The sequence below is a fragment of the Variovorax sp. GW821-FHT10C12 genome (assembly GCF_059415405.1).
Map to the genome: position 1 here is coordinate 1,718,224 of NZ_JBWKNE010000001.1, position 110,671 is coordinate 1,828,894.

Sequence of the window (110,671 nt, forward strand, 5' to 3'; positions counted from 1 at the left end):
GGTGATCACGTCCTCGGCGCCGGCTTCGAGGGCCACTTCCATGACCTTGTCCTCGCTGGTGCCGGGCGCAAAGATGATCTGGCCGCAGTGCTTGAACTGGAAGGCCACCGAGCCTTCGGTGCCCATGTTGCCGCCGTGCTTGGAGAAGGCGTGGCGCACTTCGGCCACGGTGCGCACGCGGTTGTCGGTCATGGTGTCGACGATGATCGCCGCGCCGCCGATGCCGTACCCTTCGTAACGAATTTCTTCGTAATTGACGCCTTCGAGGTTGCCCGTGGCCTTGTCGATGTTGCGCTTGACGGTGTCGATGGGCAGGTTGACCGCCTTGGCCTTCTCGACCGCCAGCCGCAGCCGGGGGTTGGCGCTGAGGTCGGCGCCGCCGGCGCGTGCCGCCACCGTGATTTCACGGATGGCGCGGGTCCAGAGCTTGCCCCGTTTCTCGTCCTGGCGGCCCTTGCGGTGCTGAATATTTGCCCACTTGCTATGTCCGGCCATGGCTATCTCTCTCGCTGTCGTGTGTTTTCAAAGCAAGTGTGGAGTTTACTGTCCGGCGCACACAACGCTCCCCCGGCGCCCGGGATTTCCGCCCGGACCTTTTGGTGATAATTGTTCGATGACGCCATCGCCCATTGCCGGTACGGGAAATCCCGACGCCCTGCCGCCGCACGCCCCGCTGCCGCTGTACTACAACACCGAAGCGGAGCATCAGGCGTTCCTGCGGCGCATCTTCGACAGCACGGCCGCGGACTACGACCGCATCGAAGCCGTGCTGGCCTTCGGCACCGGCCCCGCGTACCGGCGCGACGCGCTGAAGCAAGCCGGCCTCGCGGCGGGCGCGCAGGTGCTCGACGTGGGCATCGGCACCGGGCTCGTCGCCCGCGAAGCCCTGAAGCTCATCGGATCCACCGGCAAGCTCACCGGCGTCGACCCCAGCGTGGGCATGATGGGCCAGGTCCGGCTGCCCGGCGTCGAACTGATTCAAGGCGTCGCCGAGGCCCTGCCCCGGCCCGACGCCAGCTGCGATTTCGTGAGCATGGGCTACGCCATGCGCCACATCAGCGACGTGGCCGCTGCCTTTTCCGAATTCCACCGCGTGCTGCGCCCGGGCGGGCGCGTGGTGGTGCTCGAGATCACCAAGCCCGAAGGCCGCATCGCGACCGCGCTGCTCAAGGGCTACATGCGCGCCGTGGTGCCGCTGATCGCCCGCGTGGTCGGCCGCCGCAGCGACACCTCGGAGCTGTGGCGCTATTACTGGGACACGATCGAGGCCTGCATCCCGCCCGAGCGCGTCATGCAGGCACTGGGCGCCGCCGGCTTCAGCGACGTGCGCCGGCATGCGAGCCTCGGGGTCTTCTCTGCCTACACCGGCCGCAAGCCCGAATCCACCGCCGACGAGGTTCGATGAACGTGCGCCCCCAGGACGACCGCCTTCATTTCCCCCTGCGCGTGGAGCGCCTCTCGCTGCCGGACAGCCTCGCGCTGGCCACGCACAGCCATGCGCCCTTCGCCGCGCTCGGCTACGGCACGCCGCACGGTGTCGCCTGGATGCCCACGGTCAACGCGCGCGTGCTGTCGCCGCAGGGCGCGATGGCCGATGTGTGGCACGTGGCCGACGGCGCGCAGGTCCGGTCGGGCACCACCGGCATCGCGCGCTGGCGCACCGACGGACACTGGTTGCTGGGCGCCATTGACCTCGATGAAGCCGTGGAGGGTCAGAGCCTGACCGAGCTTGCGCAGCGCGCCTACCGCGACCTGTTCCGCACACTCGACCAGGCCGACACGCCGCACCTGCAGCGCATCTGGAACTACCTGCCGCGCATCAACGCCGATGGCGGCGGGCTCGAGCGTTACCGCCAGTTCAACCTCGGCCGGCAAGAGGCTTTCTTCGAAGCCGGCCGCGCCGCCTTCGAGGGCGCGCCGGCTGCTTGCGCGCTGGGCATCCGCCAGGGCGCGCTGTCGATCCGTTTTCTCGCGGGACGCGCCGCACCGCTGCCGGTCGAGAACCCGCGGCAGGTGTCGGCCTACCGCTATCCCGAAACCTACGGCCCGCGCTCGCCGACCTTCTCGCGCGCCGCGCTGGCGGACATCGGCGACGGCCAGGTCGCGCTCTTCATCTCGGGCACGGCGAGCATCGTCGGGCACGAAACGGTGCACCACGGCGACGTGCGTGAGCAGGCCCGCGAAACGCTGCGCAATCTCGAGGCCGTGATCGCCTCTGCCCATGCGCAGACCACGGCGCGCTTCTCGCTCGACGCGCTCGACTGCGTGGTGTACGTGCGGCATCCGTCGGACACCGAGGCCGTGCGCGAGGTGATCGAAGCCGCGCTCGGCGCCCAGTCGCCGATGGCCCGCCATGCGGTGTACCTGGAAGCCGACATCTGCCGCAGCGATCTGCTGGTCGAGATCGAGGCCCACACGGTCGCCGCCGGCCGGCTGCAGGCCGCCTGAGCGGCTCGCCGTCCGCCTGCTCGACCGACACCACCCATGAACGTGCTGCGTCTTCTCACGTCGATCCCGCTCGCGCTGATGCTCTATGCGCTGCTGCTGTTCCTCGGCCTGATCTCGCTGGTCTGGAACCTGGTTGCCATGCTGCTGTACCCGGTGATGCCGGCCGCGCCGGCGCGCGCGCTGGGCCGCATGACCATCGCCTTTGCCTACCGGATGTTCTGGTGGCTTGCCTCGGTCACCGGCATGATGCGCATCGACGCCTCGTGCCTGGACCCGATGCGCAACGAGCCCGGCGTGATCTTCGTGGCCAACCACCCGACCATGCTCGACGCGCTGCTGCTGGTGGCGCGGCTGCCGCGCAGCGCCTGCATCATGAAGGCCGAGCTGATGGGCAACATCTTCCTCGGCGCCGGAGCGCGGCTGGCGCGCTACATCAGCAACAAGTCGGCCCGCACGATGGTGCGCCTGGCGGTCAACGACCTGCGCCAGGGTGGCCAGCTCGTGATCTTCCCGGAAGGCACGCGCACGGTGACGCCGCCGCTGAACCCCTTCCGCCCCGGCACCACGCTGATCGCCAAGCTGGCGCAGGCACCGATCCAGACCGTGTTCATCGACACCGACTCGCCCTACCTCGGCAAGGGCTGGCCGCTGTGGCGCGTGCCGCCGCTGCCCATCGTCTTCACGCTGCGGCTGGGCAAGCGCTTTGCGCCGACGCAGGACAGCGATGCGTTGCAGGTCGAGCTGGAACACTATTTCCGTCAACACATGGAGCAGCGCGCCACCGACGCGTCCCCCGAATGCCAGCAGACGCCTCGCGCACCCACCTTGTCCTGATCCCCAGCTACAACACGGGCGAGCGCCTGTTCTCGACGGTCGCGGCCGCGCGGGCCCAATGGAACCCGGTGTGGGTGGTGATCGACGGCAGCGACGACGGCACGGGCGAGCGGCTGCAGCAGATGGCGGCCAGCGATCCGGGGCTGCGCGTGTGGGTGCTGCCGCAGAACCAGGGCAAGGGCTCGGCGGTGCTGCACGGCTTGCGGGCCGCGAAAGAAGCGGGCTTCACGCACGCGCTCACGATGGATTCCGACGGGCAGCATCCGGCGGACCTGATCCCCTCTTTCATGAACGCCTCGCTGGCGCGGCCCGAGACAATGGTGCTGGGCCGGCCTGTGTTCGATGCCAGCGCGCCGCTTTTGCGGGTGCGCGGGCGGCGGGTGTCGAACGGCTGGACGCAGCTCGAGACGCTGTTCGCGGGTGTCGGCGATTCGCTCTACGGTTTTCGCGTGTACCCGGTGGTCGACCTGATCGCAGTGATGGCACGGCAACCGTGGATGCGACGCTTCGACTTCGATACCGAGGCGGTTGTGCGGCTGGCCTGGCGTGGGGTCAAGCCGGTGAACATCGATGCGCCTGTGAAATACCTGACGGCGGAGGAAGGCGGGGTGTCGCACTTTCGCTATGGGCGGGACAACGTGCTGCTGACTTGGATGCACACGCGGCTGATGGTCGAGTTTGTTTTGCGGCTGCCGGGGTTGCTTTTTCGCAAGCTGCGGGGGGCGCCGCCGTTTCAGGCTTAGGTCTCTTTGGAGGGGCGCCCGGCAGGCGGTACGGCGCGGTCGGCCCCACTGTGCCGGCCGCTTCGCGGCTCCCCTGCGGTGCTCGCGTTTCGCGGGGTCTCGCAGAACTCGCCTTCGGCTCAAACAGCTGCGAGCCCTGATCCGCGAAACGCTGTGCTCCTCGGCGGCACAGAGGGGCCGCCCACACCGCACCGCCTGCCAGGCACCTGCTGCGGCGTGAAAGCACCCCGTCCTCCTTCCGCTACTCGACGATCGTGCCTCCGCCCAGCGCCTTGTAGAGCGTCATCGTGGCGTTGAGCTGGTTCAGACGGTTCTGCGCCAGCGACACCTCCGCGGCGCGGCGCTTGTCCTTGGCGTCGAGCACGGGCTGCAACGCGGTGGCGCCGGCGCGGTAACGCACTTCCGACAAGGCCTCCGCGCGTTGCGCCTGTTGCAGCGCCAGGGCCAGCTTCACGCTTTCGTCCTGCAGCTGGGTTCGCGACGACAGCGTGTTTTCCACCTCGGACAGCGCGGTGTACAGCGACTGGCGGAACCCGACGACCGCTTCTTCGTATCGCGTCTGCGATACGGCGACGGTCAGCCGCGCGGTGTTCCATTGCAGGAAGGGCAACACCAACCCGGCGCCCAGCGTGGCGATCGGATTCTTCAGCACCTCGCCCAGTGCATTGCTCCCCGCGCCCAGCGAACCCGTGAGGCTCAGCACCGGATAGAAGCTGGTGCGCGTGGCATCGACGTTCGCCAGCGAGGACCGCAGGCGCTGCTCCGCGGCGCGCAGGTCGGGCCGGCGGCCCAGCAGGCTGGCGGGCAGTCCGGCATCGATCACGGGCAAGGCGGTGTCTGGCAGCTGCGAGGGCTCGTCTCTCGGGGTGTCGGGCGGCATGTCGAACAGGATGGCCAGCGCGTTGCGTGCCTCGACGCGCTGCTGCAGCAGCTGTGTGTGCGCGGCCTCCTGGCTCGCGAGATTCTGGCCGGCCTGCGCGACGTCGAGCCCGGACACGGCGCCTGCCGCGTACTTGGCGCGCACCAGCGCCTGGATGCGCCGTGCATCGGCCATGCCGGCTTCGCTCAGCGCGATGCGGTGGTTCAGGTAGCCGGTCTGCCAATACAGCCCGGCCGTGGTGCCCACCAGCGCCAACGCCGTGGCCTCGCGGTCGGACTGGGTGGCCTGCAGCTCCCAGTCGGCAACGCTGCGCTGCGCCGACAGGCGGCCCCACAGGTCGACTTCGTAGCTCAGGCTCAGCAAGGAGCTCGCGCTCGATGCGGCCACGCCGCCGCGCTTCAGGTCGAAGCTGCGTTGGGTGCCCAGTTGCCCCGTCACGCCCGGCGTGAGGTTGGTGTTCGCCAGGCCGGCCTGCAGCTGCGCCCGCTGCACGCGGATGCCGGCGGCGGCGAGGTTGTTGTTGGTGCGCAAGGCGCTGTCGATCAGGGTGTCGAGCCGCGCGTCGTGGAAGGCGGTCCACCAGCGCGCTTGCGGCACGGCCGCCGCGTTCTGCGGCAGGGGCTGTTGCTGCTGCCAGGCCTGCGGCACGCCGAGCGGTCGGTGTTCGCGCCGCTCCGGCGCGAACAGCGTGCAGCCGCCGAGCGCCAGCGCGATGGCGAGGCCCGCCAGGGTCGGTCGGGCGCTACTCACGCGCCAGTGCCTCGATGGGGTCGAGCCGCGCGGCGTTGCGTGCCGGCAGGTACCCGAACAGCACGCCGATGAGCGACGCGCACAAGAAGGCCGACACCACGGCCCCGAGCGAAAAGATCATTTGCCATTGCTTCACGAACAGCGAGAACACAAAGCTGATGCCGTACGACAGCATCACGCCGATGAAACCGCCGACCAGGCACACGAGCACGGCCTCGGTCAGGAACTGCTGCAGCACGTCGCTCTGGCGCGCGCCCACGGCCATGCGAATGCCGATCTCGCGGGTGCGCTCGGTCACCGACACCAGCATGATGTTCATCACGCCGATGCCACCCACCACGAGCGAGATCACCGCGATCAGCGACAGCAGCAGCGTGAGTGACTGGCTCGTGCGCTCGGCCGTCTTCACGATGCTGTCCATGTTGAAGGTGAAGAAGTCCTTGCCGCCGTGGCGCAGCGTGAGCAGCCGCACGATGCTCTCCTCGGCCGCCTTGGTGGGCTGGTCGTCGCGGATGCGCACGGTGATGCTGTCGAAGTGCTGCTGGCCGAAGAGGCGGCTCGCGCCGGTGCTGTAGGGCAGCCAGATGTTGAGCGACTTGTTCTCGCCGAACATGCTCTTCTTTTCCTGCGCCACGCCGATCACGGTGCATGGCAGGCTGCCCACTAGGATGATCTTGCCCACGGGGTCGGTGCCGTCGGGAAAGAGCTTGCGCCGCGTGTTCTGGTCGATCACCACCACCTGCGACTGGTGCCGCACGTCGTTGGCGTCGAAGTCCGTGCCGCTGGCCATCTGGATGTCGCGCACGCTGAAGAAGTTGTCGCTGACGCCGTTCACGTTGCCGTTGACGTCGGCGCTGCGGTAGCGCAGGCGCAGGCTGCGCATGGTGGTCGGCGTGACGCTGTGCACGTAGGGCTGCGCGGCAATCGCCTGCAGGTCGGCCGGCAGCAGCGTGCGGATGCTCGCGGCCTTGTCGTCGCCGAAGTCGTGGCCCGGGTAGATGTCGAGCGTGTTGGTGCCGATGGCCTTGATGTCGGCCAGCACGAAGCGCTTGGCGCCCTCCCCGATGGCCACAATCGACACCACCGAGGTGATGCCGATGATGATGCCCAGCATGGTCAGCGCCGTGCGCATGCGGTGCGCCATCATCGAGCGCCAGGCCATGCGGAAGGCTTCGGAGAAACGCGCCCAGCCGGTGCTGAAGCGCGCGATGCCCAGCGTGGGGCGCGTCATGGCGGGCGGTGTGGGGGTGTCGTCGCCGACCGTCTGTGCGGGCGCGGCCACGGTCGGCACGTTCGGCCGGTCGCCGACGATCACGCCGTCGGCGATCTCGATGATGCGTTCGGTGCAGCGTGCCACCTGCATGTCGTGCGTCACGATGATGATGGTGTGCCCCTGCGCATGCAGCTCGCGCAGGATGCCCATGACCTCCTGGCCGCTCTTGCTGTCGAGCGCGCCGGTGGGCTCGTCGGCCAGGATGACCTGGCCGCCGTTCATCAGTGCGCGCGCGATGCTCACGCGCTGCTGCTGGCCGCCCGAAAGCTGGCTCGGGCGGTGCTCGGTGCGGTCTTCCAGGCCCAGGCGCGCGAGCAGCTGCCGCGCCCGCGCGTCGCGCGCCGAGCCCTCCGTGCCGGCATAGACGGCGGGCACCTCGACGTTGCCGGTGGCCGTCAGGTGCTGCATGAGGTGGTAGCGCTGGAAGATGAAGCCGAAGTGCTCGCGCCGCAGCGCGGCGAGCGCGTCGCTGTCGAGCGTGCCGACGTCCTGGCCCGACACGGTGTAGGTGCCGGTGGTCGGCCGGTCGAGGCAGCCGAGGATGTTCATGAGCGTCGACTTGCCCGAGCCCGAGGCGCCGACGATGGCCAGCATTTCGCCGTGGCCGATGTCCAGGTCGACGTCCTTCAGCACCTGGACCTCCTGCTCGCCGGAGGGAAAGCTGCGGCCGATGCCGCGCAGGGTCAGCAGCGGTTGCGTCACTGGCGCGGCCTCCGGTTGCCGTTGTCGCTGGTGCTGCCGTCGGTCTTCTCCAATGCCGAGGCGTCGCCGGTGATGACGTTGTCGCCCTCCTTCAGGCCTTCGAGCACCTGCGCCTGGAAGTTGTTGCTGATGCCCACGCGCACCTGCCGCTTCTCCACGCGCTGGTCGGGCAGGAGCACGCGCACTTCGTGGCGGCCGTCCTTGTCGCGCGTGCCGAGCGCGGTGAGCGGCACGGTCAGCGCCTGCTTCGCCTCACCCAGCAGGATGGCGACCTGCGCGGTCATGTCGACGCGCAGCGTGCGCTCGGGGTTGGGCACGTCGAACAGCGCGTTGAAGAACACGGCGTTGTTGATCTTCTCGGGCGAAGGCTGCACCGCGCGCAGCGTGCCGTGGTAGCGCGTGTCGGGGTCGCCCAGGATGGTGAAGTACACCGGCTGACCGGCCTTCACGCGCACCACGTCGGCCTCGGACACCTGGGCCTTCACGGTCATGGTCGACAGGTCGGCCAGCTTCATCAGCGTGGGCACTTGGAACGAGGCCACCACGGTCTGGCCTTCGAGCGTGCTGATGGACACCACGTCGCCGTCGATGGGCGCCATGATGCGGGTGTACGACAGGTTGGTCTGCGCCGAGGCCAGGGCCAGCTTCTGCTGGCGGATCTGCGCGTCGAGCGAAACGGCGTCGGCGCGCAATGCGCGCAGCTCGGTGTCGGCGCTTTCCAGGTCCTGGCGCGCGGCGGCGTCCTGCGCCAGCATCTCGCGCTGCCGTGCCCAGGTGAGCTCGGCCTGCTTCACGCGCACTTCCTTGGCGAGCTTCTGGGCCTGCAGGTTCTCGAGCTTGGCCTGTTCCTGCGCGAAGGTGTTCTGCGAGATGACGGGATCGATCTCGGCGAGCCAGTCGCCCTTCTTCACTGTCTGGCCGAGCACCACCTTCAGCGACTTGAGCTGGCCGGACACCTGCGCGCCGACCTCGACCTGCTTGAAGGCCTGCAGCACGCCCGTGGCGAGCACCGCGTTCTCCAGGTCGCTGCGCTGCACGGTGGCGGTGAGGTAGTCGCTTTTCTTCGGCGGGCTCAGCCAGAAGAAGGCTGCGATGGCCAGCACGACGAGCAAGGCCAGGCCGACAAGGAACTTGCGCGATCGTCGCGAAGGAGTGGTGGGCATGCAGTGAAGAAGTGGGATGAATCGGGCGGCAAGGCCCGGGAAGGGATGCGATTGATCCTAGCCCCGGTTGCTGAAGGGCTGCTAAAGCATGCGTTTCAGCGGGCTTTTTTACACGGGCCTGCGCAGCGACCCATGAAAAACGGCGTGGCCCGCTGCCCTCGAAGGACAGCGGGCCACGCCGCAGAAATTACTGAAAAAGAACTCAGCGCGCGGTGCGCCGACGCAGCAGCAAGGTGAGGAGCAACAGCGCCAGCACCGTGAACGCAATGAACGACCAGTTCGCCAGCGTCAGGCCGAAGAGCGACCAGTCGATCTTGGAACAGTCGCCGCCGCCGCGGAAGATCATCGGCAGTGCGCGCTTGAGCGGGAAGGTCTCGATCATCCCGTACAGGTCACGCCCGCACGAGACGACTTCGGGCGGATACCACTGCAGCCAGCTCTGCTGCGCCGCCGTGTAGGCGCCGCCCACCGCCGCCGCCAGCGCCAGCACCCCGCCCGTCACCTGCAGGCCTCGGCTGTTGAACAGCGCCGCCAGGCCGGTGAACAGCGCCACCAGCATCAGCGCATAGCGCTGCACGATGCACATCGGGCAGGGTTCGAGCCCGACCACGTGCTGCAGATACAGCCCGAAGGCCAGCATGAGGACACAGGCCAGGCAGATCAGCCCGAGCGCGCGGCGCGGCGCGCCGAAGTACCAATGGATCAAGGAGATACCCAATCTTCTTCTACGAACACCCTGGCCTTGCGGGGGTTGGCGACGACGGTGTCGCCTTCCTTCAAGCCCAGGTCGCGGAACTGTTGCGCAGGGAGTTGCGCTTCGATGATGGTTCCGGAGCCCGGATTATCTGGATTCGTTTCGGTGGGCTCAAGTTCCAGCCGGGCGATCGGTCCGACCACGATCGCACGCGACAGCGTGGCGACGATGCCCGTGGCACCCGACACGTAGCGTGTCACATCCAGGTCATGCGGGCGCACGTAGGCCAGCGCCTTGGCGTCGCGCGCGCTGCTGTGCTCGGGCGAGTCGATGCGCATGCCGTCCAGCTGCACGGCGCCGTTGTCGGCCCGGCCGTGGAACAGGTTCACGTCGCCCAGGAAGCCGTACACGAACGGGCTCGCGGGCTTGTCCCACACGTCCTGCGGCGAGCCGACCTGCTCGATGCGGCCCTTGTTGATGACCACCACGCGGTCGGCCACTTCGAGTGCTTCTTCCTGGTCGTGCGTGACGAAGATCGAGGTGACGTGCAACTCGTCGTGCAGCCGGCGCAGCCAGCGGCGCAGTTCCTTGCGCACCTTGGCGTCGAGCGCGCCGAAGGGTTCGTCCAGCAGCAGCACCTTGGGCTCCACCGCCAGCGCGCGGGCCAGCGCGATGCGCTGGCGCTGGCCGCCGGACAGCTGCGACGGGTAGCGATCGGCCAGCCAGTCGAGCTGCACCAGCTTGAGCAGGTCGGTCACCTTGGCCTTGATCTGCGCGTCGCTCGGGCGCTCCTTGCGCGGCTTCACGCGCAGGCCGAAGGCCACGTTCTCGAACACGGTCATGTGGCGGAACAGCGCGTAGTGCTGGAACACGAAGCCGACCTGGCGTTCGCGCACGTGCACGTCGGTCGTGTCTTCGCCCGAGAAATGGATGCTGCCGGTGTCGGCCGTTTCCAGGCCCGCGATGATGCGCAGCAGCGTGGTCTTGCCGCAGCCCGAGGGGCCGAGCAGCGCGACCAGTTCGCCCGACTCGACGTCGAGGTTCACGTTGTTCAGCGCGCGGAAGTCGCCGAACTGCTTGCTGATGTTGCGGATTTCGATGCTCATGGTCTTGTTCTCTCGTCTTCTCAGGCCGCCGAAGGCTCGGGGGGACGCTCGGGCGGCAGCTCGGCGATGGCTTTCATTTCGCGCTCATGGCGCCACTCGATGACCGACTTGATCACCAGGGTGACCAGCGCCAGGATCGCCAGCAGCGAGGCCACCGCAAAGGCGGCCACCGACTGGTATTCGTTGTAAAGCACCTCGACGTGCAGCGGCATCGTGTTGGTCTGGCCGCGGATGTGGCCCGACACCACCGACACCGCGCCGAACTCGCCCATGGCGCGCGCGTTGCACAGGATCACGCCGTACAGCAGGCCCCACTTGATGTTGGGCAAGGTCACGCGCCGGAAGGTCTGCCAGCCGGTCGCGCCGAGCACGATGGCGGCCTGCTCCTCGTCGGTGCCCTGTGCCTGCATCAGCGGAATGAGTTCGCGCGCAATGAAGGGAAAGGTCACGAACACGGTGGCCAGCACGATGCCGGGCACGGCGAAGATGATCTTGATGTCGTGCTCCGCCAACCACGGGCCGAACCAGCCCTGCGCGCCGAACACCAGCACGTAGATCAGGCCCGCCACCACCGGCGACACCGCGAACGGCAGGTCGATCAGCGTGGTGAGAAAGGCCTTGCCGCGGAACTCGAACTTGGCGATGGCCCACGCTGCGGCCACGCCGAAGACGAGGTTCATCGGCACGGCGATGGCGGCGGTGATGAGCGTGAGGCGGATGGCGCTCCACGCATCGGGTTCCTTCAGCGCCTCGAGGTAGGCATTGAGGCCCTTGCGCAGCGCCTCGACCGCCACGGCCGCCAGCGGCAGCACGAGGAACAGGAACATGAACGCCAGGGCGACGCCGATCAGCGTCCAGCGGACCCAGGCCGACTCGGTGGTGCCGGCCTGTGCGCGGCGGATGATCTTGGAAGGTGCGCTCATGTCAGGCTCCTGCGCGCTTGCGTTGCCAGGCTTGCAGGCCGTTGATGACGAGCAGCAGGATGAACGACAGCACCAGCATCACCAGCGCGACCGCGGTGGCGCCCGTGTAGTCGTACTGCTCCAGCTTGCCGATGATGATGAGCGGCGTGATCTCGGAAATCATCGGCATGTTGCCGGCGATGAAGATCACGGAGCCGTACTCGCCGATGGCGCGTGCGAAGGCCATGGCAAAGCCCGTCAGCAAGGCCGGCGCAATCGCCGGAAAGATCACCTTGGTGAAGGTCTGCAGGCGCGTGGCGCCCAGCGAAGTCGCGGCTTCTTCGAGTTCTTTCTCGGTGTCTTCGAGCACCGGCTGCACCGTGCGCACCACGAACGGCAGCCCGATGAAGATCAGCGCAATCACGATGCCGGCCGGCGTGAACGCCAGCTTGATGCCGTGCGGCTCGAGCAGCTGCCCGATCCAGCCGTTGCCCGCCAGCAGCGCCGTGAGCGAGATGCCGGCCACGGCCGTGGGCAGCGCGAACGGCAGGTCGACCAGCGCATCGACGATGCGCTTGCCGGGGAACTTGTAGCGCACCAGCACCCAGGCCACCAGCAGGCCGAACACCGCGTTCACCATGGCGGCGATCAGCGAGGCGCCGAAGGTCAGGCGGTACGAGGCCATCACGCGCGGCGCGGTCACCGACACCCAGAAGTGCTCCCAGGTCATCGTGAAGGTCTTGAAGACCAGCGCCGACAGCGGGATCAGCACGATCAGGCACAGATAGAAGACCGTGAAGCCGAGCGTGATGTGGAAACCGGGCAGCACGCGCTTGGCGCCCCCTGCCCGGTTGGCACGTGAAAAAGGCGCTCCCGCAGTTGGGAGCGCCGACGAAGTCACACCACTCATGATGAAAACGGTCCGTTGTTGATTCGCTGGTCCCTTCGTGGGACACCGCGGAACCGGCTTTGCCGGGCCGCAGGTGTCGCCCCCTGCAAGGGGGTTGGCGAAGCGACACGAAGTGCGCGAAGACTGGGGGTGTGCTTCACTTGCCGCCGGGCGTGTAGAGCTTGTCGAACTGGCCGCCGTCATTGAAGTGCACCTTCTGCGCTTCGCTCAGGCTGCCGAACAGTTCCTGCACCGTGAACAGCTGCAGCGGCTTGAAGGTCGAGGCGTACTTCTTGAGCACGGTCTGCGAACGCGGGCGCAGCGCATGCTTGGCCGCGATTTCCTGCGCTTCTTCGGAGTACAGCCAGTCGAGGTAGGCCTTGGCCAGCTCGCCCGTGCCCTTCTTCTTGACGGTGCGCTCGACGATCGCGACCGGGTTCTCGGCCACGATGGAGATCGACGGGTACACCGAGTCGACCTTGCCGGTGCCGAATTCGCGGTCGATCGAGACCACTTCCGATTCGAAGGTGATCAGCGCGTCGCCGATGTTGCGTTGCAGGAAGGCGGTGGTCGCGTCGCGGCCGCCGCGTGCCAGCACCGGCACGTTCTTGAACAGCTTGCCGACGAACTCGGCGGCCTGGGCGTCGGTGCCGCCCTTCTTCTTGATGTAGCCCCAGGCAGCCAGGTAGGCATAGCGGCCGTTGCCGCCGGTCTTGGGGTTGACGATCACGACCTGCACGCCGGGCTTGACCAGGTCGTCCCAGTCCTTGATGCCCTTGGGATTGCCGTTGCGCACCAGCAGCAGCATGGTCGAGGTGGTCGGCGATGCGTTCTCGGGGAACTTCTTGTTCCAGTCCTTGGCGACCACGCCGGCGTTGGCCAGGAAGTCGATGTCGGTCGAGGTGTTCATGGTCACCACGTCGGCATCCAGGCCGTCGGCCACGGCGCGCGCCTGGGCGCTGGAGCCACCGTGCGACTGGTCGATCTTGACGTCCTTGCCCGTGGTCTTCTTGTAGTTCGCCACGAAGGCCGCGTTGTAGTCCTTGTAGAACTCGCGCGCCACGTCGTACGAGGCGTTCAGCAGGCCCGTGCCTTGGGCAAAGGCCGTGTTGCCGGCGAGTGCGGAGGACGCCAGCGCGAGCACGGCGACGAAGGTCTTGATTCTGGAAGTCATGTGGTTGCCAGGTTGTCTGAAAATTCACGACCGGCCGACCAGGCGGCGGGTTCGTCGGTCAACGATTGCAGCAGGGCCAGGCCGAGCGGCCAGTCTCCGTGCCCCGAATCGATGTTGATGTGCCCCGCATTCTGCATGCGCACGAACTCGCTGCCCCAGGCGCGCGAATAGGCGCCCGCCAGGCGGATCGGGCAATAGGGATCGTTGCTGCTCGCCACCACGATGCTGCGGTACGGCAGCGCTGCGTAGGGCACGGGTGCGAAGTCGGACAGCACCGCGCGGCGCTCGGGGTCGGCCGGCGCCACCAGCAGCGCGCCCTGGATGCGGGCGGCGGCCTCGGGCGGCAGGTGGGCCGTGGCGATGCAGCCCAGGCTGTGCGCCGCGATGACCACGGGGCCTTCGCTTTCGAGCACCAGCTTGGCCAGCGCGGGCACCCAGGCATCGCGCTTGGGCGAGGCCCAGTCGTCCTGCGCCACCCGCGCCGCGCCCGGAATGCGTTCTTCCCACAGGCTCTGCCAGTGGCCGGGCCCGGAGTCGCGCCAGCCGGGCACGATGACGACACGAGTCTGCATGACGGCGCGGTCCTGCGGCTTCTTACTTGTTGGGCTGCGGCGTGATGCGCAGGTAAGGCTTGACGGCCTTGAAGCCCTTGGGGAAGCGCTCGGCCAGCTCGGCCGGGTCCTGGATGCTCGGCACGATGACGACGTCGTCGCCGTCCTTCCAGTTCACGGGCGTGGCGACCTTGTGGCTGTCGGTGAGCTGCAGCGAGTCGATCACGCGCAGGATCTCGTCGAAGTTGCGGCCGGTGGACGCCGGGTAGGTGATGGTGGTGCGGATGACCTTCTTGGGGTCGATGATGTAGACGCTGCGCACCGTGGCCGTGGTCGAGGCGTTCGGGTGGATCAGGTCGTACAGGTCGGCCACCTTGCGGTCGGCGTCCGCAATGATCGGGAAGTTGACGGTGGTGTTCTGCGTCTCGTTGATGTCGCCGATCCATTCCTTGTGCTTGGTGGCCGGGTCGACGCTCAGCGCGATGGGCTTGACGCCACGCTTGGCGAACTCGCCCGACAGCGCCGCCGTCTTGCCGAGTTCGGTGGTGCACACGGGGGTGAAATCGGCCGGGTGCGAGAAGAACACGATCCACGAATCGCCGGCCCACTGATAGAAGTCGATCGGGCCTTCGCTGGAGTCCTGGGTGAAATTGGGGGCGGTGTCGCCTAGTCGCAGGGTTGCCATGGTCGCTCCAAGGAGGGGGTGAAGCCCTGGATTGTGCGAACCGCTGCTTCAATGGCAAACGAATATCTGTTTGTTTGGATATGACGTTTTTCGCATATAGAACCGGCAGAGGCCCCCTATGGTGCTATCTTTTAGATAGCAATCTGCCTCAGAACATCCGCATCTGCTCGCTTTGCAAGTGTTCGGACAGGAAGTCGATCAGCCGCCGCACCGCCGGCACCAGCGCCCGCCGCGCCGGAAACACCATGTGCGCCACCACCGGCGACGGCCCCCAGCCCGGCAGCACCCGCGCCAGCCGGCCCGTCTCGACGTCGGCGCTGCACATGTAGTCGGGCAGCATCGTCGCGCCGACCCCGCCCAGCGCGCCGAATTGCAGCGTGGCGAGGTCGTCGGCCACGTAGCGCGGCGTGTGCACGTGCAGGTGGCTGCGGCCTTCCGGGCCTTCGAGCCGCCATTCGGCGCGCCCTTCCCCGTTGACCGACATGGCCGCCGTCGGCAGCTTCGCGAGGTCGGCGGGCGTGTCGATCGGCCCGTGTTGCGCCATCAACGCCGGGCTGGCGACCAGCACGCCGCGGCTGTGGCCGAAGGTCTTGGCCACGAGCACCGTGCTGTCCTCGATGGCGGGGCGCACGCGCAGCGCGATGTCGATGCCCTCCTCGATCAGGTCCACCGGCCGGTTGATGACCCGGATGTCGACGCGCACCGCGGGGTAGCGTTCCATGAACAGCGGGATCAGCTGCGCCAGCCCGCTGTGCGCGATGGTGACCGGGCAGGTCAGCCGCACCAGCCCGCTTGGCTCGGTCTGCACCTGCGCCACCGCTTCGGCCGCCGCCTGGGCCGCGTCGCGCATCGCCGAGGCGTGCCGCAGGTAGATCTCGCCGGCCGGCGTGAGCGACAGGCGGCGCGTGCTGCGCTGCATCAGCTGCACGCCCAGGCGCTCCTCGAGCTCGGCCACGCGGCGCGACAGGCGCGATTTGGGAATGCCCAGCGCCCGGCTGGCGGCGGCAAAGCCGCCCCGCTCGGCCACCTCGGCGAAGAACACCATGTCGTTGAGGTCTTGCATGGCTTTATTGTCCTACCAACAGAACGATCTGATCAAATTTTGGCTACTTATCAGTCACTCACATCAAAAATAGAATTCTCCCAACGCCGGCCACTTCTCAGCGCCGACACCTTGCACAGAAAGTGATTGACTGACATGAAGCTGCTCCACATCGACTCCAGCATCCTCGCCGCCGGCTCCACCTCGCGCCAGCTGACCGCCGAAACCGTCGCCGCCTGGCGCGCGGCCCACCCTGACACCCAGGTCGAATACCTCGACCTGGCCGTGGACGCGCCCTCGCACTTCGGCGTCGACGCCCTGGGCATCAAGACCGGCGTGCAGGCCCAGCCGACCGAAGCGCAGCTGCGCGAGAACGCCCTGTCGGAAAAGCTGGTGAGCCAGTTCCTGGCCGCCGACGTCGTCGTGCTCGGCGCCCCGCTGTACAACTTCACCATCCCGACCCAGCTCAAGGCCTGGATCGACCGCCTCGCGCAAGCCGGCCGCACGTTCAAGTACACCGAGAAGGGCCCCGTCGGCCTGGCCGGTGGCAAGACCGTGATCGTGGCGTCCAGCCGCGGCGGCATCTACTCGACCTCCGAAGGCGGCCAGGCGGCCGAGCACCAGGAGAGCTACCTGAAGGTGATCTTCGGCTTCTTCGGCATCACCGACGTGCGCTTCGTGCGCGCCGAAGGCATCGCGATGGGTGACGCGCCCAAGGCCGCCGCCCTGGCCGCCGCCCGCGCCGACATCCTCGTGGCCACGACCGAAGCTGCGAACCAGAAGAACGTCGCGCAAGCCGCTTGAGTCTTCCGCCGCCGGAACGAAAAAGCCGCCCCGTGGGGCGGCTTTTTCATGGGCGCTTGCCTTGAAGGATCAAACGGCGGAATGGGCCTTGACCCACGCCACGTACTTGTCCATCCAGCCCTGCAGGAATTTCTGCGTGCCTTCATTGCCGATGTGGCCCTTGTCGTCGAACAGGCCTTCCTTGGCCTGCAGGAACACCTCGGGGCCGCCCATCGTGGGCGCGTCGAGGTAGGCCAGGATGTTGCGCAGGTGCTGCTGCGCCAGCGCGGTGCCGATGGCGCCCACCGAAATGCCGAGCACGCCGGTCGGCTTGCCGGCCCACACGCTCTGGCCATAGGGGCGCGAAGCGTGGTCGATGGCGTTCTTCAGCACGCCGGGGATCGAGCGGTTGTATTCGGGCGTGACGAACAGCACGCCCTGCGCGGCAGCCACTTCGCTCTTGAGGCGCTTCACCGGTGCGGCCTGGTTGCCGTCGTCGTCCTGGTTGTACAGCGGCAGGTCGTCGATGCGCAGGGTCTCGAACGTGAAGTCCGACGGCGCGAGGTGCGCCAGCGCCAGGGCCAGCTTGTGGTTGAACGAATCCTTGCGCAGGCTGCCGACGATGACGGCGATCCGGGTCTGTGCCATGGGTGGAACTCCTTGAAATGAGAAAGGCTGTCGGAATGACCGGGACGATTATGCGAAGCGCTCAAGACCTTTTCCAGAAAAGTTCATGACAACCGGCGCACCCGCCTGCGCGCGGCGCACGACCCCGTGGGCCAGCCGGTCCAGCCCGGTGCACAACAGCCAGTAGATCGCGCCCACCAGCACGAAGATCTCCGCCGGATAGACCATGGTGCGCGCGTTCACCTGCGAGGCCACGAACGACAGCTCGCCCACGCCCACCACGTACGCCAACGAGCTGTCCTTCACCAGCGTGACCCACTGGTTGACGAACGACGGCAGCATCATCCGCAGCGCCTGCGGCAGCACGACGTGGCGCAGCGTGCCCCAGCGCGTGAGCCCGAGCGACAGCCCCGCCGCCCACTGCCCGGCGCCGATGCCGCGGATGCCCGCATGCACCGCGTGCGCCAGGTAGGCGCCGCCCACCAGCGACAGCGCGCACATCACCGACAGCACGCCCGGCACACTCACGCCCAGCGCGAACGGCAGCAGGAAGTAGGTCCAGAAGATCAGCATCAGCACCGGGATCGCGCGCAGGAACGCCAGCCCCAGCGTCAGCCCGCGCTTGAGCGGCCCCCGCGCCATGGCCAGCCCGATGCCCCACGCCAAGCCCAGCAACGCCGACGCGATGCCCGAGCCGGCGCTGAGCAGCACCGTGAGCGCCGCACCGCCCAGCTCGCCCTGCGGAAAGGCGCCCCACAGCAGGTACGGCAGGCTGTCCCACAGCATGTGCAGCGCCTCGCTCATGCCCTCGCCCTCCCCGGCGCCAACGATTGCCGACGCGCAGCCCACGCCGCCAGCAGCTCGATCGCACCGATGGTCACGATGTAGAGCAGCGTCGCCACGCCGAAGGCCTGGAAGGTCTTGAAGGTTTCCGCCTCGACCTGGCGCGAGGCGTACGACAACTCGACCAGCCCCACGGCCATCGCGAGCGAGGTGTTCTTGACGATGTTCATGTACTGCCCCAGCAGCGGCGGCAACGCGATGCGCAGCGCCTGCGGCAGCACCACCTGCGCCAGCACCTGCGCGCGCGTGAAGCCCAGCGCCTGCGCCGCCAGCGTCTGCCCCACGGGCACGCCGCGGATGCCCGAGCGGATGTCCTCGCCCACGTAGGCCGCCGCATACAGCGTGAGCCCGAGCAGCGCCGACAGAAGTTCGAAGGAAATGAAACGCCCCGCCAAGAGCCCTTCGCGCAGTGCCTCGGGCAGCAGGCTGGGCGCGCCGAAGTACCAGAAGAAGAGCTGCACCAGCAGCGGCGTGTTGCGAAACAGCGAGACGTACGCGCCGCTCGCGCGCAGCCACGCGGGCCGGCTCGACGAGCGTCCCGCCGCCACGACGACGCCCAGCAGCGTGGCGCCCGCCGCCACCAGCAGCGAGGCGCCCACGGTCACGAGCCAGCCGTCGAGCAGCCAGCCGAGGTAATGGGGCGCGAGCAGGTGCTCGCGCAGGAAATCGCTCAAGATCGCATCGATCCGGTCGTTGCGTGCCCCATCAGTTGGCGGCCACGCGCTGGTCGCCGATCTTCAGCAGGCGCGGCAGCGGCGCCTTGCTGTTCGGGCCGAACCAGGTGTCGTAGATCGCCACGGCGCGGCCGTTCTTCTCGCTGTCGACCAGCCAGGCGTTGAGCGTCTCGAGCAGGCGCGTCTCGCCCTTGGCCACGGCCGCGCCGAGGTACTCCTTCGACACCGTGATCGCCGGGATCTCGTACTTCTCCTTGTCGGGAATCGCGTTCCACTGCGCCGTGAGCTTCACGCCGTCGTTGGTGATGGCCTGCACGTTGCCGTTGCGCAGCGCGGCCAGTGCAAACGGCGAATCGTCGTAGAGCACGACCTTGGCGTCGGGGTAGTTCTTGCGCAGGTTCGATTCCATCGTCGTGCCCTTCTCGGTGCCGATGCGGATGTCCTTGATCTGCGCGGCCTCCTTCAGCACGCCCTTCTTCGCCAGGAACTGCTGGCCGACCAGGAAATACGGCGTGGTGAAGTCCACCGCCTTGGCGCGCTCGTCGGTGATGGTGAAGCTGGCGAACACCACGTCGGCCTTGCCTGAGGTGAGCAGCGGGATGCGGTTGGCCGGGTTGGTCGGCACCAGTTCGATCTTCACGCCCAGGCTTTTCGCGAACTCGGTCGCCAGGTCGATGTCGTGGCCGACCTGCTTCTTGCTGGCCGGGTCGATGTAGCCGAAGGGCGGGTTGCCGTCGAACGCGGCCACGCGCAGCACGCCGGCCTTGCGGATGTCGTCGAGCTTGTCGGCCCAGGCGATGTTGCCCAGGGTGGTGAAGGCGCCGAGGGCCAGGGCCAGGCTGGTCACGGTGAAAGAGTGGGTGTTGCGGGTCATGCCTGCGCTTCGCTGGAAGTGGAAAAAGAGAGCGCGACTCTAGGCAGCGCCGCGTGCGGCGCCAACGAAGCAATTTCCGCTTGCATATGCAGCGATGAGTTGCGCATGAACAAATGACAAAAGCTTCGTGGCGCGAGACAGCATCGATCCCTAGAGTGGCCAGCCTCTGCCTTCCGACTGACTGCTTTTTTCTTCTTCGGCCGCGCGACGCGGCCCCGCTCTTCCCATGCACTTCCCACGCTCTTCCTCGCCCGCCGTCTCCCGGCGCCTTCTGCTTCGCGCCGGTGTCGGTGCCGCCGCCGTGGCCGCCTCGGCCCCGCTGTTTGCCCAGACGCGCGCCCGCACGCTGCGCATCGGCTACCAGAAGTTCAACACGCTCAACATCCTCAAGGGCACGGGCCAGCTTGAGAAGGCGCTCGCGCCGGCCGGCGTGAGCGTCGAGTGGCGCGAGTTCCTCGGCGGCAGCCAGCTGTCGGAAGCACTCGCCGCCGGCGCCATCGACTTCGGCCATGCCTCCGACGGCATCGGCGTGTTCCAGCAGGCCAGCGGCAAGGGCCTGGCCTACCTCGCGGCCGAAAGCCCCTACCCCGGCGGCGTCGGCTTCCTGGTGCCGCGCGACTCGCCGATCCGCAACGTGCACGACCTCAAGGGCAAGAAGGTCGTCACCGGCCGCGGCTACAACACCCAGTACGTGCTGATCCGCGCACTCGAGGCGGCCGGCCTGCGCTACGAAGACATCGAGCCGGTCTACATCGTCACGGCCTCCGACACCGTGGCGGCTTACCAGTCGGGCAGCGTCGCGGCCATCGGCCTGTGGGACCCGTTCCTGGCCGGCGCACAGGTGGCGACCGAGTCGCGCCTGCTGTTCGACGGCACCGGCCTGAGCGGCAACCGCACCTACCACTTCGCACAGCCCGCCTTCGCGCGCGCCAACGCCGACACGCTGCGCACCGTGTTCGCCGAACTGCGCAAGGCCAACGACTGGGCCCAGGCCCACCCCGGCGAGGTGGTGGCCACGCTCGCGCCGCAGCTGAAGGTCGAGCCCAAGGTGCTGGCGCTGGCGACCGAACGGCGGCACTATGGCGTCGTGGCGCTCACGCCCGCCATCGCCCGCGAACAGCAGGGCCTGGCCGACGTGTTCGCGCAGCTGAAGCTCATTCCCCAGCCCATCGCGGTGAAGGATGCGTTTCTCGACCTGAACCTTGTGTGACGACGAAACCTCTCGCCCCGTGACCCGTTCCCCTACTCATTACGACGCGATCGTCATCGGCCTGGGCGCCCTCGGCGCAGCCACCCTCTACCAGCTCTCGCAACGCGGCGCGCGCGTGCTCGGCATCGACCAGTTCGCGCCGCCGCACGACCGCGGCTCCTCGCACGGCGACTCGCGCATCACGCGGCTGGCCGTCGGCGAAGGCGACGAGTACGTGCCGCTGGTGCATCGCTCGCACGTCATCTGGCGCGAGCTCGAGGCGCGCACCGCCCGCCCGCTGATGACCACCACCGGCGGCCTCATCCTCGCGCCACGCGACCGCGTGGCCGAACACCACGGCAAGTCCGACTTCGTGCGCCGCACCATCGCCTGCGCCGAGCGCTTCGGCATCGCGCACGAGGTGCTCGACGCGGCCGGCATCCGCGCGCGCTACCCGCAGTTCCACCTGCAGGGCGACGAGATCGGCTACCTCGAACGCGACGCCGGCTTCGTGCGCCCCGAAGACGCCATCGCCGCACAGCTCGCCGTGGCCCGCGCCGACGGCGCCCAGACCCGCACCGGCGAGCGCGTGCTGGGCGTCGAGCCCGTGGGCAACGGCGACACCGTGCGCGTGCGCACCGAAACCGCGAGCTTCACCGCCGACCAGGTGGTGGTCGCGGCCGGCGCCTGGCTGCCCGAGTTTCTCGGCCGGCAGGCGCGCACCGACTGGCAAGCGCACTTCTCGGTGCACCGCCAGGTGATGCACTGGTTCGACACCGGCCCCGCCGCCGCGGCCGACTTCGCGCCCGGGCGCTTCCCGATCTTCATCTGGATGTTCGGCGACGCGCAGGAAGACTACATGTACGGCTTTCCGGCCTCCGACGCGTCGCAGCCCGCGCTGAAGGTCGCCACCGAGCAGTACGTCGACGCCACCACGCCCGACGCGCTCGAGCGCGAGGTGAGCGCCAAGGAAACCGCCGCCATGTACCGCGACCGCGTGGCCGGGCGCTTTCCGCAGATCGCGGGGCATGCGCTCAAGGCCCGCGCCTGCATGTACACCGTCACGCCCGACCGCCGCTTCGTGATCGACGCGCTCGACGGCCTGCCGAATGTGCTGATCGTCTCGGCCTGCTCCGGTCACGGCTTCAAGCACTCGGCCGGGCTGGGCGACGCCATCGCCGACCGCGTGCTGGGCCGCGAGAGCGCGCACGGCCTCGACCTGCGGCCCTTTGCCCGCGAGCGACTGGCGACCTCGCAACACCCCTGAGGCGCCCGCGCGCGATCCGGGGCATCATCGCTTCCGATCTTCAGTTTCTTCGGAGGCAGCGCGCGATGCGATTCCTGATGGTGGGTGCGGGAGCACTCGGTGGTTACTTCGGCGCACGCCTGCTCGCGGCAGGCCGCGATGTGACCTTTCTACTGCGTCCCGGCCGCGCGGCCCAGCTGGCCACGACCGGGCTCGTGGTGCGCAGCCCTTTCGGCGACCTCGACCTGCCCACGCCGAAGCACGTGCTGGCCGAGCAGATCGGCAGCCCGTACGACGTGGTCGTGGTCGGCTGCAAGGCCTACGACCTCGACGCCACCATGGACTCGTTCGCGCCCGCCGTCGGGCCCGACACCGTCATCCTTCCTCTGCTCAACGGCCTGGGCCACATCGACCGGCTGGTCGCGCGCTTCGGCGAGGCGCGCGTGCTCGGCGGCCTGTGCATGATCTCCGCCACCCTCGACGACGAGGGCCGCGTGCAGCACCTGAACGACATGCACAGCCTGAGCTACGGCGAACGCGCGGGCGGGCGCTCGCCGCGCATCGACGCCATCGCGGCCCAGTTCGCCGGCGCGAACTTCACGGCCACCGCAAGCGAGACCATCGCGCAGGACATGTGGGAGAAGTGGGTCTTCATCGCCTCGGCCGCGGGCCTCACGAGCCTGATGCACGCCTCCATCGGCGACATCGTGGCGGCCGGTGGCGAAGACGTGGCGCTTGCGATCTTCGACGAGTGCTGCGCCATCGCTGCCCACAACGGCTTTGCCCCGCGGCCCGGCGCCGTCACGCGCGGCCGCGCGGTGGTCACGACCGCCGGCTCGCCCATGACCGCCTCGATGTACAAGGACATGGCCCGCGGCGCGCGCGTCGAGGCCGACCACATCCTGGGCGACCTGCTGGCCCGCGCGCCGCGCACCGCATCGGCCACGCCTTCGGTGCTGCGCACGGCCTACGTGCACCTCAAGGCCTACGAGTTCCGGCGCGCCCACGAGGCCGATTGAACGACGGCAACACCATGGCCGACACGCTCGCCTTCCTCCATACCGCGCAGGTGCATGTGCAGACCTTCGGCAGCCTGGCCCGCGAGATCGCGCCCGAGCTGCGCGTGCAGCACCTGGTGATGGAAGAGCTGCTCGCCGATGCGCGCACGCTGGGCGTCGACCACGCCGGCCTGGTGGCGCGCGTCCACGAAGCCATGCGCGACGCCGCCTCGGACGGCGCCTCGGTGGTCGTGTGCACCTGCTCGACCATCGGCGGCATCGCCGAAAAGACCGCCACCGGCGGCGCCTTCGCCGCCCTGCGCATCGACCGCGCCATGGCCGACCGCGCCGTGCGCAACGGCCCGCGCGTGCTGATCGTCGGCGCTGTCGAAAGCACCATCGACCCGACGCTGTCGCTCGTGCTTTCCGCCGCGCGGCAAGCCGGTGTCGGCATCCGCGCCAGCACGCTGCTGGTCGACGATGCCTGGGTGCACTTCCAGTCCGGCGACATCGCGCGCTACGTGGCCACGCTGGCCGAATCGATCCGCGCTGCGGCCGACGGCACCGACGTGATCGTGCTGGCGCAGGCGTCGATGGCGCCGGTGACGGGGTTGCTGGCGGACCTCGGGGTCGATGTGCTCAGCAGCCCGCAGCTGGGGGTGACGCATGCGGTGGCCACGCTGCGGGCCCGGCATGCGGCGCTGAATTCGTAGAAAAGTATCTATTCAAACAGGAATTCATTTCTCTTTGATTCCTCAATGGCGAGTGGGATAATTTATCTATTCACATAGATATGCAATGCCGCCGTCCACCCCGCCATCGCTGAGCGCCGAAGCCCTCGCCTTCATCCGTTCGCAAGGCGCTGCCGCGAGCGCCGAGTTGCAGGCGCGGCTGGGCATCAGCCAGGCCACCGCCTCGCGCACGCTGGCACCGCTCGTTCGCAGCGCGCAGATCCTGAAGGTGGGCGCTGCGCGCTCGCAGATGTACGTGGCACCCCGGCACGTCGAGCGTGTGGGCAGCGAAGTGCCGGTCGTCGAGATCGATGCCGCCGGCCAGGCCTCGCCGTTCGGACGCATCGTGCCGCTGCAGGGCGGGCGTTGCTGGATGGACGAGCAGCAAGGCCGCAGCGCGCTGCATGACGGCCTGCCATGGTTCCTTGCCGACATGCGCCCCCAGGGCTTCATCGGCCGCGCCTTCGCGCAGGGGCACCCCGAACTCGGGTTGCCAGCGAACCCCGAGCACTGGAACGACGACGACGTGCTGCAGGCGCTCGCGCTGTGCGGCGAAGACCTGCCCGGCAACCTCGTGGTGGGCGCCGAATCCTTCCAGCGCTTTCATGCGTTGGGCGCGCGCGCCGCTCGCTCAGTCTCCGTGAGCGACTACCCCGCCATGGCGGAGCGCGCGATGCAGGGCACCCTGCCCGGCTCTTCGGCCGGCGGCGAACAGCCGAAGTTCTGCACGGTGCGCGATGGCCGGCAGGTCATCGTCAAGTTCTCGCTCGCAGGCACGTCGGCCCTGGACCGGCGTTCGCGCGATCTTCTCGTCAGCGAGCACCTGGCGCTGAACACCCTGGCGCAAGCGGGCGTCGCTGCGGCCACCACGCGCGTCTTCATCGAAGGTGGTCGCGTGTTCCTGGAGGTCGAACGCTTCGACCGTTCGGCCCGGGGCCGCATCGGCATGGTGTCGCTGATGGCATACGACGCGCAGCACGTCGGCAAGATCGACAACTGGGCCGCCACCGCCAACCGGATGGCCTCGCGCGGCCTGCTGCGTGCCGACCATGCGCAGCGCCTGCGCTTTCTCGAAGCCTTCGGCCGCCTCATCGGCAACACCGACCGGCACTACGGCAACATCTCGCTGCTCATCGAAGGGAACGCGTGGCGTCTGGCGCCCGCCTACGACGTGCTGCCCACGCTGTATGCACCGACCAGCGGCGAACTGCCGGTGCGCGACCTGGCGGCCACCGGGCTGGCGCCGACCGTGGACACCCTGCAGGAATGGCCGCACGCCCGGCAACTGGCCGGCGTGTACTGGGACACCGTGGCGGCCGACGACCGCCTCTCCGGGCCATTCCGCACGCTCGCGCGGCAGAACCGGCGGCTCATCGCCGACCTGCCGGGCGCCTAGCCTCAGTCCGACTTCTGGATCGTCTCCCCCTTCAACGCCCCCATGTCGCGGATGTTGAAGCGGTGCTGCTTCCACCCCGCCATGGTGCGTCGGAAGTTGGCCAGGGAGATGCCGTAGTACAGCACCTTGAACATGCGCAGCGCGCCCCACATCGGCGTGCCCTTGTAGATGTCGCCGGCCAGCAGTGACATCAGCGCCTCCTTCACCCGGAACGGGTTGCCGGGGTACATGAACATGTCGCGGATGGTCGGGTTGGTCACGCGGTAGATGAACCACGAGTACTCGCGCGGGCCCTTGCGCATCATGGCCTCGAAGCCTTCGCGCGCACGGGCCAGCTCGGCCGGCTGGTCGAGCGCGGTGGCCACCAGCTCGGCGCCGTCGAAGGCGCTGTGCATCGCCAGGTACACGCCCGAGGAGAACATCGGGTCGATGAAGGTGAAAGCGTCGCCCAGCAGCAGGTAGTTGTCACCCGTGGCGTGCGTGCTCGAGTACGAGAAGTTGCCCGTGGCGTGCACGGCCTCGTCGACCAGCGTGGCGTTCTTCAGGCGGTCGGCCAGCACGGGGCACAGTGCGATGGTGTCGTAGAAGAATTCCTTCAGCGATTTTTCGCGCGTCTTCAGGTAGTAGGGCCAGCACACCGCGCCCACGCTGGTCGTGCCGTCGGCCAGCGGAATGAACCAGAACCAGCCGTGCGGAAACCAGCAGATGCTGATGTTGCCTTCCTTCTTGCCCTCGAGCCGCTCGGCATTCGTGAAGTGGCCGAACAGCGCGGTGCTGTTGTGGTCGGGGTTCTTCTGCTTGCAGCGGAATTTGTTGGCCAGCAGCGTGTCGCGGCCCGTGGCGTCGACCACGAAGCGCGCGCGCCAGCTGCGCTTGGCGCCGTCGTCCATCACGGCCTGCACGGTGGCACCGTCGGCGTCGAAGGCCACGTCGCGCACCTTGCAGCCTTCGAAGGCCTGGGCGCCGCGCGTGGCGGCGTTGCGGAACAGCAGCTCATCGAGCTCGGAGCGGCGCACCTGCCAGGCGGAGTCGAGCGACTTGTCCCAGCCTTCGGCGAACTCCACGTAGCTGCGGTGCTCGTGCTCGGGCGAGACGAACTCGATGCCGAACTTCGGCATGCCGATCTTCTCGACCTGGTCGCGCACGCCGAGCTTGTCGAACAGCTCGACGTTCGCGGGCAGCAGCGATTCGCCGATGTGAAAACGCGGATGGTGCTCTTTCTCGACCAGCACCACCCTGCGCCCCTGCTGCGCCAGCAGCGCCGCGACGGTCGAGCCCGCGGGGCCGCCGCCGATCACGAACACATCGCAGGAATCGCTGACAGAAGAAGGAGCACCGGAAGAAGAAACCTGAGGCTGGGACATGCGAAGACAAGCAGCGTGATGGACAGCGACAGAGCATAGCGCGCCCGCATCGCACGACGCAAAACGGGCTGGCGGCGCGGGGCCGGAGGCGGCACACTGGCGGCCCGTTCAGCCCCCGAACCCTTGCGCACCATGACCCTGCATCGCCTTGCCCTGCTCGCCGCCCTCTGTGTGTCTGCCGCATGGAGCCATGCGGCGGGGCTCAGCTTCATCGAGGTGCCGGCCGACAAGGACGGGCCGGCCTTGCGCGGCGCGGTGTGGACGCCTTGCGAGGCGGCGCCCGGCGAGATCGCGTTCGGCCTGATCGCCATTTCGGCCACCAAGGACTGCCCCGTCGTCGGCACGGGTCTGCCGCTGGTGCTGATGTCGCACGGCTCGGGCGGCTCATTCCTCGGCCACCACGACACGGCGGCGGCGCTGGCCGACGCGGGTTTCGTGGTCGCCGCCATCAACCATCCGAACGACAACTTCCAGGACATGGAACGCCGGGGCCATCTCTCGACATTTGCCGCGCGGCCCGTCGACATGCGCCGGCTGGCCGACCACATGCTCAAGACGTGGCCCGGCCACACGAAGATCGCCGCCGACCAGGTCGGCTTCTTCGGTTTCTCGCGCGGCGGCTACACCGGCCTCGTCGCGACGGGCGCGGTGCCCGACTTCAAGCTGGGCCTGCGCTTTTGCACGCCGGCGTCGAAGATTCCGTTCTGCGGCCAGATCCAGCGCCAGGAACTGCCTGCGCCCCCGGTGCGCGATGCGCGCATCAAGGCGGCGGTGATCGTCGATCCGTTGAGCTTTTTCGATGCCGAGGGATTGAAGCAGGTCACGGTGCCCGTCCAGCTCTGGGCCTCCGCGCGCGGCGGCGACGGGGTGACGCTGGACGACGTCGAAGCGGTTCGCCGCAACCTGCCTTCCGCGCCGGACTGGTACGTGCCCGCAAACACCGCGCACTTCGCCTTCCTGGCGCCCTGCGCGCCAGCCATGGCCAAGGCCTTGCCGGAGATCTGCAGCGATGCCGGCGGCTTCGACCGCGTCGCCTTCCACGCCGACTTCAATGCCAAGGTGCTCGCCTTCTTCAGGCAGCACCTGGCATCGAAGCCCTGAGCCGGCTCAGCGCGTGCGCCGCTGGCCGGCGAGCCGCCGCACCACCGTCACCAGCCGGTCGATCTCGTCGAAGGTGTTGTAAAACGCCAGCGACGGCCGCACCGTGGTCTCGACGCCGAAGCGCCGCAGGATCGGCTGTGCGCAGTGGTGGCCCGTGCGCACGGCAATGCCTTCGTCGTTGAGCGCGTGGCCCACCTCTTCGGTGGTGTAACCGTCGAGCACGAAGGACATCACGCTCGCCTTGTCCGCCGCCGTGCCGATCAGCCGCACGCCGGGAATCGCGCCCAGTTGCGCCATGCCGTACACCAGCAGGTCGTGCTCGTAGCGCGCGATGTTCTCGATGCCGACCTTGTTCACGTAGTCGATGGCCGCGCCCAGGCCCACGGCATCGGCGATGTTGCCGGTGCCGGCCTCGAACTTGTTCGGGATCGGCTGGAACACGGTCTTCTCGAAGGTCACGTCGGCAATCATGTTGCCGCCGCCCTGCCACGGGGGCATGTCTTCGAGCACCTCGCGCTTGCCCCACACCACGCCGATGCCGGTCGGGCCGAACACCTTGTGGCCGGAGAACACGAAGAAATCGGCGCCAATGTCCTGCACGTCGACGCGCATGTGCGAGACCGACTGCGCGCCATCGACCAGCGCCTTGGCGCCCGCGCGGTGCGCCAGTTCGACGATCTCCTTCACCGGCACCACGGTGCCCAGTGCGTTCGAGACCTGCGTGACGGCGACGATCTTCGTGCGGTCGTTCAGCAGCTTGCGGTACTCGTCGAGCAGCACCTGGCCCGAATCGTCCACCGGGATCACGCGCAGCTTCGCGCCCTTGGCGGCGGCGAGCTGCTGCCACGGCACGATGTTGGCGTGGTGCTCCAGGTTCGACACAATGATCTCGTCGCCCTCACCCACGTGCTGGCCGCCCCAGCTCTTGGCCACGAGGTTGATGGCCTCGGTGGTGCCGCGCACGAAGATCACCTCTTCGACTTCCGGCGCATTGATGAACTTGCGCACACGCTCCCGCGCGCCTTCGTACGCATCGGTCGCGCGCGCAGCGAGTTCATGCGCCGCGCGATGGATGTTCGAGTTCTCGTGCGCGTAGAAGTACGCGATGCGGTCGATGACCGATTGCGGCTTGTGCGTGGTGGCCGCGTTGTCGAACCACACGAGCTGCTTGCCGTTGACGCGCTCCTGCAGGATCGGGAAATCGCGGCGCACGGCGTGCACGTCGAACGGCGGATGTTGGCCGCTACCGGCCAGCGGCACCGCATCGGGGCCGCGCGGATCGGGCTTGGCCGGCGTGACGAAGCCATTGGGCAGGCGCACCGCATCGACGAAGTAGAACTGCGCGTCGCGTCCGGCCGGTGCCGAAGGTGGGCTCGGTGGCAACGCAGGCTGCGCGGTCGGCGCGGCAAGGCCCGCGAACGGATCGTGGATCGCAAAGCCATCGCCGGCGGTGCCTGCCGTCGGATGTCCGTAGCTGTTGTTCAGGAAGTAGAACGGCGATGCGGAGGCCGCCTGCGGCGACGCGGGCGCCCCCACCTGCTGCGGCACGCCCTGCACCACGCCGCCCGAGCGCGGCTCGAAAGCCGGCGCCACCGACAGCACCGCGTCCGGCACACCGTTGCCAGCGACCGCATGCGGCAGCAGTGCCGGCGCGCGGTTCGCGAGCGACGGCAGCTGCGTGGGCGATGCCGGCAGCACATTGGCGCCCGGAATCTGCCCCTGCGGGATCGGCGTGCCCGGCACGCTCGGCCCGAAGCCGGCGGGACTCACCTGCGGCGAGCCCGGCGGTGCGATGTTGGCGGGAAACTGCGCGCCCGGCGGCGCGGAGAACATGACGCTGGCCATGCGCGCGAGAACGGCCGGATCGAACGGCGCCTCGCCCGGGAACGTGGGTGTGCTGCTCACCGCGGCTTACTTGTAGGTGTCGGGATAGTCGTGGTACTTGCCGATCTCGACGTCGTCGAGCACGGCCAGCGCGTCGGTGGTCAGCACCGCGAGCGAGCAGTACAGCGAGATCAGGTACGACGCGATCGCGTGGTTGTTGATGCCCATGAAGCGCACCGACAGCCCCGGGCTCTGCTCACCCGACAGGCCCGGCTGGAACAGGCCCACCACGCCCTGGCGCTTGTCGCCCACGCGCAGCAGCAGGATCTTGCTCTTGCCGTCGGCCACCGGCACCTTGTTCGACGGAATCAGCGGAATGCCGCGCCAGGTGATGAACTGCGAACCGAACAGGCTCACCGTGGGCGGCGGCGTGCCGCGGCGCGTGGCTTCACGACCGAACGCGGCAATGGCCAGCGGGTGCGTGAGGAAGAACGCGGGCTCCTTCCACACCTTGGTCAGCAGCTCGTCCAGGTCGTCGGGCGTGGGCGCGCCGGTCAGCGGGAAGATGCGCTGCTCTTCGCTCACCTGCGCCAGCAGGCCGTAGTCGGGGTTGTTGATGAGCTCGCTCTCCTGGTTCTCCTTGATCGTCTCGATCGTGAGGCGCAGCTGCTCCTTGATCTGGTCGTGCGGGCTGCTGTACAGGTCGGAGATGCGGGTGTGCACGTCGAGCACGGTGCTCACGGCGTTCAGGTAGTGCTCGCGCGGGTTCTCTTCGTAGTCGACGAAGGTGCGCGGCAGCTGGTTCTCTTCTTCGCGCGAGGTGCAGGTGACCTTGATCGACTCGGGGTTCTTGACCTTGTTGACGCGGTAGATGCCCGCTTCCACCGGCACCCACTGCAGCAGGTGTGTCAGCCAGCGCGGGCTGATGGTCTCGAGTTGGGGAACGGTCTTGGTGGCGTTGGCTAGCTGGCGGGCGGCGTTGTCGCCAAGGGCGGTGGTACCACCGACTGTTGCACTCATGGATCAAGGCTCCGTGGGTTGAGGAAAAAGTGATCGCCAGTGTCTGGCGACCACGGGTTTCCCCTCAACAGGCTATAGCCGCCAAGTTGATCCGCCGTGCAAGGCGCGACTGCTCCAGTTGCTCGCAACGCGCGAGCAGGTTGACGATGTTGATGCCCAGCGCGGTGGCCAGCTTCTGCGCCGTGACGATCGACGGGATCACGCGCCCGCGCTCGATCTCGCCCACGTACGAGCGGTTCAGATCGGAACGCTCGGCCAGCTCTTCCTGCGACCAGCCCTGTCCTTCGCGCAGCTGGCGCACGGTGACGCCGAAGTCTTCGACAAAGGCCTTCATACGCCGCCCGCCTTCGGTGCGCTGTTGTTCTGCAGGCTGGCCTGCGTGACGCTGGCACCGGGCTTCACGTCGTCGGTGATCCACACGTTGCCGCCGATGACCGCGCCCCTGCCGAGCGTCACGCGGCCCAGGATGGTGGCGCCCGCGTAGATGACCACATCGTCCTCCACCACCGGGTGGCGCGGCAGGCCCTTCTGCAGGTTGCCTTCGGCGTCGGTGGGGAAGCGCTTGGCGCCGAGCGTGACGGCCTGGTACAGCCGCACGCGCTTGCCGATGACGGCCGTCTCGCCGATCACGACGCCGGTGCCGTGGTCCATGAAGAAGCCCGCGTCGATCGTCGCGCCCGGGTGGATGTCGATGCCGGTCTGCGCATGCGCCAGCTCGGCCACGATGCGCGCGAGCAGCGGCAGGCCGAGCTCGTAGAGCCGGTGCGCGAGGCGGTGATGGATCATCGCCAGCACGCCCGGATAGCACAGCAGCACCTCGTCGACGCTGCGCGCGGCCGGGTCGCCCCGGTAGGCCGCGAGCACGTCGCTGTCGAGCAGCCGGCGCAGGCCCGGCAGCGCGTTCGCGAACTGGCGCACGGCTTCGGTGGCTGCGGCGTCGATCTCGCTCGCGGGGCGCGGCGCCAGCCGTGCGTTGAAGTTCAGCTCGAGCCGGGCCTGCACCAGCAGTGCCTGCAAGGCGGCGTCGAGCGTGTGGCCCACGTAGAAATCCTCGCTCTCGTGGCGCAGGTCCGGCGGACCCAGCCGCATCGGAAAGAGCGCGCCCTTGAGCGATTCGACGATCTGCGCCAGCGCATCGCGCGACGGAAACTCGCGCGCACCGGGCTCGCGCGAACGGCGCTGCGAATCGCGCCACTCGTCGCGCACCTCATGCAGTGCGCGCACGATGTCACTCACTTCGAATTGAGCCATGTGTGTTTTCCTCCCGTGTGTTTCTGTCTGTGTGGGTTCGGGGTTCAGTCCTGCACCCACGGCAGGCCATGGAAGCGCCAGCCGTCGGAACCGCCGCGATGCTGCCTCGCATCGATCTCGCCCTCGAAGCCTTCGAGCACGTTGAACACCTGCGTGAAGCCGGCCTTGGCAGCGGCTTCGGCCGCCAGCGCGGAGCGCTTGCCGCTGCGGCACAGCAGCAGCACCACGGCCTCCTTGCCGCCGTCCTTGGCCACCTTGGCTTCGAGCTCGCGCACGAAGCGCGGGTTGCGGGTGAGCGCGGTGCCCGTGGCCCAGGCCACGTGCAGGCTGTCGGGCACGTGGCCGACGAACTTGCGCTCTTCGCCGGAGCGCACGTCCACGAGCAGGGCCTGGCCGTCCTGCACCAGCTGCCAGGCCACGGGGGGCGTCACGCCGCCGGCGTAGGGCCAGCCGGCTTCGGCTGCCTGTGCGCGCGCTTGCTCCAGCGCTTCAGGCAAGACGACGAGTTCTTCAACTTCCAATGACATGCTTTGCGACTCCTGCTGTGCGTTGTATACGCCTTGATGGCGATGACCACCACTGTAGGAGCGGCACGCCTAAGCTCAAACAACCGAAAAGTCGATTCCTAACAACCTTCCGATCTATAGATCGCCATCGCGGTCATCGGCCTCCCGCAAAATAGCCGAGCACCAGCAACAGCAACAGCAAGGACAACCTGTGAGCGAAACCATCCCGGACCCCGAAATGGTCCTGTGCATTCCCGGCCCCTGGACAGATGCCACAGACCTGATCCGCCGTCTTGCCAGGGACAGGACGGGCTACCTGTTCGCCGGCCGCATCCTGATGTGCATGGAGACGCGCTTCAAGTGCGAGTTGGTATTGGAAGGTCCGGACGATCGGATGCTCAAGGCATTTGAAGCTTCCGGCCCTCACTGGCGTGGCACAACTGAAATGGCAGCCATCGCAGATCACAGTTCTGTCGTCTACTTGGTCGGATCGGGTGGAAGCCAACAGAACGCCGAATCGCTCATGCGTGCCGGCGCCGCGCTACTTCGCGCCGGTGGACTCGGCGTGAAGGTCGAGAGCACGGGTCTTTCGTACAAGCCCGCCGATTGGCACGAACACTGCGAGAACCTTCACCTCTTCTTCGCGCACAGGGCGCTCGTGGTCTATCTCACAGGTGCAGACGTCTGCTCCTGCGGCATGCACAACCTCGGTCTGAAAGACGCCGCAACGCCGAGTCGAAACGACCCCGCTGCTGCCACTGAGTTGCTGCGCGTTTTCACTCAATACCTGTTCACCGAATCCCCCTCCATCCGAGCGGGCCAAACTTTCTCGGTCGACGAGGACGCACCGGTCTACCGAATCGAAGAGCAAGACAGTCAGAACTACGACAAGGACTCGCTCTTTCACAATCCGTATGGCATCTGGCGACTGGTTCCGCTAGAAGGCTGACAAGAAAAAACCCGGTACCAGAAAGGCACCGGGTCGTCGCACGCCCGAGGGTCCGTCAGAGCTTGGCGATCGAAACTTCGGTCGACTTCACGAGTGCGACCACGTCGGAGCCCACCTTCAGCTGCAGCTCGTCGACCGAGCGCGTGGTGATGACGGAGGTGACGATGCCCCAGGCGGTTTCGACATCGACTTCGGAGACGACGTCGCCGCGGATGATCTCGCGGACCTTGCCCTTGAACTGGTTGCGGACGTTGATGGCTTGGATGGACATGGTGATTTCTCTTTCAGGGTTGACAGGGGTTGTGAGTGAAAACGGCCGACGCTCAGACGATCTCGGCCACGTCGTCGAACGCCAGCCGGGGCCCGCGTTCGAAGGTGCCGGCGTGGTCGGCCACGCCGAGGTTGACGAGGAAGTTCGCGCGATAGCGGCCGTCGGGGAAGAAGGCCTTGTCGATCAGGTCGGCGTTGAAGCCCGATTGCGGGCCCGCGTCGAGCCCGAGCGAACGCGCCGCCAGGATCAGGTAGGCGCCCTGCAGGCTGCTGTTGCGAAAGGCCGTGGCCTGCGCGGCTTCGGCGCTCTTCTCGAAGAAGGGCTTGGCGTCGTAGGCCGGGAACTGCGTGGGCAGGTGCTCGTAGAAGCGCGTGTCGTGCGCCACGATCACCGTCACGCCGGCCTGCAGCGTCTGCGCGGTGTTGCCCGCGGACACGGCCGGCTTCAGCTTCGCCTTGGCCTCCTCGCTGCGCACGAACACGTAGCGCGCGGGCTGGGCGTTGTAGGCGGTCGGGCCCCACTTCACGAGGTCGTAGAGCTGGTGGATCAGCGCGTCGGTCACGGGCACCGGCTTGAAGGCGTGCACGGTGCGCGCCTTGCGGAACAGCTGGTCCAGCGCGGCGTCAGGGATGGCTTGCAATGTGGTCATGTCTTGGAACGCTGTGTCAGTTCGATGCGGCGGCCAGCGCCTGGTCGAGGTCGGCGATCAGGTCGTCGATGTGCTCGATGCCCACCGACAGGCGCACCGTGTCTTCCGTGACGCCGGCGCGGGCCAGTTCTTCGGGCGACAGCTGGCGGTGCGTGGTCGATGCGGGGTGCGTGGCCAGCGAGCGCACGTCGCCGATGTTCACCAGCCGCGTGAAGAGCTTCAGCGCGTCGAGGAACTTCGCCCCGCCCTCGCGACCCGCGCCGATGCCGAAGGTCAGCACGCCGCTGGACTTGCCGCCGAAGTACTTCTTCGCCAGCGGGTAGTCGGCATGGTCTTCGAGCGCGGCGTAGTTCACCCAGTTGACGGCCTTGCTCTGCTTCAGATGCTGCGCCACCGCCAGTGCATTGCTGCTGATGCGGTCCATGCGCAGCGCCAGCGTCTCGATGCCCTGCAGGATCAGGAAGGCGTTGAACGGCGAGATGGCCGCGCCCGTGTTGCGCAGCGGCACCACGCGCGCACGGCCGATGTAGGCGGCCGGGCCCAGCGCCTCGGTGTAGACCACGCCGTGGTAGCTCACGTCGGGCTCGTTCAGACGCTTGAAGCGCTCCTTGTGCTCGGCCCACGGGAACTTGCCCGAGTCGACGATGGCGCCGCCGATGCTGGTGCCGTGGCCGCCCAGGTACTTGGTGAGCGAGTGCACCACGATGTCGGCGCCGTGCTCGATGGGTCGGCTCAGGTACGGCGAGGGCACGGTGTTGTCGACGATGAGCGGTACGCCGTGGCGGTGCGCGATCTCGGCGATGGCCGCGATGTCGGTCACGTTGCCCGCCGGGTTGCCCAGCGACTCGACGAACACCGCCTTCGTGCGCTCGTCGAACAGCTTCTCGAAGCTGCTCGGGTCGCGATGGTCCGCGAAGCGCGTGGTGATGCCGAACTGCGGCAGCGTGTGCGCGAACAGGTTGTAGGTACCGCCGTACAGCGCCGTGCTGCTGATGATGTTGTCACCGGCCTCGGCGATGGTCTGAATCGCGTAGGTCACGGCCGCCTGGCCCGAGGCCAGCGCCAGCGCGGCGATGCCGCCTTCGAGCGCGGCCACGCGCTGCTCCAGCACGTCCTGCGTCGGGTTGTTGATGCGGGTGTAGATGTTGCCCGGCACCTTCAGGTCGAACAGGTCCGCGCCGTGCTGCGCGCTGTCGAAAGCGTAGGCCACGGTCTGGTAGATCGGCGGCGCGACCGCGCGGGTGGTCGGCTCGGGCGAATAGCCGGCGTGGACCGACAGGGTTTCGAATTTCCAGTTCTGCGACATGCGACTGCCTTTCAAAGGGGGAATGGATGAAACGACTCAGATCGCCCAGCGCAAGGCATGGGCTTGAGGCGTGAGCCAGCTGGCATCGGTGCTTTCCACATCGGTCTCTTCGGACTTCTGCAGCACCCGGTCGAGGATTCGTTTTTCGATCGCGGCAAAGGCCGGGTCGCCCTGCGAGCGCGGGCGGGCCAGCGCGATGTTCTCGTCGAGCGCGATGCGGCCGTCCTCGATGAGGATCACGCGGTCGGCCAGCGCCACAGCTTCCTGCACGTCGTGCGTCACCAGCAGCGCGGTGAAGCGGTGGCGCTGCCAGAGGTTCTCGATGAGGCGGTGCATCTCGATGCGCGTGAGCGCGTCGAGCGCGCCCAGCGGCTCGTCGAGCAGCAGCAGGCGTGGGTGGTGCACCAGCGCGCGCGCCAGGGCCACGCGCTGGCGCTGCCCGCCCGACAGGCGCGCCGGCCATTCGTTCTCGCGGTCGGCCAGGCCGACCTGCGCGAGCACTTCCTTGCCGCGCGCCTTGGCATCGTTCGGCAGGCCCAGCGTCACGTTGTCGAGCACGCGGCGCCACGGCAACAGGCGCGCTTCTTGGAACATGATGCGCGTGTCGTCGTGCAGGCCGCTCACGGCCTTGCCGTCGGTGTAGAGGCCGCCGGAAGTGGCTTCTTCCAGGCCCGCGATGAGCCGCAGCAGCGTGCTCTTGCCGCAGCCACTGCGCCCGACGATGGCGATGAACTGGCCCGGCTCGATGGTCAGCTGCGTGTTGCGCAGCACCTCGCGCGCGCCGTAGCGCTTGTGCAAGCCGCGCGCCTCGAGGCGCACGCCGCCGGCAATGGCTTGGGGTTGGATGTCTTTGAGAACGGCACTCATGAATTCACGCCCCGGGGTTGAACAGCGCCACATTCAGCGCATCGATTTTTCTGGGCAGCAGCTTCTCGGCGAAGAAGGCATCGGCGATGCGCTGTTGCTCGGCCAGCCCACCGGCCACCACGGGCCGCACGGCGTAGCTGCGGCGGCTGTTGGCCTGCTCGATGGTCGGGGCGTCGAGCCCCCACACGGGCGCCAGCAGGGCCGCGGCTTCCTTGGGGTGCTGCTTGACCCACTTGCCGGTCTTCTCCAGCTCGGCGTAGACCACGCGCAGAACGTCGGGCCGCGCCTTCGCGAACTTGGTGCTCGCCAGGTAGTAGCGCTGGTACGACGCAATGCCTGCGCCATCGGCCAGGATGCGCACCTTCGACTGGCGCTGCGCGGCGGCCAGGAACGGGTCCCACACCACCCAGGCGTCGATGGCGCCGCGCTCGAAGGCGGCGCGGCCGTCGGCCGGCGTGAGGTAGGCGGGCTCGATGTCCTTGAACGAGAGGCCGGCCTTCTCCAGCGCGGCGATCAGCAGGTAGTGCGCGCCAGCCGCCTTCGCGAAACCGACCTTCCTGCCCTTGAGATCGGCCACGGTCTTGAGCGGCGACTCGTCGCGCACGACGATGGCCTGCGCGGCCGGCGACGGCGCCTCCTGCGCCAGAAAGGTCAGGTCGGCACCGGCGGCCTGTGCGAACACGGGCACGGTGTCGGCCACGTCGGCGCTGATGTCGAGGTTGTCGAGGTTCAGTGCCTCGAGCAGCGGGAGGCCGCTGGTGAACTCGTGCCAGCTCAGCGAAACGTTGAGCGGTGCGAGCTGCTTCTCGAGCGTGCCCTGCACCTTCAGCAGTGCGATCAGCGTGGACGACTTCTGGTAGCCGAAGCGCACCGTGACGGGCCGTTGTTGCTGCGCCAGGACGGCACCGGCACTCAGCGCGCCCAGCGTCGCCAGAGCGGTACGGCGATTGATGAGGATGTGGTTCATGTGCCCTGCCCTCACTTCGCCGGCTTCTTCTGGTAGCCCGGGTGCCAGCGCAGCCACCATTGCTCCAGGCCGCGTGCAAACAGGTCGGCCAACTTGCCGAGCAGCGCGTACAACAGGATGCCCACGAGCACGATGTCGGTCTGCAGGAACTCGCGGGCGTTCATCGTGAGGTAGCCGATGCCGGCCTGCGCCGAGATGGTCTCGGCCACGATGAGGATCACCCACATCAGGCCCAGCGAAAAACGCAGCCCCACGAGGATCGACGACAGCGCGCCCGGCAGGATCACCTCGCGGTACAGCTGCCAGCGCGACAGGCCGTAGGTGCGCCCCATCTCGATGAGCTGCGGATCGACGTTGCGAATGCCGTGGAAGGTGTTCAGGTAGATCGGGAAGAACACCGACACCGAGATCAGGAAGAGCTTGGCCGATTCGTCGATGCCGAACCACAGGATCACCAGCGGAATGAGCGCCAGCGCCGGGATGTTGCGCACCATCTGGATGGTGGAGTCGAGCAGCGTTTCGAAGAACTTCACCGAGCCCGTGAGCAGGCCCAATGCCAGCCCCGCGCCACCGCCGATGGCCAGCCCCGCGAGCGCACGGCCCGCACTCACCTTCACATGCGTCCAGAGCTCGCCGGACACGGTGAGCGACCATGCGGCCTTGACCACGTCCAGCGGTGCCGGCAGCACGCGCGTCGAGAGCCAGCCCAGCGACGAGGCGATCTGCCAGACGACGATCAGCCCCACGGGCACCAGCCACGGGATGAGCCGCTTCGCGACGTTGAGGCCGAAGCCTCGCAGCGCGCTGCCTGCATCGCTTGTGTTCGATGCCGGCGCCACGGCCGGCAGTTCCTGTACTTGTTCGGTCATGCGTGTCCTCAGCTTTGCGAGACGAGGCGCGAGGGCGCGTCGAGGTTGGCTACGACCTCGCCGAAGGGGCCGCTCAGGGAGCCGCCTGCGAGTTGCGTCTTCGCCTTGCGCGAGAGCAGCGGGAACACCAGCTCGGCGAAGCGGTAGGCCTCTTCGAGGTGCGGGTAGCCCGAGAAGATGAACTTGTCGATGCCCAGCGCCGCGTACTCCTCGATGCGCGCCGCCACGGTCTTGGCGTCGCCGACCAGCGCCGTGCCCGCGCCCCCGCGCACCAGGCCCACGCCGGCCCAGAGGTTGGGCGCAATCTCCAGGTCGGCGCGCCCGCGCTTGGCGCCGCCGGCGTGCAACGCGGCCATGCGGCGCTGGCCTTCGGAATCCATGCGCGCAAAGGCGGCCTGGGCGCGCGCGACGGTCTCGTCATCGACGCGGCTGATGAGTTCTTCGGCGGCCTTCCAGGCGGCGTCCTCGGTCTCGCGCACGATCACGTGCAGGCGGATACCGAACTGCACGCTGCGGCCCTGGCGTTCGGCGCGGGCGCGCACGTCGGCGATCTTTTTCGACACCTCCGCGGGCGGCTCGCCCCAGGTGAGGTAGGCGTCGACCTGCTCGGCGGCCAGGTCGTGCGCCGCGGCCGACGAGCCGCCGAACCACACGGGCGGATACGGTTTCTGCACCGGCGGAAACAGCAGCCGCGCGCCCTTCACGCTCAGGTGCTTGCCCTCGTAGTCGTAGGTGCCGGTCTCGTGGCTGCGCGCAATGATCTCGCGCCAGATGCGGATGAACTCGGCCGACTGCTCGTAGCGCGCCGCATGGTCGAGGTACACGCCGTCGCCTTCCAGCTCGGCCTGGTCGCCGCCGGTGACGAGGTTCACGAGCAGGCGCCCGCCCGAGAGCCGGTCGAAGGTCGCGGCCATGCGCGCGGCCAGGCTGGGCTGGTGCAGGCCGGGGCGCACCGCCACCAGAAACTTGAGCTTCTTCGTCGCGCCGATCAGGCTGGACGCGATCACCCACGGGTCTTCGCAGGAGCGGCCGGTGGGAATCAGCACGCCTTCATAGCCGAGGTGGTCGGCCGCGCCGGCGATCTGCTGCAGGTACGGCAGGTCGACGGCGCGCGCGCCTTCGCTCGTGCCGAGGTAACGGCTGTCGCCGTGCGTGGGGAGGAACCAGAAGATCTGCATCGGAAACTCTCGATCGTTCGTTGGCTTGCCCGTTCAGACGGCAAGCAGGAAAGGAAGGCGGCGCGCCGCGGACACGACACCCCAGGCGCGCGCCGTGATGGCCAGCACCTGGCCGGCGCGTTCGTGCAGCGCAGTCGACAACACGGCGGCCATCACGCGATCCCCGCGCCGGCGGCTTCGAGCACGTTGATCTTTTTGGGAATCAGCTTGAGCGCGAAGAAGGTGTCGGCGATCTGCTGCTGCTCGGCCAGGATGGCCTTGGTGATCGGGCCGGTGCCGTAGGCGGTGCGGCCCTGCGACAGGTCGGCCACGGCCTTGGGCAAGCCCCAAATGGCCGACAGCTCGGTCGCCAGTTCGTTGCGGTGGGCGGCGCCCCACTGGTCGATCTTGTTGACCTCTTCGATCGCGATGGCCAGCACGTCGGCGTTCTTCGCCACGTAGTCGAGCGACGAGAAGTAGTAGGCGCGGTTGCCGACCACGCCCACGGCGTCGGCCAGGATGCGTGCGTCGAGCGACTGCTGCGCGGCGGCCAGGAACGGGTCCCAGATCACCCAGGCGTCGACCGAACCCTTTTCGAAGGCGGCGCGCGCGTCGGCCGGCGGCAGGTAGACCAGGTTCAGGTCGCTGTACGCCAGGCCGTGCTTCTCGAACAGCTTGACGATGAAGTAGTGGACGTTCGAGCCCTTGTTGAGCGCGATCTTCTTGCCCTTGAGGTCGGCCACGGTCTGGATGGCCGAGCCCTTGGGCACCAGCACCGCCTCGGTCTTCGGGCGCGGCACCGTGGCGCCCACGTAGGCCAGCGGCGCGCCGGCGGCTTGGGCGAAGATGGGCGGCGCTTCGCCGACGTCGCCGAAGTCGATCGAGCCGACGTTCAGCGCCTCGAGCTGCACCGGGCCGGCCGTGAACTCGGTCCACTTCACGGTGGCGCCCAGAGGTGCGAGCCGCTTCTCGAGCGTGCCGCGGGCCTTGAGCACGCTCAGGTAGCCCTTCTGATGGCCGATGCGCAACTGGCGCGCGGGGGCCTGCGCCAGGGCGGCGAACGACGACGGCAGCGCGAGGGCGGCGGCTGCGCCCTGGAGCAGGCGGCGTCGGGGAATGGCAATGCGGGTCATGGAATGGGGTCCTTCGAATCTGTTCAGGGCTGGGCCGTGACGACCGCGTCGCTGACCTTGATGGGCTTGGGAATGAGCTTCAGTGCGAAGAAGGTGTCGGCGATCTGCTGCTGGTCGGCCGCGACGGCGGCGGTGATCGGCTTCACGTTGAACTCGTAGCGGCGCAGCGCCAGCTCGACCACGTCCACGGGCAGGCCCTGCAGCGGCGCGATCAGCTCGGCGGCCTGGCGCAGGTTCTTCTTGAGCCAGATGCCTTGCTCCACCGAATCGGCGAACAGCGCGTCGATCACCTGCGGGTGCTTCTTCACGAAGCCGCGCTCGCCCAGGTAGTACTGGTAGTTGTTGACCACGTCAGGCGCGCCATCGGCCAGCACGCGGGCGCCGGTGGCTTTCTCCGCGGCGGCCTGGAACGGGTCCCAGATCACCCAGGCGTCGACGTTCTTGCTCTCGAAGGCGGCACGGCCGTCGGCGGGTGCGAGGTACACGGGCTGGATGTCGGAGAGCTTCAGGCCGTTCTTCTCGAGCTGCTTCACGAGCAGGTAGTGCACGTTGCTGCCCTTGTTGAGCGCGACCTTCTTGCCCTTGAGGTCGGCCACGGAGCGGATGGGCGAATCCTTGGTGACCAGGATGGCCTCGGCGCGCGGCGCGGCCGGGTCGTAGCCGAAGTAGACGAACTTCGCCCCCGCGGCCTGCGCGAAGATGGGCGGCGCCTCGCCGACATAGCCCACGTCGACCGCGCCGACGTTCAGCCCTTCGAGCAGCTGCGGGCCCGCCGGGAACTCGACCCACTTCACGCCGAAGCCCAGCGGCGACAGCTTCTTCTCGAGCGTGCCCTGCGCCTTCTGCAGCACGAACAGGCTGGCCGACTTCTGGTAGCCGATGCGCAGCTCGCCCCTGGCCTTCGTCTGCGTCTGGGCGTGTGCCGAAGCGGCGGAGATGAAGCTCACGATGAGCGCGATGGCGGTGACGACGATGGCGCTGATGGCCAGGTCGCGCAGCGCCTGCCAGAAGGAGCGCGGCGCGACTTCGAACACGGAGTCTTCGGGAGCGACGGGGTTCATGCGGAATCCTTGGTGCAAAAACGTGAGGCAAAGCGATCCCCCGGCCGCACACAAGCGGCTTTGAAAAACGGGGAACGGAAAAAGGTCTGGCCGGGGCCGGGTTCAGCGGGGAACCCGGTCGTCAAACGCTACATCGCACACGGGAGAAAGGAACCGGCTCGAAGCCGTGCGTGGCCGGCAGCTTCAGGCCTTCGGTCGCGAGCACCTCGACGGCCTCGTTCAGGCGCTCTGCCAGGTCGTGGTGCACCTGGTAGGCGTTCTCGGGCGTCAGCGCGATCTGCGAGTCGCTCGCGTAGACGCCCGGCAGGATGTGGCGCGCCGACAGCGACTGCAGCACGGGGCGCAGTGCGTAGTCGAGCGCGAGCATGTGGTGCGGGCTGCCGCCGGTGGCCAGCGGCAGCACCGTCTTGCCCTTGAGCGCGTTCTGCGAGAGCAGGTCGAGAAAGACCTTCAGCACGCCGCTGTAGGCCGCCTTGTAGACCGGCGTGGCCACCACGATCACGCGGGCCGCCGCCACCTGGGCAATGGCTCGCTCGATGGCCGGATGCGCCCACTCGGCCAGCAGCAGCGCCTGCGCCGGCAGGTCGCGGATCGCGAGCCGCTCGATGCGCGCATGGCGTTGGGCCAGCCGCTCGCCCACCGCGTCGAGCAAGGCGGTGGAGCGAGAGGGGGCCGAAGGGCTGCCGGCAATCAGGAGAACGGACACGAGAAACTTTCGTTGGGCTTCAGGAGAAATTCAGGGCGAAGCGATCCCCGGCGCCCTCCCACGGGGTGCCACCAGCGATCGATTCCGGAAGAGCTGCGCTTACTTCTGCTTGGGCGCGTAGATCTGGTCGAAGGAGCCGCCGTCGGCGAAGTGCTCCTTGTCCGCCTTCGCCCAGCCACCGAAGGCCTGGTCGATGGTCACCAGCGTCAGCTTGGGGAACTGCTTGTCGTACTTGGCCTTGGCCTTGTCAGACGTCGGGCGGTAGAAGTTGCGGCCCGCGATGTCCTGGCCTTCGTCGGAGTACAGGTACTTCAGGTACTCCTCGGCCACGGCGCGCGTGCCCTTCTTGTCGACCACCTTGTCGACCACCGCCACGCTGGGCTCGGCCAGGATGGAGATGGACGGCACGACGATCTCGAACTTCTCGGGCCCGAACTCCTTCAGCGCCAGGAAGGCTTCGTTTTCCCAGGCCAGCAGCACGTCGCCCACGCCGCGCTGCACGAAGGTGATGGTCGAGCCGCGCGCGCCGGTGTCGAGCACGGGCACGTTCTTGTACAGGTTGCCGACGAATTCCTTGGCCTTCGCTTCACCGCCGTACTTGCGCTTGGCGAATTCCCAGGCCGCGAGGTAGTTCCAGCGGGCGCCGCCCGAGGTCTTGGGGTTGGGGGTGATCACCTGCACGCCGGGTTTGACCAGGTCGTCCCAGTCCTTCAAGCCCTTGGGGTTGCCCTTCTTCACCAGGAACACGATGGTCGAGGTGTAGGGGGCCGAGTTGTGCGGCAGGCGCTTTTGCCAGTCGGCCTTGACGAGGCCGCCATGCGTGGCCAGGGCGTCGATGTCGCCGCCCAGCGCCAGCGTGGCCACGTCGGAATCGATGCCGTCGATGATCGAACGCGCCTGCTTGCCCGAACCGCCGTGCGACTGCTTGACGCTCACGTCCTGGCCGGTCTTGGCCTTCCAGTACTTGGCGAAGGCCTGGTTGTAGTCCACGTACAGCTCGCGGGTCGGGTCGTACGACACGTTCAGCAGCGTCACGGGGCCCTTGGCACCCGCCGCGCCCTGCGAAAACGACGGCAATGCCGACAGGGCCAAGGCACCGGCCACGCCGGCACCCAGGGAAAGCTTGATAAAGTCGCGGCGAAGGCTCATGGTGTCTTGCTCTTAAAAAGGCATATCAATGAAGCCACGTATTCTGAATACGACATATAGGAACTGGAACGACCAAGTTTTCAGTTCTTAATAGCCAAATCAACTAAGCAACCGCTTTCCCCCACAAGAGGCAATCAAATGGCACGCATGGTTCAGTGCATCAAGCTCGGCAAAGAGGCCGAAGGACTCGACTTTCCGCCGTACCCCGGCGACCTGGGCAAGCGCCTGTGGGAAAACGTCAGCAAGGAAGCCTGGGCCGCCTGGCTCAAGCAACAGACCATGCTGGTCAATGAAAACCGGCTGAACCTGGCCGACCTGCGCGCCCGCCAGTACCTGGCCCGCCAGATGGAAAAGCACTTCTTCGGCGAAGGCGCCGACGTGGCGCAAGGCTACGTTCCCCCTCCTGCGGCCTGAGTCCGGCGTGGCCGCCGACGGCACCCCGCTCGGCGCGCGCTCCGGCGACGACACCTCCCCCCTCGACAACGACACACCGGCGCTTTCGCGCCGTGTGTTTTTGGGCGGCTGCGGCCTGCCCGCTGCCTGGTCCGGGCGTCCGCAATGGCGGATTCTCGAAACCGGCTTCGTGCCGGGCCTTCATTTCCTGACAACCTGGCAGGCCTGGCGCGCCGACCCGCAGCGCCCGCGCCTGCTGCATTACGTCGCGATCGACGCCCATCCGGCGCCGGCCGGCGATCTGCTGCGCGCGGCTGAGGCCGACCCGGCGCTGGCACCGCTCGCTGCGGAGCTGGCCGACCAATGGACCGGGCTGCTGCCCGGCTTCCACCGGCTGGCCTTCGACGACGGCCGCGTGCTGCTCACGCTGTGCGTGGGCGAGCTGCAGCCGATGCTGCGCGCGCAACGCTTCGAGGCCGACAGCCTCTTCCTCGACGGCTTCGGCCCGGCGACGGCCTCGCCCGACACGCTCAAAGCGGTGTCGCGCTTCGCCCGCCAGGGCACCGGCCTCGCGGCCCGCACCGACGACGACGGGGTGAGTCATGCGCTGGCGCAGAACGGCTTCCAGCTCGACCCGGGCCCCGGCAGCCTGCGCGGCGTGTTCGCGCCCGCCTGGACGGTGCGGCGCCGCCAGCCGGTGCGCGAAGGCGTCGATGCGCCCGGCCATTGCGCGGTGATCGGCGCCGGGCTCGCGGGTGCTGCGGTCGCGGCCAGCCTTGCGCGGCGCGGCTGGCGGGTCACCGTGCTCGATGCGGCCGACGCGCCGGCCTCGGGCGCGTCGGGCCTGCCGGTCGGGCTGCTGGCGCCGCATGTGTCGTCCGACGACGCCTTGCTGTCGCGGCTCACGCGCGCCGGCATCCGTGCCACCTGGACCGAACTGACGCAACGGCTCGAGAACGGTCGCGACTGGGGCGCCCACGGGTCGCTCGAACGCCGGCCCGACGGCGACGTGCGCGTGCCGCCCGGCTGGAGCGCCCAAGGCCCGAACGAATCCTGGCCCGCACAGCCCGACCGGCTCGCGGTGGCCGGCCTGCCCCCCGACACGCCGGCGCTCTGGCATGCGCGCGCGGCCTGGGTGCGGCCGCACCGGTTGATCGCCGCGTGGCTGGGCCAACCGGGCGTCGCGTTCCGAGGCAACTGCCACGTGGCGCGCCTCGCACGCACGGACGGCGGCTGGCAGCTGCTCGACGACACCGGCGCCCTGCTCGCCGAAGCCGACCGCGTCGTCGTGGCCGCGGGCTTCGCATCGCACCACTTCGCACCCGACCTGCCGCTGCAACCCGTGCGCGGCCAAGTCGCCTGGGGCCGCGCGGCCCCCGCCGCCCTGCCCGTCACCCCCATCAACGGCGACGGCCACCTGATCGCCGGCGTGCCCGACGGCCAGGCGCCGCAGCCGCTGTGGCTGATCGGCGCCACCTTCGACCGCGACAGCACCGACCTCGCCCCCACTGACGCAGACCGCCTCGCCAACCGCGAACGGCTCGCGCGCCTGCACCCCGGCGCCGCCGCCGCGCTGGCGCCCGCCTTCGAACGCGGAGACACCCACGCCTGGGTCGGCGTGCGCTGCGCCTCGGGCGATCGCCGGCCGCTGGTCGGCCCGCTGGCGCCGGGTGCCGACGACGGCCTCTGGGCCTGCACCGCGCTGGGCTCGCGCGGCCTGAGCTTTGCCACGCTGTGCGCCGAGTTGCTGGCGGCGCAGTGGCATGGCGAACCGCTGCCCTTGCCCGCGACGCTCGCCAAGGCGCTGGGCACGCAGCGGCTCTGGCCCGGATCGGACTGAATCGGCCCGTACGGGCTTCCCGGCTCCCCGGCGTCACGCGCGCACCGCACAATGCGCGCCATGGCCATCCAGTACGACATCACCCACACCACCGTCTACCGCTACAACAAGCCGGTGACCTTCGGCTTGCACCGCGTGATGTTCCGTCCGCGCGACAGCCACGACCTGCGGGTGCTCGCCACCGACCTGCAGGTGAGCCCGCAGGCCCTCACGCGGCTCATTCAAGACCCGTACTCGAACTCCGTCGCGCTGGTGCAGCCGCTGGGCGAGGCGACCGAGCTGCGCATCGTCTGTTCCTTCACCATCGAGCACGTGCCGCCGTCGCAGCGCGACCTGCTCACGCTCGACCCGTCGGCCGAGTTCCTGCCCTTTGCCTATTCGGTGCAGGAGCGCCTGGACCTGGAGCACTACCTGCGCCCGCACCACAACGACGATGCCAACGGCACGCTGATCCGCTGGGCGCACCAGTTCCTGCACACCGACCAGCCCAACAGCACGCGCGACGTGCTCACGCGCATGAACGCGCACATCGGCCAGAGCTTCGAATACAAGGCGCGCGACGAGGAAGGCACGCAGACGCCGCTCGAAACGCTGGCGCTGGGCAGCGGCAGCTGCCGCGACTACGCGCTGCTGATGATGGAAGCCACGCGCCGTCTCGGCATCGCGACGCGCTTCGTCTCGGGCTACCTCTACGACGCGTCGCTCGACAGCGACGCCACCGGGCAGGCGCCCGGCGAATCGGTCACCGGCGCCGGCAGCACGCACGCCTGGCTGCAGGCCTACCTGCCGGGCGCGGGCTGGCTGGCCTTCGACCCCACCAACAACCTCATGGGCAGCGGCCAGCTGATCCGCGTGGGCGTGGCGCGCGACCCCGCGCTGGCAGCGCCCATCTCGGGCAGCTGGTACGGCGACGCCGAGGCCTATGAAGGCCTCGAGGCCACGGTGGTGGTGAAGCGCCGCAAGGGCGGCTGAGCGCCCTCTTCCTTTCCGGATTCGACTCCCTTACTTCGGCTGCGCCGCGCGGTACGCCTTCACCGCGGGCACGGCCGTGGCCGCGCTGTCGGCAAAGAAGCCGTCGATGCCCGCATCCAGAAACGCCTTGATCTCGCCGGCGGTGTCGCCGTACACGGTCGGGTCGGTCTTCGGTGCCTTCTTCAGGCTGTCGGGTAGGAAGTTGTTCTCGGGCCGCACCGTGAAGATGTGGACCAGCAGCTTCTTGTCGTGCGCGTCCTTCACCAGCGTGGTCGGCACGCCGAGCTTGCCGTCGACCACCGGGATCACGCGCGCCTTGGCCGGGCCGATGCCGTTCGCGTAGGTCGCGATCTCGGCCAGGCCCTCGGGCTTCACGAGGTCGGCGTAGGTGCGCTTGTCGTTCAGCGCCACGAGGTCGTAGGGCGCGCCCTGCCCGTCGATGAGCTGCACGATCTTCACCGTGCTCTTCAGGCGGATGTCCTTGAGGTTGCCGGTTTCGAAGGACTGCACGAACACCGGCGCATCGGCCTTGTCGAGGTCGTACTTGTGCAGCGTGTCGAGCAGCTTCTTCTCGAGCGGCAGGCCGATCGAACGGAAGTAGGTCGGGTGCTTGGTCTCGGGGTAGATGCCGATCACGCGGCCCTTGATGACCGACTGCGCCTTGGCGAGCTGGATCACTTCGTCGAGCGTGGGCACCTGGAGCTGGTCGAAAGACACGTTGGCCGGGCGCACCGCAGGAATGCGTTCGCGCGCCTTCAACTCCTTGAGTTCGGCCAGCGTGAAGTCTTCGGTGAACCAGCCAGTGACCTGGCGGCCGTCGATGACCTTGGTGGCCTTGCGGTCGGCGAACTTGGGCACGTCGGCCACGTTCGTCGTGGCTTCGAGCACCTTGCCCGCGGCATCGACGATGGCGATGGCGTTCTCGTGGCGCGCGACCAGCTCGCCGTCCTTGGTGGGCACGAGGTCGGGCTCGATGAAGTCGGCGCCGTCGTCGATGGCTTGCTGGTACGAGGCCAGCGTGTGCTCGGGCCGCAGCGCGGGCGCGCCGCGGTGGCCGATGACGAGCACGGGAGCGGCCTCGGCCGGTGCCGGCACCGGAGCGGGCGCAGGGGCTGGCGCCGGGGGCGAGACCGGCGCGAGGGGCCACATCGGCACGCCACCACCACCGTTGCCGCCACCGCAGGCGGCCATGAAGGCACAGGCGCAGGCCGCGAGGGCCGTGCGCGAGAAATTGAACAACTGCATTGAAATCCTCCCCTTTTGTATCCATCGAAATGGATGCGCCATCTTTCCGCCGTCAACGTGACGGGCGGCAGGCGCGGCGGATCATCGAGGGGAGAGATGTCGGTCGCGTGACATGGGCGCCGGCATGGCGCCACGCGACCGTGCGCTCAGCCGCGCGCAGCCAGCTTCGCTTCGAGCTCGGCGATGCGCGCCCGGGCTTCGTCGCCTTCAGGAATCGGCCGGCCGCTGTCGCGCCACTGCACCGCGCTCTTGAAGCCTTCGGCCTCCGCCTGGCGACGGAACCATAGGCCTTCGGGGTTGTGGCGCGTGATGCCGTCGAACACGGTGGCGAACATCTGGGTCTGCTCCAGCCCCATCGAATGCCAGACCTGGTTGACGACCATCTTGTGCATCATGAGGTGCGAACTGGGCACGCCCGCGATGCGCTGCGCGAGCGCCAGCGTGGCCTCGTCGAGCTGCGCCACGGGTACCGCGAAGTTGGCCAGGCCCCAGTCGGCCGCTTGCGTGCCGGTGATGGTGTCGCCGGTGAACATGAGCTGCTTGGCGCGCAATGCGCCGAGGCGGTAGGTCCACATCGCGGTGGTCGGGCAGCCCCACACGCGCGTGGGCATGTAGCCGATGCGCGCGTCGTCGGCCATGGTGAGCAGGTCACAGCACAGCGCGATGTCGCTGCCGCCGGCCACCGCGTAGCCGTGCACCTTGGCGATGGTCGGCTTGCGGCAGCGCCACAGCGACATGAAGTCTTCGGTGTTGCGCTTCATGGCGGCGTAGTCGAGCATCGGGTCCCACGGCGTTTTCTCCTGCCGGCAGGGATGGTCGCCCTGGCCTTCGCGGCCGTGGCCTTCGGCGTAGTCGCCCAGGTCGTAGCCGGCGCAGAAGGCGCGGCCCGCCCCCTCGACCACGATCACATGCACCTCGTCGTCGGCCTCGGCCCATTCGACCGCGCGGCGGATGTCGGTCGGCGTGCTGTCGCCGATGGCATTGAGCTTCTCGGGGCGGTTGAGCACCAGGCGCGCGATGCGCGGGTGCTGCGGGTCCTTGTCGATCAGGACGGTCTCGAAAGCAGGCATGGTCGGTGGTCTCCTTCTGTTCTTGGGGGGATGCCGCTTCGCTTGTAGCATCGCCCGCCGCCCGCTGGCAAACCCGTCGACCGCCGGCTTCAACGCCTTCAGCGCGCTGTGGCGCCCCCGAGCCGGAACAGGAACACCGCGCCCTTGCCCGGCTGCGGCACGAGCCGGATGTCGCTGCCGTGCAGCTGCAGGATGCGCTGCACGATCATCAGCCCCAGCCCGCCGCCGCGCGTGCCGCCATCGGCAAAGGCCGGCCGCGTGAACAGCCCCTTCTGCAGCTCGCCCGGAATGCCGGGCCCGGTGTCGCTCACCTGCACGGCAACGCCGGCGTCGGACGGGCGCAGGCGCACCTCGATCTCGCCGCCGGCCGGTGTGTGGCGGATGGCGTTGTCCAGCAGGTTGGTCAGCACGCGCTCGATCATGCCGAGGTCGGCCGACACCACGGGCAGGTTCGGCGCGATGTCGGGCCTGAGCTGCTGGCGCCGCGCCTCGGCCGCGAGCTCGAACTTCTGGAACACGTCCTGCACGAGGTCGGCCAGCGCGAAGTTCTCCTTCTCGGGCTTGACCACACCGTACTCGAGCCGCGCCAGCTCGAACACCTCCTGCGCGAGCCGGCCCACCTTGCGGCTCTGGCCGAGCGCGATCTCCAGGTAGCGGCGGCGCTCTTCCTCGCTGAGCGTGCCGGCCTTGAGCAGCAGCGTCTCGAGGTAGCCGTGCAGCGAAGTGAGCGGCGTGCGCAGGTCGTGCGAGATGTTGGCGAAGAGTTCGCGGCGCTGGCGGTCCTGCAAGCTGAGTTCGCGCCACTGCTCGGCGATGCGGCGCGTCATCTGCGCAAAGGCCTGCTGCAGCTGCGCGATCTCGTCGTCGGCGTGGCGCGGCGGCGCGGGCATGGGTGCCTCGCGCTCCAGCGCCGCGATGCCCTCGGCCTCGAAGCGGCGCACCGCTGCCGTCAGCTCGCGCAGCGGCCGCGTGATGAGGCGGAACGCCACCAGCCCGGCGATGAGCCCCAGCAGCGCCACCAGCGCCATCGACCACAGCGTGGTGCGCAGCACGGTGTCGGCCGACAGGTTGGCGGCCAGCGCGTCGTGGTCTTCGCCTTGCAGCACCACGTACACATAGCCGGCGTCGCGCCCGCCCATGCGCAGCGGCGCGGCGCTGAAGACCTTGGCGCCGTCGGGGCTGCGCGGGTCGTCGCCCACGATGGGCAGGCGCTCGCCGGCCAGCAGCCGGCGGATGGGGCCGAGCGCCACCTTGTCGCGCTTGAGGTGACCGGGCGGCGCGGCCTGGGCCTCGATGCGGCCGTCGAGCCCCAGCACGTAGACCTCCACGCTGGGGTTGACGGTCATGAGCTTGTCGAACAGGTCTTTCACCGCCACCGGGTCGAGGCCGCCGGGCTTCATGAGTTCGGTGTTCTGCGCGATGTGGGCCGCGAGCCCCAGCGACAGGCGCTGCGTCACCTCTTGCGCGTGCTGCGCACCGGCGCGCATCTGCAGCCACGCCGAGGCGCCGCAGCAGGCCAGCAGCAGCACTGCGAACGCGATCGACAGGCGCCGCGACAGCGTGGCCCAGGCCATCATGGAAGGTCGCCTTTCGGTGCGGCATCGTCCGCCGCGAGCTTGTAGCCGCGCCCCCACACCGTGAGGATGCGCCGCGGCGCGGCCGGGTCGGCCTCGACCTTGGTGCGCAGCCGGTTGATGTGCGTGTTGACCGTGTGCTCGTAGCCGTCGTGCTGGTAGCCCCAGACCTGGTTGAGCAGGTCGAGGCGCGAGAACACCTTGCCGGGATGGCGCGCAAAGAAGTACAGCAGATCGAACTCGCGCGGCGTGAGCTCGATCGGCTTGCCGTCGACGCGCACCTCGCGCGCCAGCGGCTCGATGTCGAGGTTGCCCAGCGTGAGGCTGCCCGACTCCAGCCGAGCGTTGCGCGCCAGCGCGTCGGTGCGGCGCAGCAGCGCCTTCACGCGCGCCACCAGTTCCAGCACCGAGAAGGGCTTGGCCAGGTAGTCGTCGGCGCCCAGTTCGAGCCCGAGGATGCGGTGCACTTCGCTCGAGCGTGCGCTCACGATGATGATGGGCGTGTAGCGCGCCATGGCGCGGGCGCGGCGGCAGATCTCGAGCCCGTCGATGCCGGGCAGCATGAGGTCGAGCACCAGCGCGTCCCACTGGCCGCGCTCCAGCGCGCGCAGGCCGGCGTTGCCGTCGGCGGCGTGCTCGACCGCATAGCCCTCGTCGCGCAGGTGCATGCGCAGCAGTTCGGCAATGTGGGCGTCGTCCTCGACGATCAGCACGCGTTTGGCGGTGTCCATGGCCGCGATTGTCCCGCGAGACGCCCCCCGGAGTTATCACGAATCCTTGAACTTTGCGTGATGAATCGGCGAGGGGGTGCGCCCAACAATCCGGCCCATGCAGACACGCTCCGCCCCCGACCACCGACCGATCCACCCGCTGTGGATGCGTGTCACGCACTGGCTCAACGCGCTGGCCGTGCTGGTGCTGGTGACCAGCGGCTGGCGCATCTACAACGCGGCGCCCTTCCTTGCCTTTCGCTTCCCGGCGTCGATCACGCTGGGCGGCTGGCTCGGCGGCGCGCTGCAGTGGCACTTCGCGGCGATGTGGCTGCTGGTGTTCAACGGGCTGGTCTACCTCGGCCTGAACCTGGCCAGCGGGCGCTTCGCGCGCAAGTTCTTCCCGCTCACGCCGGCCGGCCTCTGGCGCGATGCGCGGGCCGCGCTCGGCGGCAGGCTCTCGCACGCGGACCCGCGCCACTACAACCATGTGCAGAAGCTGGCCTACCTGTTCGTGATCGTCGACCTCGTCGCGATCGTGCTGTCGGGGCTGGTGCTGTGGAAGTCGGTGCAGTTTCCGATGCTGCGCGAACTGCTGGGCGGCTACGAAGCCGCGCGCCGCGTCCACTTCGTGGCGATGGCCGCCCTGGTGGCTTTCGTCGCCGTGCACCTGGTGATGGTGGCGCTCGTGCCCCGCACCCTGCTCACCATGCTGCGCGGTCGCGCGCCCCACACCCCATGAGCTTCCTTTTCAAACGCCCTCCCCTGGTCGGTGTCGACGGCGACGCCGTGGTGCGCGAAGCCCGTGCCCTCATCGAGCGCCGGCTCGACGCCCCCTCGCGCCGCCTGTTCCTGCGCCGCTCGCTGACGCTGGGCGGCTTGTCGATGCTCACCGGCTGCAGCATCAGCGACGACAGCCACGTGGAGGCCGCACTGACCAAAGTCTCGCGCTTCAACGACGAGGTGCAAGGCTGGCTCTTCAGCCCGACGCGGCTGGCGCCGACCTACACCGAGGCCGAGATCACGCGCCCCTTTCCGTTCAACGCCTACTACGGCGAGGACGAGGTCCGCGAGGTCGACGAAGCCTCCTACCGCCTCGAAGTGAGCGGCATGGTCGCCGACAAGCGCCGCTGGACGCTCGCCGAGCTGCGCGCCCTGCCGCAGCAGGACCAGATCACGCGCCACATCTGCGTGGAAGGCTGGAGCGCCATCGGCAAGTGGGGCGGTGTGCGCTTTGCCGACTTCCTGCGCCACGTCGGCGCGGACCTGAGCGCCAAGTACGTCGGCTTCCAGTGCGCGGACGACTATCACACCAGCATCGACATGCCCACGGCGCTGCACCCGCAGACGCTGCTGACGCTGAGCTACGACGGCCAGCCGCTGCCGCCGAAGTACGGCTTCCCGATGAAGCTGCGCATGCCGACCAAGCTTGGCTACAAGAACCCGAAGCACATCCAGGCGATGTACGTGACCAACACCTATCCCGGTGGCTACTGGGAAGACCAGGGCTACAACTGGTTCGGAGGGAGCTGAGGGGCCGCCACAGCCGCTCGACTGCCGAAGAAAGCGCGAGGCCGAATTCCGACAGGGAACCAGGCCGATCTCGACAACAAAACCCAACCTCAACTCAGGAAGACCCAAATGAACAAGCTCACCGCCACCCTCCTCGCCACCTGCATGGCCTTCGCCGGCGCATCGGCCTTGGCTGCGGACGACATGGCCAAGGACGGCATGAAGAAGGACAGCATGGCCAAGGACGGGATGAAGAAAGACGCCATGGGCAAGGACGCCATGAAGAAGGACGGCATGGCCAAAGATGGCATGAAGAAAGATGCCATGGGCAAAGACGACATGAAGAAGGACGCGATGGGCAAGGACGAGATGAAGAAGTAAGCCGCCTTCTCCCCGGCCCCGCCGCCATTGACGGCCGGCGGGATCGGGATCACTGTCCCTTTCCTGCGCTCCCTACGAAAGACCGCCATGAAATCCTTCGCCATCGCCGCCGGCGCGCTCGCCGTTGCCGCCTTCGCCTGGCACGCAGCCCCCTCCTTTGCCCAGACCGCGCGCCGCGTGCCCGCACCGGCGGCCGACCTTGCTGCACCCGCGGGCGCCACCACCGCCACCGCCGTGTTCGCGGGCGGCTGCTTCTGGGGCGTGCAGGGCGTGTTCCAGCGCGTCGAGGGCGTGAGCAATGCGCTCTCGGGCTACGCGGGCGGCGAGGCCCGCACCGCGCGCTTCGACGAAGTCGGCTCGGGCCGCACCGGCCATGCCGAAGCCGTGCGCATCAGCTACGACCCGCGCAAGGTCAGCTACGGCAAGCTGCTGCAGATCTATTTCTCGGTGGCGCACGACCCAACCCAACTCAACCGCCAGGGCCCCGACACCGGCCCGCAGTACCGCTCCACCGTGTTCGCCGAAAACGCCGAGCAGGCCCGCATCGCCAACGCCTACATCGCCCAGCTGAACCAGGCCAAGACCTTCGGCAACAAGCCGCTGGCGACCACGGTCGAGGTGTCCAAGCCCTTCTATGCGGCGGAGGACTACCACCAGGACTACCTCACGCTGCACCCGAACCAGCCCTACATCGCGATCAACGACCTGCCGAAGATCGACGACCTGAAGAAGCTGTTCCCCGAGAGCTACAAGGCCACGCCATCGCTGGTGCGGGCGGCCAAGGCCAGCTGAGCGGCGCTCTGCGCCACGCTCACAGCAGCTTCGCGCGCTTCGCCTGCTCCGTCAGCTCCGCCCGGAAGTTCGGGTGCGCAATCGCGATCAGCTCCAGCGCCCGTTGCTTTGCCGACTTGCCGCGCAGCTGCGCCACACCATGTTCGGTGACGACGTAGTTGATGTCGTTCTTGCTCGTGCTCACATGCGTGCCGGGCGACAGCGAGGGCACGATGCGCGAGATGGTGTCGTCCTTGGCCGTCGAGGGCAGCACGATGAAGGCCTTGCCGCCGCGCGAGCGGTTGGCCGCGCGCACGAAGTCCGACTGCCCGCCCGTGCCCGAGTACGGCGCGTGGCCCAGGCTCTCGGAGCCGCACTGGCCCAGCAGGTCGATCTGCATGGTGGCGTTGATGGCGATGAGGTTGTCGTTCAGCCCCGCCAGCGCCGGGTCGTTGGTGAAGTTCACCGGGTGCATCTCCAGCCCCGGGTTGCGGTCCATGAAGCGGTACAGCTTGCTGGAGCCCAGCGCGAAGGTCGCGACCGACTTGCCCGGCAGGTAGTTCTTGCGGCGGTTGGTGACCGCGCCGCTTTCCACCAGCGTGAGGATGCCGTCGCCGATCATTTCGGTGTGGATGCCCAGGTCGCGCTTGCCCGTGAGCTGCATCACCACCGCGTCGGGAATGCCGCCGTAGCCGATCTGCAAGGTGGCGCCGTCGTCGATCAGGTCGGCCACGTGCTTGCCAATGGCCTCCTGCACCGGGCCGATCTTCGGCAGGCCGACTTCCATCACCGGCTCGCTGCTTTCCACCAGCGCCGCCACCTGCGAGATGTGCACGTGGCAGTTGCCGTGCGCATAAGGCACGTTGGGGTTCACCTCGAGCACGACCGCGCGGGCCTTCGCCACGGCGGCCATCGTGTAGTCGGGGCCCAGGCTCAGCGCGAAGTAGCCATGCGCGTCCATCGGCGAGGCCATGCTGAACACCACGTCGGCCGCGATCTGCCCGCGCTCGATCTGCGCCGGGATCTCGGAGAAGTAGTTGGGAATGAAGTCGATCCAGCCCGCCTGCCCGCCCGCGCGCGTGGCACCGCCGAAGAACAGCGCGACGTGGCGCACGTGCTCGACCGTCTCCGGGTCGATGTAGGCGTACTTGCGCATCGCCAGGATCTGCGCCACCTTCACGTCGCGGAAGTCGCGGCGCTGCTCCGACAAGGCGGTGAGCAGCGAGGGCGGCTCGCCGACGCCGGTGGGCACGATGATCATGTCGCCGTGGCGCACCTGGCGCACGGCATCGGCGGCGGAAACGCGCTTTTGCGCGTACAAGGTCTGGGCAGTCATGCCTGCCACTATGCCTTCTTTTCGCCGCCGCCGAACTCGCGGTGCACCCAGTCGCGCAGCACGGCCGTCGCGGGCCGGCTGGCGGCGCGCGGGCTGTAGACCAGGTCGTAGCGGTAGCTCTCCACCGACAACTCGAAAGGCTGCACCAGCAGGCCCGACGCCAGCTCGTCGGCCACGAGCGCCAGGCTCAGCAGGCCGACGCCCTGCCCCGCGACCGTGGCCTGCACCGCGTGGATCTCTTCGGTGAACGACAGGCCGGCCTGCGCATCGACGTCGGTGCGGCCCGCGCGCGCGAGCCAGGTGCGCCACACGGGCGCCAGCGTCTCGTCGCGCCCCGCCCGCCCCCATTCGAAATGGATCAGCGAGACGGCCTTCAGGTCCTGCCGCGCCGCAACCGCCAGCGCGGGGCTGCAGACCGGCGCGTAGTGGTCCTGGAACAGCGGCTCGACGACCAGGTCGGCATAACGGCCGTTGCCGTAGCGGATCGCCGCGTCGGCCTCGGTGTCGAGGTCGACGACCTGGTTGGTGGCGTCCAGCCGCAGCGTCCATTCGGGGTGCAGGTCGCGGAAGGTGCCCGCGCGCGGCGCCAGCCGGCGGGCCATGAAACCGACCGTGGACGACAGCGTGGCGATGCGCGTGCCCTTCAGGCGGCGCACGCCGTCGACGGCGCGCTCGAAGCTGTCGAAGCCGTCGCGCAGCGCGGGAAACAGCTGGTGGCCGGCCGCCGTCAGGTGCACCTGCCGCGTGCCGCGTTCGAACAGGCGCACCTCGAGCGTTTCCTCGAGCTGCTTGATCTGGTGGCTGACGGCGGTGGGCGTGACGTGCAGCTCGTCGGCGGCGGCCTTGAAGCTCAGCCGGCGGGCCGCGGCCTCGAACACGCGCAATGCGCCCAGGGGGGGAAGTCTTCGCATGCAGACAGATTAGCTCAACTCATCCATTGGCTGAAAAATCAACCTTTGTCGGGCGCCCTCTTCATCCATAAATTTCAGTTGTCGCGGGAAGAAATCACTTCCACGGCTGATCTGAAATTCACCATCAAAGGCACCTGTCATGCAACTCCAACCCAAGCAAATCCACACGCAGCCTGACCCCTACGCGCCCTTCCTGCTGTCGCAGGCCATCCAGCTCGGCAACCTGGTCTTCGTGTCCGGCCAGGCCGCGATCGGCGACGACGGCGAGATCGTCGGCAAGGGCGACTTCGACCGCCAGGCCGAGCAGGCCTTCAAGAACCTGGACCGCGTGCTGCGGGCCGCCGGCACGGGCCTGGGCAACGTGGTCAAGGTGACGATCTTCCTGACCTCCATGGCGAACTTTCCGAAGATCGTCGAACTGCGCCGCCAGTGGTTCTCTGCGCCCTACCCGGCCGACACCATCGTCGAGGTCTCGGGCCTGTACTCGCCCGACGCGATGATCGAGATCGAGGCCATCGCCGTCGCACCCGGAGACGTCCGATGAGCACGCCGCTGCTCGCGCCGGCGAAGCTGCGCGACCTGCAGCTGCCCAACCGGCTCGCCGTGGCGCCGATGACGCGCGTCAGCGCCTCGCCCGAAGGCCACGCCAACGGCACCATGGCCCGCTACTACGAGCGCTTTGCGCGGGGCGGCTTCGGGCTGGTCATCACCGAAGGCATCTACACCGACGGGGCGTACGCGCAAGGCTATGCCCGCCAGCCCGGACTGAGCGACGGCGAACAGGCCCGCGCATGGCGCCCGGTGGTGAAGGCGATCCAGGACGCGGGCGGGCGCGCCATCGCGCAGCTCATGCATGCGGGCGCGCTGTCGCAGTTCAACCGCTTTCGCGACCACACGGCGGGGCCATCGGCCGTTCGTCCGCTGGGCACGCAGATGACGGCCTACCGCGGCGAAGGCGAGTACCCGGTGCCCCGCGCGATGACCGACGCCGACATCGCCGAGGCGATTCGCGGCTTCGCCCGGGCCGCGCTGCTGGCGATGGAAGTGGCGGGTTTCGACGGCGTGGAGATCCACGGCGCGAACGGCTACCTGCTCGACCAGTTCCTGAGCGGCCACACCAACACGCGCACCGACCGCTGGGGCGGCGCCCTCGCGCAGCGCGTGCAGCTCACGGTCGAGGTGGCGCGCGCCGTGCGGCAGATGCTGGGCGCATCGGCGCCAGTCGGCGTGCGCATCTCGCAAGGCAAGGTCAACGACTTCGGCCACCGATGGCCGGAAGCCGAGGCCGGTGCGGCGACGGTGTTCGGGGCCCTGGCGCACAGCGGCATCGACTACCTGCACGTCACCGAGTTCGAAGCCTGGCGACCGGCCTTCGGCGATGCAGGGCCGAGCCTGCTGCAGCTCGCGCGCCGCCACGCGCCCGGCCTTGCGATCGTCGCCAACGGCAGTCTGCACGACCCGGGGCGCGCCGAGGCGGCGCTCGCGGACGGCGCCGACTTCGTGGCGCTGGGACGCGGCGCGCTGTCGAACCCCGACTGGCCGCGACGCCTGAAGGAAGGTCGCGCGCTCGCCGCCTTCGACCCGGCGCTGCTGTCGCCCGTGGGGGACATCAAGCCGGCGGAGCAGCAACCTTAAATGATGTTCTTCTCGCGCAGCGGCCGGTTATCAAGGATGCGCGCGAACGACAGCGGCGACAGGTCGAGGCTGCGGTAGCCGCCGAAGCGGATCAGCTCCGCGATGCCGCGCCCCGCCGCCGGGCACTGCTGCAGCCCGTGGCCCGAGAAGCCGTTCGCGAAGTAGAGGTTGTCGCAGTCCGGGTGCAGGCCGAGGATCGCGTTGTGGTCGAACACATTCATCTCGTAGTAGCCGGCCCAGGCGCCCGTCATGCGAACGGCTTCGAAGGCCGGGATGCGTTCGGCCAGCGCCGGCCAGATGAAGTTCTCGAAGGCCTCGTGGTCGACTTCGAGCGGCGCGTCGTCGGGGTCCCGGTCTTCGGGCGGCGCAAAGCCGCAGATGAACTGGCGGCCTTCGGGCCGCAGCCAGATGCCGGAGGTGTCGATGACCAGCGGGCAGCCGGGCAAGGCGCTCGGGCATGAAAAGCTGAACACGCTGCGGCGGCGCCCGTGCACCGGCAGCGCGATGCCGGCCCACTGCGCGACCGGTGCCGCCCACGCGCCGGCCGCATTGACGACGATGTCGGCCTGCAGCGTGTCGCCGCCGTCGATCTGCACGCCGGTGACGCGGCGACCTTCGCGCTGCAGGCCCGTCGCCTGCGCCTGCACATAGCGCACGCCTTGCGACACCGCCTTCTTGCGAAAGGCCTGCAGCAGGCTGTAGCCGTCGTACCAGCCCTCGCCCGAGAGGCCGAGCGATGCGAGCGCGATGCCCTCGGTCGAGATCCATGGGAAGCGCGCTTTCAGTTCCTCGGCCGTCAACAGCACCACGTCCACCGCGTGCGCCTTCTGCATCGCGTGGTTCTCGCGCAGCACGTCGACACCCGCCGGCGAGGCCAGGTACAGGTAGCCCGGCTCGACCAGACCGATGTCCGGCGCGTCGTCGTCGCCCACGCGCAGGGTCTCGCCCAGCGCGCGGAAAAACTCGATGCCATAGAGCGACATCTCGATGTTGATGGCGGTGGAGAACTGCTGGCGGATAGAGCTGGCCGACAGCGCCGACGAGGCCTGCCGGTACGAGAAGTCGCGCTCCACCACCGTGATGTCGAAGGCCTCGCCCGTCGGGTCGGCGCCCAGGAAGTACGCGATGGCCGAGCCGATGGCCCCGCCGCCGATGATCGCCACACGCCGCATGTGATGCCTTTCCGTGTCTTCGATGTGCGGGCCCGGTTCGTTGCCCGGGCTGCGCACGCTCCCGCCAGAATAGCGCGATGAGAAAAGACATTCCCAACCTCGGCGCGCTGCAGGCCTTCGAGGCCTCGGCGCGCCTGGGGAGCTTCACCCGCGCGGCGACCGAGCTGGCGCTCACGCAAAGCGCGGTCGGGCGCCAGGTGGCGATGCTGGAGCAGCGCCTGGGCGTGCCGCTGTTCTCGCGCGTGCGCAAGCGGCTCACGCTCACCGACGTGGGCCGCGAGTACGCCGCGCGCATCCGCCGCCACCTCGACCAGATCCGCCGCGACACGCTGGAGATCAGCGCCGGCCACGAGATGGGCTTCGTGCTCGAACTGGCCGTGGTGCCGACCTTCGCCACGCAATGGCTCATTCCGCGGCTGCCCGATTTCAGCCGACTGCACCCGAACATCACGGTGAACCTGTCGGCGCGCTCGCAGCCCTTCTCGTTCCAGGAAAACGCGTACGACGCGGCGATCTACTTCGGCGACCAGTTCTGGCCGAACACACGCGGCGGGCTGATCTTTTCCGAAGGCGAGATGGTGCCCATCTGCAGCCCCGCGTTCCGCGACGCGCAGGCCCGGTGGGACGAAGCCGGCTTCGAGCGCTGCCGCCACGTGCACCTGAGCACGCGCGCCCATGCCTGGCGCGACTGGTACGCGCAGCAGGAATGGGAGTACACGGTGCACGCCTCGCGCGGGCCGCGCTACGAGCTGTTCACCATGGTGGTGGCCGCCGCGGCGGCGGGCATGGGCGTGGGGCTGGCGCCGCGCATCCTGGTCGAGCAGGAACTGCGCACCGGCGAACTCGTGATCCCGGTCGACCGGCACCTGGACGTGCACCAGGGCTACTACTTCGCGTACCCCGAAGGCCGGCCGGCCTCCGGGGCGCTGGAGCAGTTCAAGCAGTGGGTGCTTGGGCTGACACCCGACTGAACCCGGTCAGACGGGGTTCGGGTTGCGCTCCTTGAAGCCCTGCTGGTGCCAGTACGGGTAGGTGCGCGTGGTCGCGCTGGCCGCGTCGAGCTCGGCCACCTGCGCCGGCGTGAGGTTCCAGCCCACCGCGCCGAGGTTCTGGCGCAGCTGCGCCTCGTCGCGCGCGCCGACCACCACGCTGGACACCGTCGGGCGTTGCAGCAGCCAGTTGAGCGCGACCTGCGGCACCGTCTTGCCGACCTCGGCGCCGACTTTTTCCAATGCCTCGACCACGCGGTACAGCAGCTCGTCGGGCACGGGCGGGCCCATGTCGGCCGTCACGTGCAGGCGGCTGTTGGCGGGCAGCGGCTGGCCGCGGCGGATCTTGCCCGTGAGCCGGCCCCAGCCCAGCGGGCTCCAGACCACCGCGCCCACGCCCTGGTCTTGCGCCAGCGGCATCAGCTCCCACTCGTACTCGCGCCCGACCAGCGAGTAGTAGGCCTGGTGCGCCACGTAGCGCGCATAGCCGCGCTGCTCCGACACCGCCAGCGACTTCATCAGGTGCCAGCCCGAGAAGTTCGACGCGCCCACATAGCGCAGCTTGCCCGCGCGCACGAGGTCGTCGAGCGTGGACAGCGTTTCTTCGACCGGCGTGCTGGCGTCGAAGCCGTGCAGCTGGAACAGGTCGATGTAGTCGGTGCCCAGCCGTTTCAGCGAGGCATCGACCGCCTGCACGAGGTGATGGCGCGACGAGCCCACGTCGTTCGGCCCCTCGCCGCTGCGGAAGGTAGCCTTGGTCGAGATCAGCAGCCGGTCGCGCGGCCGGCCCTTGATCGCCTCGCCGAGCACCGATTCGGCGGCGCCGCCCGAGTAGATGTCGGCGCTGTCGAACATGTTCACGCCGGCGTCCATGCAGATGTCGATCAGCGTGCGCGCCTCGGCCACGTCGGTGCTGCCCCACGCGCTGAAAAACTCGCCCTTGCCGCCGAAGGTGCCGGTGCCGAAGCTCAACACGGGGACCTTGAGGCCCGATTTGCCCAGATGACGGTATTCCAAAGTTCTACTCCTTGAATCGAACGAACCACGAACATGGATGAATGACGCGGCCATTGTTGGCCGCCACGCAGAACCCCGTCACGCGTCGGGCTTTGCAGCGCGTCGGCTCGCTACGATCGAACGATGCAGATCTCGATCGAAAACCCGAACCAGCCCGACGTCGTCCAGCTCATCGACGACCTCGACGCGTACCAGAAGCCGCTGTACCCGCCCGAGAGCCACTACGGCATCGACATCGACGCGCTGTCGGCGGCGCATGTGCTGTTCGCCGTCGCGCGCGACGAGGCCGGCACGGCCATCGGCTGCGGCGCCGTCGTCATGAACCCCGGCTACGGCGAACTCAAGCGCATGTACGTGCGCCCGCAGAACCGCGGGCAAGGCGTGGCGGCCAAGGTGCTGGGCTTTCTCGAGGCCGAAGCGGCGGCGCGCGGATGCGCGATGTTCCGGCTGGAGACGGGCGTGAGCCAGCCCGAGGCGCTGGCCTTCTATGCGCGTGCGGGGTATGCGCGGCGCGAGCGCTTCGGCGACTACCCGGACGATCCGTTGAGCGTGTTCATGCAGAAAACGGCCGCGACAGCCGCACCCCATCGCCCCTAAGATCGCCCCGGCTTCCGCCACCACGGTCATCACAACAAGGAACGTCACATGCAGACAAGAGGGATTCTTCGCCGGCTCATGTTCACAGCGGGCTGCGCCCTGCTGCTGGGGTTGTCAGGTTGCGGCGGCGGAGGGGGTGGTGGAGGCGGCGGAGGCGGTGTGGCCATGCTGCCGCTGCCACCGGCCGGCGGCACGCCGACAACACCGCCCGCGGACACCGGGCGCGGCCGGGTGGTCAGCAGCTCGATGAAGTCGACCGCCACGGACGCGACCTACCCGATCCAGGTCTACCTGCCGGCCGGCTACGACGGCGCCACGGCGAGCTACCCCACGGTCTACATCACCGATGGCGACGCCGTCTACAACCTGAGCGTGACGCGCTTCCAGAACTTCACCGACATCCTCGAGAAGGCCGGCAAGAAAGCCATCGTGGTCGGCATCGGCGGCACCTCGCGCCGCAACACCGACTACCTGATGCCGGGCGCCAAGGCGTATCACAACTTCCTCACCGGCCAGCTGGTGCCGCATGTCGAATCGAACTACCGCGCGAACCCCGCCAGACGCATGCTCTCGGGCCTGTCGAACGGTGGCGTCTTCACGCTCATCGCCTTCTTCACCGAAGGCGCGGCGGGCACGTTCACCTTCCAGCATTTCTTCGCGTCCGACCCGCCCGCCGCCGGCGCGCGCGGCCAGCTCGATCCGCTCGAAAGCCAGATGTACACCAACAGCAGCACGCGCGACATTCCCGTGACCCTGCTGCTGGGCTATGCCATCGGCAACGTCGGCGGCCCGGAGATCACCGCGCTGCGCGACCAGATCGCCGCACGCAACTACAAGGGTCTGCAGCTGAGCCTGAAGGGCTACGAAGGCGGCCACACGCCGATGGACTTGCCGTCGTTCCAGGACATCGTCGCGCGGTTCATCGATTGAGGCGCGGGGTGTGGGCTCAGGGTTTTTCCTGATCCTGCACCCTGTCGAATCGCAGCGGGCTCATCCGACGTCAGCATAGAGGGTCGTCCTCTGTACTTCATCAGGAGAAAGCAACCATGGCCACCCACACCGTTCGCCTGCACCGCGTGCTGCGCACCACCCCCGACAAGCTCTACCGCGCCTTCGTGGAGCCCGGCGCCTTCGAGCGCTGGCTGCCGCCCTTCGGCTTCACCGGCAAGGTCCACAGCATGGAGCCGGTGGTGGGCGGCGCGTGGCGCATGTCCTTCACCAACTTCGGCACCGGCCACGGCCATTCGTTCGGCGGCAAGTACCTGGAACTCGTGCCCGGCCAGCGCATTGCCTACGACGCGAGCTTCGACGATGCCAATCTTCCGGGCACGATGAAGACCACCGTGACGTTGACGGCGGTCTCGTGCGGCACGGACGTGTCCATCGTGCAGGAAGGCATCCCCGAGGTGATTCCTGTCGAGATGTGCTACCTGGGCTGGCAGGAGTCGCTGATCGCGCTGGCCCAACTGGTCGAACCGAACATTCCGGGCTGAGGGCCCTGAACGACGGCGCCGATCTCAGGCGGGTTGGTCCGGGCTGGCGCCTTCGCCTTCGCTCTTTTCCTCGAGCTTCTCCTTGACGAGCTCGACGCCCTTGTAGCCCGCCACAGCGGCAGCGGCCTTGCCGAGGAACGACGCATTCGGATCGACCTTTTCCAGGCCCTCGACGGCCACGACGGCGCCGGCGACTTCTTCCAGTGTGTTCAGGATTCCCATGATGTGCTCCAGCTCGGGTTGAAACGGAAGGTGAATGTGAGTTCGGCGAACTCAGGCAGAAAAGCGCAAGGCTTCGAGGCCATTCAACGGAGGTGCTGGCAAGAATGATGGTCGTGAATTCTGATTCGTGACTGACTTCGAACGGCTCACGGCCCGCGCCGCGCTGCACAGCCGGCGAACCCCTCGAGCCCGGCCAGCTCATCGAGGATGGGGCACTCGGAGCGCTCGTCGCCCTCGCAGCAATGCGCCAGGCGCTCCAGCAGGCGCTTCATGTGCACGAGTTCCTCAATGCGCTGGGCGAGGTCGTCGGCACGTTCGAGCGCGACGCGCTTCACGTCGAAGCTTGCACGACGGCCGTCTTGCCACAGGGCGTGCAGCTCGACGACTTCCGGTGTGTCGAAACCCAGCGTGTGCGCGCGTCGCACGAAGCGCAGCGTCGACACGGCGCGCTCGTCGTAGCGGCCGGCGTGCGCCGTGTCGTCGAGCAGTCCGAGCGATTCGCAGTCGCTCAGCAACTGCGCGGACGCGCCGGAGCGCGCCATCACGTCGGCAAGGGACAAGCGCGCCGCAGCAGCAGCCGGCGCCGTGGGATGTTCCATGGGGTTCTCCTTCGAGCCAAAGCGGGAAGTCTCAACCTTCACACCATGAGAGAGTCAAACGCGAACAGCGCATGACCTTGGCACGCCAGGGGTCGGGCGTTCGACGCGCTTGACCTTCACACGATGCCAAGCTTGACACTGCGAGTCACTCTTTTGAAAGGACTCACCCCATGCAAGCGTTTGAAATCCAGTCGATGACCTGCGGCAGTTGCGCCGGCCGCATCACCCGCGCCATCAAGGACCTGGACCCGCAGGCCAGGCTCGAAGTGGACGTGAAGCAAAGAACGGTGCGCATCGACACCACCGAAGACCGCCCCTCGCTGGTGGCGGCGTTGACGGAAGCCGGCTACCCGCCGAGTCCTTCCGCCAGCTGAGCATGTGGCGCGAACCGGGTTGCCCGGTTCGCCGCAAAGCCTTACTTGAAGATCCGCACGATCGCGTCGTCGAACGCGAGCACGTCCGTGCCCACGTGGGTGGAGTTGAACTCCGTGTCGATCAGCTGCAGCCCCACGTAGCCCCGCTCGGACATCCGCTTGTACATCGCCTTCACCGGCACTTCGTTGCAGCCGCTGGCGCAGTGCGCCAGGATCAGCGTGACAGGCAATGGCCGGCCCGCGAGCGCGTCGAACATCTTCTTTTCGAGCGCGTTGTTCTCGCCCTCCTGCTGCCAGAAGGCCGCCTCGATGGAAATGAAGTACGAGAACACGAGGTTGTCGGGCGCCTCCAGGAACAGTGCCGTGGCCGCGAGGTTGCCGCTGGTCGACAGGCCCGTGAGCATGCGTTTCTTCGGGTCGGCGCGGTACTTCGATTCGATGAACGGCACCAGGTCCTTCGTGAGGAAGGTGTGGTACGCGTTGGCGCCCGGAAAGTTGTAGTCCTCCTGCCGGCGCGCGGTGTTCCCGATGCCCACGAGGATGGCCTTGGTGCCGCGCTTGAGCAGCACGTTCTTGAGGTTCGTGAAGCGCGTGTCGGGCAAGCCGTTGGTCGCGTCGCCGTCGAAGGCGTAGATGATCGGCACGGCGTCGCTGCCGCTGTCGTAGGCCGCAGGAATGAACACCTCGATCGGGTAGCGCACGTTGTTGACGCTCGACGTCACGGTGTCCGACACCACCCGGCCACTGGCCGAAGGCGCCGGCTGCACCGGCGCCGTGCCCGTCGGCGGCAGGATCAACGGCACACCGCCCCCGCCACCGCCACCGCCTCCGCCCCCACCGCCGCCGCAGGCGGTCACGGCCGCAATCAGCACAAAGCCGCCCATCACCGCGCACGCGCGGCGAAGCCATTCCTGTCTCATTTTGTGGTTCCTCGTTCCCCGGTGCCAATCGCACCGCTCGGAATACTCAGGGCTGGCCTGAAGGCCGTCAATGTCGCTATGCAACCCGGCCATCGCAGTTAATTCGTTCGTTTCCAAAGCCCCCGATCCCCCGCCCGTGGGGATGAAACGACAGCATCAGGGAAATCCCTGAAGACCGCGCCCCAACAGCCCCGAACACGGCGCCCCACAAGGGAAACACGTCCCTTCCACCCCCCGCCAAAGCCCCTCGCGGCTGGCCCGCTACTTGCGATATCGCTCGGTAATGACAGAAAATTTTCATAACTGACATATATTTGTAAACTGATTTACATCACTCGCACCCTTCCCGGTGCATCGCCCGCCCCATGAGCACCAACGTCGACACCCCAGGCACCACCGTGGCCCAGCGCATTGCGCAGGCGTTGCCGCGGCTGACGCGTTCGCACCGGCAGGTGGCCGACTTCGTGCTCGGGCACCCGCTGCAGGTCGCGACGCTGCCCATCGACGAGCTCGCCGCCGCAGCCGGCGTGTCGGTGGCCACCGCCAACCGCTTTGCGCGCGCGCTCGACTTCGACGGCTACGCGGCCTTTCGCGCCGAGCTCGTGCGCGGCTTCGAGCCGCTGGTGGCGCCGGTCGAGCGGCTGCGCGGCAACCTGGAGCACCCGACCACGGTGGCCGAGGTGTTCGCCACCGCGCTCGACGAGAGCCGCCGCAACATCGAAGCCACGCGCCAGTCGCTGGACTACACCGCCTGCGAGGCCGCGGTGCAGCGCATCCTGAAGGCACGCTCGATCTACATCGGCGGCTTCGGCGCCAGCGCCTGGCTCGCAGGGCTGCTGCAGCATGGGCTCGATGGCTCCTGCAGCGACGTGCGCATGCTCTCCAGCGTGAGCGGCGTGACGCACTCGGCGCGCACGCTGATGCATGCGGGGCCGCAGGACCTGTTCATCGGCCTGACCTTTCCGCGCTACCTCACCGACACGGTGGCGCTGGCGCAGATCGCGCGCGGCCAGGGCTGCGCGGTGCTCGCGCTGACCGACCGCCCCAGCTCGCCCATCGCGCCGCTGGCCGACGTGGTGCTGTACGGCCAGACCGAAACCAGCTACCGCCCCAACTGCGAGACCAGCGTGCTCGCGCTGATCGAGGCACTGACCAGCGCCGTCGCCCTGCGCGCGCCCGGCGCGGCGCAGTCGGCCGGCCGCATCCTGCAGGCGGTGCGCCCGTGGCTGCACGGCGGGCTGGGCCAGGGCCATGCACGCGGCGAAGTCTCCATGCCCTCCCTCCCCGCCGCCGTCGCTTCCGACGCCGGCAAGAAAAAGAAGAAAGCTTCCCGATGAAGAACGTCACGCCCGTCATCGCCATCCACGGCGGCGCCGGCACCATCAGCGCCTCGACGACCAACCCCGAGCAGGCGCAGGCCTACCACGACGCGCTGCAGGCCATCGTGCGCGCCGCGCAAGCCGCGCTGCTCAAGGGCATGTCCGCGCTCGACACCACCTGCCTGGCGGTCGAGATGCTCGAAGACTGCCCGCTCTTCAACGCCGGCTACGGCGCGGTGTTCACGCACGAAGAAACGCACGAACTCGACGCCGCCGTGATGGACGGCGCCACGCTCGCGGCCGGCGCCATCGCCGGCGTGAGCCATGTGCGCCGCCCGGTGCGCGCCGCGCGCGCCGTGCTCGAGGACGGCGCCCACGTGCTGCTGGCCGGCGCGGGCGCCGAGGCCTTCGCGCGCGACCGCGGCCTGGAGATGGTCGAGCCCTTCTTCTTCTCGACCGACGCGCGCCGCCAGCAGCTGTACCGCGTGCGCGACACGGGCCGCGTGGTCACCGACCACGAAGGCGCCGCCATGACCAAGCCGCCGCTGGACGAAGACAAGAAGTTCGGCACCGTCGGCGCCGTGGCGCTCGACATGCACGGCCACCTGGCCGCCGCCACCTCGACCGGCGGCATGACCAACAAGCGCGTGGGCCGCGTCGGCGATACGCCGCTCATCGGCTCCGGCACCTACGCCGACGACCGCACGGCCGCCATCTCGTGCACCGGCAGCGGCGAAATGTTCATCCGCGTCGCGGCCGCCTACGACATCTGCGCGCGCATGGCCTACGGCGGCGCCACGCTCGAAGCGGCCACGCACGCCGTGGTGCACGAGTCGCTGCCCGCCATCGGCGGCACCGGCGGCCTGATCGCCGTCGACCGCCACGGCAACCTGAGCCTGGCCTTCAACACCGAAGGCATGTACCGCGGCCACGCGCGCGGCGATGAAACGCCGGTGACGGCCATCTTCGCCTGACGCACACGCCCTACTTTTCTCCCGCATCCGCCATGTCCACCCCTGCCCTGAACCTGCCCGACGGCCGCGTCCTCGCCGTCGACGACCTCACCGTGCGTTTCTCGACCTCCGAGCGCACGGTCGACGCCGTCAAGAAGCTGTCCTTCCATGTCGACCACGGCGAAACGCTCGCGGTGGTGGGTGAATCGGGGTCGGGCAAGTCGGTCACCTCGCTCGCGCTGATGCGGCTGGTGGAGCACGGCGGTGGCCGCATCCTCGGCGGCAGCATGGCCTTCCGCCGGCGCAACGGCGAGGTGCTCGACCTCGCGCAGGCACGCGACAGCACGATGCGTGGCATCCGCGGCGCCGACATCGCGATGATCTTCCAGGAGCCGATGACCTCGCTGAACCCGGTGTTCACCGCCGGCGACCAGATCGCCGAGGCCATCCGCATCCACCAGGGCAAGAGCAACGCGGCGGCGCGCGCCGAGGCGCTGCGCATGCTTGAACTCGTGCGCATCCCCGAAGCGCGCAACGTGCTCGACCGCTTTCCGCACCAACTGTCGGGCGGCATGCGCCAGCGCGTGATGATCGCGATGGCGCTGTCGTGCAAGCCGCAGCTGCTGATCGCCGACGAGCCCACCACCGCGCTCGACGTGACGATCCAGGCGCAGATTCTTCAGCTGATTCGCGAGCTGCAGAAAGAGATGCGCATGGGCGTGCTCTTCATCACGCACGACATGGGCGTGGTGGCCGAAATCGCCGACCGCGTGCTCGTGATGTACCGCGGCGACAAGGTGGAAGCCGGCAGCTCCGACACCGTGTTCGCCTCGCCGCAGCACCCCTACACCCGGGCGCTGCTGTCGGCCGTGCCCAAGCTGGGCGCGATGCAGGGCACCGACCTGCCGGCCAAGTTCGAACTGCTGCGCACCGAAGACAGCACCGAGACCGTGCCCTGCACCGACACCACGCCGCAGACCACCGTGCGCGAAGACGCCGGCCCGATCCTGCGCGTGCGCGACCTCGTGACGCGCTTCGACGTGCGCAGCGGCATCTTCGGCCGCGTGAAGCGCCGCGTGCATGCGGTCGAGAAGATCAGCTTCGACCTCTACCCCGGCGAGACGCTGGCGCTGGTGGGCGAATCGGGTTGCGGCAAGTCGACCACGGGCCGCTCGCTGCTGCGCCTGGTCGAGAGCCAGAGCGGCGCGATCGAGTTCGGCGGCAAGAACATCCGCGAGCTGCCCACGCGCGAGCTGCAGGCGCTGCGCCGCAACATCCAGTTCATCTTCCAGGACCCCTTCGCCTCGCTCGATCCGCGCGTGACGGTGGGCTTCTCGATCATGGAGCCGTTGCTCATCCACGGCATCGCCAAGGGCGCCGAGGCGCAGCAGCGCGTCGACTGGCTGCTGCAGAAGGTCGGCCTGCCGCCCGAGGTGGCGCAGCGCTACCCGCACGAGTTCTCGGGCGGCCAGCGCCAGCGCATCGCGATCGCGCGCGCGCTCGCACTCAACCCGAAGGTGGTGGTGGCCGACGAATCGGTGTCGGCGCTCGACGTGTCCATCCAGGCGCAGATCGTCAACCTCATGCTCGACCTGCAGCGCGAGCTGGGCGTGGCCTTTCTCTTCATCTCGCACGACATGGCCGTGGTCGAGCGCATCAGCCACCGCGTGGCCGTGATGTACCTGGGCCAGATCGTCGAGATCGGCCCGCGCCGCGCCGTGTTCGAAGCGCCGCAGCACGCCTACACGCGCAAGCTGATGGCGGCCGTGCCGGTGGCCGACCCGTCGCGCCGCCACAAGCCGCGCGCGCTGCTCGAAGGCGAGATTCCCAGCCCGATCCGCGCCGTGGGCGACGAGCCCGACGTGCCGCCGCTGGTGCAGGTCGCGCCGGGCCACTTCGTCGCACGGCATGCCATCGGCGGCGCCTTCTGAGTCCAAACCGTTTTTTCACCCGCAGGCCCCCTGCATTTTTTCCACGAACCGACTGGAGTTCTTCCATGAAGCAATCTTCTTCCTCCCTGCGCTGGGCATCCGCACTGCTGGGCCTGGCCGCGCTCGCCGCCTCGGGCTCGGCACTGGCTGCCAAAGACGTGGTGCTGGCCATCGGCTACCAGCCGGAAACGCTGGACCCGTACAACACCAACACGACCATCACCACGGCCGTGACCAAGACCTTCTATGAAGGCCTGTTCCAGTTCGACAAGGACCTGAAGGTGCAGAACGTGCTCGCCGAGAGCTACGACGTGTCCAAGGACGGCCTGGTCTACACCATCAAGCTGCGCAGCGGCGTCAAGTTCCACGACGGCACCGACTTCAACGCCGAAGCCGTGAAGGTCACGCTCGACCGCGTGCTGAACCAGGACAACAAGCTGCTGCGCTACAACCAGTTCAACCGCGTGGGCAAGGTCGAGGCCGTGAACCCGACCACCGTGCGCATCACGCTGAAGGAGCCCTTCGGCCCCTTCATCAACTCGCTGGCCCACGCTTCGGCCGCCATGATCTCGCCCACCGCGCTGAAGAAGTGGGGCAACAAGGACATCGCCTTCCACCCCGTGGGCACCGGCCCCTTCGAGTTCGTGGAATGGAAGCAGACCGACGCCGTGAAGGCCAAGAAGTTCGACGGCTACTGGAAGAAGGGCTTCCCGAAGGTCGACAACCTGCAATGGAAGCCGGTGCTCGAGAACAACACGCGCGCTGCGATGCTGCAGACCGGCGAAGCCGACTTTGCCTTCCCCATTCCCTACGAGCAGGCCGAGCTGCTGAAGAAGAGCGACAAGCTCGAAGTGGTGGCCTCGCCCTCGATCATCACGCGCTTCCTGGCCTTCAACATGCTGCAAAAGCCGTATGACAACCCGAAGGTGCGCGAAGCCATCGGCTACGCCATCAACAAGGAAGCGCTGTCGAAGGTGGCCTTCGGCGGCTATGCCTTCCCCGCGCAGGGCGTGATGCCCCAGGGCGTGAAATTCGCCGAGAAGATGGCGCCGATTCCCTACGACGTGAAGAAGGCCAAGGCGCTGCTGGCCGAGGCCGGCTACCCGAACGGCTTCGAGTCGGTGCTGTGGAGCGCCTACAACAACACGACCAGCCAGAAGACGATCCAGTTCGTGCAGCAGCAGCTCGCACAGGTGGGCATCAAGCTGCAGGTGCAGGCGCTCGAAGTGGGCCAGCGCACCGAGCAGGTCGATGCCTGGCCCGATCCGAAGACGGCCAAGGTCCGCATGTACTACACGGGCTGGTCGTCGTCGACCGGTGAAGCCGACTGGGGCCTGCGTCCGCTGTTCGCTTCCGAGTCGTGGGCGCCCAAGCTCAACAACATGTCGTTCTACAAGAGCGACGTCGTCGACGCCGCGATCGCCAAGGCGCTCGTGACGGTGGACGACAAGGAAAAGGCCGCGCTGTACAAGACCGCACAGGAAGAGATCCGCAAGGACCTGCCGCGCGTGCCGCTGGTCACCGAGCAGAACCTGTCGGCGCACGCCAAGCGCCTGTCGGGTGTGTTCGTGATGCCCGACGCGAACATCAACATCGATGCCATGTCGGTATCGAACTGATCGCAGCTCCTTCGTTTTCCTGACTGACTGTCCGGCGGGCGGTGGCACCGTGCCATCGCCCGTTCGCGACAACCGTATCCCATGCTGAATTACTTCCTCAAACGACTGTTGGGCCTGATCCCGACACTGCTCATCGTGGCAGTGCTGGTGTTCCTGTTCGTCCACATGCTCCCCGGCGACCCGGCGCGCCTTGCCGCCGGCCAGGATGCCGACGAGCAGACCGTGGCCATGGTGCGCGCGGAGCTCGGGCTGGACAAGCCGCTGCCCCAGCAGTTCGTGAGCTTCTTCACCCACATGGTGCAAGGCGACTTCGGCACCTCGATCCGCACGCGGCGGCCGGTGTCGACGGAAATTGCCGAGCGCTTTTTCCCGACGGTGATGCTGACCATCACCAGCATGGTGTGGGCGGTGATCTTCGGCATGGGGATCGGCATCGTGTCGGCGGTGTACCGCAACAAATGGCCCGACCGCATCGGCATGACGCTGGCGGTGTCGGGCATCTCATTCCCCGCATTTGCATTGGGCATGTTGCTCATGCAGATCTTCTCGGTGCAACTCGGCTGGCTGCCCACGGTGGGCGCCGCGACCTGGCAGCACTACATCCTGCCCTCGATCACGCTGGGCGCGGCCGTCGCGGCCGTGATGGCGCGCTTCACGCGCGCGTCGTTCGTCGAAGTGATCCAGGAAGACTTCGTGCGCACCGCGCGTGCCAAGGGCGTGCACGAAACCAGCGTGGTGTTCAAGCACACGCTGCGCAACGCGCTGATTCCGGTGGTCACGATGATGGGCCTGCAGTTCGGCTTCCTGCTGGGTGGCTCCATCCTTGTGGAAGCGGTGTTCAACTGGCCCGGCCTGGGTCGCCTGCTGGTCGATGCCGTGCAGATGCGCGACTACCCCGTGATCCAGACGCTGGTGCTGCTGTTCTCGCTCGAATTCATCCTGATCAACCTCGTGGTCGATGTGCTGTACGGCTACATCAACCCGACCATCCGCTACAAGTGAGCACGCAGCCATGACGCAAGCTACCGGCGTGTCTGCCGAATCCATCGTTCCCCTGTCCCCCGTTGCCGTTGCGCTGACCGCCGGCAAGGTCCGCACGCCCTGGGGCGAATGCTGGCGCCGTTTCAAGAAGCAGCCCGTGGGCATCGTGGCGGCCGTCTTCGTGCTGCTGCTGGTGGTGATCGCGGTGTTCGCACCGTGGATCGTGCCCTTCGACCCCGAGAACTTCTTCGACTACGACATGCTGAACAGCGGGCCCTCGGCCACGCACTGGTTCGGCGTCGATCCGCTGGGCCGCGACATCTTCAGCCGCATCCTGGCGGGCACGCGCATCTCGCTGGCGGCCGGCTTTCTGTCGGTGCTGGTGGGCGGCATCATCGGCACGGCCTTCGGCCTGCTGGCGGGCTACTACGAAGGCTGGTGGGACCGCATCGTGATGCGCATCTCGGACGTGCTGTTCGCCTTCCCCGGCATCCTGCTGGCGCTGGGCGTGGTCGCCATCCTGGGCAGCAGCATGACCAACGTGGTGGTGGCGGTGTCGGTGTTCAGCGTGCCGGCCTTCGCCCGCCTGGTGCGCGGCAACACGCTGGTGCTGAAGCAGCAGACCTACATCGAGGCCGAGCGCAGCATCGGCGCGTCCGACTGGACCATCATCGTGCGGCACATCCTGCCGGGCACGATCTCGTCGATCGTCGTGTACTTCTCGATGCGCGTGGGCACCTCGATCATCACGGCGGCCAGCCTCTCGTTCCTGGGCATGGGCGCGCAGCCGCCGACGCCCGAATGGGGCGCGATGCTCAACGAAGCCCGCGCCGACATGGTGACCTCGCCGCACGTGGCGCTGTTCCCCAGCCTGGCCATCTTCTTCACCGTGCTGGCCTTCAACCTGCTGGGCGATGCGCTGCGCGACGCGCTCGATCCGAAGATCGACCGCCAGTAAGCCCGTTCTTCTTTTTCTCTTCATGGCCTCGACGACTTCCCTGCCCTTCATCGGCACGCTGCCCGCGGGCCCGCGCGACGCCATCACCGACGTCGCGGGCGTCACGGTCGGCCACCGCACGCTGGCCAACGGCCCGGTGCAGACCGGCGTGACCGTGATCCGCCCGCATGCGGGCGACCCGTTCCGCGACAAGGTGCCGGCCGCGGCCGTGGTGCTCAACGGCTTCGGCAAGAGCGTGGGGCTGGTGCAGCTGGCCGAACTCGGCGTGCTGGAAACGCCGATCGCGCTGACCAACACCTTCTCGGTCGGCACCGTGGCGACGGCGCAGATCCGCCACTGCGCGGCGGCCAACCCCGAGACCGGCCGCGCGCTGCCCACGGTGAACCCGCTGGTCTTCGAGTGCAACGACGGTTTTCTCAACGACATCCAGCGGCTGGCAGTGACCGAAGCCGATTACCTGCAGGCGCTCGACGCCGCCGGGGTCGATTTCGAACAGGGCTCGGTCGGCGCGGGACGCGGCATGTCGAGCTTCCAGCTCAAGGGCGGCATCGGCAGCGCGTCGCGCCGCGTGGCGATGGCCGACGGCACGACCCACACGGTGGGCACGCTGGTGCTGGCGAACTACGGGCGCCAGCCGCAGCTGGTGCTGGCCGGGCACGCGGTGGGCGAGCGGCTCGCGGCATTGCAGGCAGCGAAGGAAGCGGCGGAGCCCGAGAAGGGCTCGATCATCATCGTCGTCGCCACCGACGCACCGCTCGATGCGCGCCAGCTGCGCCGCCTGGCGCTGCGCGCGGGCGCGGGGCTGGCCCGCACCGGCTCGGTCTACGGCCACGGCAGCGGCGACCTCGTGCTGGCCTTCTCGACGGCCTACACGATCCCCGACCACGCCGACCGGCCCATGCCGGCCGTCGCGATGTTGCACGACACGCGGCTCGACGGGCTGTTCCAGGCCGCGGCCGACAGCACCGAGCAGGCCATACTTCATGCGCTGTGGCGCGCCACGCCGGTCACCGGCCGCGACGGCAACCACCGCGCGGCGCTCGGCGAACTGCTGCCGGCGTCTTCCCTTTCACCTCTCGTCTGAACACACGTCCATGAAAGTCCTGATCTCCACCGACATCGAAGGCATTGCAGGCGTCTATCACCACGAGCAGGCGCGCCAGGGCAACCCCGAGTACGAGCGCGCCCGCGTGCTGATGGCGCAGGAGGCCAACGCCGCGATTGCCGGCGCCTTCGACGCCGGTGCCACCGAGGTGCTGGTGAACGACTCGCACGGCGGCTTTCGCAACATGCCGCCCGACGTGCTCGATGCACGCGCGCGCGTGGTGCAAGGCAAGCCGCGCTACCTGAGCATGGTGGCCGGCGTGGAAGAAGGCGTGGACGCGCTGTGCATGGTGGGCTACCACTCGCGCGCGCAGGGTCGCGGCATCCTGGCGCACACGATCAACGGCTTTGCCTTCGCGGGCATCCGGCTGGGCGACCAGGAACTCGGCGAAGCCGGAATCTACGGCGCGCTGGCCGGCGAATACGGCGTGCCGGTCGTGATGGCCAGCGGCGACGACGTGTTCATCTCCGAGAACCTGGCGCTCTTTCCGCACGCGAGCTTCGTGCAGACCAAGAAGGCGACCGGCTTCAACAGCGGCGTGTCGCTGTCGCCGGAGCAGTCGCGCCAGGCGATCCGTGCCGGCGTGATCGAAGGGCTGGCCGCGCGCGCCCATGCACGCCCGCTGGTCTTCCAGGGCCCGCAGGTGGTCACGCTGCGCACCCAGTCGCCGATGATGGCCGACCTGTTCTGCCAGTGGCCGAGCTTCGAGCGTGTCGACGGTGTCACGCTGCGCTTCACCGCTGAAACAGTGGAGTCGGCGGTGCGCATGCTGAACTGCTGCTCGGCGATGTCGGCGATGCTGCGCTGAAGCTGCGCGCCTTCAAGGCAACGCGAGGCTGAAGCGCACGTGACCGTCCTGCCCGGCGCTGTCGAGCCGGGCCTGGCCCCGATGCAACTCGGCGATCTGGTGCACGAGGTACAGGCCCAGCCCGGCGCCCGGTGAGCGCGCCGCCTGGCGGCCACGGAAATACTTCTCGAACAGCCGCGGCACCTCGTCGTGCGGAATCGCGTCGCCGGGGTTGCTCACGCGGATGTCCAGCCCGCCCGCTTCCGCCGGCACCACGTCCAGCACGATCGCCCGGCCGGCCGGCGTGTGGCGGTCGGCATTGGCCAGCAGGTTGCGCAGCGCCACGCGCAGCAGGCCGGGGTCGCACACCAGCTGCGGCGGCAACTGCCCGTCGTGCCACACGACACGGCCGTCCGGCCAGTCGGCCACGAGGTCCTCGAACAGCTCCATCAGTTCGTCGCGCTCGCAAGGGCGTGGCTGGAACGGCGTCTGGCCGGCTTCCATGCGGTCGGAGGTGAGGTATTCGTCGACCAGCGCGGTCATGCGCTGCGCGGCGGCACGCAGGTTCAGGCAGCGCGCCAGGGTCTTCTCGCGCGCGGCGTCGAGGTTCTTGGCGATCTGCTGCGCGGTGGTGTGGATGATCGCCAGCGGCGTGCGGAACTCGTGCGACACCATCGCGACAAAGTCCACCTGCGACTGCTTGGCGCGGCGCTCGGTCTCCAGCGCCGCGCGCAGGTCGACCTCGAGGCGCTGGCGCTGTTCGATCTCGCCGCGCAGGTCGGCCGTGCGCCGGCGCACTTCCGCCTCCAGCCGGTCGTTCTGGCGGCCGACCACGTGCACGAGGCGGGCTTGCGCGGCTTCCTTCTCGCGGCGCAGCTGGTCGTAGCGGCGGTTCAGTCGCATGCTCATCAGCAGCAGGTGCAGCAACGTGCCGATGGCGGTCGCGTTGTCGGTCCAGGCGCCGGCCGGCAACCAGCCCTGGTTGCGCAGGAAGCTCACCATCACGCCCGCGTAGTAGATGCCGAAGATGATGAGAAAAGCCCGCGCCTGGCCCTGGTCGCGCGGCAGCAGCCACAGCGCGGCGCCGATCAGGTAGACGATGCACAACATCGCCGTCCCCTGCACCGCCTGCATGGCCAGGCCGTTGGCGCCGGCCAGCACCAGCGCCACCGCGATGGCACTCACAAGGCCCACCGTGCGCACCACCACGCGGGTGAAGCGCGGCCACCGCACATCGGTGCCCAGCTGCATGCCGGCGAACCGGATGCCGATGGCCACGCCGGCGCAGATCGACAGGCTCAGCAGCATGTCGGACAGCCGCGCGGGAATGGCCAGCAGCTGCTGCGGCAGCCCCGCCGTCAAAAACTCGACCAGCAGCGCGTTCGCCACGTAGACCAGGTACCAGGCGCTCACGCGCTCGCGTGTCATCTGCCAGAACAGGGCGTGGAAGGCGATCAGCATCAGGCCGAAACCGAAGCCCAGGCCGTAGAAGAGGTACTCGCGCCGCGCGGTGCCCGCGTAGACCTCGGGCGCAGCGAAGCCGATGGTGGTCGACATGGCGTTGCGCGACTGCAGGCGCAGCAGCAGCGGCGTGGGCGCAGTGTTCTCCAAGGTCAGCGGCAGCTGCGCGTTGCGCGCGTCGATGGGCCAGTTTTCGCGGCCGATGTCTTCGCCGGAATGCACGGCCAACTGCCAGCGGCCCGCGTCGTCCTGGCGGTACAGCCGCACGTCGTCGAGCAGCGCGTTCTTGAACTGCGCCAGCCACCGCTGCTGCGGCACGTCGGCCGGGCGCTGCACCTCGAGCCTGATCCACACCGCATCGCGCGTGAAGCCCGCGTTCACGGCGCCGGGCAAGGCCTTCCAGCCCGGGGCGGCGGCGGCTTCGTCGGCGCTCAGTTGGCCGTCGGGGTCGCGCAGCATCGACAACTGACCGTGGCTGTCGACGCTCGCCAGCGGATTCAGCTGCAGCACCCCGGCCCCTGCAGCGGTCGAAAAGAGAAGGCCCCACACGGCGAGGCAACCGCACAACCACAGGCACCGAGCAAGGCGTTTCATGGGCGCGGATTATCGATGGCGCCCCTACAATCCGCGCGCCTTTCATCGTGCTTAGAAACGCTCAGATTCCCTTGGTCGCCAGCCCGTACCCTGTTCCCATGCGTGATGTGATCCTGCTGGAAGATGAAGCCGTGCTGCGCGAAGAGTTGAGCGAGTTCCTGACCGGCAGCGGCTACCGGGTCGATGCCGAGGCGTCGCTCGAAGGCTTCCACCGCACCTACGACCCGGCCCGCCACGGCATCGCGCTGGTCGACCTCGGGCTGCCCGACGGCGACGGCCTGTCGCTGATCCGCGAACTGCGCGAACGCGGCGAGCGCCTGGGCATCGTCGTGCTGACAGCGCGCGGCGGCGCCCGCGACCGCGTGACGGGGCTGGACATCGGCGCCGACTACTACCTGTCGAAGACCACCGACCTCGATGAACTGGCGGCCACGCTGGCGGCGCTGTCGCGGCGCCTGGGCGATTCGCCCGCCGCGATGCCGGCCGACGCCTGGGTGCTGGAGCTGGGCCCGCGCCGGCTGTCGCCGCCGGGCTTTGCGCCCATTGCGCTGTCGGAACAGGACCTCACGGTGCTGCACGAACTGATGCGCAGCGGCGGCGAAATCGCCAGCCGCCAGCAGATCGTGCAGGCGCTGGGCGAGCACTACCTGAGCTACGACCAGCGCCGCCTCGACACGCAGATTCGCCGCCTGCGGCGCAAGGTCAGCGAGGCCACCGGCCTAGTGCTGCCAATCAATACGGCGCGCAACGCCGGCTACCGCTTCCACGCCAAGACGCTCATCCGGCGCTAGTCCACAGCGGATCGGGCGCCCGTCCGGCGCTCAGAAACGCTCAGTTTCATTTCGATACCCGCCGCTAATCTGCGGCACAGGCAGCGACTTGAGGCACGGATGAAGGCATGAGCGATCTCGCCAGGACAACTTCTTATGTGGTCCCCTACGTGGTCCACGTCAAAGGCCAGAACTTCACTTTGAAGGATGTCATGGTGGCCGCGGACATCTACCGGCTGCGGATCGAGGAGCAGATCGGCGATCCGCTGCGGGTGGTGAAGTGCTTCCAGGCCTGGTCGAAGGAGCGCCACCACGGCATCGAGAACCTGAACCGGACCGAAGCCCGGCTGGCCCGGGAATGGCTCAATGCCCAACACCAGGCCGACAAGGCCGCGCGGCAGCTGCTGAGCTCGCCGCAGACCCTCGGCTTCGACTTCAAGCTGCGATAGGCGCCCTGCGCGGGTGCCCCCGGGTTCCTAGAATCCAGCGTCCGGCGACCCCGCGCCGGCCTTCGCGCCTTATCCGGAATAAGCAACCAACCGCCTCGCAACCCGCATGGATGCTGGTGAATAAGCTTATCCGCATAAGACGCGAACCAAAAAATAGTTTGTTTCCATAAGGCGGGCTTTCAGAATCGCGGCTTCTTGCTGGGGCGCTGGACGCACCGCACTTCAAGACACACACGCACGATGTACCAATACACAGAATTCGATCGCCAGTTCGTTCACCAACGCGCTGCCCAGTTCCGAGACCAGCTCGAGCGCTGGCAAAAGGGCCGCCTGCACGAGGACGAGTTCCGCCCCCTGCGCCTGCAAAACGGCTGGTACGTGCAGCGCTACGCGCCGATGCTGCGCGTGGCCGTGCCGTACGGCGAGCTGTCGAGCAAGCAGCTGCGCGTGCTGGCCCGCATCGCCCGCGAATACGACGAGCCCGAAGCCGAGGTCTACCGCAAGGCCATCGAGACCCAGGGCCTGCTCGGCAGCCACAAGCTGCCCACCCACTACGCCCACTTCACGACGCGCCAGAACGTCCAGTACAACTGGATTCCGCTGGCCAAGTCGGCCGACGTGATGGACCTGCTGGCCTCGGTCGACATGCACGGCATCCAGACCAGCGGCAACTGCATCCGCAACATCACGAGCGACGAGCGCGCCGGCGTTGCCGTCGACGAGATCGCCGACCCGCGCCCGTTCGCGGAAATCATGCGCCAGTGGAGCACGCTGCACCCCGAGTTCGCGTTCCTGCCGCGCAAGTTCAAGATCGCCATCACCGGCGCCACCGAAGACCGCGCCGCCACCGGCTGGCACGACGTGGGCCTGCACGTGGTGAAGAACGAAGCGGGCGACATCGGTTTCCGCGTGCAGGTGGGCGGCGGCATGGGCCGCACGCCCATCATCGGCACCGTGCTGCGCGAGTTCCTGCCCTGGCAGCAGATCATGAATTACCTCGAAGCGGTGATCCGGGTCTACAACCGCTACGGCCGCCGCGACAACATCTACAAGGCGCGCATCAAGATCCTGGTGAAGGCCGAAGGCCAGCGCTACATCGACGACGTCGAGGCCGAGTACAAGCAGATCATCGAGCACGACGGCGCGCCGCACACCATCACGCAGGAAGAGTACGACCGCGTGGCCGCTTCCTTCGTGCCGCCGACGTTGGCCACCCGCGTGCTGCAAAGCGCCGAGAAGACCGACGCCGAGCTGCGCGCCCACGCCGCCGACGACGTCATGTTCGCGCGCTGGCTCGCCCGCAACGTCGACGCCCACAAGAACCCCGCGCTGCGCGCCGTCACGCTGTCGTTCAAGCGCCTGAAGCAGGCGCCCGGCGACGCCTCGGGCGACCAGCTCGACACCATCGCCGAGCTGGCCGACCGCTTCTCGGCCGGCGAAGCCCGCGTGACGCACGACCAGAACGTGGTGCTGCCCTGGGTGCACGCCGAAGACCTGCACGCGCTGTGGCTCGCCGCCCGCGCCGCCGGTTTCGCCAGCGCCAACGTGCAGCTGCTGACCGACATGATCGCCTGCCCCGGCGGCGACTTCTGCGCGCTGGCCAACGCCCGCTCCATTCCCATCGCCGAAGCCATCACCGAGCGTTACCAGGACCTCGACGAGCTCGACGACCTGGGCGAGATCGACCTGCACATCAGCGGCTGCATCAACTCGTGCGGCCACCACCACAGCGGCCACATCGGCATCCTGGGCGTCGACAAGGACGGCAAGGAGTGGTACCAGGTCACCCTCGGCGGCTCCGACGGCTCCGCGCTCAGCGGCGCGCCGCAGGCCGGCAAGGTGGTCGGCCCCTCGTTCTCGGCGGCCGAAGTGCCGGGCGTGATCGAGGCCGTGCTCACCACGTACCGCGACACCCGTGAAAACGGCGAGACCTTCATCGACACCCTGCGCCGCGTCGGTCCCGACCCGTTCAAGGCCGCAGCCAACGGTGCGCGATTCAAGGTGGAGGAAGCAGCATGAAGAAGACTCTGAACATCCTGGCCGCAGAAGACCACATCGACGACGGCGACCCGAAGGTCCTGCAACTGGCCAACGACGCCGACCCGCTCGCCATCGAGGTGTGCCTGGCCGACATCGAGCGCATCGACCTGAACTTTCCGAAGTTCACCGACGGCCGCGCCTACAGCCAGGCCTTCCTGCTGCGCCGCCGCCTCGGCTTCACGGGCGACATCCGCGCCACCGGCGACGTGCTGATCGACCAGCTGGTGCAGATGGAACGCACCGGCTTCTCCAGCGCCGTGCTCAAGGAAGGCGTGGACGCCTCCGACGCACAGCGCCAGTTCGACCGCTTCGCCACGTTCTACCAGGGCGACGCAGTGAAGACTGCGCCGCACTTCGTGGCCGGCGCCTGAGCAGACAAGAGAGCCCCATGAGCATCGCCACCGACATCGACTTCGCACGCATCAACACCGAACTCGGCCGCAACGCCGAGGGCCTGGTGGACTGGGCCGTCGGCCTGGGTCAGCCCGCGATCATCACCACCAACTTCCGACCCTTCGAGGCCGTGATCCTGCACATGGTCACGCGCGCCAAGCGGGACGTGCCGGTGGTCTGGATGGACAACGGCTACAACACCGAGGCCACCTACCGTTTTGCCGACGAGGTGACGAAGCTCCTGGGACTGGACTTGCACATCTATCTGCCGCGCCGCTCGCGCGCACACCGCGAAGCGGTCGAGGGCGCCACGCCAGCGCTCGACGATCCGCGCCACGCCGCCTTCACCGAAGAAGTGAAGCTGGAGCCCTTTGCCCGCGCCCTGCGCGAGACGGCGCCGAAGGTGTGGTTCACCGCGCTGCGGGCCACCGACACGGCCGTGCGCGCGCAGATGGACCCGGTCAGCGTCAACCCCGACGGCCTGATCAAGGTCGCGCCGCTGCTGCACTGGTCGTCCAAGGACCTGTACGAATACTGCGAAGCCAACGGCCTGCCCAACAACTTCGACTACGTGGACCCGACCAAGGGCGAGGACAACCGCGAATGCGGCTTGCACCTGTCGCACTGAACGATCGCTCTCCGCCTCCAGGACCCATCCGATGAACGCCCGTACCGAAGCCGACCTGCTGCAGCCGCCCATGCATTCACCCGCGAACCTGTCCAACACGCACCTCGACGCGCTGGAAGAAGAAACCATTTTCATCCTGCGCGAAGTGGCTGCCGCCTTCGAGCGCCCCACCCTGCTGTTCTCGGGCGGCAAGGACTCGCTGGTGCTGCTCAAGTGCGCCGAGAAAGCCTTCGGCGTCGGCCGCATTCCCTACCCGCTGCTGATGATCGACACCGGCCACAACTTCCCCGAAGTGACGGCCTACCGCGACCAGCGCGCGCAAGAACTGGGCGCCGAACTCATCGTGCGCAGCGTCGAAGACTCGATGAAGCGCGGCACCGTGCGCCTGGCCCATCCCGGCGAATCGCGCAACGCGCACCAGTCGGTGACGCTGCTCGAGGCGATCGAAGAATTCCGCTTCGACGCGCTGATCGGCGGCGCCCGCCGCGACGAGGAAAAGGCCCGCGCCAAGGAGCGCATCTTTTCGCACCGCGACAGCTTCGGCCAGTGGCAGCCCAAGGACCAGCGCCCCGAGCTGTGGACGCTGTTCAACACGCGCCTGGCCCCCGGCGAACACTTCCGCGTGTTCCCGATCTCCAACTGGACCGAACTCGACGTGTGGCAATACATCGAGCGCGAGAACGTCGGCCTGCCGTCGATCTACTACACGCACAAGCGCGAAGTGGTCGAGCGCCGCGGCCTGCTGGTGCCCGTGACCGAACTCACGCCGCCGCGCGACGGCGAGACCGTGCAGGTGCGCGACGTGCGCTTTCGCACCGTGGGCGACATCACGACCACCTGCCCGGTCGAGAGCCTGGCCGCAGGCGCGGGCGACGTGGTGCTGGAGACGCTGTCGGTCGACGTCAGCGAGCGCGGCGCCACGCGCATGGACGACATGACGTCCGAAGCTTCGATGGAAAAACGCAAGAAAGACGGTTACTTCTGATGAGCGCAACGATCGCAACCCCCGCCACGACCGACGTCCACGGCGACACCGGCACCGCCCTGCGCTTCATCACCTGCGGCTCGGTCGATGACGGCAAGAGCACGCTCATCGGCCGCCTGCTGGTCGACAGCAAGACCGTGCTGCAAGACCAGCTGGCCGGCGTTCAGCGCGGCGGCGAAACCGACCTGGCCCTGCTGACCGACGGCCTCTCGGCCGAGCGCGAGCAAGGCATCACGATCGACGTGGCCTACCGCTACTTCTCGACCGCCAAGCGCAAGTTCATCATCGGCGACGCGCCGGGCCACGAGCAGTACACGCGCAACATGGTCACGGCCGTCTCGGCCGCCGACGCGGCCGTGGTGCTGGTCGATGCCACCAAGCTGGCCTGGGCCGCCGAGGTCGAAGACGGCACCGTGGTCAAGCGCGAGCTGCTGCCGCAGACGCGCCGCCACACGCTGCTGGCCCACCTGCTGCGCGTGCAGTCGATCGTGTTCGCGGTCAACAAGCTCGACGCCATCGACGACGCCGCGCTCGCCTTCGAGCGCATCTCGACCGCGCTGAACGCCTTTGCCGAAGCGGCCGGCGTGAAGGTCGCGGCCATCGTGCCGATCTCGGCCCTCAAGGGCTGGAACGTGGCCACGCGCCATGCCGACTGGGTCGGCTACGAAGGCCCGAGCCTGCTCGAGCTGCTCGAAGACCTGCCCGTGACCGCGCAGGACGAAGCCGTGCCCTTTGCTTTCCCGGTGCAGTGGGTCGAGAAGTTCTCGGCCTCGGCCGACACCTCGCAGGGCCGCCGCGTGTTCTGGGGCCGCGTCGCCTCGGGCCACGTGGAGCCCGGCCAGCGCGTGACCGTGCTGCCGAGCAACCAGACCGCCACCGTCGCCCAGGTGCTGAGCCACACGCGCCAGCCGAAGACCGTGCATGCGGGCCACAGCGCCGGCATCGTGCTCGACCGCGAACTCGACGTGTCGCGCGGCGACTGGCTGCTGGCGCCCGAGGCCTTCGAGCCCGTGCGCGAGATCACCGCCACCGTGGCCTGGCTCGACGACGAGCCGCTGGTTGCGGGCCGCGTGTACTGGGCGCTGCAGGGCCACCGCTGGGTCAAGGCCAAGGTGGCGCGCATCGTCGATCGCGTGAACATCACGACCCTCGAATCCGAGCCGGCGACCCAGCTGGAGGCCAATTCCATCGGCGATGTGGTGCTCGCGCTGCAGCAGCCGCTGGCCGTCCTGCCCTTCGCCCAATCGCGTGCCCTGGGGTCGCTGGTGCTGGTCGATACGGCCTCTCATCGCACCTCCGCCGCCGTGCTCGTGCAGCCGCCCGCCGCAAAGGCCTAAAATCTAGGGTTTTCCAGCCCCTTCTCCTGACGCTAAAAGACAAATGACCCACGTCGTCTCCGAAGCCTGCATCCGTTGCAAATACACCGACTGCGTGGACGTTTGCCCCGTCGACTGTTTCCGCGAAGGTCCCAACATGCTGGTGATCGACCCGGATGAATGCATCGACTGCGCCGTCTGCATCCCCGAATGCCCGGTCAATGCGATCTACGCCGAGGAAGACCTGCCGGCCGACCAGATCGCCTTCATCAAGCTGAACGCCGAGCTGGCCCTGGCCGACGGCTGGAAGAGCATCACCAAGCGCAAGCCCGCCCTGCCCGAAGCCGAGGAGTGGAAGGACAAGACGGGCAAGATCTCGGAGCTCGTGCGCTGAGCCAGGCGCCCGCACCGATCGAGACCGACGCGCTGATCATCGGCGCCGGTCCGGTCGGCCTGTTCCAGGCCTTCCAGCTGGGCCTGCTCGAGATTTCCTGCCACATCGTCGATGCGCTGCCCGCCGCGGGCGGCCAGTGCGTGGCGTTGTACGGCCACAAGCCGATCTACGACATTCCCGGCACCCCGGTCACCAGCGGGCGCGATCTGGCGCAATCGCTGCTGCAGCAGGTGGCGCCATTCAAGCCGCAATTCCACTTCGGCGAGCAGGTTTCTACGCTGGCCCGCCAGGCCGATGACCGCCTGCTGCTGACCACCTCGACCGGCACCGCCTTCCTCGCGAAGACCGTGTTCATTGCGGCCGGCGTCGGCGCCTTCGTGCCCAAGCGCATCACCGTCGACGGGATCGCTCAGTTCGAAGGCTCGACGCTGTTTTATCACCCCGATTCGCTCGACCGCTTCGCCGGCCAGACGGTCGTGGTGAACGGTGGCGACGACGTCGCGCTCGAAACCGCCATCGCCCTCACGGCCCTGGCCAAACAGGTGACGCTGGTCCACCGTCGCGACGGCTTCCAGGCCGACGAGGCGAACGTGGCCGCCATGCGCGCCCTCGTGGCCGACGGCAAGCTGGCCTTCCGGGTCGGTCAGCCGAGCGCCTTCGACGGCAAGCAACTGCAGATCACCATGCCCGACGCCACCACGGTCGAGCTTCCGCTCGATGCGCTGGTCGCCTGCCTGGGCATTTCGCCGCGCCTGGGCCCCATCGCCGACTGGGGCCTCGAGCTGGAGCGCAAGCAGGTGCCCGTCGACACCGAGAAGTACGAAACCCGCGAGCCCGGTGTGTTCGCGGTGGGCGACATCAACACCTACCCGGGCAAGAAGAAGCTCATCGTCTGCGGCTTCCACGAGGCCACGCTGGCGGCCTGGGGCGCCGCGGCGCGGGTGTTCCCCGGCAAGGCGATCCCGCTGCAGTACACGACCACCAGCACGCGCCTGCACGAGCTGCTGGGCGTGGCGGGCACTACCCTGCGCTGAGCAGCAGCGGCCGGTAGGCCTCGATGAAGTTGCCCACGGCGGCGACGTAGCGGTCGATATCCTGCGCCGACAACGGCAGCGAGAGCACGACGAATCCGCGCGGCGAGGTGTAGATCCCCTGGTCCAGCAGGTGGAAGAACAGCAGCTGCCGCAAGCGCCCGTCCACCGCCGCCAGGTCGGCCACGCACCGCACCTCGCCCCGCAGGAAATGCGCATTCATGAGCGAACCCACGCCGGTGAACTGCATCGCGACACCCTCGCGTTCGCACAGCACGTTGAGCCGTGACCGCATCGCCTCGCCGCGCTCGGCCAATGCTGCTGCCGCCTTCGGCGTGAACAGCTGCTTGAGGCCTGCATAGCCGGCCGCCATCGTCATCACGTTGTTGTTGAAGGTGCCCGAGTGCGCGAGCGCGCCGGTGCGCGGGTCGAACTGCGCCATCACGTCGGCTCGCCCACCGAAGGCGCCGAAGGACATGCCGCCACCGATGTACTTGCCCAGCGTCGTCAGATCGGAGCGAATGCCCAGCCCGTTCGCCAGCCCGTGCGGCCCCAGCCGCGACGTCATCACCTCGTCGAAGACCAACAGCGCGCCGACCCGCGTGGCGCCGTCGCGCAGCGCCTGCAGGAAATCGCGCCCGCCCAGAATGCAGCCGCTCGCGCCCTGCATCGGTTCGACCAGGATGGCGGCGATGTCCGCACCGTGTTCGTCGATCTGCGCGCGCGCCGTGTCCGCGTCGTTGTAGGGCAGCACGAGGAAATCGAAGGGCACGGTGGTCGGCGACGGCTGGTCGCCGAAGCCGAGCACGCCGCCGTGATAACCGCCCGAGAACACCACGATCTTGCGCCGCCCCGTGAAGCGCAGCGCGGCCGTGAGCGCCATCAGGTTCGCCTCGGTGCCCGAGTTGGTGAAGCGCAGCTGCTCGACCTGCGGAAAGCGCTCGCAGATCGTCTGCGCGAGCCGACCTTCGAGCAGGTTGTGGCCCGTGAGGTTGATGCCGCCCTGCATCGCCTCGATGACCGCCTCGCGGATCTCGGGCGCCGAGTGGCCGTAGACGCCGGCCGTGTACTCGGCGATGAAGTCGGTGTAGCGATGGCCGTCCGCGTCCCAGAGCGCCGCGCCTTCGCCCTTGGCGATGGTGAGCGGGAACGGCGCGTAGAACAGCACCGAGCGGCTGTTGGCACCGGGCATGTAGCGCGTCTGCGCCTCGAAGCGGCGCAGGCTTTCCGGGTTGCCGTCGGTGAAGCGTTGATGGGCCTGGGCCAGGGCCTGGTCGATGGCGGTCGTCATGGGAGACATCCTTTGGGAGTGGAACGTGCCGGGAGCGCCCGGCTCGCTTAATTGATCAATGCTCAATTAATAATATTTATACAATCAATTCACCCGCTGCACAATGGCCGCATCCATGAAGAAAAAAGTCCCCGAGCCTCGCCCCCGGACGGCCGGCCGCCCTGCCGGCGGTGCGGCGCTGTCGAAGCAGCGCATCGCCGAAGCCGCGCTGGCGCACATCGACGCCTTCGGCCTCGGCGCCTTCAGCATGCGAGAGATCGCGGCGCAGCTCGGCGTGTACCCGGCCACGGTGCACTGGCATGTCAGCACGCGCGAGGCCCTGCTGGCCGAAGTCGCCGCCACGGTCATGGCGCAGGTCACGCCGCCCAAGGGCACGCTCGCCTGGCAGGACTGGATCGCCGAGCTGTTCCACCGCTGCCGCGCCGCGGTGCGGCAGCACCCGAACGTGGCGCAGCTGCTCGGGGCGCAGCTGGTGTCCAACGGCAGCCTGCCGACCGAACTGGTCGAAGGCGTACTGGCGGCACTGACCGAGGCCGGCTTCGACGGCGAGCCGCTGCGCGAGGCCTACAACTGCGTGATCGCCGCGATGCTGGGCTTCCTGACGATGGAGTTCTCGCCCCTGCCCGCCGACAACACGCAGGCCTGGGCCGAAGAGCTGCGCGAACGCGTCCACACGATCCGCCCGCTCGACCATCCGGTGCTCACGCGCCACCTGCCGCAGCTGGCCAACAAGGCCTTCATCCTGCGCTGGGACAACGGCACCACCGTGCCGCTCGACAGCAGTTTCGAGCGGCACATCCAGATCACGATCGACGGGTTGGAAGCGTTCGCGCGCAGGCTCAAGCCGGTGCAGTGAGCGACTCATAGGGCTCCGCGGTCTCTGTGCGTTCGAATTCGCCCTTACAACGCATGAAGCGAAGCAAATCGCCAAAACCATCTAGCACCGAGCAAACTGCAGGAAACCGTACGAACCGCATGCGACATCGCCACACGATCTAAAGCATTTTCCTGAGATACCCGCTCTTCAGATAGCTTAGCGACTAAGCTTGCGACTTTTTCCGTGCCGAGAGAAAAATCGCATCGCACGCGCCTTGGGGCTGACGGCCTTCTAACAACCAAAACCGAATAATGGAAAATTCAAGAGCATTCAGCTTCGACGAAGCATTAGAAAAATTCGAAGCCACTTGGAATAGGCTCACCAGCGTCATTCCTTCAACGCCCACGACTGCATTCCTGTCTACATCAAGTAGCGTAGAAAGCGCACTAGCGATGACAAGGTCCCTTGGCAGTGAAAAATCAGAATTTTTCCTTATCGATGAAATTCAAGAGCGTGGAATCCAAATAGCAATTGAAGCTGCGGCCAGGCAATGCGAAAAAATCATCACGCAAACCAACCTTTCTGGATTTCGGTTAGACAGAAAAGCACTCGACGAATTCTTGCAAGAGCTCGATTCACTAGTTAAATTATGGGCTAGAAATGTAACAGGGGTTATTGAATTTTCTACCCTACGCGCTTTCGACAAAACACTAAGAGCACTATCCACAACCAATGGTGCAGCCAAGCAAGAAGCAGTACAAACTGCAGAGTTACTAAAGCAAAAGATTGAAGCCCTTTCCGAAGTTGAGAAAAAATGGAGCGATTTCAAGGAATCAATCCTTGAACAGGAAGGCAAAGTCATTGCAGACGTTGCTGTCTTTGATGACACCATCAATCGCTACAAGGCGGCTGAGCCGGAGCTAGACAAAATTCTGACCAAATTGGAAAAAGTCGGTTTAGGGGCAGAGTTTCGAAGAAAAGAACAAGAAATTTAGATACAAAAAAATCAATGGGGCACCCGCCTTCGGGCTTCACTTCTTTTTTTACTTCTTTGTGCAATATCCCAGTTAACTTTTCTGGAAGAACTAACCAACCTCACTCCGGGCGGCTTATTCTTTCGAGTATCAATCGCAGTTCCAGTAATTTGGTGGTCATGGTTTTGCGCAAAACAGTATGGCTACGCGGCTCGTATCGAGGAGGACTACGCATTTAAAGCTGCTACCGCCATGTCGTTCGAAGGCTACAAAAAGGAAGCTGCAACAGTTGACCCGGAAATGTTAAAGAAGCTTCTGGACTCGACAATTCAGACTTTTGGAGAAAATCCACTTCGTATTTATAAACTTCCTGGCGATGCGGCAAGCCCTCTTCAAGATGTCAGTGACACCATAGCCAAGCACACTGAAATCATTAAGGAAACCTTAAAAAGATCCAAAGACTAGCTGTGATGCTCCAATCGGTTTTATCGGGCAATTTATGTCGAACGGCAGCCTGTCGACCGAACTGGTCGAGGGCGTGCTGGCGGCGCTGACCGAGGCCGGCTTCGACGGCGAACCGCTGCGGGAGGCCTACAACTGCGTGATCGCCGCGATGCTGGGCTTCCTGACGATGGAGTTCTCGCCCCTGCCCGCCGACAACACGCAGGCCTGGGCCGAAGAGCTGCGCGAGCGCGTCCACACGATCCGCCCGCTCGACCACCCCGTGCTTACGCGCCACCTGCCGCAGCTGGCGAACCAGGCCTTCATCCTGCGCTGGGACAACGGCACCACCGTGCCGCTCGACAGCAGTTTCGAGCGGCACATCCAGATCACGATCGACGGGTTGGAAGCGTTCGCGCGCAGGCTCAAGCCGGCGCAGTGAGCGCGATGCGCAGCAGCGCGTCCTTCAGCCACAGCACGCCCGCATCCGAATTCGAGCGGCGGTTCCAGCAGACGACCGAGCGGTAGCCCGGTAGCTCGAAGGGCAACGGGTGCACCGCGAGGCGATCGCGAAAGCGCTCGGCCACGCGCAGCGGCAGCACGGCGACATGGTCGGTCTGCGCCAGCAGGTCGACGATCTGGCCGAAGCTGGTCATCGCCACGCGCATGCTGCGCGTGCGCCCTTGCCGCGCCAGCACCTGGTCGATGAGGTCGTCGAGCGCCGAGCTGCCGTAGCCGAGGAACACATGCGGCGCTTCGCAGAACGCATCGAGCGTGGCCGCCTCGCCCAGCGTCGGATGGCCGCGCCGTACCGCGACCACGTAGCGGTCTTCGTACAGCAGCGCCGATTCGCAATCGCTCGGCGGCTGCAGGCGCGGCAGCACGGCCACGTCGAAGTCGCCCTTGCGCAGGCGCTCGGTGAGCGTGAGGAAGGAGCTGGTCTCCCAGTGCAGGCGGATGCGCGAGCCGCAGGCCACGAGTTCGTTGGCGAGTGTCGGCAGCAGCAGGTGACTCGCGTAGTCACTGCCCGAGATGCGGAAGATGCGCTGCGACGACGCCGGCTCGAAGCCCTCGCCGGGCTCCAGCATCGCGGACAGGTCGGCCAGCACGCGCTCGACCTGACCGGCCAGCGCATGGGCGCGCGCGGTGGGCTCCACGCCGTGGGCCGTGCGCGTGAACAGCGGATCGCCGAAGGTGTCGCGCAGCCGGTTGAGCGAGGCACTCACCGCCGGCTGGCTCAGGAAGAGCCGGGTCGCCGCGCGCGACACGCTGCGTTCGCGCATCAGGGCATCGAAGGTCCGCAGCATGCCGACGTCGAGGCTGCGGATATCACGTTGGGCCATATCTCATATTCAAAGCTTCGAATTGCCCGCGGGGCAGGCTGTCCGTATCGTCCAGCGCACAAGTACAACACGACTGGAGACACGATGAATCGGTTCAGACCCTCGCCGCCCGAAGCACATGCGGCGGACAAGACATGCACCACGCGCCGCCATGCACTCGGTGTGCTCGGTGCCGGCATCGCGGCCCTCGCCGCCGGCCCCGCCTTCGCGCAACCCGCGCCCTTTCCCAACCGCGTGGTGCGCATCGTGCCCTTCGGCTCGCCCGGCGGACCGATGGACGCCATCGCCCGCGTCTATGCCGAGAAGCTCAAGGCGCGCTGGAACCAACCGGTGATCGTCGAGGCCCGTCCCGGCGCCAGCGGCACCATCGCGGCCGACGCCGTCGCCAAGGCCGCGCCCGACGGTTACACCGTGCTGCTCACGCTGCCGCTCACGCACATCAACAACGTGGTGCTGCAGCCCAAGCTGCCCTACGACCCGGTGAAAGACTTCGAGCCGCTGTCGCAGCTGGCCACAGGCGGCCCGATGCTGATCGCCCGCGCCTCGGCGCCCTTCTCCACCGTGCGCGAGTTCGTGGCCTACGCCAAGGCGCATCCCGGCGTTTCGTACGGCACCTGGGGCAACGGCTCCAACGCGCACCTGTTCGGCGAACTGCTGGCGCGCCAGAACCACATCGACCTGGTGCACGTGCCCTACAAGGCCGAGGCCGCCGCGCACAACGACATGTTCGGCGAAGCGCTGGGCGTGGCCTGGGCCAACCCCGCGACCGCACGCGGCCTCGCACAGGCCGGGCGCATCAAGGTGCTGGGCATCACGGGCCGCCAGCGCGTGCGCTCGATGCCCAACGTGCCGACCTTCACCGAACAGGGCTTCGCAGGCTTCGACCTCGACAGCTGGATCGGCGTGTATGCGCCCGCGCGCACGCCGCAGCCCGTGCTCGACGAATGGTCGCTCGCGCTGCGCGAGATCACGAAGCTGCCCGACATCCAGGAGCGGCTGGCCGGCTACGGCTTCGAGCCGCTGGGCAGCACGCCCGCCGAATTCCGTGCCGGCTACAAGGCCGACTTTCCCCGCGTGGCGGACCTGATCAAGGCCGCAGGAGTCACCCCCGAATGAGCGCCGTTGTCCCCCCTTCCGCCACGTCCGAGTGGCAACCCATCGCCTTCGACACCGGTACCGCCTACGGCCGCAAGGCGCCGAGCCACAAACCCGAGCTGACCGAGGTCGGCGCGGGCACGCCCATGGGCGAGCTGCTGCGCCGCTACTGGCACCCCATCGGCCTGGCCGCCGACGCCACCGACACGCCGCGCCAGGTGCGCGTGCTGGGCGAAGACCTCATCCTGTTCCGCGACAAGAAAGGCCGCGCGGGCCTCGTGCACTGGCGCTGCGCGCACCGCGGAGCGTCGCTCTACTACGGGCGCGTGGAAGAAGAAGGCATCCGCTGCTGCTACCACGGCTGGATGTTCGACGTGCAGGGCCACTGCGTCGACCAGCCCTGCGAACCCGATGGCGGTGCGCGCAGCCGCGGCCGCGTGCGCCAGCCCTGGTACCCGGTGCAGGAGCAGTACGGCCTGATCTGGGCCTACCTCGGCCCGGCCGACAAGAAGCCCGTGCTGCCACGCTACGACTGTCTCGAAACCATGGACGACGGCGAGACCCTGGAAGCCGACGGCAACAGCATCGGCGGCGGCGGGCCGCAGGTCATTCCCTGCAACTGGCTGCAGCACTACGAGAACGTGGCCGACCCGTTTCACGTGCCCGTGCTGCACGGCAGCTTCAGCGGCACGCAGTTCGTGGCGCTCATGGGTCAGATGCCCGACGTGAGCTTCGAGAGCACCGAGACCGGCGTGACGATCACCTCGATCCGCACGCTCGAAGACGGCAGCACCTTCCGCCGCGTGGCCGGCCCCGTGCTGCCGACGCTGCGCGTGGTGCCCAATCCGCGCGTGGCGGCCTACGGACGCGTCGAGTCGATCGGCTGGGTGCTGCCGATCGACGACCACAGCTTTCGCATCTACACCGTCGGCCGCGTGAAAACCCCGGGCGATCTCGCCCGCGTGCGCTCGCGCCTGAACGGCAAGCTGTGGGAAGAGCTGAGCGAGGCCGAGCACCGCGCCTTCCCCGGCGACTACGAGGCGCAGGTGAGCCAGGGCGCCATCACGGCGCATTCGGAAGAGCACCTGGCCTCGTCCGACCGCGGCATCGTGATGCTGCGCCGGCTGCTGCAGCGCCAGCTCGATGCGGTGCGTGAAGGCCGCGACCCGGCCGGCGTGAGCTTCGACCCCGCGGCCCCGCCCGTACAGTTCGAGGCCGGCAACTTCCTCGTGCCCAAGGAATGAATGGCGTGTCGGGCGGCGCAGGCATCGCAGTGCGGGTGGCGCGCAAGACGGTCGAGGCCGAAGGCGTGGCCGGCTTCCGGCTGGTACCCGTCGATGGCGAGCGCTTGCCGGCCTTCACGCCGGGCGCGCACATCGACGTCTCATTGCCAGGCGGGCTGGTGCGCCAGTATTCGCTGTGCAACGCATCGGCCCCTGACGGCGAGGGGCACTACGAGATCGGCGTGCTGCGCGACGCCGCCTCGCGCGGCGGCTCGCGGGCGATGCACGACGCCGTCCATGAAGGCTCGGTGTTGCAGATCGGCCCACCTCGCAACCTCTTCGCGCTCGACGAAAGCGCAACGCACAGCCTGCTGCTGGCCGGCGGCATCGGCGTGACGCCGCTGCTGTCGATGGCGCAGCGGCTGGCCACGCTGGGGGCCGACTTCGCGCTGCACTGCTGCAGCCGCTCGGCGGCGCGCGCGCCCTACCGGCGGCGGCTCGAAGACAGCGCGTTCGCGCACAAGGTGTTCTTTCACTACGACGACGGCCCGCCCGCACAGCACATCGATCTCGCGGCGACCCTCGGCCGTCCGGCGCCGGGCCGACACGTCTATGTCTGCGGCCCCTCGGGCTTCCTCGAGGCCGTGCGCACGACAGCGCGCGCCCTGCACTGGGCGGACACGCAGGTGCACTTCGAATCGTTCTCGGCCGCCGCACCGCGGGCCGATGGACAAGGCAGCTTCGAGGTCGAACTGCACCGCTCGCGCCGCGTCGTCCATATCCCCGCGACGATGACCGTGCTGGACGCGCTCGCCGCCGAGGGCATCGAGATCCCGGTCTCGTGCGCGCAGGGCGTCTGCGGCACCTGCCTCACGCGTGTGCTCGCGGGCGAGGTCGCGCACCACGACCTCTACCTGACACCCGCCGAGCAGGCGGCCAACGACTGCTTCCTGCCCTGCTGCTCGCGGGCCCGCTCACCGAGGTTGGTGCTCGACCTCTAGCAGCTCGTAGAGCACCATCCGCGTCTGCCGCCCCCGCAGCTCGATCTGCTCCTCGATGCGCCGCGTGGCCAGACGCCCGCCCAGCCCTTCGAAGGTCGCTTCGGACATCAGCGTGCGCGTGCCCAGTTGCTTGTTGGTGCCCTCGATGCGGCTGGCCGCATTGATCACGTCGCCCAGCGCGGTGTACGACAGCCGGTCGCTCGAGCCGAGCACCCCGGCGATCACGACGCCGGTGTGCATGCCGATGCGCGTGCGAAAAGGCTGGAGGCCCTCGGCCTGCCAACGGCGGTTGAGCTCGGTCATCTCGGCGTGCAGTTCGAGCGAGGCCGCGCAGGCGCGGTACTCCGCGTCGGGCAGGTCGGTGGGCGCGCCCCACAGCACCATGATGCCGTCGCCCATGAACTTGTCGATCACGCCGCCGTGGCGCGCGAACACGCGGGTCGCGAGGTTGAAGTAGTCGGTCAGCTGCCGCATCAGCACGTCGGCCGGCATCGATTCCGCGATGGCCGTGAATCCTTCCACATCGGTGAACATCGCGGTGATGCGACGCGGCGACCCGTTGGGTTCGAGGGCATGCCCTTCGGCGATGAGCTGGCGGATCACGTCCACCGGCACGAACTTGCGAAAGGCCTGCAGGCTGCGCGCGGATTCGTCCAGCGCCTGGTTCAGGTGCTGGATCTCGAGCACGCGGCTCGACTCGCGCGGCAGGTCGTCCAGCTCGAGCCGCCCGATGCGCCGCGCCGTGCGCGAGAGACTTTCGATGGGCGCGGTCACCAGCTTCGACAGGCGCAGCGAAATGAAGAGCGCGATCGCCAGGAACGCCAACACCAGCAGCAGCGACCACAGCACGTTGCGATGCAGCGCGCCCAGCAGCGCCTCTTCGGGCTCCCAACTCACAAGATGCCAGTCGGTGGCCGGAATGCGCGAGGTCTGCACCTGGTAGTGCATGCCCTCGTGCACGAGCGCAAAAGCCATGTCCTCGGTCCAGCCGCGGCTGCCGTTGGCCAGCATGTGGGTGTGCAGCGCACCGAGCACGCCCTCGTCCGGGTCTTCGAGCATGCGCACGGAATGCGGGTGGTCGCTGCGCGCGATCACGTGGTGATCGGCGCTCAACAGCGCGCTGTGGCCGTGGCCCGTGCCACCGAACAGGCGCACGAGGTTGGAGAGATGCCCCAGCGACACGCTGGCGACCGCCACGATCGTCTGCGTGACGCCCTCCTCGTCCTGCCGCCGGCTCGGCCGCGCGTGGCTCACGCCGAGCTCCTTCATCGAGGGCAGCACGAAGGGCGCGGTCCACACGGCGCGCTGCGCCTTCTCGGCCTGCGTGAACCAGTCCTGGTGCACCGGGTCGTCCTCGCTGCGAAAGGCCTCGATGCGCGTCGTCTCGTAGCGCCGCCGCGGGTCTTCGTCGTCGTCGCTGTCGGGCGGCGACTTGTACTCCCAGGTCTCGGTGCTGAAGTCTTTCTCGCGCAGCACCTGCCGCACCACCGGCGCGGGGTGGCGCATGGCCATCAAGAAATGGCCGTCGTCGCTGCCCACGCCGATGCTGTCGATTTCAGGTGTCTGTTCCAGCGCGGCCCAGAGCAGCTCGGCGGTCTGCTCGCCGTCGTGGCCCGCCGGGTGCAGGTCGGGCGTGTGGGCGATGGCGCGCACCAGGCCCTCGGTCTTGGCCAGGAAGGCGAGGATGTTGTCCTCGACCCGGTCGTGGTTGACCTTGTGCGCCGACTCGCCCACCTTCGACACCAGCTTCTCCGCCCCCCAGTAGCCGAAGGCCACCAGCAGCAGCGACTGCAGCAGCGCGACCGCGCAGATGATGGTGCCGACGTCGACCCGGAAGCGCCGCAGGCGGGTGCGCGGCGCGTTCGCGGGTGGCGCCGGTGCCGGTCCCGGGTGCTTGAAATCGTCTGCCATGTGTCGTGGTTCCCCCGGGGCATGTGAAACCGCCCTCGCGACGCGGATTTTCGTGCGTCTGCGGCGTTCTGCCGCGCGAGGATAAAATCCGCCCCGCGCCGCAGTTCGCTGGGGCGCATCGCTAGGGGTGTCGAACCGGATTGTTCCGGGGCTGACTGAGAGAGTCCCTTTGAACCTGACTGAGGTAATCCTCGCGCAGGGAAGCTGGTCCGGTGGCCTGTCGCGTTGTCTCGCGCGACGGCCGCGCCACTGGAGCCTCGCCCACCTGCCAAACCTTTTGCACTGGAGCAAACGGATGGCACACAACGACAACGACAGTTCCGCTTCGTCCGGCAACGAAGCGCTCACGCCCCTGCCTGCCTCCCGGCGCGTTTTCGGCTGGCACGACCACGCCTCGCTGTGGTTCAGCCTCGGCGTCGGGCTGCTGGTGATGCAGATCGGCGCCTACCTGGTGCCGGCCGTGGGCACGCGCGACGCGGCGCTGGCCATCGTGCTGGGCTCGCTGCTCGGCGCCGGGCTGCTGGCCTGGACCGCGCGGCTGGGCTGCGAAACCGGGCTGGCCAGCGCCGGCCTGATGCACGCCACCTACGGCAGCGCCTTCGCGCGGCTGCCGGTGCTGCTCAACATCGTGCAGCTGGTGGGCTGGACCACCTTCGAACTCGTGATCATGCGCGAGGGCACGCAGGCCATCGGGCAGCAGACATTCGGCGCCGCGCTGGGCACGGCCTGGGGCGGCGTGCTGACCACGCTGCTGTGGGGCGCGGTGCTGCTGGCGCTGCTGGCCGGCTCGATGGTGAAGCTGGTGCGCCGCTTCGTGAGCCGCTTCGGCCTGCCGCTGGTGGTGCTGTCGCTGCTGTGGCTCAGCTGGCAGTTCGCCACGCAGCTGCACGCCAAGGGCCTGGACGCCTTCTGGGCACGGCCGGGCAACGGCAGCATGGGCATGTTCAGCGCGCTCGACCTCGTGATCGCGATGCCGGTGTCGTGGCTGCCGCTGGTGGCCGACTACGCGCGCCACGGCAAGCGCAGCGCCGGGGGCGGCCTGGGCAGCGCGTTCAGCGGCACCTGGATCGGCTACGCGCTCGCCAACATCTGGTGCTACGCGCTGGGCGTGATGGTGGTGAGCGTGGCCGAGCCGGGCACCAGCCTCGTCACGGCGCTGCTGCTGGCCCAGGGCGGGCTGGTGGCGCTGGGCCTGATTCTCATCGACGAACTCGACAACGCCTATGGCGACGTGTACTCGGGCTCGGTGTCCACGCACAGCCTGCTGCCGCGCTGGAGCGTGAAGCGCTGGGGCCTGCTGCTGGCGGTGCTGTGCATCGGGCTGGCGCTGGTGCTGCCGATGCACACGCTCGAACCCTTCCTGCTGCTGCTGAGCTCGGTGTTCGTGCCGCTGTACGGCGTGATCCTCGGACGGCTGGGCAGCGGAAGTGCCGTGTCGGCGAACGGCACGCGCACCATCGACTGGGGCGCGGCGCTGATCTGGCTCGCGGGCATCGCGGCCTACCACGCGCTCGCCAAGTGGGCGCCGCAGTTCGGCTCGGCGTTGCCGACGCTGGCGGCGACCTTCGTGCTGGCCTGGCTCAGCCGGCCGACAGCGGCAAGCGGTGGGTCGGCACTGGCGCAAAGCCGTGGTTGAGCGGACCGTGGCCCGCGCCGACCAACACATCCGCACCGGCGCGCATCGCGCCGAGGATGTACGCGCGTGCGCGCTCGACCGCCTCCGGCAGCGCCAGCCCCAATGCCAGGTGCGCGGCGATGGCCGACGAGAGCGTGCAGCCGGTGCCGTGCAGATTGCGGCTGGCGATGCGCTGCGACGCGAGCCGCTTGCGCGCGCCGCTGCGCTCCAGCAGCACGTCGACCACCTCGTCGCCCGGCAGGTGGCCGCCCTTGAGCAGCACGGCCTTCGCGCCAAGCGCGAGCAGCTCGTCGGCCGCGCCGTCGAGCGCGTCGATGCCGCCGATGGCATGGCCGACCAGCAAGGCGGCCTCGTCGAGGTTGGGCGTGACCACCACGGCGCGCGGGAACAGCTCGCGCACCAGCACCTGCACGGTCTCGGCCGCGATCAGGCGGTCGCCGCTGGTGGCGATCATCACGGGGTCAAGCACCACGTTCTTCAGCTGGTAGCGGTCGATGGCCCAGGCCACGACCTCGACCACCTCGGGCGCGTGCAGCATGCCGAGCTTGACGGCGTCGACGCCGATGTCTTCCACCACCGCCTGGATCTGCGCCTTCAGGAAGTCGGGCGGCACGCCGTGGATGCCCGAGACGCCCACCGTGTTCTGCGCGGTGAGCGCGGTGATGGCCGTCATGCCGTAGCAGCCGAGGGCCGCGAAGGTCTTGAGGTCGGCCTGGATGCCGGCGCCGCCGCCGCTGTCCGAGCCGGCGATGGAGAGCACGCGTGCGTAGCGCTGGGTGGGTGCTTGGGTCATGTCGAAAATTATCGGCGAGCCGACGGAGGCGCCGCATGAGCGCACCGCATCCCCTGCCTTTCGGCTCGGCGGCGATCCTCGGCGCGGGCCTGATGGGCCGCCTGCTCGCGGTCGAGCTGGCGCGCGCCGGCTGCCGCGTCGACCTGTACGAAGCCGGCAGCCCCGAAGCCGAAGGCGCGGCCGCGCGCGTGGCCGCGGCCATGCTCGCGCCGCTGGCCGAATCGGCCGTGGCGCCGGTGTCGGTCGTGCGCATGGGCCAGCACGCGCTGTCGCGTTGGCCCGAGCTGCTGGCGCCGCTGGCTCAGCCCGTGTTCTTCCAGCGTGAAGGCACGCTGGTGCTGTGGCACCGGCAGGACGCCGCCGAGGCTACGCGGCTCGCGGGCGTGCTGGCGCGCACCGGTGCGCAGGTGCCCGAGCTGGCGCCGATGCAGGCACTCGACACGCCCGCCGCCATCGCCGCACTGGAGCCCTCGCTGGGCACCCGCTTCGCCCGCGGCCTGTACCTGCCTGGCGAAGGCCAGCTCGACAACCGCGCGTTGCTGGCGTCGCTGCGTGCCACGCTCGAAGCCGATGCGCACGTGACGCTGCACTGGCAGTCGCCGCGTGCGCCCTCCGACTTTTCGCCCGGCACGGCGGGCCAGCCCGACTGGGTGATCGACTGCCGCGGCCTCGGCGCCAAGCCGCAATGGAGCGCGCTGCGCGGCGTGCGCGGCGAGGTGATCCGCGTGCATGCGCCCGAGGTCACGCTGCAGCGGCCCACGCGGCTCGTGCATCCGCGCTACCCGCTGTACATCGCGCCCAAGCCCGACCACCTGTTCGTGATCGGCGCGACCGAGATCGAGTCGGACGACCTGTCGCCCGCCAGCGTGCGCTCCACGCTCGAGCTGCTGAGCGCGGCCTACGCGGTGCACAGCGGTTTTGCCGAGGCGCGCATCGTCGAGATCGCGACGCAATGCCGGCCCACGCTGCCCGACAACCTTCCCGCCATTCGCCAGCCGCAGCCGCGCGTGCTGCAGATCAACGGCCTGTACCGCCACGGTTTCATGATCGCGCCGGCCCTGCTCGACGCCGCGATGGAACTGCTGGCGCATGGCCGTTCCACGCTCGCGCGCGGCTTCGGCATGGACGTGCCCGACGCATGACAACGACGACCCCGATGAACATCCTGATCAACGACAAGCCATGCACGCTGCCCGAGGGCGCGCTGCTCGCCGACGCGCTGGCCGTGCTGCAGGCCGTGCCGCCTTTCGCAGTGGCGGTGAACCGCGAGTTCGTGCCGCGCTCGGCCTATGCCACGCACCCGCTGCACGCCGACGACCGCGTCGAGGTGATCCGCCCGGTGACCGGCGGCTGACCGAACGCACCAGAGACAAGACGATGGAGACGACAACCATGACCAATCCCGATCCCCTGGTCCTCTACGGCCAGACCTTCCAAAGCCGCCTGCTGCTGGGCACCGCGCGCTACCCCTCGCCCGACGTGCTCGAAGCCGCCGTACAGCGCGCGAAGCCCGTGATGCTGACCGCCTCGCTGCGTCGCCAGACCGCCAGCCAGGGCTCCGGCAACAGCGACCTCGGCAACGGCTTCTGGGAGCTGCTGCGCAAGCTGGCCGTGCCGGTGCTGCCCAACACCGCCGGCTGCCACAGCGTGCAGGAAGTGATCGCCACCGCGCAAATGGCGCGCGAGCTGTTCGACACGCCGTGGATCAAGCTCGAGCTCATCGGCGACGACTACACGCTGCAGCCCGACACGCTGAACCTCGTCGATGCGGCGTCGCAGCTGATCCGCGACGGCTTCCACGTGCTGCCCTACTGCACCGAAGACCTGGTGCTGTGCCAGCGCCTCGTCGATGTCGGCTGCCAGGCCGTGATGCCCTGGGCCGCGCCCATCGGCACCGGGCGCGGACCGGTCAACCCGTATGCGCTGCGCCTGCTGCGCGAGCGGCTGCAGGTGCCGATGCTGGTCGACGCGGGCCTGGGTCTGCCCTCGCATGCGTGCCAGGTGATGGAGTGGGGCTACGACGGCGTGCTGCTCAACACCGCGGTTGCGCTCGCACAGGAGCCGGTCGCCATGGCCGGCGCGTTCGCCGATGCGGTGCAGGCAGGCCGCGCGGCCTACCGCGCCGGCGCGATGGCCGCGCAGGACGCCGCGCAGCCCAGCACGCCCGTGCTCGGCACGCCCTTCTGGCACCACACACCATGAACGCCATCGACACATCCAACGCCCGCGCCGTGGCACAAGCCATCGTTGCGGCCCACGGCCTGCGCTTCGGCGCCGCCACGGCCACGGCCGTGAGCGCGCCGCGCTTTACGTCGGACGACGCCATCTACCGCGGCGCGAAGCAGGCGTGCACCGCGCTCGGCTTCATCGAGATCGACGCCGAATGCCTCGCCCATGCGTGGCGTGCGCAGACCGAACGGCTCAGCCAGTTCGACGCGTCGGCATGGCCCGATGCGCCGGTCGATTTCGGCATGGGCCCGTTTCCGCCCACCGCGCGCGCCGACGCCTTTCCGCCCTGCCCCGAGCGGCTCGGCCTCTACGCCGTGCTGCCCGATGCAGCGTGGGTCGGCCGCATGGCGCGCGCCGGTGTGCCGACGGTGCAGTTGCGCTTCAAGTCGGACGACGCCGAGGCCGTCGCGCGCGAAGTGCAGGCCGCCGTCGAGGCCGTGCGCGGCACGGGTGCGCTGCTCTTCATCAACGACCACTGGCAGGTCGCCATCGCAGCCGGCGCCTACGGCATCCACCTCGGACAGGAAGACCTCGACGCGCTGTCGCCCGACGAACTTCGACAACTGCGCGTCTCGGGCCTGCGGCTGGGCGTGAGCACCCATGGCTACGCCGAGATGGTGCGCGCCGACGCCGTGAGCCCGAGCTACATCGCGATGGGCGCCATCTACCCGACCACGCTCAAGAAGATGGCGACCGCGCCGCAGGGCGTGGCACGGCTCGCGGCCTATGCGCGGCTGCTGCGCGGCTACCCGCAGGTGGGCATCGGCGGCGTCGATGCCGTGCGACTGCCCGAGGTGCTCGCCACCGGCGTCGGCTCGGTTGCCGTGGTGCGCGCACTGGTAGCCGCCGACGACCCCGAGGCCACGGCCACGCAATGGATGACGGCGATGCACGCCGCCCCCGGTTCCCCTGAACGCACAGAATGAACGCTCGACTTTTCTCGCACTCCCCGCTCTCGCGCGCGCTTGCCGCCGCCCTTCTCACTTTCGGTGCCTGCGGCGCGCATGCGCAATCGCAGGCCTTGCCCGAGGTCACCGTGAACGACGGCGCCGCCGCGCCACAGGCCGAGATCAGCGGCTTCGGCGACGTGCCGCTGCGTGAGCTGCCGCTGTCGGCCACGGTGATCGACAGCCAGCAGTTGCGCAGCAGCGGCGCGCGCCGCCTCGCCGACCTGACGCAGTTCGACGCCTCGGTCACCGACGCCTACAACTCGGCCGGCTACTGGGACTACCTCACGGTGCGCGGCTTCGTGCTCGACAACCGCTTCAACTACCGTCGCGAAGGCCTGCCGATCAGCGCCGAGACGGCGATCCCGCTGGACAACAAGGAGCGCATCGAGATCCTGCGCGGCACCAGCGGCATCCAGGCCGGCACCAGCGCGCCGGGCGGGCTCGTCAACTACGTCGTCAAGCGCCCGACCGAGCAGGACCTGCGCACGGTGCGCATCGAGACCACGAGCCGCGGCAGTGTGCTCGGCGCGATCGACCTCGGCGGCCGCTTCGGCGAGAACCGCCAGTTCGGCTACCGGCTCAACGTGGCCAGCGAAAACCTCAAGCCGCTGACCCACAACCTCGACGGCAACCGCAACCTGTTCTCGCTCGCGGCCGACTGGCGCATCACGCGCGACTCGGTGCTGGAGTTCGAGGTCGAGCAGAGCCGCAAGACGCAGCCGAGCCAGAACGGCTACAGCCTCTTGGGCAACGTGCTGCCGGCGCCGGTCGATCCGCGCATCAACCTCAACAACCAGCCGTGGTCGCAGCCCTCGGTGTTCAAGGCGCTGACCGGCACGGTGCGTTTCAGCCAGGCACTGAACGCCGACTGGCGCTGGAGCGCGCAGATCGGCCAGCAGCGCCTGAAGACCGACGACCGCCTGGCCTACGCCTTCGGCTGCGGCGCCGAAGGCAACTACGACCGCTACTGCTCCGACGGCACCTTCGACGTCTACGACTTCCGCAGCGAGAACGAACGACGCACGCAAACTGCCGGCAGCCTGAACCTCAAGGGCAACGTGATGACCGGCAGCGTGCGGCACGAGCTGGGCTTCGGTCTCCTGCAAAGCCGCGTGCGCAACCGCTTCCAGAACCAGGCCTACAACTACGTCGGCACCGGCAACATCTGGGCGACCGCGATGACGCCGGCCGACCCGCGCCTGACCGACGCCAACACCAACCGCAACGAGCGCTCGACCGAGCTGTCGGTGCAGGACGCGATCCGCTGGAACGACCGCTTCACGACCTGGGTCGGCGCGCGCCACACGCGGCTGTCGCGCGACAGCATCCGCACCGACGGCTCGCGCCCCACCGGCTACAGCGACAGCATCACCACACCGTGGATCGCGGCCAGCTACGCGATCCAGCCCGGGTTGCTCGCCTATGCAAGCTGGGGCAAGGGCGTCGAATCGCAGGTCGTGCCGAACAAGAGCTCGCAGTACGCGAATGCCGGCGAGGCACTGCCCGCGCTGCAGTCGCGCCAGTGGGAACTCGGCCTGAAAGGCGGCGACGCGGCGTTCAACTGGCAGGTCGCGTGGTTCGACATCTCGCGCCCGATGACCAACCTCGACCTGTGCGGCGCATCCTGCACGGTGCGCAACGACGGCCGCGCGGTGCACCGCGGCCTCGAGGCCGGCGCGCAGTGGACCGGCGGCCCTTGGCGCGTGGGCGGCAGCCTCGCGCTGATCGACGCCAAGCGGCGCGGCAGCACGGCCGCGCCCGAGCTCAACGGACAGGCGCCCACCAACGTGCCCAAGGAGGTGCTGCGCGCGCAGGCTGCGTACCGCTTCGCGTCGGTGCCGGGCCTCGAACTCGCGGGACAGCTGTCGTACGAAGGCCGCCGCAACGTGTTGCCCGACGGCTCGATCCGCCTGCCGTCGTGGACGCGCCTGGATGCAGTGCTGCGCTACGACACCAAGCTGGCCGGCATGGCCACGAGCTGGACGCTGGCCGTCGACAACCTGTTCGACCGCCGCTACTGGAAGGAATCGCCCTACCAGTTCAGCCACGTCTACCTGTTCCCGGGCGCGCCGCGCACGCTGCGGCTGGGCGTGAGCATTGCGATGTGAACGTGATGCTTCGTCGTCACCACGGCCCCGTCGCCACGATTTCGTTGCGCCGGCGCCTCGGTGTTTTGGAAGCCCAAAAAACCACGCTATAATCTAAGGCTTGTTCCTCGATAGCTCAGTTGGTAGAGCGCCGGACTGTTAATCCGTAGGTCCCTGGTTCGAGCCCAGGTCGAGGAGCCAGAACAAAGCCGCAAGGCCTCTGGAAGGCCCGCTACTCACAAGGTAGCGGGCCTTTTCATTTGTGGAGCCCCCATGCGAACGAAGCACGCGGGGGCGAAGACGTGGAAGGTGCGAAAAAAATCAATCGCCCTGCGCGCTTCACCCATCAAAAATGATCGCCTTCGTCTCAGAACGGCGAATTCATTGAATATAATTGAAGGCTTGTTCCTCGATAGCTCAGTTGGTAGAGCGCCGGACTGTTAATCCGTAGGTCCCTGGTTCGAGCCCAGGTCGAGGAGCCACCATTTGCTGAAGGCCCGTTACTCACAAGGTAACGGGCCTTTTCGCTTTCTGCGCCACACATCGGCCTTCTGCTGCGCGGCACGCGGGTCTGTCCGACACGGACGCCCCGCCCTGCGTGCAAAACTCCCTCTTTGTTAACAACTTCTGCGGCCCTGCCCAGGGCAACCCCGTGCACGCACCGCGCAGGTCAGGCGTTGTTCGGGCTCAGTGACTCATAACAACCAAAGGGCATCACGATGAAACTCACAAGAATTCTTCTGGCCGCCGCCGTGGCCGCCGCCGTGGCCGCCGCCACCTTGCCCGCCGTGGCGCAGGTGTCCGTCAACATCAACGTGCCGGGCCTGATCCAGGTCGCGCCGCCTGCACCACGCTATGAACCCGCGCCACGGCCGCGCAGCGGCCAGGTCTGGGTGCCCGGCCATTGGCAGTGGAACGACCGCGCCTACGCATGGCGCCCCGGCTACTACGTGGCGGCCCGCCCCGACTACGCCTACGCCCCGGGCGGCTGGGTGCGCGCCGACGGCGGCTGGCGATGGCGCGAAGGCGACTGGCGCCGCGCCGAGCGTCGTGAAGAACGCCGCGAAGACCGCCACCACCGTCGCCATGACCACGACCGCTACGACCATGACGACGATCACCGCGGCGGCGGCCACTGCCCGCCCGGCCAGGCGAAGAAGGGACGCTGCTGATAGCAGCAGCAGCTTGCGCGCCTGCTGACGCGCAAGCCCTCAGTTCACCGTCACCGTGAACCGCACGTTGCCCGTGCCGCCGGGCGCGAGTTGCCCGGTGAACTTCCAGTCCAGCGGCCCCGTTCCGCCCGGCGCCTGCGCGGCTGCACACGCCACGGCCGGCGCAGGCAATGCATTGGCCGGCGTGCGCTTCGTGCATGCGGTCAGCGTCGCCGGGGTCGCGCCGTTCTGCGAGGCGATGAAGCTGGTGTAGACCGGCGTGACGTCGCTCACCGTCAGGCCGCTGATCGGCGTCGCGCCGTTGTTCGTGTAGGTGATGCGGTATTCGAGCGTCTCGCCCGACTTGGCTTCGTTGTTGAGTCCGAAGTCGCCGTTCTTCGTCAGGTTGCGCACTTCTTTCTTGAGCTCCAGCGCCGTGCTCGACACGGTCGTGGTGTCGAGCACGAGGTAGCTTGCGCTCAACGCGGGTGATGCGTTCGTGAACACGAAGCTCGCCTGCACCGAGCGCTTGTCGTTGTAGCCCGCGACCGCGCTGGCCGGAATGAACTCCTGCACCACCACGCACAGGTTCTGCCCTGTCGTCACGGGCCTGGGCACCGCCGGCGGATAGAGCACCGCGGCACCGGCCTGCAAGGCACCGGTGCAGCCCGGGTCTTCGAAGATCTTGGCGCTCCAGCCGTCGATCGGCGGCGTGGCCACCGCGCCGGCCACGCCGAAGCTCACCGTTCCGCCGGTCTGCGCCACGAAGGTGTGCGCGTGGCTCACGCTGCTGCCGGGCGAGCCGGTGCGGGCGCTGTCGGCGCCGAAGCGGCTCAGAGCCACGTCGCCGAAGTTCAACTCGCCGACCCGGGCGTCGTTCCATGCAAAGGCGATGTGATCCGGCGCACCCGCGGCGTTGCGCGTGTAGGTGTAGGTGCGCCCGCCCACGGCCGCGCCCGTGCCGGAAGGCAGCGGCGTGCCGCCAACGGACGCCCCGGTGGACAGATGCCCCGCCGGCGTCACCTCTTCGACGCACAGCGAATCGCCGTAGGACGGCCACGAAGGATCCGACGGCAGCTCCAGGCGGTAGTGGCCCGAGCCGTCGGTCACGGCCGTGGACCACACGCCCGCTGCGCAGTCGGTGAGCCGCATCTGCACGCCCACGAGACCGGCTTCGCCGCCGTTGGCCACGCCGTCGTTCGGCACGCCCGCACCGCTGCCGTTGTCGCTGAAGACGCGGCCGGTGATGGCGTAGGCGTCGCTGTTGACGAAGGTGCATTCGAGGTCCGCGCCCGCCACCATCCACTCGGCGGGAATCGTCAGCACGTTGCCGGTCAGCACCACCGGCGGCGCCGACGCCGGCGCTGCGGCCGGCCTCGCGCGGGGCGCCCCGCGGATAGGCGACGGCGCGATGACGTCCTTCAGGTCGTAGCAGCTGGCGCTCACCGGGTTCACCGGCCAGCCGGCGGGCGACGTCTCGGTGATGGTGACCGGGACACCGATCTTGCCGGTGATCGTCTGCGAGCCGATCTCCTGCCCCGGCACGTTGACCGTGATGGTGTCGCTGCTCACGCTCAGGCCCGACAGCGCGAAGCGAAAGCGGTGGGTGCCCGAACCGACGTACGCCACCTTGACGATGCGAAGTTTCGGGTCACCCAGCCGGACCCCGATGGACGGCGTCGTGGCATCGCAGGGTTCGTTCGCCAACGGGGTGCACAGCGCATCGCCGCCGCCACTCAGGTTCACCGTGTTCGTGCCGGACTGTGCGCCCACGGCCGTCTTGTCGACCACCACGGGGATGCGGATGTCGAAGATGCCCGGCGCCACGCCGGCGGCCACGCTGCAACTGGAAATCAGCGAGCCGGCCGCGGGGCAGCCGCTCAGGACGCCGGTGGTGGTCCTGCCGATCAGCACGGGAGGCCCGGCCAGCGTGATGCCGGTGGGCAGCATGTCTTCCACGACAAGCGGCGCCGTGGTCGTCTGATGCTCCACCTTCACGGCGACCGTGTAGAACTGCCCCGCCGCGCCGACGATCAACGGATTCGCACTCGCGGTCTTCGTCGAGGTGATGGCCAGCGGAAAGGCCACGGGCGTATTCGTCGTGCTCCGGCACACGCCCGTTCCGGCGCAATACGGATCCCCACCCTTGGAGGCCAGCGCGAGATTGGCGATGTACGACACCGGGGCCCCAACGGTCACGGCAGACGGCAGCGGCGTCACTGGAATGACGAACGAATGGGAGGTCATCAAACCGGGGGGCACCGTGCAGGTCACGTTCTGCTGGACGGCCGTGCAGCCTGCGGGCAGCGTGCCGATGCGAAGGGACGATGAAATGGCGTCGGTGATCTCGGCTGGCGCCGTGGTCGGGCTGCCGTTGCTGCTGAGCTTCAAGGTGTAGCTGGCCGGCACGCCCACGAAGAATTTGGCGACGCTGGCCGTCTTCTCGAGCTTCAGTTGCATCGGCACGACCGATGTGAGCGGCGTGGTCGAGTCGCAGGCCTCGTTGACCGCCGATGTGCATGCCCGGTCCCCCCCGCCGCTCAGGTTCGCCATGTTGGTTCCCCTGTTCTCGCCCACGGCCGGTATGCCGACGCTGACGGGAATCCTGATTTCGAAGGTGCCCGGTGCAACACCGGCCGCCACGTTGCAGAAGACGCCGCTGCCGATCGTCGGGCACCCGACCAACGTGCCGGTGGTCGTCCCCGGAATCAGCGTCGGTGCGCCACGCAAGTTCATGCCCGCAGGCAAAACGTCCGTCAGCCCAATGGGCGCCGTGGTCGTCTCGTTGGCCACGGTGATGAACAGGGAGTAGAACAGGTTGGGTGCGCCCACCACCAGCGGGTTGGCGCTGGCCGTCTTGGTCGAGGTGATGGTGAGTGGAAGCGCCACCGGCGTGGTCACCGTGCTCGTGCATGAGCCCGTTCCGTTGCACGCGGCGTCTCCGCCGCCTGATGCCTTGGCGGTGTTGGTCACGCCGGGCACGGCAGAAGGCAAGGGCGTCACCGGAATGACGAAGGACGTGGAAGCGCTGAGGCCTGCGGGCACCTTGCAGCTCAACAGCTGGCCGGCCCTGGTGCAACCGGCGGGGAGCGAGCCGATGGTCAGCGAAGACGGAATTTCGTCGGTGATGATCGTTTCAGCTGTCGTCGCCAGTCCGCCGGCGGCGGTCAGGGTCAGCACATAGCTTGCAGGCTGCCCCGCCACCCAACGCGCTGCGCTGGCCTCCTTCTTGAGGGTCAGCCCTGGCGACGGCGCCGCAAAGCACATGCGGAAGTAGGTCCCCATCGCGTTCAAGCCCTGTCCCGTCTTCATTACGGAATGGTGAGTGAATTCAAGCGACGAGACGGAAGGGCCAGCAGTGCTAAATCTTGCAGTGAGGGCGCTGGAGGTGCCGGCAGTGACGGCGCCTCGCAGGTTCCCTTCGGGAGTGATGACAAAGCTAGCTGACGAACCTGATACGAAATCGGCCGCCGTGAACGCACGGTGTGTGCCGTTGACTGCAGTTGAAAACCACTCGCAAGTCTCGGGCACTCGGGAGTCATCGCAATCGGATTCCACGACCTGGAACGTTAGGTGCTCCATCGGCGGGTCGAAGTTGTAGGTGTATTTGTTAATCGGAGGGGGCCGCGTGATCTGATTGGCCGTCTGCCCGAGCAGGAGCCAAGGCGTCAGGACCCCCGGTTCACCGCCCGTGCCCGGACCTTCCATAGCACCAACAGACGGTTCGGCAACAGAGGTGATTCGCTGCTTTCCGATATTCATGGCGCCACCTGGAACGTAACCCACGCAGACCTCCGCGCCGAGCGCCCATTGCCCTGCGAACATCAATGCGCCAATCGACACCATCACCCCTGCGCGCGCCACCCGGCGGAGCGCACCGAAGGGCCGGGTCCCGGATGCCTTGCAGCGGTGTCGCAGGGCAGCAAGGCGCTCGCTCGAATCAGTTCTTTTCATTGTCATTTGCGGTTGTTGCTGTAGCCGGTGTCGCTGTGGCGTTGACAGCAGCGCTCGCCCCTCCGGACGTTTCGCCCAGCCCATCGGCACCTGTTGTCTTGCGCGCCACAGGCTGCGTCGCAGCGACACCCAGCGTGGTCTCGTCAAACTTGAACCGCAGCCGGATGTACGCGCCCTTGCTCGTGTAGTCGTTGGCCGCCAGGTCGCGGTCTTTCAGGCCCACGAAGTTGTAGCCCGCCGACACCCACAGGTCTTTCATGAGCTGGTAGCCCAGCTCGACGCCGAAGGTCTTCTGCAGGCCGCCGCCCTTGCCGCGCAGCAGGCCGGCCTGCACCCCGAGGTCCCACTCGTCATTGAGGTCTTGCGTGTAGCGCGCCTGCAGCAGGTGCGCCCAGTAGGTGCTGCGCAGCAGGCCGTCGTCGGCGCGCGACCACTTGGCGGCGTAGCGCCCGTTGATGACGGTGCCGGGGCGCGGGTTGTAGTTGAGGTGTGCCGAGACGATGTCGGCGCTCGTGCGGCCGGGCATGGCGGCGCTGTTGCCCGCGCCGAAGACGCTCGCGCCGTCGAGCGCGCCGGTCGCGCTGCCCGTGCCGGTGACGCGCTCCGAGCGGCGCTCGTAGCGCATGAGGGCGTTCCAGCTGTCGGTGTCCACCGGGCGGTAGGCCAGGCCGAGCTGGTGGCGCGCCAGGTGGTGCGCGTTGCCGGCGTTGGCGCCCTGCCCTTCGCTGGCGCTCATCACGCTGCGCGCCAGCAGGCTCCATGACGCATCGATCTTGAAGCCGAAGCCCGCACTGAACAGGCGCGTGTCGGCGTCGTCGCCGTGGCGGCCTTCGAGGATGCCGCTGGCCTTGATGCGCGCGTCGGTGTATTCCACGCCGCCGGTGATGGCGGTGGAATCGCCCGCCAGGCCGCTGGCGTGGCCGGTGCCGTTGTTGCCGCTGTTGCGCAGCCCGCCGATCTGGCGCGTGTGCTCGACGCCGCCGGTCAGGCGCCAGTGGTCGTCGACCCGGAAGGTGTTGCGCACGCCCGTGGCGGCCTGCGCGGCGCGCCCGTCGAGGCTGTCGGCCAGGCGGTACTCGCTGTACACGCGCCCACCCTCCATGTAGGCGCTCTCGATGCCCAGGATGCCCACGTTGTTCGACTGCCCCGCGTTCAGCTCGTACGGCCCGTAGAGGCTGGAGACAAGTTCGTAGCGGCCGTACAGGCGCGTCTTCTCGGTGACGGCGTAGTTGCCACCCACGGCGAGCACGTGGCGGTCGGACTTGCGGATGTCCTGCTCGCCTTCGACGAACACGTGGGCTTGCGGCACGCCCGGCACCTGCGCCGACAGGCGGGCACGCACGGTGGTCAGGTCTGCGTCGTTGGCGTTGGCCTGGGTGCCGGCGTTGGCTGCCGCGCCGAGCGCGGTGACGTTGTTGGCGGCCACGCCGCTGCCCAGGTTGCCGCTGTAGGTGGAGACCTGGCCGTAGTCGAAGCCCGAGCCGCTGCCCAGGCCGGTGCCGTTGTGGCCGTGGCGCAGGCCGAACTCGCCCACCAGTTGCTCGCCGAACTTTCTCTGCACGCTGGCGGTGATGCCGCGGCGGGTGCCTTCGCGCAGGGCGTCCTGGCCGTAGAGCAATTCGCCGCGCAGCGCGGTGGCGGCATCGAGCCGGTACTCGGCGCGCGCCGAGGCTTCGGTGCGCCCGGCGGAGAAGCTCGCGCCGGGGTTGTCGAAGCCGGTGCTGGTCTTGCTCGCGAGCGCGGCCACGGCGAGGTCTTCGCCCTGGTGGCGCAGTTCGACGCGGGCGCCGCTGCCCTTGCCGTTGCGGTCGGAGTCGGTCTGCACCCATTCGCCGGCGACGGTGGTGTGCTCACCCAGGCGCGCCATGGCGGTGACGGCACCGAGCTTGCGGCGGTTCTCGGGGTTCTCGTCGATGGCCGCGACCACGCCGACCTGCAGGTTCTTGGCCACCTTGAGCTGCACGTCGGCGCCGGCCACGGTGAACTTGGGGCCGCCCGCGTCGACCTCGTAGGTCACGCGGATCGATTGCGGGTTGAGGTTCGCATCGACCGACGCGATGGCGCGCGTGAACAGCAGGCGGCGCGTGAGCGGCTCGACGGTGTAGTCGACGAAGCGCGTCACGCTCGAGCGCTGCAGCACGAGGTCGGGCTGGTTGCGGTCGCGCACGACGATCTCGACCTGCTCGCTGTTCTCGACGAACTCGCCGCCCCGGGCGCCCAGGTAGTACGGGCCCGAGGTGCCGACCGCGCGGAACTCCTCGACCTGCTGGGTCTGCGCGGTGCGCGAGGCGTACGTGGTGGTGCGCACCTCGCCGTCGTCGTAGACATGCTTGAGGCCGGTGAGCGAGCGGCTGACCTGGCTCAGGCTGCGCACCTCGGTGCTGCTGGCGGTGCTGAAGTCGCCGTACAGCAGGTAGGAGTGGTTCTTGTCGATGCGCACGTAGAGCTTCTGCGTGCTCTGGGCGTCGAAGCCCTTCGCGGACGAGTCGCCGTACACGGGGTAGAACTCGTCGGGTCGGATGTCGCGGAACAGGCGGTCCTTGCGCGTCTTGTCGGAATCGTAGGCGGCGGTGAGCAGGTACTCGCCCTTGACGGCGCCCTTGAAGAAGAAGGCGGTGCGCGCAGCGGCACGGCGCTGGTCGTTGCCCTCGTCGGCCAGGCCGGACAGCTCGGCCTCGAAGGCCGCGCCCGCGGGCATCGCCCCCAGCGGCACCTGGCCGCGCTTGGTGAAGTCGAGCACGCCTTCGACGATGCCCACGCCGATCATGGGGCGCAGCTCGGGCAACAGCGCCAGGCGCGCCTCGGCCGTGAAGCTAGCGGCCGTCACGCGCAACCGCGCATCGCCGGGTTCGCCGGGCGGCAGCAGGCGGAAGTCGGCCACGCCACCGTCCATGAAGACCTGGGTGCCAGGTTCGGCGGGGTTCAGGTCTTCGTCGAGCCAGCGACCGCGGTCGGTCTCGAGCGTGAGCTGCGTGCGCGCG

General features: G+C 68.2%; 108 protein-coding genes and 2 tRNA genes (2 of these 110 running past the window's edge). 59 read left to right on the forward strand and 51 right to left on the reverse strand.

Translation table 11 applies throughout. The annotated features are described in order from the left end of the window. Positions 1–495, reverse strand: partial view of a YebC/PmpR family DNA-binding transcriptional regulator gene (locus AC07OH_RS08130; RefSeq protein WP_495300242.1) — the 5' portion only. 231 nt of this gene lie to the left of the window's left edge; the window shows 495 of its 726 coding nt (coding positions 1–495); the start codon lies at positions 493–495; its stop codon lies beyond the left edge, outside the window. Positions 496–613: 118 nt separating this feature from the next. Between AC07OH_RS08130 and AC07OH_RS08135 the strand changes: the two genes are divergently transcribed. The 4 genes from AC07OH_RS08135 to AC07OH_RS08150 are packed head-to-tail and all read left to right on the forward strand — an operon-like array spanning position 614 to position 4,025. After that, positions 614–1,405, forward strand: coding sequence for a class I SAM-dependent methyltransferase (locus tag AC07OH_RS08135; protein WP_495300243.1), 792 nt, complete (start codon positions 614–616; stop codon positions 1,403–1,405). Beyond that, positions 1,402–2,448, forward strand: coding sequence for a chorismate transformation FkbO/Hyg5 family protein (locus AC07OH_RS08140; protein ID WP_495300244.1), 1,047 nt, complete (start codon positions 1,402–1,404; stop codon positions 2,446–2,448). Before AC07OH_RS08135 ends, AC07OH_RS08140 begins: the two co-directional genes overlap by 4 nt. A gap of 36 nt (positions 2,449–2,484) precedes the next feature. After that, positions 2,485–3,282: a lysophospholipid acyltransferase family protein gene (locus tag AC07OH_RS08145; protein WP_159271689.1), complete on the forward strand. Its 798-nt coding sequence runs from the start codon at positions 2,485–2,487 to the stop codon at positions 3,280–3,282. Next, positions 3,246–4,025 carry a glycosyltransferase family 2 protein gene (locus tag AC07OH_RS08150; protein ID WP_489061324.1) on the forward strand — a complete coding sequence of 260 codons (780 nt, stop codon included), beginning with the start codon at positions 3,246–3,248 and terminating at the stop codon, positions 4,023–4,025. The genes AC07OH_RS08145 and AC07OH_RS08150 overlap by 37 nt, the downstream gene beginning before the upstream one ends. Before the next feature lie 241 nt (positions 4,026–4,266). Here AC07OH_RS08150 and AC07OH_RS08155 read toward each other — a convergent pair whose 3' ends face one another. The 11 genes from AC07OH_RS08155 to AC07OH_RS08205 form a co-directional block, all read right to left on the reverse strand. Then, on the reverse strand, positions 4,267–5,655 hold the full coding sequence (locus tag AC07OH_RS08155; RefSeq protein WP_495300245.1) for an efflux transporter outer membrane subunit: 1,389 nt from the start codon (positions 5,653–5,655) through the stop codon (positions 4,267–4,269). Continuing rightward, a complete protein-coding gene (gene macB, locus AC07OH_RS08160) occupies positions 5,648–7,630 on the reverse strand; it encodes a macrolide ABC transporter ATP-binding protein/permease MacB (protein ID WP_495300246.1) in 1,983 nt (660 codons plus the stop codon). The genes AC07OH_RS08155 and macB overlap by 8 nt, the downstream gene beginning before the upstream one ends. After that, positions 7,627–8,793 carry a macrolide transporter subunit MacA gene (gene macA / locus AC07OH_RS08165; RefSeq protein WP_495300247.1) on the reverse strand — a complete coding sequence of 389 codons (1,167 nt, stop codon included), beginning with the start codon at positions 8,791–8,793 and terminating at the stop codon, positions 7,627–7,629. Before macA ends, macB begins: the two co-directional genes overlap by 4 nt. A 202-nt stretch (positions 8,794–8,995) precedes the next feature. Then, positions 8,996–9,499, reverse strand: a complete 504-nt coding sequence (locus AC07OH_RS08170) for a disulfide bond formation protein B (RefSeq protein ID WP_062470083.1) — start codon at positions 9,497–9,499, stop codon at positions 8,996–8,998. Further along, complete coding sequence (locus AC07OH_RS08175; RefSeq protein WP_062470081.1) at positions 9,496–10,593, reverse strand: sulfate/molybdate ABC transporter ATP-binding protein; 1,098 nt, start codon at positions 10,591–10,593, stop codon at positions 9,496–9,498. Before AC07OH_RS08175 ends, AC07OH_RS08170 begins: the two co-directional genes overlap by 4 nt. Before the next feature lie 20 nt (positions 10,594–10,613). Then, the gene (gene cysW, locus AC07OH_RS08180; protein ID WP_124957841.1) at positions 10,614–11,516 is read right to left on the reverse strand and encodes a sulfate ABC transporter permease subunit CysW; all 903 of its coding nucleotides are present in this window, start codon (positions 11,514–11,516) and stop codon (positions 10,614–10,616) included. Between the two features lies 1 nt (position 11,517). Beyond that, positions 11,518–12,405 (reverse strand): sulfate ABC transporter permease subunit CysT, encoded by an 888-nt coding sequence (gene cysT / locus AC07OH_RS08185; RefSeq protein ID WP_489061332.1) that lies wholly within the window; start codon positions 12,403–12,405, stop codon positions 11,518–11,520. A 136-nt stretch (positions 12,406–12,541) separates the two neighbouring features. Beyond that, positions 12,542–13,558, reverse strand: a complete 1,017-nt coding sequence (locus AC07OH_RS08190; RefSeq protein WP_489061334.1) for a sulfate ABC transporter substrate-binding protein — start codon at positions 13,556–13,558, stop codon at positions 12,542–12,544. Next, positions 13,555–14,130 carry an RBBP9/YdeN family alpha/beta hydrolase gene (locus AC07OH_RS08195; RefSeq protein ID WP_307590554.1) on the reverse strand — a complete coding sequence of 192 codons (576 nt, stop codon included), beginning with the start codon at positions 14,128–14,130 and terminating at the stop codon, positions 13,555–13,557. Before AC07OH_RS08195 ends, AC07OH_RS08190 begins: the two co-directional genes overlap by 4 nt. A 22-nt stretch (positions 14,131–14,152) precedes the next feature. After that, positions 14,153–14,794, reverse strand: coding sequence for a peroxiredoxin (locus tag AC07OH_RS08200; RefSeq protein ID WP_062470070.1), 642 nt, complete (start codon positions 14,792–14,794; stop codon positions 14,153–14,155). A gap of 148 nt (positions 14,795–14,942) precedes the next feature. Then, a complete protein-coding gene (locus AC07OH_RS08205) occupies positions 14,943–15,857 on the reverse strand; it encodes a LysR family transcriptional regulator (RefSeq protein WP_495300248.1) in 915 nt (304 codons plus the stop codon). A 135-nt stretch (positions 15,858–15,992) separates the two neighbouring features. On the opposite strand from AC07OH_RS08205, the gene AC07OH_RS08210 reads away from it, so the two are divergent. Then, positions 15,993–16,640: an FMN-dependent NADH-azoreductase gene (locus AC07OH_RS08210; protein WP_095745444.1), complete on the forward strand. Its 648-nt coding sequence runs from the start codon at positions 15,993–15,995 to the stop codon at positions 16,638–16,640. 69 nt (positions 16,641–16,709) lie between these two features. Here AC07OH_RS08210 and AC07OH_RS08215 read toward each other — a convergent pair whose 3' ends face one another. From AC07OH_RS08215 to AC07OH_RS08230, 4 genes are read right to left on the reverse strand one after another with little or no spacing between them, the layout of a single operon-like run. After that, on the reverse strand, positions 16,710–17,267 hold the full coding sequence (locus AC07OH_RS08215) for an NADPH-dependent FMN reductase (RefSeq protein ID WP_495300249.1): 558 nt from the start codon (positions 17,265–17,267) through the stop codon (positions 16,710–16,712). Positions 17,268–17,315: 48 nt separating this feature from the next. Beyond that, positions 17,316–18,050: an amino acid ABC transporter permease gene (locus tag AC07OH_RS08220; protein WP_495300250.1), complete on the reverse strand. Its 735-nt coding sequence runs from the start codon at positions 18,048–18,050 to the stop codon at positions 17,316–17,318. After that, positions 18,047–18,763 carry an amino acid ABC transporter permease gene (locus AC07OH_RS08225; protein ID WP_495300251.1) on the reverse strand — a complete coding sequence of 239 codons (717 nt, stop codon included), beginning with the start codon at positions 18,761–18,763 and terminating at the stop codon, positions 18,047–18,049. Before AC07OH_RS08225 ends, AC07OH_RS08220 begins: the two co-directional genes overlap by 4 nt. Before the next feature lie 31 nt (positions 18,764–18,794). Next, entirely contained in the window at positions 18,795–19,637 is an 843-nt protein-coding gene (locus AC07OH_RS08230; protein ID WP_492742119.1) for a transporter substrate-binding domain-containing protein, read from the reverse strand. Positions 19,638–19,863: 226 nt separating this feature from the next. On the opposite strand from AC07OH_RS08230, the gene AC07OH_RS08235 reads away from it, so the two are divergent. The 5 genes from AC07OH_RS08235 (at position 19,864) to yjjJ (ending at position 25,197) form a co-directional block, all read left to right on the forward strand. Next, positions 19,864–20,847, forward strand: a complete 984-nt coding sequence (locus AC07OH_RS08235) for an aliphatic sulfonate ABC transporter substrate-binding protein (RefSeq protein ID WP_495300252.1) — start codon at positions 19,864–19,866, stop codon at positions 20,845–20,847. 19 nt (positions 20,848–20,866) lie between these two features. Next, positions 20,867–22,093 (forward strand): N-methyl-L-tryptophan oxidase, encoded by a 1,227-nt coding sequence (gene solA, locus AC07OH_RS08240; RefSeq protein WP_495300253.1) that lies wholly within the window; start codon positions 20,867–20,869, stop codon positions 22,091–22,093. 65 nt (positions 22,094–22,158) lie between these two features. Further along, the gene (gene panE / locus AC07OH_RS08245) at positions 22,159–23,091 is read left to right on the forward strand and encodes a 2-dehydropantoate 2-reductase (protein ID WP_495300254.1); all 933 of its coding nucleotides are present in this window, start codon (positions 22,159–22,161) and stop codon (positions 23,089–23,091) included. A 14-nt stretch (positions 23,092–23,105) separates the two neighbouring features. Then, on the forward strand, positions 23,106–23,783 hold the full coding sequence (locus AC07OH_RS08250; protein ID WP_495300255.1) for an aspartate/glutamate racemase family protein: 678 nt from the start codon (positions 23,106–23,108) through the stop codon (positions 23,781–23,783). 85 nt (positions 23,784–23,868) lie between these two features. Next, entirely contained in the window at positions 23,869–25,197 is a 1,329-nt protein-coding gene (gene yjjJ, locus AC07OH_RS08255) for a type II toxin-antitoxin system HipA family toxin YjjJ (RefSeq protein WP_495300256.1), read from the forward strand. Between the two features lie 2 nt (positions 25,198–25,199). Here the strand turns inward: yjjJ and AC07OH_RS08260 are convergent, their stop codons facing one another. Continuing rightward, a complete protein-coding gene (locus AC07OH_RS08260) occupies positions 25,200–26,561 on the reverse strand; it encodes an NAD(P)/FAD-dependent oxidoreductase (RefSeq protein WP_495300257.1) in 1,362 nt (453 codons plus the stop codon). A gap of 132 nt (positions 26,562–26,693) precedes the next feature. Between AC07OH_RS08260 and AC07OH_RS08265 the strand changes: the two genes are divergently transcribed. Then, positions 26,694–27,662, forward strand: coding sequence for an alpha/beta hydrolase family protein (locus tag AC07OH_RS08265; RefSeq protein WP_495300258.1), 969 nt, complete (start codon positions 26,694–26,696; stop codon positions 27,660–27,662). A 6-nt stretch (positions 27,663–27,668) separates the two neighbouring features. Here AC07OH_RS08265 and AC07OH_RS08270 read toward each other — a convergent pair whose 3' ends face one another. The 5 genes from AC07OH_RS08270 to AC07OH_RS08290 form a co-directional block, all read right to left on the reverse strand. Further along, entirely contained in the window at positions 27,669–29,567 is a 1,899-nt protein-coding gene (locus tag AC07OH_RS08270; protein WP_495300259.1) for a family 2A encapsulin nanocompartment cargo protein cysteine desulfurase, read from the reverse strand. A 6-nt stretch (positions 29,568–29,573) separates the two neighbouring features. Then, complete coding sequence (locus AC07OH_RS08275; RefSeq protein ID WP_042579703.1) at positions 29,574–30,506, reverse strand: family 2A encapsulin nanocompartment shell protein; 933 nt, start codon at positions 30,504–30,506, stop codon at positions 29,574–29,576. Between the two features lie 64 nt (positions 30,507–30,570). After that, positions 30,571–30,840 carry a helix-turn-helix domain-containing protein gene (locus AC07OH_RS08280; protein ID WP_062470032.1) on the reverse strand — a complete coding sequence of 90 codons (270 nt, stop codon included), beginning with the start codon at positions 30,838–30,840 and terminating at the stop codon, positions 30,571–30,573. Next, positions 30,837–31,757, reverse strand: a complete 921-nt coding sequence (epsC, locus tag AC07OH_RS08285; protein WP_495300260.1) for a serine O-acetyltransferase EpsC — start codon at positions 31,755–31,757, stop codon at positions 30,837–30,839. Before epsC ends, AC07OH_RS08280 begins: the two co-directional genes overlap by 4 nt. Positions 31,758–31,801: 44 nt before the next feature. Beyond that, positions 31,802–32,284 carry a rhodanese-like domain-containing protein gene (locus AC07OH_RS08290; RefSeq protein ID WP_495300261.1) on the reverse strand — a complete coding sequence of 161 codons (483 nt, stop codon included), beginning with the start codon at positions 32,282–32,284 and terminating at the stop codon, positions 31,802–31,804. 190 nt (positions 32,285–32,474) lie between these two features. Here AC07OH_RS08290 and AC07OH_RS08295 point away from each other — a divergent pair, with 190 nt between their 5' ends. Further along, positions 32,475–33,212 (forward strand): DUF4261 domain-containing protein, encoded by a 738-nt coding sequence (locus AC07OH_RS08295; protein ID WP_495300262.1) that lies wholly within the window; start codon positions 32,475–32,477, stop codon positions 33,210–33,212. 55 nt (positions 33,213–33,267) lie between these two features. On the opposite strand, the gene AC07OH_RS08300 is transcribed toward AC07OH_RS08295, so the two are convergent. The 11 genes from AC07OH_RS08300 to AC07OH_RS08350 form a co-directional block, all read right to left on the reverse strand. Then, a complete protein-coding gene (locus AC07OH_RS08300) occupies positions 33,268–33,483 on the reverse strand; it encodes a TOBE domain-containing protein (RefSeq protein ID WP_007829250.1) in 216 nt (71 codons plus the stop codon). A gap of 52 nt (positions 33,484–33,535) precedes the next feature. Further along, complete coding sequence (locus tag AC07OH_RS08305) at positions 33,536–34,132, reverse strand: malonic semialdehyde reductase (RefSeq protein WP_495300263.1); 597 nt, start codon at positions 34,130–34,132, stop codon at positions 33,536–33,538. A 16-nt stretch (positions 34,133–34,148) separates the two neighbouring features. Then, positions 34,149–35,438, reverse strand: coding sequence for an O-acetylhomoserine aminocarboxypropyltransferase/cysteine synthase family protein (locus AC07OH_RS08310; RefSeq protein ID WP_062470023.1), 1,290 nt, complete (start codon positions 35,436–35,438; stop codon positions 34,149–34,151). Positions 35,439–35,474: 36 nt separating this feature from the next. After that, complete coding sequence (locus AC07OH_RS08315) at positions 35,475–36,305, reverse strand: ATP-binding cassette domain-containing protein (protein WP_095745458.1); 831 nt, start codon at positions 36,303–36,305, stop codon at positions 35,475–35,477. Positions 36,306–36,309: 4 nt separating this feature from the next. Further along, entirely contained in the window at positions 36,310–37,272 is a 963-nt protein-coding gene (locus AC07OH_RS08320) for an aliphatic sulfonate ABC transporter substrate-binding protein (protein ID WP_495300264.1), read from the reverse strand. Positions 37,273–37,283: 11 nt separating this feature from the next. After that, positions 37,284–38,141 carry an aliphatic sulfonate ABC transporter permease SsuC gene (ssuC, locus tag AC07OH_RS08325; protein WP_159271671.1) on the reverse strand — a complete coding sequence of 286 codons (858 nt, stop codon included), beginning with the start codon at positions 38,139–38,141 and terminating at the stop codon, positions 37,284–37,286. 8 nt (positions 38,142–38,149) lie between these two features. Then, positions 38,150–39,319: an FMNH2-dependent alkanesulfonate monooxygenase gene (ssuD, locus tag AC07OH_RS08330; RefSeq protein WP_070060840.1), complete on the reverse strand. Its 1,170-nt coding sequence runs from the start codon at positions 39,317–39,319 to the stop codon at positions 38,150–38,152. Positions 39,320–39,471: 152 nt separating this feature from the next. Beyond that, positions 39,472–40,431, reverse strand: a complete 960-nt coding sequence (locus tag AC07OH_RS08335) for a sulfonate ABC transporter substrate-binding protein (protein ID WP_447744482.1) — start codon at positions 40,429–40,431, stop codon at positions 39,472–39,474. Between the two features lie 23 nt (positions 40,432–40,454). After that, entirely contained in the window at positions 40,455–41,492 is a 1,038-nt protein-coding gene (locus AC07OH_RS08340; RefSeq protein ID WP_159271669.1) for a sulfonate ABC transporter substrate-binding protein, read from the reverse strand. Between the two features lie 121 nt (positions 41,493–41,613). Further along, positions 41,614–42,198 (reverse strand): NADPH-dependent FMN reductase, encoded by a 585-nt coding sequence (ssuE, locus tag AC07OH_RS08345; protein ID WP_070060842.1) that lies wholly within the window; start codon positions 42,196–42,198, stop codon positions 41,614–41,616. 99 nt (positions 42,199–42,297) lie between these two features. Next, complete coding sequence (locus AC07OH_RS08350) at positions 42,298–43,347, reverse strand: sulfate ABC transporter substrate-binding protein (RefSeq protein WP_095948675.1); 1,050 nt, start codon at positions 43,345–43,347, stop codon at positions 42,298–42,300. A 138-nt stretch (positions 43,348–43,485) separates the two neighbouring features. Here AC07OH_RS08350 and AC07OH_RS08355 point away from each other — a divergent pair, with 138 nt between their 5' ends. Genes AC07OH_RS08355 through AC07OH_RS08365 form a run of 3 tightly spaced genes read left to right on the forward strand, consistent with a single transcriptional unit; the run spans position 43,486 to position 46,552 of the window. Continuing rightward, positions 43,486–43,761 carry an oxidative damage protection protein gene (locus tag AC07OH_RS08355; protein ID WP_013541095.1) on the forward strand — a complete coding sequence of 92 codons (276 nt, stop codon included), beginning with the start codon at positions 43,486–43,488 and terminating at the stop codon, positions 43,759–43,761. 7 nt (positions 43,762–43,768) lie between these two features. After that, the gene (mnmC1, locus tag AC07OH_RS08360) at positions 43,769–45,580 is read left to right on the forward strand and encodes an FAD-dependent 5-carboxymethylaminomethyl-2-thiouridine(34) oxidoreductase MnmC1 (protein WP_495300265.1); all 1,812 of its coding nucleotides are present in this window, start codon (positions 43,769–43,771) and stop codon (positions 45,578–45,580) included. Positions 45,581–45,640: 60 nt separating this feature from the next. Then, positions 45,641–46,552, forward strand: coding sequence for a transglutaminase family protein (locus AC07OH_RS08365; RefSeq protein ID WP_492676895.1), 912 nt, complete (start codon positions 45,641–45,643; stop codon positions 46,550–46,552). 30 nt (positions 46,553–46,582) lie between these two features. Here the strand turns inward: AC07OH_RS08365 and AC07OH_RS08370 are convergent, their stop codons facing one another. The 4 genes from AC07OH_RS08370 to AC07OH_RS08385 all read right to left on the reverse strand — a co-directional run bounded on the left by AC07OH_RS08370 (position 46,583) and on the right by AC07OH_RS08385 (position 51,172). Next, complete coding sequence (locus tag AC07OH_RS08370) at positions 46,583–47,797, reverse strand: glycerophosphodiester phosphodiesterase (RefSeq protein WP_495300266.1); 1,215 nt, start codon at positions 47,795–47,797, stop codon at positions 46,583–46,585. Between the two features lie 146 nt (positions 47,798–47,943). Further along, positions 47,944–48,867, reverse strand: coding sequence for a crotonase/enoyl-CoA hydratase family protein (locus tag AC07OH_RS08375; protein WP_495300267.1), 924 nt, complete (start codon positions 48,865–48,867; stop codon positions 47,944–47,946). A gap of 98 nt (positions 48,868–48,965) precedes the next feature. Further along, entirely contained in the window at positions 48,966–50,444 is a 1,479-nt protein-coding gene (locus AC07OH_RS08380) for a sensor histidine kinase (RefSeq protein WP_495300268.1), read from the reverse strand. Then, positions 50,441–51,172, reverse strand: coding sequence for a response regulator transcription factor (locus AC07OH_RS08385; protein WP_062472563.1), 732 nt, complete (start codon positions 51,170–51,172; stop codon positions 50,441–50,443). The genes AC07OH_RS08380 and AC07OH_RS08385 overlap by 4 nt, the downstream gene beginning before the upstream one ends. A 97-nt stretch (positions 51,173–51,269) precedes the next feature. Between AC07OH_RS08385 and AC07OH_RS08390 the strand changes: the two genes are divergently transcribed. From AC07OH_RS08390 to msrA, 4 genes are all read left to right on the forward strand, one after another. Then, complete coding sequence (locus tag AC07OH_RS08390) at positions 51,270–51,893, forward strand: cytochrome b/b6 domain-containing protein (RefSeq protein WP_495300269.1); 624 nt, start codon at positions 51,270–51,272, stop codon at positions 51,891–51,893. Continuing rightward, the gene (locus AC07OH_RS08395) at positions 51,890–52,684 is read left to right on the forward strand and encodes a molybdopterin-dependent oxidoreductase (protein WP_495300270.1); all 795 of its coding nucleotides are present in this window, start codon (positions 51,890–51,892) and stop codon (positions 52,682–52,684) included. Before AC07OH_RS08390 ends, AC07OH_RS08395 begins: the two co-directional genes overlap by 4 nt. A 108-nt stretch (positions 52,685–52,792) precedes the next feature. Continuing rightward, entirely contained in the window at positions 52,793–53,044 is a 252-nt protein-coding gene (locus AC07OH_RS08400) for a pentapeptide MXKDX repeat protein (protein ID WP_489061366.1), read from the forward strand. 87 nt (positions 53,045–53,131) lie between these two features. Further along, complete coding sequence (gene msrA, locus AC07OH_RS08405) at positions 53,132–53,836, forward strand: peptide-methionine (S)-S-oxide reductase MsrA (RefSeq protein ID WP_495300271.1); 705 nt, start codon at positions 53,132–53,134, stop codon at positions 53,834–53,836. A gap of 19 nt (positions 53,837–53,855) precedes the next feature. Here msrA and AC07OH_RS08410 read toward each other — a convergent pair whose 3' ends face one another. Both AC07OH_RS08410 and AC07OH_RS08415 read right to left on the reverse strand, forming a co-directional pair. Continuing rightward, positions 53,856–55,151 carry an acetyl-CoA hydrolase/transferase family protein gene (locus tag AC07OH_RS08410; protein WP_495300272.1) on the reverse strand — a complete coding sequence of 432 codons (1,296 nt, stop codon included), beginning with the start codon at positions 55,149–55,151 and terminating at the stop codon, positions 53,856–53,858. 8 nt (positions 55,152–55,159) lie between these two features. Further along, complete coding sequence (locus AC07OH_RS08415) at positions 55,160–56,062, reverse strand: LysR substrate-binding domain-containing protein (protein WP_495300273.1); 903 nt, start codon at positions 56,060–56,062, stop codon at positions 55,160–55,162. 139 nt (positions 56,063–56,201) lie between these two features. Here AC07OH_RS08415 and AC07OH_RS08420 point away from each other — a divergent pair, with 139 nt between their 5' ends. Together AC07OH_RS08420 and AC07OH_RS08425 are read left to right on the forward strand one after the other, a co-directional pair. Further along, positions 56,202–56,606: a RidA family protein gene (locus AC07OH_RS08420; RefSeq protein ID WP_495300274.1), complete on the forward strand. Its 405-nt coding sequence runs from the start codon at positions 56,202–56,204 to the stop codon at positions 56,604–56,606. Then, positions 56,603–57,697 (forward strand): oxidoreductase, encoded by a 1,095-nt coding sequence (locus AC07OH_RS08425; RefSeq protein WP_495300275.1) that lies wholly within the window; start codon positions 56,603–56,605, stop codon positions 57,695–57,697. Before AC07OH_RS08420 ends, AC07OH_RS08425 begins: the two co-directional genes overlap by 4 nt. Here AC07OH_RS08425 and AC07OH_RS08430 read toward each other — a convergent pair. Beyond that, a complete protein-coding gene (locus tag AC07OH_RS08430; RefSeq protein WP_495300276.1) occupies positions 57,694–58,869 on the reverse strand; it encodes an NAD(P)/FAD-dependent oxidoreductase in 1,176 nt (391 codons plus the stop codon). The genes AC07OH_RS08425 and AC07OH_RS08430 overlap by 4 nt on opposite strands. A gap of 77 nt (positions 58,870–58,946) precedes the next feature. On the opposite strand from AC07OH_RS08430, the gene AC07OH_RS08435 reads away from it, so the two are divergent. Further along, entirely contained in the window at positions 58,947–59,840 is an 894-nt protein-coding gene (locus tag AC07OH_RS08435) for a LysR substrate-binding domain-containing protein (protein WP_070060857.1), read from the forward strand. Between the two features lie 6 nt (positions 59,841–59,846). On the opposite strand, the gene AC07OH_RS08440 is transcribed toward AC07OH_RS08435, so the two are convergent. Further along, positions 59,847–60,875 carry an aldo/keto reductase gene (locus AC07OH_RS08440; protein WP_070060858.1) on the reverse strand — a complete coding sequence of 343 codons (1,029 nt, stop codon included), beginning with the start codon at positions 60,873–60,875 and terminating at the stop codon, positions 59,847–59,849. A 123-nt stretch (positions 60,876–60,998) separates the two neighbouring features. Between AC07OH_RS08440 and AC07OH_RS08445 the strand changes: the two genes are divergently transcribed. The 3 genes from AC07OH_RS08445 (at position 60,999) to AC07OH_RS08455 (ending at position 62,965) form a co-directional block, all read left to right on the forward strand. After that, positions 60,999–61,472 (forward strand): GNAT family N-acetyltransferase, encoded by a 474-nt coding sequence (locus tag AC07OH_RS08445; RefSeq protein ID WP_495300277.1) that lies wholly within the window; start codon positions 60,999–61,001, stop codon positions 61,470–61,472. Between the two features lie 48 nt (positions 61,473–61,520). After that, positions 61,521–62,402, forward strand: coding sequence for an alpha/beta hydrolase (locus tag AC07OH_RS08450; RefSeq protein ID WP_495300278.1), 882 nt, complete (start codon positions 61,521–61,523; stop codon positions 62,400–62,402). A 116-nt stretch (positions 62,403–62,518) separates the two neighbouring features. Continuing rightward, complete coding sequence (locus AC07OH_RS08455; RefSeq protein ID WP_495300279.1) at positions 62,519–62,965, forward strand: SRPBCC family protein; 447 nt, start codon at positions 62,519–62,521, stop codon at positions 62,963–62,965. A gap of 24 nt (positions 62,966–62,989) precedes the next feature. On the opposite strand, the gene AC07OH_RS08460 is transcribed toward AC07OH_RS08455, so the two are convergent. Together AC07OH_RS08460 and AC07OH_RS08465 are read right to left on the reverse strand one after the other, a co-directional pair. After that, entirely contained in the window at positions 62,990–63,187 is a 198-nt protein-coding gene (locus tag AC07OH_RS08460; RefSeq protein WP_489061383.1) for a hypothetical protein, read from the reverse strand. Between the two features lie 146 nt (positions 63,188–63,333). Then, on the reverse strand, positions 63,334–63,786 hold the full coding sequence (locus AC07OH_RS08465; protein WP_495300280.1) for a MerR family DNA-binding protein: 453 nt from the start codon (positions 63,784–63,786) through the stop codon (positions 63,334–63,336). A 170-nt stretch (positions 63,787–63,956) separates the two neighbouring features. Between AC07OH_RS08465 and AC07OH_RS08470 the strand changes: the two genes are divergently transcribed. Further along, complete coding sequence (locus tag AC07OH_RS08470; protein ID WP_495300281.1) at positions 63,957–64,160, forward strand: heavy-metal-associated domain-containing protein; 204 nt, start codon at positions 63,957–63,959, stop codon at positions 64,158–64,160. Between the two features lie 41 nt (positions 64,161–64,201). Here AC07OH_RS08470 and AC07OH_RS08475 read toward each other — a convergent pair whose 3' ends face one another. After that, the gene (locus AC07OH_RS08475) at positions 64,202–65,080 is read right to left on the reverse strand and encodes an alpha/beta hydrolase (protein WP_495300282.1); all 879 of its coding nucleotides are present in this window, start codon (positions 65,078–65,080) and stop codon (positions 64,202–64,204) included. Between the two features lie 365 nt (positions 65,081–65,445). Between AC07OH_RS08475 and AC07OH_RS08480 the strand changes: the two genes are divergently transcribed. The 8 genes from AC07OH_RS08480 to AC07OH_RS08515 all read left to right on the forward strand — a co-directional run bounded on the left by AC07OH_RS08480 (position 65,446) and on the right by AC07OH_RS08515 (position 74,754). Next, the gene (locus tag AC07OH_RS08480) at positions 65,446–66,417 is read left to right on the forward strand and encodes a MurR/RpiR family transcriptional regulator (RefSeq protein WP_495300283.1); all 972 of its coding nucleotides are present in this window, start codon (positions 65,446–65,448) and stop codon (positions 66,415–66,417) included. Next, the gene (locus AC07OH_RS08485) at positions 66,414–67,373 is read left to right on the forward strand and encodes an isoaspartyl peptidase/L-asparaginase family protein (RefSeq protein ID WP_495300284.1); all 960 of its coding nucleotides are present in this window, start codon (positions 66,414–66,416) and stop codon (positions 67,371–67,373) included. Before AC07OH_RS08480 ends, AC07OH_RS08485 begins: the two co-directional genes overlap by 4 nt. Positions 67,374–67,405: 32 nt before the next feature. Next, positions 67,406–69,283: a dipeptide ABC transporter ATP-binding protein gene (locus AC07OH_RS08490; RefSeq protein WP_495300285.1), complete on the forward strand. Its 1,878-nt coding sequence runs from the start codon at positions 67,406–67,408 to the stop codon at positions 69,281–69,283. A 65-nt stretch (positions 69,284–69,348) separates the two neighbouring features. Then, complete coding sequence (gene gsiB, locus AC07OH_RS08495) at positions 69,349–70,902, forward strand: glutathione ABC transporter substrate-binding protein GsiB (RefSeq protein WP_062472518.1); 1,554 nt, start codon at positions 69,349–69,351, stop codon at positions 70,900–70,902. An 81-nt stretch (positions 70,903–70,983) separates the two neighbouring features. Continuing rightward, positions 70,984–71,904, forward strand: coding sequence for a glutathione ABC transporter permease GsiC (gene gsiC, locus AC07OH_RS08500; RefSeq protein ID WP_062472516.1), 921 nt, complete (start codon positions 70,984–70,986; stop codon positions 71,902–71,904). A gap of 10 nt (positions 71,905–71,914) precedes the next feature. Beyond that, a complete protein-coding gene (gsiD, locus tag AC07OH_RS08505; protein WP_062472514.1) occupies positions 71,915–72,841 on the forward strand; it encodes a glutathione ABC transporter permease GsiD in 927 nt (308 codons plus the stop codon). Between the two features lie 22 nt (positions 72,842–72,863). Then, positions 72,864–73,925: a DmpA family aminopeptidase gene (locus AC07OH_RS08510; protein WP_495300286.1), complete on the forward strand. Its 1,062-nt coding sequence runs from the start codon at positions 72,864–72,866 to the stop codon at positions 73,923–73,925. Between the two features lie 10 nt (positions 73,926–73,935). Continuing rightward, the gene (locus AC07OH_RS08515; RefSeq protein ID WP_495300287.1) at positions 73,936–74,754 is read left to right on the forward strand and encodes a M55 family metallopeptidase; all 819 of its coding nucleotides are present in this window, start codon (positions 73,936–73,938) and stop codon (positions 74,752–74,754) included. A gap of 12 nt (positions 74,755–74,766) precedes the next feature. Here AC07OH_RS08515 and AC07OH_RS08520 read toward each other — a convergent pair whose 3' ends face one another. After that, positions 74,767–76,704 carry a sensor histidine kinase gene (locus tag AC07OH_RS08520; protein WP_495300288.1) on the reverse strand — a complete coding sequence of 646 codons (1,938 nt, stop codon included), beginning with the start codon at positions 76,702–76,704 and terminating at the stop codon, positions 74,767–74,769. Positions 76,705–76,886: 182 nt separating this feature from the next. On the opposite strand from AC07OH_RS08520, the gene AC07OH_RS08525 reads away from it, so the two are divergent. The 9 genes from AC07OH_RS08525 to AC07OH_RS08565 all read left to right on the forward strand — a co-directional run bounded on the left by AC07OH_RS08525 (position 76,887) and on the right by AC07OH_RS08565 (position 84,797). Next, entirely contained in the window at positions 76,887–77,579 is a 693-nt protein-coding gene (locus tag AC07OH_RS08525) for a response regulator transcription factor (RefSeq protein ID WP_495300289.1), read from the forward strand. A gap of 107 nt (positions 77,580–77,686) precedes the next feature. Further along, positions 77,687–78,007 carry a hypothetical protein gene (locus tag AC07OH_RS08530; RefSeq protein ID WP_369629027.1) on the forward strand — a complete coding sequence of 107 codons (321 nt, stop codon included), beginning with the start codon at positions 77,687–77,689 and terminating at the stop codon, positions 78,005–78,007. 240 nt (positions 78,008–78,247) lie between these two features. Then, entirely contained in the window at positions 78,248–80,026 is a 1,779-nt protein-coding gene (locus tag AC07OH_RS08535) for a nitrite/sulfite reductase (RefSeq protein ID WP_492676870.1), read from the forward strand. Continuing rightward, entirely contained in the window at positions 80,023–80,418 is a 396-nt protein-coding gene (locus AC07OH_RS08540; protein WP_099789712.1) for a DUF934 domain-containing protein, read from the forward strand. Before AC07OH_RS08535 ends, AC07OH_RS08540 begins: the two co-directional genes overlap by 4 nt. A 17-nt stretch (positions 80,419–80,435) precedes the next feature. After that, positions 80,436–81,068 carry a phosphoadenosine phosphosulfate reductase domain-containing protein gene (locus tag AC07OH_RS08545; RefSeq protein WP_139706772.1) on the forward strand — a complete coding sequence of 211 codons (633 nt, stop codon included), beginning with the start codon at positions 80,436–80,438 and terminating at the stop codon, positions 81,066–81,068. Positions 81,069–81,099: 31 nt separating this feature from the next. Further along, positions 81,100–82,053, forward strand: coding sequence for a sulfate adenylyltransferase subunit CysD (gene cysD, locus AC07OH_RS08550; protein ID WP_307588654.1), 954 nt, complete (start codon positions 81,100–81,102; stop codon positions 82,051–82,053). After that, positions 82,053–83,390: a sulfate adenylyltransferase subunit 1 gene (locus AC07OH_RS08555; protein ID WP_495300290.1), complete on the forward strand. Its 1,338-nt coding sequence runs from the start codon at positions 82,053–82,055 to the stop codon at positions 83,388–83,390. Before cysD ends, AC07OH_RS08555 begins: the two co-directional genes overlap by 1 nt. A 43-nt stretch (positions 83,391–83,433) precedes the next feature. Then, the gene (gene fdxA / locus AC07OH_RS08560) at positions 83,434–83,763 is read left to right on the forward strand and encodes a ferredoxin FdxA (RefSeq protein ID WP_062472491.1); all 330 of its coding nucleotides are present in this window, start codon (positions 83,434–83,436) and stop codon (positions 83,761–83,763) included. Beyond that, positions 83,721–84,797, forward strand: coding sequence for an NAD(P)/FAD-dependent oxidoreductase (locus tag AC07OH_RS08565; protein WP_495300291.1), 1,077 nt, complete (start codon positions 83,721–83,723; stop codon positions 84,795–84,797). Before fdxA ends, AC07OH_RS08565 begins: the two co-directional genes overlap by 43 nt. Here the strand turns inward: AC07OH_RS08565 and AC07OH_RS08570 are convergent. Then, positions 84,784–86,085, reverse strand: a complete 1,302-nt coding sequence (locus tag AC07OH_RS08570) for an aspartate aminotransferase family protein (RefSeq protein ID WP_495300292.1) — start codon at positions 86,083–86,085, stop codon at positions 84,784–84,786. The two genes, AC07OH_RS08565 and AC07OH_RS08570, sit on opposite strands and share 14 nt — an antisense overlap. Before the next feature lie 115 nt (positions 86,086–86,200). Between AC07OH_RS08570 and AC07OH_RS08575 the strand changes: the two genes are divergently transcribed. From AC07OH_RS08575 to AC07OH_RS08590, 4 genes are all read left to right on the forward strand, one after another. Further along, positions 86,201–86,941 carry a TetR/AcrR family transcriptional regulator gene (locus AC07OH_RS08575; RefSeq protein ID WP_495300293.1) on the forward strand — a complete coding sequence of 247 codons (741 nt, stop codon included), beginning with the start codon at positions 86,201–86,203 and terminating at the stop codon, positions 86,939–86,941. Positions 86,942–87,213: 272 nt separating this feature from the next. Further along, positions 87,214–87,897, forward strand: a complete 684-nt coding sequence (locus AC07OH_RS08580; protein ID WP_495300294.1) for a hypothetical protein — start codon at positions 87,214–87,216, stop codon at positions 87,895–87,897. 231 nt (positions 87,898–88,128) lie between these two features. After that, positions 88,129–88,341 (forward strand): hypothetical protein, encoded by a 213-nt coding sequence (locus AC07OH_RS08585; protein WP_495300295.1) that lies wholly within the window; start codon positions 88,129–88,131, stop codon positions 88,339–88,341. A gap of 34 nt (positions 88,342–88,375) precedes the next feature. After that, positions 88,376–88,759: a TetR/AcrR family transcriptional regulator C-terminal domain-containing protein gene (locus tag AC07OH_RS08590; RefSeq protein ID WP_495300296.1), complete on the forward strand. Its 384-nt coding sequence runs from the start codon at positions 88,376–88,378 to the stop codon at positions 88,757–88,759. Here the strand turns inward: AC07OH_RS08590 and AC07OH_RS08595 are convergent. Continuing rightward, positions 88,743–89,660, reverse strand: a complete 918-nt coding sequence (locus AC07OH_RS08595; RefSeq protein ID WP_369646872.1) for a LysR family transcriptional regulator — start codon at positions 89,658–89,660, stop codon at positions 88,743–88,745. The two genes, AC07OH_RS08590 and AC07OH_RS08595, sit on opposite strands and share 17 nt — an antisense overlap. Positions 89,661–89,744: 84 nt before the next feature. On the opposite strand from AC07OH_RS08595, the gene AC07OH_RS08600 reads away from it, so the two are divergent. From AC07OH_RS08600 to AC07OH_RS08610, 3 genes are read left to right on the forward strand one after another with little or no spacing between them, the layout of a single operon-like run. Further along, a complete protein-coding gene (locus AC07OH_RS08600) occupies positions 89,745–90,776 on the forward strand; it encodes a Bug family tripartite tricarboxylate transporter substrate binding protein (protein WP_495300297.1) in 1,032 nt (343 codons plus the stop codon). Then, a complete protein-coding gene (locus AC07OH_RS08605) occupies positions 90,773–91,999 on the forward strand; it encodes a Rieske 2Fe-2S domain-containing protein (protein ID WP_495300298.1) in 1,227 nt (408 codons plus the stop codon). Before AC07OH_RS08600 ends, AC07OH_RS08605 begins: the two co-directional genes overlap by 4 nt. Next, complete coding sequence (locus AC07OH_RS08610; RefSeq protein WP_495300299.1) at positions 91,996–92,979, forward strand: PDR/VanB family oxidoreductase; 984 nt, start codon at positions 91,996–91,998, stop codon at positions 92,977–92,979. Before AC07OH_RS08605 ends, AC07OH_RS08610 begins: the two co-directional genes overlap by 4 nt. Here the strand turns inward: AC07OH_RS08610 and AC07OH_RS08615 are convergent. Beyond that, a complete protein-coding gene (locus tag AC07OH_RS08615) occupies positions 92,953–94,038 on the reverse strand; it encodes an adenylate/guanylate cyclase domain-containing protein (protein WP_495300969.1) in 1,086 nt (361 codons plus the stop codon). The two genes, AC07OH_RS08610 and AC07OH_RS08615, sit on opposite strands and share 27 nt — an antisense overlap. A 1,147-nt stretch (positions 94,039–95,185) precedes the next feature. On the opposite strand from AC07OH_RS08615, the gene AC07OH_RS08620 reads away from it, so the two are divergent. Further along, positions 95,186–96,526: a purine-cytosine permease family protein gene (locus tag AC07OH_RS08620; RefSeq protein WP_495300300.1), complete on the forward strand. Its 1,341-nt coding sequence runs from the start codon at positions 95,186–95,188 to the stop codon at positions 96,524–96,526. Here the strand turns inward: AC07OH_RS08620 and thiD are convergent. Beyond that, the gene (thiD, locus tag AC07OH_RS08625; RefSeq protein ID WP_095950172.1) at positions 96,471–97,319 is read right to left on the reverse strand and encodes a bifunctional hydroxymethylpyrimidine kinase/phosphomethylpyrimidine kinase; all 849 of its coding nucleotides are present in this window, start codon (positions 97,317–97,319) and stop codon (positions 96,471–96,473) included. The genes AC07OH_RS08620 and thiD overlap by 56 nt on opposite strands. A gap of 35 nt (positions 97,320–97,354) precedes the next feature. Between thiD and AC07OH_RS08630 the strand changes: the two genes are divergently transcribed. The 8 genes from AC07OH_RS08630 to AC07OH_RS08665 all read left to right on the forward strand — a co-directional run bounded on the left by AC07OH_RS08630 (position 97,355) and on the right by AC07OH_RS08665 (position 103,757). Beyond that, positions 97,355–98,461, forward strand: coding sequence for an FAD-dependent oxidoreductase (locus AC07OH_RS08630; protein WP_495300301.1), 1,107 nt, complete (start codon positions 97,355–97,357; stop codon positions 98,459–98,461). 14 nt (positions 98,462–98,475) lie between these two features. Next, positions 98,476–98,673 (forward strand): sulfur carrier protein ThiS, encoded by a 198-nt coding sequence (thiS, locus tag AC07OH_RS08635; RefSeq protein ID WP_062472460.1) that lies wholly within the window; start codon positions 98,476–98,478, stop codon positions 98,671–98,673. A 38-nt stretch (positions 98,674–98,711) separates the two neighbouring features. Then, entirely contained in the window at positions 98,712–99,521 is an 810-nt protein-coding gene (locus AC07OH_RS08640; protein WP_495300302.1) for a thiazole synthase, read from the forward strand. Then, positions 99,518–100,474, forward strand: a complete 957-nt coding sequence (gene thiE, locus AC07OH_RS08645; RefSeq protein ID WP_495300303.1) for a thiamine phosphate synthase — start codon at positions 99,518–99,520, stop codon at positions 100,472–100,474. The genes AC07OH_RS08640 and thiE overlap by 4 nt, the downstream gene beginning before the upstream one ends. Continuing rightward, positions 100,471–102,606 (forward strand): TonB-dependent siderophore receptor, encoded by a 2,136-nt coding sequence (locus AC07OH_RS08650; RefSeq protein ID WP_495300304.1) that lies wholly within the window; start codon positions 100,471–100,473, stop codon positions 102,604–102,606. The genes thiE and AC07OH_RS08650 overlap by 4 nt, the downstream gene beginning before the upstream one ends. Before the next feature lie 104 nt (positions 102,607–102,710). Further along, positions 102,711–102,786, forward strand: a tRNA-Asn gene (locus AC07OH_RS08655). A gap of 205 nt (positions 102,787–102,991) precedes the next feature. After that, a tRNA-Asn gene (locus AC07OH_RS08660) sits at positions 102,992–103,067 on the forward strand. Positions 103,068–103,304: 237 nt separating this feature from the next. Next, positions 103,305–103,757 (forward strand): hypothetical protein, encoded by a 453-nt coding sequence (locus AC07OH_RS08665; RefSeq protein WP_369646863.1) that lies wholly within the window; start codon positions 103,305–103,307, stop codon positions 103,755–103,757. A gap of 39 nt (positions 103,758–103,796) precedes the next feature. Here the strand turns inward: AC07OH_RS08665 and AC07OH_RS08670 are convergent, their stop codons facing one another. Both AC07OH_RS08670 and AC07OH_RS08675 read right to left on the reverse strand, forming a co-directional pair. Next, complete coding sequence (locus AC07OH_RS08670; RefSeq protein WP_495300305.1) at positions 103,797–107,021, reverse strand: prealbumin-like fold domain-containing protein; 3,225 nt, start codon at positions 107,019–107,021, stop codon at positions 103,797–103,799. Between the two features lie 655 nt (positions 107,022–107,676). After that, positions 107,677–110,671, reverse strand: partial view of a hypothetical protein gene (locus AC07OH_RS08675; protein ID WP_495300306.1) — the 3' end only. It continues 3,647 nt past the right edge of the window; only the last 2,995 of its 6,642 coding nucleotides appear in the window; the start codon falls outside the window, past its right edge — the gene reads right to left on this strand; its stop codon occupies positions 107,677–107,679.

Excerpts from the sequence above, each read along its gene's own strand:
- AC07OH_RS08135 (WP_495300243.1), top strand. The coding sequence starts at position 614 with ATGACGCCATCGCCCATTGCCGGTACGGGAAATCCCGACGCCCTGCCG.
- AC07OH_RS08140 (WP_495300244.1), top strand. The coding sequence starts at position 1,402 with ATGAACGTGCGCCCCCAGGACGACCGCCTTCATTTCCCCCTGCGCGTG.
- AC07OH_RS08145 (WP_159271689.1), top strand. The coding sequence starts at position 2,485 with ATGAACGTGCTGCGTCTTCTCACGTCGATCCCGCTCGCGCTGATGCTC.
- AC07OH_RS08150 (WP_489061324.1), top strand. The coding sequence starts at position 3,246 with ATGCCAGCAGACGCCTCGCGCACCCACCTTGTCCTGATCCCCAGCTAC.
- macA (WP_495300247.1), bottom strand. The coding sequence starts at position 8,793 with ATGCCCACCACTCCTTCGCGACGATCGCGCAAGTTCCTTGTCGGCCTG.
- AC07OH_RS08175 (WP_062470081.1), bottom strand. The coding sequence starts at position 10,593 with ATGAGCATCGAAATCCGCAACATCAGCAAGCAGTTCGGCGACTTCCGC.
- cysW (WP_124957841.1), bottom strand. The coding sequence starts at position 11,516 with ATGAGCGCACCTTCCAAGATCATCCGCCGCGCACAGGCCGGCACCACC.
- cysT (WP_489061332.1), bottom strand. The coding sequence starts at position 12,405 with ATGAGTGGTGTGACTTCGTCGGCGCTCCCAACTGCGGGAGCGCCTTTT.
- AC07OH_RS08190 (WP_489061334.1), bottom strand. The coding sequence starts at position 13,558 with ATGACTTCCAGAATCAAGACCTTCGTCGCCGTGCTCGCGCTGGCGTCC.
- AC07OH_RS08195 (WP_307590554.1), bottom strand. The coding sequence starts at position 14,130 with ATGCAGACTCGTGTCGTCATCGTGCCCGGCTGGCGCGACTCCGGGCCC.
- AC07OH_RS08200 (WP_062470070.1), bottom strand. The coding sequence starts at position 14,794 with ATGGCAACCCTGCGACTAGGCGACACCGCCCCCAATTTCACCCAGGAC.
- AC07OH_RS08205 (WP_495300248.1), bottom strand. The coding sequence starts at position 15,857 with ATGCAAGACCTCAACGACATGGTGTTCTTCGCCGAGGTGGCCGAGCGG.
- AC07OH_RS08210 (WP_095745444.1), top strand. The coding sequence starts at position 15,993 with ATGAAGCTGCTCCACATCGACTCCAGCATCCTCGCCGCCGGCTCCACC.
- AC07OH_RS08215 (WP_495300249.1), bottom strand. The coding sequence starts at position 17,267 with ATGGCACAGACCCGGATCGCCGTCATCGTCGGCAGCCTGCGCAAGGAT.
- AC07OH_RS08220 (WP_495300250.1), bottom strand. The coding sequence starts at position 18,050 with ATGAGCGAGGCGCTGCACATGCTGTGGGACAGCCTGCCGTACCTGCTG.
- AC07OH_RS08230 (WP_492742119.1), bottom strand. The coding sequence starts at position 19,637 with ATGACCCGCAACACCCACTCTTTCACCGTGACCAGCCTGGCCCTGGCC.
- AC07OH_RS08235 (WP_495300252.1), top strand. The coding sequence starts at position 19,864 with ATGCACTTCCCACGCTCTTCCTCGCCCGCCGTCTCCCGGCGCCTTCTG.
- panE (WP_495300254.1), top strand. The coding sequence starts at position 22,159 with ATGCGATTCCTGATGGTGGGTGCGGGAGCACTCGGTGGTTACTTCGGC.
- AC07OH_RS08250 (WP_495300255.1), top strand. The coding sequence starts at position 23,106 with ATGGCCGACACGCTCGCCTTCCTCCATACCGCGCAGGTGCATGTGCAG.
- yjjJ (WP_495300256.1), top strand. The coding sequence starts at position 23,869 with ATGCCGCCGTCCACCCCGCCATCGCTGAGCGCCGAAGCCCTCGCCTTC.
- AC07OH_RS08260 (WP_495300257.1), bottom strand. The coding sequence starts at position 26,561 with ATGTCCCAGCCTCAGGTTTCTTCTTCCGGTGCTCCTTCTTCTGTCAGC.
- AC07OH_RS08265 (WP_495300258.1), top strand. The coding sequence starts at position 26,694 with ATGACCCTGCATCGCCTTGCCCTGCTCGCCGCCCTCTGTGTGTCTGCC.
- AC07OH_RS08275 (WP_042579703.1), bottom strand. The coding sequence starts at position 30,506 with ATGAGTGCAACAGTCGGTGGTACCACCGCCCTTGGCGACAACGCCGCC.
- AC07OH_RS08280 (WP_062470032.1), bottom strand. The coding sequence starts at position 30,840 with ATGAAGGCCTTTGTCGAAGACTTCGGCGTCACCGTGCGCCAGCTGCGC.
- epsC (WP_495300260.1), bottom strand. The coding sequence starts at position 31,757 with ATGGCTCAATTCGAAGTGAGTGACATCGTGCGCGCACTGCATGAGGTG.
- AC07OH_RS08290 (WP_495300261.1), bottom strand. The coding sequence starts at position 32,284 with ATGTCATTGGAAGTTGAAGAACTCGTCGTCTTGCCTGAAGCGCTGGAG.
- AC07OH_RS08300 (WP_007829250.1), bottom strand. The coding sequence starts at position 33,483 with ATGTCCATCCAAGCCATCAACGTCCGCAACCAGTTCAAGGGCAAGGTC.
- AC07OH_RS08305 (WP_495300263.1), bottom strand. The coding sequence starts at position 34,132 with ATGACCACATTGCAAGCCATCCCTGACGCCGCGCTGGACCAGCTGTTC.
- AC07OH_RS08310 (WP_062470023.1), bottom strand. The coding sequence starts at position 35,438 with ATGTCGCAGAACTGGAAATTCGAAACCCTGTCGGTCCACGCCGGCTAT.
- AC07OH_RS08315 (WP_095745458.1), bottom strand. The coding sequence starts at position 36,305 with ATGAGTGCCGTTCTCAAAGACATCCAACCCCAAGCCATTGCCGGCGGC.
- AC07OH_RS08320 (WP_495300264.1), bottom strand. The coding sequence starts at position 37,272 with ATGAACCACATCCTCATCAATCGCCGTACCGCTCTGGCGACGCTGGGC.
- ssuC (WP_159271671.1), bottom strand. The coding sequence starts at position 38,141 with ATGACCGAACAAGTACAGGAACTGCCGGCCGTGGCGCCGGCATCGAAC.
- ssuD (WP_070060840.1), bottom strand. The coding sequence starts at position 39,319 with ATGCAGATCTTCTGGTTCCTCCCCACGCACGGCGACAGCCGTTACCTC.
- AC07OH_RS08335 (WP_447744482.1), bottom strand. The coding sequence starts at position 40,431 with ATGACCCGCATTGCCATTCCCCGACGCCGCCTGCTCCAGGGCGCAGCC.
- AC07OH_RS08340 (WP_159271669.1), bottom strand. The coding sequence starts at position 41,492 with ATGAACCCCGTCGCTCCCGAAGACTCCGTGTTCGAAGTCGCGCCGCGC.
- AC07OH_RS08350 (WP_095948675.1), bottom strand. The coding sequence starts at position 43,347 with ATGAGCCTTCGCCGCGACTTTATCAAGCTTTCCCTGGGTGCCGGCGTG.
- AC07OH_RS08355 (WP_013541095.1), top strand. The coding sequence starts at position 43,486 with ATGGCACGCATGGTTCAGTGCATCAAGCTCGGCAAAGAGGCCGAAGGA.
- AC07OH_RS08365 (WP_492676895.1), top strand. The coding sequence starts at position 45,641 with ATGGCCATCCAGTACGACATCACCCACACCACCGTCTACCGCTACAAC.
- AC07OH_RS08370 (WP_495300266.1), bottom strand. The coding sequence starts at position 47,797 with ATGCAGTTGTTCAATTTCTCGCGCACGGCCCTCGCGGCCTGCGCCTGT.
- AC07OH_RS08375 (WP_495300267.1), bottom strand. The coding sequence starts at position 48,867 with ATGCCTGCTTTCGAGACCGTCCTGATCGACAAGGACCCGCAGCACCCG.
- AC07OH_RS08380 (WP_495300268.1), bottom strand. The coding sequence starts at position 50,444 with ATGATGGCCTGGGCCACGCTGTCGCGGCGCCTGTCGATCGCGTTCGCA.
- AC07OH_RS08385 (WP_062472563.1), bottom strand. The coding sequence starts at position 51,172 with ATGGACACCGCCAAACGCGTGCTGATCGTCGAGGACGACGCCCACATT.
- AC07OH_RS08390 (WP_495300269.1), top strand. The coding sequence starts at position 51,270 with ATGCAGACACGCTCCGCCCCCGACCACCGACCGATCCACCCGCTGTGG.
- AC07OH_RS08395 (WP_495300270.1), top strand. The coding sequence starts at position 51,890 with ATGAGCTTCCTTTTCAAACGCCCTCCCCTGGTCGGTGTCGACGGCGAC.
- AC07OH_RS08400 (WP_489061366.1), top strand. The coding sequence starts at position 52,793 with ATGAACAAGCTCACCGCCACCCTCCTCGCCACCTGCATGGCCTTCGCC.
- msrA (WP_495300271.1), top strand. The coding sequence starts at position 53,132 with ATGAAATCCTTCGCCATCGCCGCCGGCGCGCTCGCCGTTGCCGCCTTC.
- AC07OH_RS08410 (WP_495300272.1), bottom strand. The coding sequence starts at position 55,151 with ATGACTGCCCAGACCTTGTACGCGCAAAAGCGCGTTTCCGCCGCCGAT.
- AC07OH_RS08415 (WP_495300273.1), bottom strand. The coding sequence starts at position 56,062 with ATGCGAAGACTTCCCCCCCTGGGCGCATTGCGCGTGTTCGAGGCCGCG.
- AC07OH_RS08420 (WP_495300274.1), top strand. The coding sequence starts at position 56,202 with ATGCAACTCCAACCCAAGCAAATCCACACGCAGCCTGACCCCTACGCG.
- AC07OH_RS08425 (WP_495300275.1), top strand. The coding sequence starts at position 56,603 with ATGAGCACGCCGCTGCTCGCGCCGGCGAAGCTGCGCGACCTGCAGCTG.
- AC07OH_RS08430 (WP_495300276.1), bottom strand. The coding sequence starts at position 58,869 with ATGCGGCGTGTGGCGATCATCGGCGGCGGGGCCATCGGCTCGGCCATC.
- AC07OH_RS08435 (WP_070060857.1), top strand. The coding sequence starts at position 58,947 with ATGAGAAAAGACATTCCCAACCTCGGCGCGCTGCAGGCCTTCGAGGCC.
- AC07OH_RS08445 (WP_495300277.1), top strand. The coding sequence starts at position 60,999 with ATGCAGATCTCGATCGAAAACCCGAACCAGCCCGACGTCGTCCAGCTC.
- AC07OH_RS08450 (WP_495300278.1), top strand. The coding sequence starts at position 61,521 with ATGCAGACAAGAGGGATTCTTCGCCGGCTCATGTTCACAGCGGGCTGC.
- AC07OH_RS08455 (WP_495300279.1), top strand. The coding sequence starts at position 62,519 with ATGGCCACCCACACCGTTCGCCTGCACCGCGTGCTGCGCACCACCCCC.
- AC07OH_RS08460 (WP_489061383.1), bottom strand. The coding sequence starts at position 63,187 with ATGGGAATCCTGAACACACTGGAAGAAGTCGCCGGCGCCGTCGTGGCC.
- AC07OH_RS08465 (WP_495300280.1), bottom strand. The coding sequence starts at position 63,786 with ATGGAACATCCCACGGCGCCGGCTGCTGCTGCGGCGCGCTTGTCCCTT.
- AC07OH_RS08470 (WP_495300281.1), top strand. The coding sequence starts at position 63,957 with ATGCAAGCGTTTGAAATCCAGTCGATGACCTGCGGCAGTTGCGCCGGC.
- AC07OH_RS08475 (WP_495300282.1), bottom strand. The coding sequence starts at position 65,080 with ATGAGACAGGAATGGCTTCGCCGCGCGTGCGCGGTGATGGGCGGCTTT.
- AC07OH_RS08480 (WP_495300283.1), top strand. The coding sequence starts at position 65,446 with ATGAGCACCAACGTCGACACCCCAGGCACCACCGTGGCCCAGCGCATT.
- AC07OH_RS08485 (WP_495300284.1), top strand. The coding sequence starts at position 66,414 with ATGAAGAACGTCACGCCCGTCATCGCCATCCACGGCGGCGCCGGCACC.
- AC07OH_RS08490 (WP_495300285.1), top strand. The coding sequence starts at position 67,406 with ATGTCCACCCCTGCCCTGAACCTGCCCGACGGCCGCGTCCTCGCCGTC.
- gsiB (WP_062472518.1), top strand. The coding sequence starts at position 69,349 with ATGAAGCAATCTTCTTCCTCCCTGCGCTGGGCATCCGCACTGCTGGGC.
- gsiC (WP_062472516.1), top strand. The coding sequence starts at position 70,984 with ATGCTGAATTACTTCCTCAAACGACTGTTGGGCCTGATCCCGACACTG.
- gsiD (WP_062472514.1), top strand. The coding sequence starts at position 71,915 with ATGACGCAAGCTACCGGCGTGTCTGCCGAATCCATCGTTCCCCTGTCC.
- AC07OH_RS08510 (WP_495300286.1), top strand. The coding sequence starts at position 72,864 with ATGGCCTCGACGACTTCCCTGCCCTTCATCGGCACGCTGCCCGCGGGC.
- AC07OH_RS08515 (WP_495300287.1), top strand. The coding sequence starts at position 73,936 with ATGAAAGTCCTGATCTCCACCGACATCGAAGGCATTGCAGGCGTCTAT.
- AC07OH_RS08525 (WP_495300289.1), top strand. The coding sequence starts at position 76,887 with ATGCGTGATGTGATCCTGCTGGAAGATGAAGCCGTGCTGCGCGAAGAG.
- AC07OH_RS08530 (WP_369629027.1), top strand. The coding sequence starts at position 77,687 with ATGAGCGATCTCGCCAGGACAACTTCTTATGTGGTCCCCTACGTGGTC.
- AC07OH_RS08535 (WP_492676870.1), top strand. The coding sequence starts at position 78,248 with ATGTACCAATACACAGAATTCGATCGCCAGTTCGTTCACCAACGCGCT.
- AC07OH_RS08540 (WP_099789712.1), top strand. The coding sequence starts at position 80,023 with ATGAAGAAGACTCTGAACATCCTGGCCGCAGAAGACCACATCGACGAC.
- AC07OH_RS08545 (WP_139706772.1), top strand. The coding sequence starts at position 80,436 with ATGAGCATCGCCACCGACATCGACTTCGCACGCATCAACACCGAACTC.
- cysD (WP_307588654.1), top strand. The coding sequence starts at position 81,100 with ATGAACGCCCGTACCGAAGCCGACCTGCTGCAGCCGCCCATGCATTCA.
- AC07OH_RS08555 (WP_495300290.1), top strand. The coding sequence starts at position 82,053 with ATGAGCGCAACGATCGCAACCCCCGCCACGACCGACGTCCACGGCGAC.
- fdxA (WP_062472491.1), top strand. The coding sequence starts at position 83,434 with ATGACCCACGTCGTCTCCGAAGCCTGCATCCGTTGCAAATACACCGAC.
- AC07OH_RS08570 (WP_495300292.1), bottom strand. The coding sequence starts at position 86,085 with ATGACGACCGCCATCGACCAGGCCCTGGCCCAGGCCCATCAACGCTTC.
- AC07OH_RS08575 (WP_495300293.1), top strand. The coding sequence starts at position 86,201 with ATGAAGAAAAAAGTCCCCGAGCCTCGCCCCCGGACGGCCGGCCGCCCT.
- AC07OH_RS08580 (WP_495300294.1), top strand. The coding sequence starts at position 87,214 with ATGGAAAATTCAAGAGCATTCAGCTTCGACGAAGCATTAGAAAAATTC.
- AC07OH_RS08585 (WP_495300295.1), top strand. The coding sequence starts at position 88,129 with ATGTCGTTCGAAGGCTACAAAAAGGAAGCTGCAACAGTTGACCCGGAA.
- AC07OH_RS08590 (WP_495300296.1), top strand. The coding sequence starts at position 88,376 with ATGTCGAACGGCAGCCTGTCGACCGAACTGGTCGAGGGCGTGCTGGCG.
- AC07OH_RS08595 (WP_369646872.1), bottom strand. The coding sequence starts at position 89,660 with ATGGCCCAACGTGATATCCGCAGCCTCGACGTCGGCATGCTGCGGACC.
- AC07OH_RS08600 (WP_495300297.1), top strand. The coding sequence starts at position 89,745 with ATGAATCGGTTCAGACCCTCGCCGCCCGAAGCACATGCGGCGGACAAG.
- AC07OH_RS08605 (WP_495300298.1), top strand. The coding sequence starts at position 90,773 with ATGAGCGCCGTTGTCCCCCCTTCCGCCACGTCCGAGTGGCAACCCATC.
- AC07OH_RS08610 (WP_495300299.1), top strand. The coding sequence starts at position 91,996 with ATGAATGGCGTGTCGGGCGGCGCAGGCATCGCAGTGCGGGTGGCGCGC.
- AC07OH_RS08615 (WP_495300969.1), bottom strand. The coding sequence starts at position 94,038 with ATGCTCGAAGACCCGGACGAGGGCGTGCTCGGTGCGCTGCACACCCAC.
- AC07OH_RS08620 (WP_495300300.1), top strand. The coding sequence starts at position 95,186 with ATGGCACACAACGACAACGACAGTTCCGCTTCGTCCGGCAACGAAGCG.
- thiD (WP_095950172.1), bottom strand. The coding sequence starts at position 97,319 with ATGACCCAAGCACCCACCCAGCGCTACGCACGCGTGCTCTCCATCGCC.
- AC07OH_RS08630 (WP_495300301.1), top strand. The coding sequence starts at position 97,355 with ATGAGCGCACCGCATCCCCTGCCTTTCGGCTCGGCGGCGATCCTCGGC.
- thiS (WP_062472460.1), top strand. The coding sequence starts at position 98,476 with ATGAACATCCTGATCAACGACAAGCCATGCACGCTGCCCGAGGGCGCG.
- AC07OH_RS08640 (WP_495300302.1), top strand. The coding sequence starts at position 98,712 with ATGACCAATCCCGATCCCCTGGTCCTCTACGGCCAGACCTTCCAAAGC.
- thiE (WP_495300303.1), top strand. The coding sequence starts at position 99,518 with ATGAACGCCATCGACACATCCAACGCCCGCGCCGTGGCACAAGCCATC.
- AC07OH_RS08650 (WP_495300304.1), top strand. The coding sequence starts at position 100,471 with ATGAACGCTCGACTTTTCTCGCACTCCCCGCTCTCGCGCGCGCTTGCC.
- AC07OH_RS08665 (WP_369646863.1), top strand. The coding sequence starts at position 103,305 with ATGAAACTCACAAGAATTCTTCTGGCCGCCGCCGTGGCCGCCGCCGTG.
- AC07OH_RS08670 (WP_495300305.1), bottom strand. The coding sequence starts at position 107,021 with ATGGGGACCTACTTCCGCATGTGCTTTGCGGCGCCGTCGCCAGGGCTG.